This window comes from Mycobacterium sp. IDUB_19 (genome assembly GCF_055419445.1).
In genome coordinates this window covers 1-94177 of sequence record NZ_JBVAXR010000020.1, presented here as the reverse complement: position 1 = coordinate 94177, position 94177 = coordinate 1, and the positions used below count along the sequence as shown (strand labels likewise).

General features: G+C 65.9%; 84 protein-coding genes and 1 riboswitch. Of the genes, 46 read left to right on the top strand and 38 right to left on the bottom strand.

Annotated elements, in window-relative coordinates:
• Nucleotides 1-62: 62 nt before the first annotated feature.
• Nucleotides 63-539, top strand: coding sequence for an SRPBCC family protein (locus ACZY0B_RS17065; RefSeq protein WP_463765321.1), 477 nt, complete (start codon nucleotides 63-65; stop codon nucleotides 537-539).
• Nucleotides 540-607: 68 nt separating this feature from the next.
• Nucleotides 608-1108 carry a DUF417 family protein gene (locus ACZY0B_RS17060; protein ID WP_463765320.1) on the top strand — a complete coding sequence of 167 codons (501 nt, stop codon included), beginning with the start codon at nucleotides 608-610 and terminating at the stop codon, nucleotides 1106-1108.
• Here ACZY0B_RS17060 and ACZY0B_RS17055 read toward each other — a convergent pair.
• The gene (locus ACZY0B_RS17055) at nucleotides 1049-1657 is read right to left on the bottom strand and encodes a TetR/AcrR family transcriptional regulator (RefSeq protein ID WP_463765319.1); all 609 of its coding nucleotides are present in this window, start codon (nucleotides 1655-1657) and stop codon (nucleotides 1049-1051) included. The two genes, ACZY0B_RS17060 and ACZY0B_RS17055, sit on opposite strands and share 60 nt — an antisense overlap.
• On the bottom strand, nucleotides 1654-2352 hold the full coding sequence (locus ACZY0B_RS17050; RefSeq protein WP_463765318.1) for a trimeric intracellular cation channel family protein: 699 nt from the start codon (nucleotides 2350-2352) through the stop codon (nucleotides 1654-1656). Before ACZY0B_RS17050 ends, ACZY0B_RS17055 begins: the two co-directional genes overlap by 4 nt.
• An 80-nt stretch (nucleotides 2353-2432) precedes the next feature.
• Here ACZY0B_RS17050 and ACZY0B_RS17045 point away from each other — a divergent pair, with 80 nt between their 5' ends.
• From ACZY0B_RS17045 to ACZY0B_RS17035, 3 genes are read left to right on the top strand one after another with little or no spacing between them, the layout of a single operon-like run.
• Complete coding sequence (locus ACZY0B_RS17045) at nucleotides 2433-3080, top strand: TetR/AcrR family transcriptional regulator (protein ID WP_463765317.1); 648 nt, start codon at nucleotides 2433-2435, stop codon at nucleotides 3078-3080.
• Between the two features lie 52 nt (nucleotides 3081-3132).
• A complete protein-coding gene (locus ACZY0B_RS17040; protein WP_463765316.1) occupies nucleotides 3133-4932 on the top strand; it encodes a flavin-containing monooxygenase in 1800 nt (599 codons plus the stop codon).
• Nucleotides 4929-6509, top strand: coding sequence for a flavin-containing monooxygenase (locus ACZY0B_RS17035; RefSeq protein WP_463765314.1), 1581 nt, complete (start codon nucleotides 4929-4931; stop codon nucleotides 6507-6509). The genes ACZY0B_RS17040 and ACZY0B_RS17035 overlap by 4 nt, the downstream gene beginning before the upstream one ends.
• A gap of 25 nt (nucleotides 6510-6534) precedes the next feature.
• On the opposite strand, the gene ACZY0B_RS17030 is transcribed toward ACZY0B_RS17035, so the two are convergent.
• The 6 genes from ACZY0B_RS17030 to ACZY0B_RS17005 all read right to left on the bottom strand — a co-directional run bounded on the left by ACZY0B_RS17030 (nucleotide 6535) and on the right by ACZY0B_RS17005 (nucleotide 12798).
• Nucleotides 6535-7935 carry a DUF2252 domain-containing protein gene (locus ACZY0B_RS17030; protein WP_463765313.1) on the bottom strand — a complete coding sequence of 467 codons (1401 nt, stop codon included), beginning with the start codon at nucleotides 7933-7935 and terminating at the stop codon, nucleotides 6535-6537.
• A gap of 38 nt (nucleotides 7936-7973) precedes the next feature.
• On the bottom strand, nucleotides 7974-8810 hold the full coding sequence (locus tag ACZY0B_RS17025; RefSeq protein ID WP_463765312.1) for an SDR family oxidoreductase: 837 nt from the start codon (nucleotides 8808-8810) through the stop codon (nucleotides 7974-7976).
• Nucleotides 8811-8851: 41 nt separating this feature from the next.
• Nucleotides 8852-10156 carry a sodium/calcium exchanger protein gene (locus ACZY0B_RS17020; protein WP_463765311.1) on the bottom strand — a complete coding sequence of 435 codons (1305 nt, stop codon included), beginning with the start codon at nucleotides 10154-10156 and terminating at the stop codon, nucleotides 8852-8854.
• A gap of 354 nt (nucleotides 10157-10510) precedes the next feature.
• Nucleotides 10511-11329: an SDR family NAD(P)-dependent oxidoreductase gene (locus ACZY0B_RS17015; protein WP_463765310.1), complete on the bottom strand. Its 819-nt coding sequence runs from the start codon at nucleotides 11327-11329 to the stop codon at nucleotides 10511-10513.
• Between the two features lie 18 nt (nucleotides 11330-11347).
• Complete coding sequence (locus tag ACZY0B_RS17010; RefSeq protein ID WP_463765309.1) at nucleotides 11348-11758, bottom strand: nuclear transport factor 2 family protein; 411 nt, start codon at nucleotides 11756-11758, stop codon at nucleotides 11348-11350.
• Nucleotides 11755-12798, bottom strand: coding sequence for a zinc-binding dehydrogenase (locus tag ACZY0B_RS17005; RefSeq protein ID WP_463765326.1), 1044 nt, complete (start codon nucleotides 12796-12798; stop codon nucleotides 11755-11757). Before ACZY0B_RS17005 ends, ACZY0B_RS17010 begins: the two co-directional genes overlap by 4 nt.
• 130 nt (nucleotides 12799-12928) lie before the next feature.
• Between ACZY0B_RS17005 and ACZY0B_RS17000 the strand changes: the two genes are divergently transcribed.
• The 3 genes from ACZY0B_RS17000 (at nucleotide 12929) to ACZY0B_RS16990 (ending at nucleotide 16093) form a co-directional block, all read left to right on the top strand.
• Entirely contained in the window at nucleotides 12929-13822 is an 894-nt protein-coding gene (locus ACZY0B_RS17000; RefSeq protein ID WP_463765325.1) for an IclR family transcriptional regulator, read from the top strand.
• 51 nt (nucleotides 13823-13873) lie between these two features.
• Entirely contained in the window at nucleotides 13874-15262 is a 1389-nt protein-coding gene (locus ACZY0B_RS16995; protein WP_463765324.1) for an MmgE/PrpD family protein, read from the top strand.
• 66 nt (nucleotides 15263-15328) lie between these two features.
• A complete protein-coding gene (locus ACZY0B_RS16990) occupies nucleotides 15329-16093 on the top strand; it encodes a DUF2127 domain-containing protein (RefSeq protein ID WP_463765308.1) in 765 nt (254 codons plus the stop codon).
• Nucleotides 16094-16096: 3 nt separating this feature from the next.
• On the opposite strand, the gene ACZY0B_RS16985 is transcribed toward ACZY0B_RS16990, so the two are convergent.
• On the bottom strand, nucleotides 16097-16702 hold the full coding sequence (locus ACZY0B_RS16985) for a PaaI family thioesterase (protein ID WP_463765307.1): 606 nt from the start codon (nucleotides 16700-16702) through the stop codon (nucleotides 16097-16099).
• Between the two features lie 298 nt (nucleotides 16703-17000).
• Here ACZY0B_RS16985 and ACZY0B_RS16980 point away from each other — a divergent pair, with 298 nt between their 5' ends.
• On the top strand, nucleotides 17001-17165 hold the full coding sequence (locus tag ACZY0B_RS16980) for a hypothetical protein (protein WP_463765306.1): 165 nt from the start codon (nucleotides 17001-17003) through the stop codon (nucleotides 17163-17165).
• 74 nt (nucleotides 17166-17239) lie between these two features.
• The gene (locus ACZY0B_RS16975; RefSeq protein ID WP_463765323.1) at nucleotides 17240-17605 is read left to right on the top strand and encodes a phosphorylase family protein; all 366 of its coding nucleotides are present in this window, start codon (nucleotides 17240-17242) and stop codon (nucleotides 17603-17605) included.
• Here the strand turns inward: ACZY0B_RS16975 and ACZY0B_RS16970 are convergent.
• Nucleotides 17598-18188, bottom strand: a complete 591-nt coding sequence (locus tag ACZY0B_RS16970; RefSeq protein ID WP_463765305.1) for a CGNR zinc finger domain-containing protein — start codon at nucleotides 18186-18188, stop codon at nucleotides 17598-17600. The two genes, ACZY0B_RS16975 and ACZY0B_RS16970, sit on opposite strands and share 8 nt — an antisense overlap.
• 85 nt (nucleotides 18189-18273) lie before the next feature.
• Here ACZY0B_RS16970 and ACZY0B_RS16965 point away from each other — a divergent pair, with 85 nt between their 5' ends.
• From ACZY0B_RS16965 to ACZY0B_RS16955, 3 genes are all read left to right on the top strand, one after another.
• Nucleotides 18274-18966 (top strand): SDR family oxidoreductase, encoded by a 693-nt coding sequence (locus ACZY0B_RS16965; protein ID WP_463765304.1) that lies wholly within the window; start codon nucleotides 18274-18276, stop codon nucleotides 18964-18966.
• Nucleotides 18967-19040: 74 nt separating this feature from the next.
• Entirely contained in the window at nucleotides 19041-19499 is a 459-nt protein-coding gene (locus tag ACZY0B_RS16960; RefSeq protein WP_463765303.1) for an SRPBCC family protein, read from the top strand.
• A 17-nt stretch (nucleotides 19500-19516) separates the two neighbouring features.
• Entirely contained in the window at nucleotides 19517-20323 is an 807-nt protein-coding gene (locus ACZY0B_RS16955; RefSeq protein ID WP_463765302.1) for an SDR family NAD(P)-dependent oxidoreductase, read from the top strand.
• A 15-nt stretch (nucleotides 20324-20338) separates the two neighbouring features.
• Here the strand turns inward: ACZY0B_RS16955 and ACZY0B_RS16950 are convergent, their stop codons facing one another.
• The 3 genes from ACZY0B_RS16950 to ACZY0B_RS16940 all read right to left on the bottom strand — a co-directional run bounded on the left by ACZY0B_RS16950 (nucleotide 20339) and on the right by ACZY0B_RS16940 (nucleotide 23201).
• Nucleotides 20339-21076 (bottom strand): class I SAM-dependent methyltransferase, encoded by a 738-nt coding sequence (locus tag ACZY0B_RS16950; RefSeq protein ID WP_463765301.1) that lies wholly within the window; start codon nucleotides 21074-21076, stop codon nucleotides 20339-20341.
• A 125-nt stretch (nucleotides 21077-21201) separates the two neighbouring features.
• Complete coding sequence (locus ACZY0B_RS16945) at nucleotides 21202-22581, bottom strand: adenylate/guanylate cyclase domain-containing protein (protein WP_463765300.1); 1380 nt, start codon at nucleotides 22579-22581, stop codon at nucleotides 21202-21204.
• 20 nt (nucleotides 22582-22601) lie between these two features.
• The gene (locus ACZY0B_RS16940; RefSeq protein WP_463765299.1) at nucleotides 22602-23201 is read right to left on the bottom strand and encodes a TetR/AcrR family transcriptional regulator; all 600 of its coding nucleotides are present in this window, start codon (nucleotides 23199-23201) and stop codon (nucleotides 22602-22604) included.
• Nucleotides 23202-23290: 89 nt separating this feature from the next.
• On the opposite strand from ACZY0B_RS16940, the gene ACZY0B_RS16935 reads away from it, so the two are divergent.
• The 6 genes from ACZY0B_RS16935 (at nucleotide 23291) to ACZY0B_RS16910 (ending at nucleotide 30362) form a co-directional block, all read left to right on the top strand.
• Nucleotides 23291-24259, top strand: coding sequence for an oxygenase MpaB family protein (locus ACZY0B_RS16935; protein ID WP_463765298.1), 969 nt, complete (start codon nucleotides 23291-23293; stop codon nucleotides 24257-24259).
• A 145-nt stretch (nucleotides 24260-24404) separates the two neighbouring features.
• Entirely contained in the window at nucleotides 24405-25178 is a 774-nt protein-coding gene (locus ACZY0B_RS16930) for an SDR family oxidoreductase (protein ID WP_463765297.1), read from the top strand.
• 116 nt (nucleotides 25179-25294) lie between these two features.
• A complete protein-coding gene (locus ACZY0B_RS16925; RefSeq protein WP_463765296.1) occupies nucleotides 25295-26386 on the top strand; it encodes an AMP-binding protein in 1092 nt (363 codons plus the stop codon).
• A 1-nt stretch (nucleotide 26387) separates the two neighbouring features.
• Nucleotides 26388-27785, top strand: a complete 1398-nt coding sequence (locus ACZY0B_RS16920) for an aldehyde dehydrogenase family protein (protein ID WP_463765295.1) — start codon at nucleotides 26388-26390, stop codon at nucleotides 27783-27785.
• A 130-nt stretch (nucleotides 27786-27915) separates the two neighbouring features.
• Complete coding sequence (locus tag ACZY0B_RS16915) at nucleotides 27916-28806, top strand: SDR family NAD(P)-dependent oxidoreductase (protein WP_463765294.1); 891 nt, start codon at nucleotides 27916-27918, stop codon at nucleotides 28804-28806.
• The gene (locus ACZY0B_RS16910) at nucleotides 28803-30362 is read left to right on the top strand and encodes an AMP-binding protein (protein ID WP_463765293.1); all 1560 of its coding nucleotides are present in this window, start codon (nucleotides 28803-28805) and stop codon (nucleotides 30360-30362) included. The genes ACZY0B_RS16915 and ACZY0B_RS16910 overlap by 4 nt, the downstream gene beginning before the upstream one ends.
• On the opposite strand, the gene ACZY0B_RS16905 is transcribed toward ACZY0B_RS16910, so the two are convergent.
• Together ACZY0B_RS16905 and ACZY0B_RS16900 are read right to left on the bottom strand one after the other, a co-directional pair.
• The gene (locus ACZY0B_RS16905; protein WP_463765292.1) at nucleotides 30359-35212 is read right to left on the bottom strand and encodes an HAD-IC family P-type ATPase; all 4854 of its coding nucleotides are present in this window, start codon (nucleotides 35210-35212) and stop codon (nucleotides 30359-30361) included. The genes ACZY0B_RS16910 and ACZY0B_RS16905 overlap by 4 nt on opposite strands.
• A 160-nt stretch (nucleotides 35213-35372) precedes the next feature.
• Entirely contained in the window at nucleotides 35373-36329 is a 957-nt protein-coding gene (locus tag ACZY0B_RS16900) for a sigma-70 family RNA polymerase sigma factor (RefSeq protein WP_463765291.1), read from the bottom strand.
• A 159-nt stretch (nucleotides 36330-36488) separates the two neighbouring features.
• Between ACZY0B_RS16900 and ACZY0B_RS16895 the strand changes: the two genes are divergently transcribed.
• Together ACZY0B_RS16895 and ACZY0B_RS16890 are read left to right on the top strand one after the other, a co-directional pair.
• Nucleotides 36489-37250 (top strand): SDR family NAD(P)-dependent oxidoreductase, encoded by a 762-nt coding sequence (locus tag ACZY0B_RS16895; protein ID WP_463765290.1) that lies wholly within the window; start codon nucleotides 36489-36491, stop codon nucleotides 37248-37250.
• Between the two features lie 52 nt (nucleotides 37251-37302).
• Nucleotides 37303-38040, top strand: a complete 738-nt coding sequence (locus tag ACZY0B_RS16890; RefSeq protein ID WP_463765289.1) for a DUF899 domain-containing protein — start codon at nucleotides 37303-37305, stop codon at nucleotides 38038-38040.
• A gap of 97 nt (nucleotides 38041-38137) precedes the next feature.
• Here the strand turns inward: ACZY0B_RS16890 and ACZY0B_RS16885 are convergent, their stop codons facing one another.
• Both ACZY0B_RS16885 and ACZY0B_RS16880 read right to left on the bottom strand, forming a co-directional pair.
• Nucleotides 38138-38362, bottom strand: a complete 225-nt coding sequence (locus ACZY0B_RS16885) for a hypothetical protein (protein ID WP_463765288.1) — start codon at nucleotides 38360-38362, stop codon at nucleotides 38138-38140.
• 43 nt (nucleotides 38363-38405) lie between these two features.
• Nucleotides 38406-38777, bottom strand: coding sequence for a nuclear transport factor 2 family protein (locus tag ACZY0B_RS16880; RefSeq protein WP_463765287.1), 372 nt, complete (start codon nucleotides 38775-38777; stop codon nucleotides 38406-38408).
• 65 nt (nucleotides 38778-38842) lie between these two features.
• Here ACZY0B_RS16880 and ACZY0B_RS16875 point away from each other — a divergent pair, with 65 nt between their 5' ends.
• Together ACZY0B_RS16875 and ACZY0B_RS16870 are read left to right on the top strand one after the other, a co-directional pair.
• Nucleotides 38843-39304, top strand: a complete 462-nt coding sequence (locus ACZY0B_RS16875) for an SRPBCC family protein (protein ID WP_463765286.1) — start codon at nucleotides 38843-38845, stop codon at nucleotides 39302-39304.
• A 48-nt stretch (nucleotides 39305-39352) separates the two neighbouring features.
• Nucleotides 39353-40513: an NDMA-dependent alcohol dehydrogenase gene (locus ACZY0B_RS16870; RefSeq protein WP_463765285.1), complete on the top strand. Its 1161-nt coding sequence runs from the start codon at nucleotides 39353-39355 to the stop codon at nucleotides 40511-40513.
• Here ACZY0B_RS16870 and ACZY0B_RS16865 read toward each other — a convergent pair.
• Genes ACZY0B_RS16865 through ACZY0B_RS16845 form a run of 5 tightly spaced genes read right to left on the bottom strand, consistent with a single transcriptional unit; the run spans nucleotide 40510 to nucleotide 46773 of the window.
• Nucleotides 40510-41994 (bottom strand): AMP-binding protein, encoded by a 1485-nt coding sequence (locus ACZY0B_RS16865; protein ID WP_463765284.1) that lies wholly within the window; start codon nucleotides 41992-41994, stop codon nucleotides 40510-40512. The genes ACZY0B_RS16870 and ACZY0B_RS16865 overlap by 4 nt on opposite strands.
• On the bottom strand, nucleotides 41991-42773 hold the full coding sequence (locus ACZY0B_RS16860; RefSeq protein ID WP_463765283.1) for an SDR family NAD(P)-dependent oxidoreductase: 783 nt from the start codon (nucleotides 42771-42773) through the stop codon (nucleotides 41991-41993). Before ACZY0B_RS16860 ends, ACZY0B_RS16865 begins: the two co-directional genes overlap by 4 nt.
• Nucleotides 42766-44400: an AMP-binding protein gene (locus ACZY0B_RS16855; protein ID WP_463765281.1), complete on the bottom strand. Its 1635-nt coding sequence runs from the start codon at nucleotides 44398-44400 to the stop codon at nucleotides 42766-42768. Before ACZY0B_RS16855 ends, ACZY0B_RS16860 begins: the two co-directional genes overlap by 8 nt.
• A gap of 1 nt (nucleotide 44401) precedes the next feature.
• Nucleotides 44402-45151, bottom strand: a complete 750-nt coding sequence (locus tag ACZY0B_RS16850; protein WP_463765280.1) for a GntR family transcriptional regulator — start codon at nucleotides 45149-45151, stop codon at nucleotides 44402-44404.
• Nucleotides 45151-46773: a Vgb family protein gene (locus ACZY0B_RS16845; protein WP_463765279.1), complete on the bottom strand. Its 1623-nt coding sequence runs from the start codon at nucleotides 46771-46773 to the stop codon at nucleotides 45151-45153. The genes ACZY0B_RS16850 and ACZY0B_RS16845 overlap by 1 nt, the downstream gene beginning before the upstream one ends.
• 221 nt (nucleotides 46774-46994) lie before the next feature.
• On the opposite strand from ACZY0B_RS16845, the gene ACZY0B_RS16840 reads away from it, so the two are divergent.
• From ACZY0B_RS16840 to ACZY0B_RS16805, 8 genes are all read left to right on the top strand, one after another.
• On the top strand, nucleotides 46995-47858 hold the full coding sequence (locus ACZY0B_RS16840; RefSeq protein WP_463765278.1) for an SDR family NAD(P)-dependent oxidoreductase: 864 nt from the start codon (nucleotides 46995-46997) through the stop codon (nucleotides 47856-47858).
• On the top strand, nucleotides 47858-49234 hold the full coding sequence (locus ACZY0B_RS16835; RefSeq protein ID WP_463765277.1) for an aromatic ring-hydroxylating oxygenase subunit alpha: 1377 nt from the start codon (nucleotides 47858-47860) through the stop codon (nucleotides 49232-49234). Before ACZY0B_RS16840 ends, ACZY0B_RS16835 begins: the two co-directional genes overlap by 1 nt.
• A gap of 5 nt (nucleotides 49235-49239) precedes the next feature.
• A complete protein-coding gene (locus ACZY0B_RS16830) occupies nucleotides 49240-51090 on the top strand; it encodes a flavin-containing monooxygenase (protein ID WP_463765276.1) in 1851 nt (616 codons plus the stop codon).
• Nucleotides 51091-52026, top strand: coding sequence for an SDR family NAD(P)-dependent oxidoreductase (locus ACZY0B_RS16825; RefSeq protein WP_463765275.1), 936 nt, complete (start codon nucleotides 51091-51093; stop codon nucleotides 52024-52026).
• 13 nt (nucleotides 52027-52039) lie between these two features.
• Entirely contained in the window at nucleotides 52040-53233 is a 1194-nt protein-coding gene (locus tag ACZY0B_RS16820; protein ID WP_463765322.1) for a CaiB/BaiF CoA transferase family protein, read from the top strand.
• A 2-nt stretch (nucleotides 53234-53235) separates the two neighbouring features.
• Nucleotides 53236-54948: a thiamine pyrophosphate-binding protein gene (locus tag ACZY0B_RS16815; RefSeq protein WP_463765274.1), complete on the top strand. Its 1713-nt coding sequence runs from the start codon at nucleotides 53236-53238 to the stop codon at nucleotides 54946-54948.
• 29 nt (nucleotides 54949-54977) lie between these two features.
• Complete coding sequence (locus tag ACZY0B_RS16810) at nucleotides 54978-56408, top strand: aldehyde dehydrogenase family protein (RefSeq protein WP_463765273.1); 1431 nt, start codon at nucleotides 54978-54980, stop codon at nucleotides 56406-56408.
• Between the two features lie 236 nt (nucleotides 56409-56644).
• Nucleotides 56645-58648 carry an acyltransferase family protein gene (locus tag ACZY0B_RS16805; protein ID WP_463765272.1) on the top strand — a complete coding sequence of 668 codons (2004 nt, stop codon included), beginning with the start codon at nucleotides 56645-56647 and terminating at the stop codon, nucleotides 58646-58648.
• A 4-nt stretch (nucleotides 58649-58652) separates the two neighbouring features.
• On the opposite strand, the gene ACZY0B_RS16800 is transcribed toward ACZY0B_RS16805, so the two are convergent.
• The gene (locus tag ACZY0B_RS16800; RefSeq protein WP_463765271.1) at nucleotides 58653-59312 is read right to left on the bottom strand and encodes an O-methyltransferase; all 660 of its coding nucleotides are present in this window, start codon (nucleotides 59310-59312) and stop codon (nucleotides 58653-58655) included.
• A 138-nt stretch (nucleotides 59313-59450) separates the two neighbouring features.
• Nucleotides 59451-59624: riboswitch (M-box (ykoK) riboswitch) on the top strand.
• 600 nt (nucleotides 59625-60224) lie between these two features.
• Here ACZY0B_RS16800 and ACZY0B_RS16795 point away from each other — a divergent pair.
• Nucleotides 60225-61874, top strand: a complete 1650-nt coding sequence (locus ACZY0B_RS16795; protein ID WP_463765270.1) for an NRAMP family divalent metal transporter — start codon at nucleotides 60225-60227, stop codon at nucleotides 61872-61874.
• Between the two features lie 3 nt (nucleotides 61875-61877).
• On the opposite strand, the gene ACZY0B_RS16790 is transcribed toward ACZY0B_RS16795, so the two are convergent.
• On the bottom strand, nucleotides 61878-62822 hold the full coding sequence (locus ACZY0B_RS16790; protein ID WP_463765269.1) for an NADP-dependent oxidoreductase: 945 nt from the start codon (nucleotides 62820-62822) through the stop codon (nucleotides 61878-61880).
• Nucleotides 62823-62958: 136 nt separating this feature from the next.
• Here ACZY0B_RS16790 and ACZY0B_RS16785 point away from each other — a divergent pair, with 136 nt between their 5' ends.
• The gene (locus ACZY0B_RS16785) at nucleotides 62959-63564 is read left to right on the top strand and encodes a hypothetical protein (protein ID WP_463765268.1); all 606 of its coding nucleotides are present in this window, start codon (nucleotides 62959-62961) and stop codon (nucleotides 63562-63564) included.
• 9 nt (nucleotides 63565-63573) lie between these two features.
• Here the strand turns inward: ACZY0B_RS16785 and car are convergent, their stop codons facing one another.
• Nucleotides 63574-67155 (bottom strand): carboxylic acid reductase, encoded by a 3582-nt coding sequence (gene car / locus ACZY0B_RS16780; RefSeq protein ID WP_463765267.1) that lies wholly within the window; start codon nucleotides 67153-67155, stop codon nucleotides 63574-63576.
• A gap of 162 nt (nucleotides 67156-67317) precedes the next feature.
• Nucleotides 67318-68073 carry a L,D-transpeptidase gene (locus ACZY0B_RS16775; RefSeq protein WP_463765266.1) on the bottom strand — a complete coding sequence of 252 codons (756 nt, stop codon included), beginning with the start codon at nucleotides 68071-68073 and terminating at the stop codon, nucleotides 67318-67320.
• A gap of 161 nt (nucleotides 68074-68234) precedes the next feature.
• Here ACZY0B_RS16775 and ACZY0B_RS16770 point away from each other — a divergent pair, with 161 nt between their 5' ends.
• Both ACZY0B_RS16770 and ACZY0B_RS16765 read left to right on the top strand, forming a co-directional pair.
• Nucleotides 68235-68891, top strand: a complete 657-nt coding sequence (locus ACZY0B_RS16770) for a cysteine hydrolase family protein (RefSeq protein WP_463765265.1) — start codon at nucleotides 68235-68237, stop codon at nucleotides 68889-68891.
• Nucleotides 68892-68941: 50 nt separating this feature from the next.
• Nucleotides 68942-69874: a LysR family transcriptional regulator gene (locus ACZY0B_RS16765; protein ID WP_463765264.1), complete on the top strand. Its 933-nt coding sequence runs from the start codon at nucleotides 68942-68944 to the stop codon at nucleotides 69872-69874.
• Here ACZY0B_RS16765 and oxc read toward each other — a convergent pair.
• Entirely contained in the window at nucleotides 69858-71612 is a 1755-nt protein-coding gene (gene oxc, locus ACZY0B_RS16760) for an oxalyl-CoA decarboxylase (protein ID WP_463765263.1), read from the bottom strand. The two genes, ACZY0B_RS16765 and oxc, sit on opposite strands and share 17 nt — an antisense overlap.
• 244 nt (nucleotides 71613-71856) lie before the next feature.
• Between oxc and ACZY0B_RS16755 the strand changes: the two genes are divergently transcribed.
• Entirely contained in the window at nucleotides 71857-73443 is a 1587-nt protein-coding gene (locus ACZY0B_RS16755; protein ID WP_463765262.1) for a FadD7 family fatty acid--CoA ligase, read from the top strand.
• Between the two features lie 53 nt (nucleotides 73444-73496).
• Here the strand turns inward: ACZY0B_RS16755 and ACZY0B_RS16750 are convergent, their stop codons facing one another.
• The 3 genes from ACZY0B_RS16750 to ACZY0B_RS16740 all read right to left on the bottom strand — a co-directional run bounded on the left by ACZY0B_RS16750 (nucleotide 73497) and on the right by ACZY0B_RS16740 (nucleotide 76739).
• Nucleotides 73497-73970, bottom strand: a complete 474-nt coding sequence (locus tag ACZY0B_RS16750) for a DUF2231 domain-containing protein (protein WP_463765261.1) — start codon at nucleotides 73968-73970, stop codon at nucleotides 73497-73499.
• Nucleotides 73971-74012: 42 nt separating this feature from the next.
• Entirely contained in the window at nucleotides 74013-76181 is a 2169-nt protein-coding gene (locus tag ACZY0B_RS16745) for an elongation factor G-like protein EF-G2 (protein WP_463765260.1), read from the bottom strand.
• Nucleotides 76182-76313: 132 nt separating this feature from the next.
• Nucleotides 76314-76739 carry a TIGR03668 family PPOX class F420-dependent oxidoreductase gene (locus tag ACZY0B_RS16740; protein ID WP_463765259.1) on the bottom strand — a complete coding sequence of 142 codons (426 nt, stop codon included), beginning with the start codon at nucleotides 76737-76739 and terminating at the stop codon, nucleotides 76314-76316.
• Between the two features lie 148 nt (nucleotides 76740-76887).
• Here ACZY0B_RS16740 and ACZY0B_RS16735 point away from each other — a divergent pair, with 148 nt between their 5' ends.
• The 4 genes from ACZY0B_RS16735 (at nucleotide 76888) to ACZY0B_RS16720 (ending at nucleotide 81910) form a co-directional block, all read left to right on the top strand.
• Complete coding sequence (locus tag ACZY0B_RS16735; protein WP_463765257.1) at nucleotides 76888-77955, top strand: S1C family serine protease; 1068 nt, start codon at nucleotides 76888-76890, stop codon at nucleotides 77953-77955.
• A gap of 109 nt (nucleotides 77956-78064) precedes the next feature.
• Nucleotides 78065-79837, top strand: coding sequence for a maltose alpha-D-glucosyltransferase (treS, locus tag ACZY0B_RS16730; protein ID WP_463765256.1), 1773 nt, complete (start codon nucleotides 78065-78067; stop codon nucleotides 79835-79837).
• Nucleotides 79834-81189 (top strand): maltokinase N-terminal cap-like domain-containing protein, encoded by a 1356-nt coding sequence (locus ACZY0B_RS16725; protein WP_463765255.1) that lies wholly within the window; start codon nucleotides 79834-79836, stop codon nucleotides 81187-81189. The genes treS and ACZY0B_RS16725 overlap by 4 nt, the downstream gene beginning before the upstream one ends.
• 40 nt (nucleotides 81190-81229) lie before the next feature.
• Nucleotides 81230-81910 carry a YoaK family protein gene (locus ACZY0B_RS16720; RefSeq protein ID WP_463765254.1) on the top strand — a complete coding sequence of 227 codons (681 nt, stop codon included), beginning with the start codon at nucleotides 81230-81232 and terminating at the stop codon, nucleotides 81908-81910.
• A gap of 79 nt (nucleotides 81911-81989) precedes the next feature.
• Here the strand turns inward: ACZY0B_RS16720 and ag85C are convergent, their stop codons facing one another.
• From ag85C to ACZY0B_RS16695, 5 genes are all read right to left on the bottom strand, one after another.
• Nucleotides 81990-82997, bottom strand: a complete 1008-nt coding sequence (gene ag85C, locus ACZY0B_RS16715; RefSeq protein WP_463765253.1) for a diacylglycerol acyltransferase/mycolyltransferase Ag85C — start codon at nucleotides 82995-82997, stop codon at nucleotides 81990-81992.
• Nucleotides 82998-83231: 234 nt separating this feature from the next.
• Nucleotides 83232-84059 (bottom strand): ABC transporter permease, encoded by an 828-nt coding sequence (locus ACZY0B_RS16710; protein ID WP_463765252.1) that lies wholly within the window; start codon nucleotides 84057-84059, stop codon nucleotides 83232-83234.
• Nucleotides 84049-84885 (bottom strand): ATP-binding cassette domain-containing protein, encoded by an 837-nt coding sequence (locus ACZY0B_RS16705; protein ID WP_463765251.1) that lies wholly within the window; start codon nucleotides 84883-84885, stop codon nucleotides 84049-84051. The genes ACZY0B_RS16710 and ACZY0B_RS16705 overlap by 11 nt, the downstream gene beginning before the upstream one ends.
• On the bottom strand, nucleotides 84882-85337 hold the full coding sequence (locus ACZY0B_RS16700) for a MarR family winged helix-turn-helix transcriptional regulator (protein ID WP_463765250.1): 456 nt from the start codon (nucleotides 85335-85337) through the stop codon (nucleotides 84882-84884). The genes ACZY0B_RS16705 and ACZY0B_RS16700 overlap by 4 nt, the downstream gene beginning before the upstream one ends.
• A gap of 56 nt (nucleotides 85338-85393) precedes the next feature.
• The gene (locus ACZY0B_RS16695) at nucleotides 85394-85891 is read right to left on the bottom strand and encodes a metallophosphoesterase family protein (protein ID WP_463765249.1); all 498 of its coding nucleotides are present in this window, start codon (nucleotides 85889-85891) and stop codon (nucleotides 85394-85396) included.
• A 35-nt stretch (nucleotides 85892-85926) separates the two neighbouring features.
• Here ACZY0B_RS16695 and ACZY0B_RS16690 point away from each other — a divergent pair, with 35 nt between their 5' ends.
• Nucleotides 85927-86382 (top strand): MaoC family dehydratase, encoded by a 456-nt coding sequence (locus ACZY0B_RS16690; protein ID WP_463765248.1) that lies wholly within the window; start codon nucleotides 85927-85929, stop codon nucleotides 86380-86382.
• 69 nt (nucleotides 86383-86451) lie between these two features.
• Here the strand turns inward: ACZY0B_RS16690 and ACZY0B_RS16685 are convergent, their stop codons facing one another.
• Together ACZY0B_RS16685 and ACZY0B_RS16680 are read right to left on the bottom strand one after the other, a co-directional pair.
• Nucleotides 86452-87771, bottom strand: coding sequence for an acyl-CoA dehydrogenase family protein (locus ACZY0B_RS16685; protein ID WP_463765247.1), 1320 nt, complete (start codon nucleotides 87769-87771; stop codon nucleotides 86452-86454).
• Between the two features lie 85 nt (nucleotides 87772-87856).
• Nucleotides 87857-88948, bottom strand: coding sequence for a F420-dependent hydroxymycolic acid dehydrogenase (locus tag ACZY0B_RS16680; RefSeq protein ID WP_463765246.1), 1092 nt, complete (start codon nucleotides 88946-88948; stop codon nucleotides 87857-87859).
• An 81-nt stretch (nucleotides 88949-89029) separates the two neighbouring features.
• On the opposite strand from ACZY0B_RS16680, the gene ACZY0B_RS16675 reads away from it, so the two are divergent.
• Nucleotides 89030-89635 (top strand): GNAT family N-acetyltransferase, encoded by a 606-nt coding sequence (locus ACZY0B_RS16675; RefSeq protein WP_463765245.1) that lies wholly within the window; start codon nucleotides 89030-89032, stop codon nucleotides 89633-89635.
• A gap of 3 nt (nucleotides 89636-89638) precedes the next feature.
• On the opposite strand, the gene ACZY0B_RS16670 is transcribed toward ACZY0B_RS16675, so the two are convergent.
• Nucleotides 89639-90313, bottom strand: coding sequence for a TetR family transcriptional regulator (locus ACZY0B_RS16670; protein ID WP_463765244.1), 675 nt, complete (start codon nucleotides 90311-90313; stop codon nucleotides 89639-89641).
• 69 nt (nucleotides 90314-90382) lie between these two features.
• Between ACZY0B_RS16670 and ACZY0B_RS16665 the strand changes: the two genes are divergently transcribed.
• The 4 genes from ACZY0B_RS16665 to ACZY0B_RS16650 all read left to right on the top strand — a co-directional run.
• Entirely contained in the window at nucleotides 90383-91501 is a 1119-nt protein-coding gene (locus ACZY0B_RS16665; RefSeq protein WP_463765243.1) for a ferredoxin reductase, read from the top strand.
• A gap of 49 nt (nucleotides 91502-91550) precedes the next feature.
• Nucleotides 91551-92672 carry a fatty acid desaturase family protein gene (locus tag ACZY0B_RS16660; RefSeq protein ID WP_463765242.1) on the top strand — a complete coding sequence of 374 codons (1122 nt, stop codon included), beginning with the start codon at nucleotides 91551-91553 and terminating at the stop codon, nucleotides 92670-92672.
• Between the two features lie 30 nt (nucleotides 92673-92702).
• Nucleotides 92703-93218, top strand: a complete 516-nt coding sequence (locus tag ACZY0B_RS16655) for an SRPBCC family protein (protein WP_463765241.1) — start codon at nucleotides 92703-92705, stop codon at nucleotides 93216-93218.
• Nucleotides 93218-94177: LLM class flavin-dependent oxidoreductase (locus ACZY0B_RS16650; RefSeq protein ID WP_463765240.1), on the top strand; the 960-nt coding region annotated here is incomplete at its 3' end. The genes ACZY0B_RS16655 and ACZY0B_RS16650, both read left to right, overlap by 1 nt.

Here is a 94177-nt window from a genome sequence, read left to right as displayed (position 1 = left end):
AACATTCCGGAGCCGCAGGACTAGGCGGGGCTACGCTGCCGGGTAGGCGGAAGGAGAAGGTCATGACTGTCGTCATTGTCGACGCGGGGCCCCATCAGGTAAGCCGTTCGGTGGACGTGGCCGCGCCGGCCGCGGAGCTCTACGAGCTGGCCGCCGATCCCCAACGTCATGCCGAACTGGACGGATCGGGCACCGTCCAGGGCAACATCAAAGTGCCCGAGGCACTGGTGGTGGGTTCGAAGTTTTCGACGAGCATGAAGATGTTGGGCCTGCCATATCGCATTACCAGCACGGTGACCGAGCTGAAGCCGCACGAATTGATCGAATGGCGTCATCCGCTGGGTCACCGCTGGCGCTGGAAGTTCGAGCCGCTCTCGCCCACGCTGACCAGGGTCACCGAGACATTCGACTACCGCGACGCGGGCGCGCTGAAGAAGAAACTGAAGTACTACGAGCGGATGGGTTTCGCGAAAGCCAATGCGAAGGGCATTGAGTCGACGCTGGCCAGACTCCGCGATCGCTACGCCGCGCGACAGTGAACGCGAACGCGGCCTAGATCGTGGCTCCTTGACGAGGATCAGCCCCGCTCGCCGAAGGACTTCACCTGATGACTGCAAGCCGCACCGCCGCCGGAGAAAGTCAAACCTTGTCGGAATCCCTGATCCGATTGGGCCGCTTGATCAGTCGTTACGGACTGGTCATCGTCTTGGCCTGGATTGGGTTCGGCAAGTACGTGAAGATGGAATCCCGGGTACTGATCGAACATAACCCGCTGATGAGCTGGGTCTACGACGTATTCAGCGTCACCACCGTTGCCCGCGGGCTGGGCACGATGGAAATCGTTGCCGCACTTCTCATTGCGTTGCGCCCGCTATGGCCAGGCGTGTCGGCGATTGGAAGCGCGTTGGCTGTGCTGCTGTTCATGGGGACGCTGAGCTTTTTGTTCACCACTCCCGGCGTGGTCTCGACCCACGCCGCCGGTCTGCCCGTGCTGTCGGCACTACCGGGCCAGTTCCTGCTCAAGGACCTGGTGCTGATCGGGGTGGCATTATGGACGCTTGGTGACGCGCTGCGTGAACAGCGTTCCCCGGACAAGGCTTTTGGCTGAACTCAGCGCGGCGTGGTAGGTCGCCGGCGGCAGGCTGTCCGCCTGCTCCGACAGGCCCCGGGTCAGCGCACAGATCGCTTCCACGCTCGACCGGGTGTCGGCTTCGGCGGACAGCGTCCCGCGTTGCCGGGCATCGTCGACGATCTCGAAGACGACGTCGTGCAACGCCTTGGATCCTGGGGATTTCGCCGTGCTGGCGGCGCGCAGCGCCCGCAAGAAGCCGGTCAGGTACGGATAGTCGCGGACCAGCCGAGTCGATTCGTCGAGCACCGCGTCGACTCGGTCGTTGACGTCGTCGTGCTGTGCCGCTGCCGCGCGCAGCCGCGGTGCGACGATCTCGTCGATCTCCTCGCCGGTCGCGTTGAGCAGCTCTGCCTTGTTCGGAAAGTAGTGGTACAGGCTGCCACTGGTCATGTCGGCGGCTCGAGCGATCTCGCGGATGGTCGCTTGCGAATAGCCGACTTCGGCCACGCAGCGCATCGCGGCGGTGATGATCCTTCGGCGGGTTTCCTCGCTATCCGCTCCCGCCGGGCGGCCCAGCTGAGTCACGGTTCGTCGCGGCGGCGTACCCGCGCGCCGACCCGGATGCGCCACGCCCGCTTGCGCCGCGTCACGTAGTAGTCCGTGGTCAAGCTCTCGCCGAGCCGCCAGCCGCGCCATCTGGCCAGCAGGCACAGACATGAGCCGACGGCAATTCCCGCCAGTTCTCCCTGCAGCGCCAGACCATAACGGGAGAGCAGAACCACGGTACCGCTGGCCGCCACCGCCGGCGTTGCGTAAAGAGTATTGCCTCCGAAGATCGCCGGTGTGCGGTTCACCGCCAGGTCACGCAGCGCTCCGCCGCCGACGGCGCTGATCGTGCCGAGCAAAATCGCTGGGAGCCAAGTCAATCCGGATGCCAATGTTTTCTCCGCGCCGGCCACCGCCCAGGTGCCCAACGCCAGCGCATCGACGACCGGATAGGTCAGGGACCACAGTCGGGCGTGCAGCGGTATCAAGAACGCGACCGCCGCTCCCGCCACAGCAACCACCACGTAGAGCGTGTCCGTCAATGCCACCGGCGGTCCGTGCTGCAGCAGAGTGTCGCGGATCAGGCCGCCGCCGAGTCCCGACAGGATCGCGAGCGCAACGAATCCCACAGGGTCCATGCGGAATTCGCGGGCCACGACGCCACCCAGCACGGCATTGACGAATACGCCGGCCAAGTCGATTGTGCGCGAGAATTCCCCCAACGCGAGGTTCACGGCAGCTCACCTCCGGGATTACCTGGTTGGTCAAATATATTCGACGATGTACTGCGCCCGCGGTCGAAGGGTGGGCAACTATGCGCGCGAGGACACAGCTGGGCCGCCCCGTCGGCGCTAGCGGTGAAGAGACCCGCCGCCGCATCATCGCCGCGACGATGAAATGTGTGGCGGAGGTCGGCTACGCAAAGGCGACGATCCGTGAGATCGCCCGCATGGCCAACATGACCAGCGCCAGCCTGTACAACTACTTTCCGAACAAGTCCGAACTGATCAAGGCGGCCATCGCGGCCAGAACCGACACGGCCATGCCACGGCTGCGACAGGCGGCGCAACGCCCCGGCGACATCGTCGACCGAATTGAAGCGGTGCTCGACGAATCCGGCCAACTGATGCGTGAGTACCCGGACCTGGCCGCCTTCGAGTTTGCGATCCGGGCGGAAACCATTGCGGCCCCGGACCGGCGCAAAGCCCGCGGAAAACCGAGGAATCCCGGGTTCGAGGCCTTCCGCGAAATCATCGAGGGCGTCGTCGAGGACGCCCGCCAGCGTGGCGAGCTGGGCGACCATCTGGATTCGCGGGCCGTCGTCGCGGCGATCTACGCGCTCGTCTACGGCCTGACCGAGGTGGCAGCCACGCTGCCCCCGGCGGACTACCAAGCCGCGCTGAGTTCGGCGAAAGTGCTGGTCAGGGGCGTCATGTTCGACCAGCAGCCGGTATCTCCTTGATACGATCAAGCGATTGATTATAGAGTCGATTCACGAAGAGCGGAGTCGGGACTTGACCGAGACTGTTGGGTGCGCGTTCGATGTCGATGCGCTGCGGCGCAAGTATGCCGAAGAGCGCGCGCGGCGGTTGCGCCCCGACGGGATCGACCAGTACGTGGAAATCGCCGGTGACTTCGCCCGCTTCGCCGAAGATCCCTGGGCCGACCAGGAATTCACCCGCGAGCCGCGCACCGACGAGGTCGACGTGGCGATCGTGGGCGCCGGATTCGGCGGGCTACTGACGGGGGCTCGGCTGCGCGAGCTCGGTGTGAAAAGTGTGCGGTTGATCGACCGGGCCGCCGACGTGGGCGGCACCTGGTACTGGAATCGGTATCCGGGGATCGCCTGCGACGTCGAGTCCTATGTGTACATCCCGCTGCTGGAAGAACTCGGCTACATCCCGGCGGAGAAATACGCCAAGGGCGCGGAGATCTTTGCGCACTGCCGGCGCATCGCGCATCAGTACGACCTGTACCGCGACGCGTGCCTGAGCACCGATGTGCAGGAAATCCGTTGGGAACCGGCGGAATCCCGCTGGGTCATCCGCACCAACCGGGGCGACGAGATGCGGGCCAAGTTCGTCTCGATGGCCAACGGATATCAAGCCAAACCCAAACTGCCGGGGATTCCCGGCCTCGGAGCGTTTCGCGGTCATACCTTCCACACCAGCCGCTGGGATTACGGCTACACCGGCGAGAAGCTGGAGAACCTGTCCGGTCTGCGGGTCGGGGTCATCGGCACCGGCGCGACAGCGGTCCAGTGTGTGCCGCACCTGGGTGCCGCCGCGCAGCAACTCTACGTCTTCCAGCGCACGCCATCTTCGGTCGACGTGCGCGCCAATTCGGCCACGGATCCCCAGTGGGTCAACACATTACAGCCGGGCTGGCAGCGCCAGCGCATCCAGAACTTTCAGATCCTGACCGCCGGCGGGCAGGCGCCCGAGGATCTCGTCGCCGATGCCTGGACGAGCATCACCCGCAAGCTACCGGTCATGCGTCATGACAGCAACGGGTCGGTGGACCCCGAGCAGCGCGGCCGCGAGATCGAGCTCGCGGACTTCGCCAAAATGGCGGAGATCCGCGCCCGCGTAGACGAGATCGTGGCCGACCCCGCCACCGCCGAGGCGCTCAAACCCTGGTACGGCTACTTCTGCAAACGCCCCTGCTTTCACGACGAATATCTGCAAACCTTCAATCGCGACAACGTCACCCTGGTCGACACCCGCGGTCGTGGCGTGGAGCGCATCACCGAGTCCGGCGTCATCGTCGACGGAGTGACCTACGAGCTCGACTGCCTGATCTTCGCAACGGGCTTCGAGGTGGGCACCGACTACAGCCGTCGCACCGGGTTCGAGCTGATCGGACGCGACGGGGTGACCCTGACCGAGCGCTGGAACGGCGGTGTGCGCACCTTCCAGGGCTTGTGCGCCAACGGTTTCCCGAACTGCTTCATCGAAAGCATCTCTCAAGCGGGGTTGACGGTGAACTTCCCGTACCTGCTTGATGTGCAAGCCAGCCACGCTGCCTGGATCATCGCCTGGGCCCTCGAGCACGGCGCCACCGAGGTCGAGGCATCGCCGGCAGCCGAAGCCGGCTGGGTCGACATGGTGGTCACCCGGTCGACCGCGACCGCCGAGCGCGCTAAGACCTGCACTCCCGGTTACTACAACCGCGAGGGCAAGGCGGACGCCAAGACACGACAGGGCAGCTTCTTCTTCGGCACGCCTACCGAATACGCCGACATCTTGGAGGACTGGCGGGCGCAAGGGGATATGGCGGGCCTCGACATTCGCGGCGGCGAGGCCGGGCCGTGAAGTATCTGCTCGGCCGGATCCGGGCGGCCACCCGCGGCCGACGCTCACCCAAGGTAGCGATCATCGGCGCCGGATTCGGCGGGCTGGGCGCGGCGGTCGCGCTGCGCCGGGCCGGCATCGACGACCTGGTGATCCTCGAGGCCGACGACGGCGTCGGCGGAACCTGGCGGCGCAACACCTACCCCGGCGCCGCGTGTGATATCCAAAGTCACCTGTACTCATTCTCGTTCGCGCCCAACAAATCCTGGAGCCGGACCTACGCTCGGCAGCCCGAGATTCTTGCCTACGTGGAGTCGGTGGCCGACGAGTTCGACCTGCGCCGTCACCTGCAACTCGAGACCAGCGTGCGCTCCGTCGAATGGAATGCCGATACCTGGAGCTGGGACTGCACGATCGAGCGCGGCGGTCACACGAGCACACTGACCGTCGACGTGGTGGTGTGCGCGGTCGGCCTGTTCGGGTCGTTGAAGCTTCCCGATATCGCGGGCTTGAGCGATTTCGGTGGCTTCGTCATGCACACCGCACAGTGGGATCACGACATCGCGCTGGCGGGCAAGAAGATTGCGGTGATCGGCACGGGCGCCAGTGGAGTACAGCTTGTTCCCGAACTGGCGAAGGCCGCGGCACAGGTGACGGTTTTTCAGCGCACACCGCCATGGATGGTTCCCAAAGACGATCGCCCCTACAGTGCAACGGATTTGGCGCAATTCCGGCGCAATCCGCTCGCGGTGCTCCGCACCCGCTGGCAGATCTGGAAGTTCCAGCACGACAACACCGCGACCTTCGCCGACGACCCGGTGGTCGCGGCCCGCAGTCAGGTTGCCACGTCGTTTATGGAGCGCACCGTAGCCGACCCGGGGCTTCGCCGAGCCCTGACGCCGGACTATCCGTTCCGTTGTAAGCGGGTGCTGCTCGGCGACGACTACTACCGCGCGTTGCAGCAAGACAACGTCGCGCTCGTCACCGACCCCATCGAGCGGATCACCGAGACATCGGTCGTCACCGCCGCGGGCGATGTCGTCGACGTAGACGCGATCGTGCTGGCCACTGGATTCGAGACGTCGCGTTACCTGTCGGGTATCGATGTGGTCGGGTGCGGCGGGCAGCGCCTGCACGAGCAATGGGGCGACGATCCGAGCGCCTACTTGGGCGTGGCTGTCGGCGGATTCCCGAACTTTTTCATGTTGTACGGCCCCAACACCAACCAAGGCGGCAACTCGATCGTCTACATCCTGGAGGCCGGCGCGCGACTGGTAGCCAGCGCGGCGACCAGGCTGGCGCGTCGAGGCGGCTATCTCGATGTACGTCCCGAGGCCGAAAAGCGGTATAACGACGGGCTTTCCGCGGACTTGGAGCGCACCATCTGGACCCAGTGTGACAGCTATTTTCGTTCGCCGACGGGCCGCATCGTCACCCAATGGCCGTACACCGAGCTGGAATATGCGCGCCGGACCTGGCGGCTGCGACCGCGAGACTGGTTGCACCGCACCGGGGCGCCTCCGGGCGGGGGTGACGGCGAGCCGACTCCGAAATCGATTGCCCCGCGGATTAATTCACCGGAAGTCAGGTCGGCGTAGGCGGCGCGCACAACGCGCCACGCCGTCATCGGGCGGGATCGTCGGCAACCTCGATGCCGCCGGTCTTGGCCGCCGCGCGCAATTGGTGAAAGTCGTCAAGTGACTTGTCGGCGTAGGCATACGACCACTCCGAGACCGCGTCGTGTACGGCGCTGCTGGTGCCGACGTAGCCGCGCAAGATGGACGCATTCGCGCTCTGCGCGTGCGCCCGGGCCAGCAGCACCGCGCACGCCCTGACGTACTCGGCGAACGTGGCAGGCGACATGCCTTCGATATCGATGCTGCCCTTCATGTCGTGGAATTGGCGAACGTAGTAGTCGCGGCCGTCCTTGCGGGTCGTCCCGAGAAACACGTCCGACATTGCCTGCAGGATCAACTGGCCGTCGGTGACGCGCACCCCCTGACCTTTGGCCTCGACTGCGGCGGTCAGCGAGTCGGGCTGGCCCCAACCGCCATATTCTTCGAGTACCGACCGGGTGGCTTCCTTGATCTGCAGGATCAACGGCGCGTCGTTGGGGCCAACCAAGATGACCAAGTAACAGCGGGTGCCCACGCTGCCGACGCCCACCACCCGTAACGCGAGGTCGGTGACTCGGAAGTGCGACAGCAGCAGGGCGATGTCAGCCGGGACCGCGGTCAGATACTCCTGGATCGACTCCATCAACGGGGCTTCGACGTCCTCGTCCACGTGCTGCAGGACGGGGGGTGCTTCCCGCAGGCGTGGCGTCCCGTCGGGCCCAATCTCAGTGATTTGCTTGAATACTCGTGCCGATGTCCGGGTGCGCGCCCGGGATATCGTCTCTTGAATCACTGCCTGCAGGCCCTTGGAGATCTTCCCGGTGTAGTGCTCGGGTTCTACCCGCAGGTAGTAACGGTCCAGGACGTCCATTTCCTCGAGCATTGCCTGCAGGCTGGTTTGATATCCCACGACTGCCTGTTCGACGCATCGGCGGATGGCCTTGGCCGGGTACCCGACATGGCGGCCGCCGATGATCGCGCTGGTGATCAGTCGCTTGACGTCCCACTCGCCGGGTGCGACTGCAGCCTCGTCGAAGTCGTTCAGGTCGAAAACAATCGACCGATGCGGGGCGGCGTACAGGCCGAAATTCGAGACGTGCGCATCACCGCAACACATGATCTCGATCCCGCTCGACGGACTCGCGGCGAGGTCGGCAGCCATGACGGCTGCGGAACCTCGGTAGAAAGAAAACGGGTCGGCAAGCATCCGGGCGAACCGGAGCGGGACGAGTTCGCTTAGGCGCCCGGCGTTTTGGTCGACGAGAATTTCCGTGGCGGATCGCGTCGCGGGAGTCAACTGTGCGAGGGAACGCCGCGGGGCGGTCTTGCGCAGCGCCCGGCCGCGCGCCACGTCCTGGCCCGGAACTTCGAGATCGATCAGGCGATCGCGCAACACCCGCTGCGGCATTTGCTCAGCATAGTTAGCGGAGTCGTGGGCGCGCTGGTCTAGCTGCCGGCGGCCACCCGGGCCCGCTCGGTCATCGAGGCGATGACCCCACCGTCGTTGAGGATGTCGGTGCCGGTGAGGTAGCCCGCCTTGTCGCTGGCGCAGAAGGCGAGCAGCTCGGCCATCTCTTCCGGCTTGCCCCACCGCGGCACCGCGGCGTTGGCCACCATCGCGCCGGCGCCGGCCTGCTCCTCGAGCCGGCCCATCTCGGTGTCGATGGACCCCGGAGACACCGAGACGATGCGCAATCCCCGCGCGTTGAATCGCTCGGCCTGCGACTGGCTGTACCACTTCACGAAGCTCTTGCTCATGGCGTAGGCGATTCCGGATCGCGCATCCTCCGGGGCGATTTCGCAGGCCGTCATCATCGCGTCCATGAATGCGTCGCCATCGGTAAGGGCCAGTGGGAATTGCGCTGTCGGAATCATTTCCGCGGGCAACATGTGGGCGGCCATCGATGCGACGTTGACGATCACCGAGCCCTCGCCTGCCGTCGTGTAGAACACCTCGTCGACGTTGACGGTGCCGATTGCGTTGGTCCGCATTACGTAGTCGGCTGGGCCCATGCTCGGACTCACCCCCGCGGTGTGGATGACCGAGGCGAGCGGCCCGAGGCTGGTTGCGGTATCGAACAGCGCCGTGACCGCGCGGCGGTCGGTGACGTCGGCGTGGACGACCGTGGCGGTGATCCCGAGGTCTTCCAGGGTGGTGGCCGCGGCAGTCAGCGGGTCTTGCCTGACATCGCAGAGGACTACGGTGTGGTCGCGGCCGACGATCTTGGCCGTCGCCAGACCCATGCCACCCGCACCGCCGGTGATTACCGAGACTCGATTCATACCTGGACCGTATACGCAGCCCCGCGAGTAGTTGGCGCGTGCTACGCCGGGAGTGCCGGCTCCTCGGACGGATGGTGAGGATGACCGGCGTGCCGGATGGCTGTCCCGATGAACGGCGCCCGCAGGGTGGCGGCCAGATGACGGCGGTTGATGATCAGCGCGCCGATCGCTATCGCGGCGTAGACGCCGCAGAGGACGAGCCGTGCCGGGGTTGAGGTGAGCGGGAACTGAATGATGAACAATCCCAGCAGCGTCCAGGCGGCAGCTCGGCGGAAGCGCAGCGCCAGGATCACCGCGACACCCATCAGCGTCTGGCAGGCCGTGAGCAAGACTTCCTCGATCTGGCGGGAGTCGAGCACCAGCGAGGAACTGCCACCGCCCAGCAGGTGGGCCAGCGGGAGCGATCCGATCAGCAGTGTCCACTGGTTGACCTTGGACGAGATCAGCGTGGCGATGGCCGCTGTGCCCTTGCCGCGGGAGGCGAAGATGGTCGCGATGATGAACTCGGGCGCCTCAGAGGCCAGCGGGGCGAGCCACTGCACCAGTAGGAACCGGTCGATGCCCAGCTCGGTGCCGGCCGCGACCAGATTGTCGGCGAACGGTTTGGCGCACAACAGGATCACTGCCCCGGACACCGCGAACAGGCCGACGACGACAACGCGGCGGCTCCGGTCCGACAGCTCGCCCAGGGCGGCGGCGGTACCGACCAGATCGGGTTCTTCGACGTCGCCGTGGCTGACCTTGTACAGGTAGAAACCAAACCACGCCAGCAGCGCCAACCCCAGCGCGAGGTGGATCTCGCCGCTGGCAGGTATCACGAATGCGGCCACTCCGGCGATCAGCAGGAACCCGAGTTCGACGCGATTGGCGGGCTCCAGCGCCAAGCCGCTGGGTTTGGCGGTGCCGGCCCTGCGCGCCACCAACATGCTGACCAACACCACGACCGGCCACCCCAGGCCCATCAACAGCCGGTTGGATCCGGTCATGTTGGCCGCCGCGTACTGCGTGTATTCGGGGTTATGGCCCGACACGTACGCGTAGTAGAGGTCGACGGCGTACTCGGGAAGCACCGCGACCAAGGCGAGCACCGCGATCGCCAGGCCGCCGGAGACGTCGATCTGCGCGGCCTCCGCGGCCCACGCCAGCAAGAAGCTGGCCGACACGACGGCAGCACCGAAGATCAATAGGGCTGCGACCGGGTCTGGATGCAGACCCATGACCCGGACCACGACCGCGGGCGCGATGAATATCGCGGTGGTCACCGCCGAGCGGGAGAGAGTTCGCCGCGGCGAGCGGGACGCCGTCGGAATCGAGGCGGCGGGCCTGTCAGTGGCGAGCATCGTCATCCTTCACTGTGGGTGCCGATCATGAATGGCTACTGGGCTCGCGGTCGCGGCTTGACCTGCTCGCCAAAGGTACCCTCTTTACCCCTGTCCAGCAACGTTGTGAGCGCGCCGACCAGCGCCGCTAGCCTCGTTATATTTGCTGGCCAGAGTGGTCAATCTCAAAAGTTAGGCCCAGCTAACTTCAGATTTTGGCAAACCGATCTAGCGGGCTTGCGGGGACTCCGTGGGGTTTGGGATAGGTTCGAGGGAGTGTTCGGTGACACGCCTGTGCAGCAACCGTGGAAGGTCAACATCCACTACGACGCATTGCTGGGGGCTGCGGTTCCCCGACGGCCGGCGCGGCGGGTTAAGCCGTTAGTGGTCCGGCCCCATCGCCGCGGCCGCGGCCTGGGCGAAAAGTTCGACAATCTGCTTGCGGGTCAGTGAAGCCGTCAATTGCAGGGCGGCGCGCATGTCGTCACCGACCATCCACGTCGGCCCTTTGGTCAGGTTCTCGAACGCCTCCGCGATCACGTCGTCAACCTTGGCTGCACCCTCGGGCACCGCGTCGGGCGAACTGATATTGCCGCGGCTGTATTCGAGTTCTCGTAAGGCGGGCGTGTTGGTCTTGCCCAGAATGAGGCCCAGGACGTCGACGCCTTTGTCGTGCAATTCCGCCCAGAGCGCTTCGGCGAAGACCATGTCGAACGCCTTCGTGGCGCCGTAGGCGACCATGTTGGGTCCCCCGGCCAATCCCGCGCCGGATCCGAAAATGACGATGCCGCCGCTGCCGCGCTCGACCATTGCCGGGGCGAAGTGATGGCACAGTTGCATCGGCACCATGCAGTTGCGCTGCACCATCGCCTCGGCGGCCTCGATCGGATTGGCAAGGAAGGGTTCGTAATTCGGATCCGCACCCGCGCAGTACACGAAGAAGCCGATCTCCAGGTCGCCGGTGGCTTCGGCGACTGCGGTGGCCGCGTTCGGCTGGGCGAGATCGATCGCGAGAGTGCGGGTTTGGACAGGCGTTCGAGATTCGATCTGGGCCGCAACGTCGTCGAGCACCGCTTGGCGTCGGGCCAACAGCACGACGTTGACACCGCGGTCGGCCAGGCCCGCCGCGAATGCCGCACCCACGCCGTCGGAGGCGCCCGCCACGAGTGCCCACGGTCCGTATTTGGTTGCGAATGTCACCTGAATACTCCTGCTCCGTTACGGGCCGAACGTCGTGATGCGAACCTGGGTGAACCGGCGTCGCGCAATGCGCCAGCCATCGGCGGTCCGGACGATCTCATCGTCGTAGAAACCCCATGCGTTGACGCCGGATTGGTTGTCGCCGAACATGATTACCGCGTCGATATAAGTGCGGGCCGATGCTTTGTCGCCATCGAGCGTGATGGCCTGGTTGGTCAAGCGGTGCAGGGTCTGCCCCGCCATCGCGTGCGTCGTGTCCATGAACTCGGTGACCGCGTCCACGCCCTGCCAGGTTCCGATCTCGCCGTAGTCGAGTTCGCAGTCGTCGGTGAACACGGTGCGGAACAACGGCCAGTCGCGACGATCGATACCGGTGGCGTAACGCACCAGCAGATCGGAGATGTCCTGACGGTCGTCTCGTTCGGTCATGCGATGTCTCCGTTCGGATGGACCACGATGCGCGGCGGCCCGTCGGACCGACGGGCCTGGTCGAGTGCGTCGGGAACCTCGTCGAGGTTGATGACCTTCCCGACGCTGGGCAGCGGATCCAGCTGCCCCGACGCGATGGCATCGAGCGTTCCGTACCAATCCTGGGGGTGCGGTCCGCCGCCGAATTGGATTGTGACGCCTTGGCGGGTCGCGGTGGTGATGTCCAGGGTGTCCCCGGTGTACCAACCGCCCGCGCAGTAGATACGAGTGGACATCTCGGCGGATTCGACGAGACTCTGGATCAGCCCGGGGGCGCCGACGCACTCGAATACGACTGCCGGGCCGGGCAATCCGCGTTCGGCACGAACCTCTCGGAATGCGTCGAACGGCGATTTCTCAGCGGGATCGACGGCAATGTGTGCGCCGAAGCGATCGTGGGCGAGCGCGCGACGGTCGGCGTGAAAGTCCGCGACGATGACCGGCTCGATGCCGCGAGATGACAAGGCGGCGACGGCCGAGAGGCCGATCGCTCCCGCGCCGATGACGAGGGCAACCTCGCCCACTTGGACATCTGCCGATCTCACGTAGAACTCGCCGACTGCGAAGGCATCGACCAACGCGACGGCGTCGCTGGCGACGTCACCGGGGACGGCTTTGGCTGCCACCTCCGAAATCACCAGCAGCTCACCGAAACTCCCCTGCGCCTCGGGATGCTGGCCGATGATCCGCACGCCGCCGGCGCCGCCGTCGACCAGGCGTATCGGGATCGACGTCACCCGCGTGCCGACGGCAAGCTGATCCGAGCAGCCGGGCCCGTGCGCAATGACCTCTCCGACGAATTCGTGTCCGAGCACGATGTCGCGATCCGCGTCATACAACGAGCGTCCGGTCGGATCGTCGATCGCGAGTTCCGGGTGGTCCATGAAATGCACATCCGAGGCACAGATCGCGGTGCTGAGCGTGCGCAGCAACAACTCACCCGGCCCGGGCTCGGGGTCTGCCGTCTCGCGGACCGCTAGCCGACCGTCTCTCAAAACCACAGCGCGCAAAGCGTCTGCCTCATTTTCTCGAATAATCGAGTTAATCTGTCGAATGTTCGCTATAACTGTAGGAACCCGGTCACAAAGGAGTCAAGCCATTCGCGGATCCACCTCGGCGCCGACCGCGCGGGTGCTCGACGTTGTCGAGCTGCTGGCGCGGTCCGGAAATACGCGGATGCGGTTCTCCGACATCGTGCGTGAGCTCGACCTGACGCAGGGGACGGTGCACGCGATCCTGAAGACACTGTGCGACCGGGGCTGGGCGAGCCGGGACCCCGTCGCGAAGACCTTCTCCCTGGGCCCGGCGCTGGCGGTGGTGGCCGCGCGGATGGACACCGCCCGGCCGCTGGCCCACGCCGCGCGTTCTGCGGCGCTGCGACTTTCACGTGAGGTCGGCTATGCCGGATCGGTCGTCGAGCGGTTCGGTGATTCGTTGGTAGTCACGGCTTTTGAGGGCGATCCCGCCACCCAGCCCGCGGGCATACCGGGTGATCGCATCCCGTACACGCCGCCGTTCGGCGTCGCGTTCGCCGCCTGGGACACCGACGAAGAACAGCGTGCGTGGATTCGTCGCGGTGCCGGCAGCAGCGCCGATCGCACCGAGCGGCTGGAACACGTCTTGGCGCACACTCGCGAGCGTGGGTTCGACGTCGACTGGACAACGCCGGCGCTGGCCCAGGCCGTCCAGGTGGTCGGCACATTGGACAGCAACGAGATGCCGACTCCGGTGCGCCACATTCTGGACCAGCTGCTGGTCGAGTTCACCACCATCGGCTTCCTGTCCGACGACAATCCCGGTCGCCGCAAGCAGCCCGTGGTGACCATCGCCGCACCGGTTTTCGACCATCGCGGCCACGTCGCCCTGATGGTCGCCGTGCATCCGCTGTCTCCGCTCAGCGCCCGGCAGATAAAGGCCATCGGCGACAAGCTCACCGAAGAAACCACGGCAATCAGCGAAGCTCAGCAGCATCCGGCGGTGGTGGACCTCGAGGAGCGCAGTGGCGCGCATCGTCGTCGGGCCTAAGCTCTTCAGGTGCCGGCGGAAGGGCGAGAACTCGTGGGGCAGAACTATGTTGTGGACGATCTTGCCGGCTTCGTCGTCGGTGCGCAGCAGTCCGACCTGAGCGAACGTCCGCGGGCATTGCTCAAACGCAACGTGCTCGACAGCATCGCCTGCGCCGTCGGTTCACTCGACGGCGAGCTCATCGCGACGATCCGGGAACACACCGGCCAGTTCAGCGGCGCCGCCTCGGCGACGCTCGTCGGCGGTGGCCGCTCCTCGGTGGATCAGGCGGCGTTCTTCAATGCCGTGCTGGTGCGCTATCCCGATCTGCTCGACACCTATCTGACCGTGGGGGGCCTATGCCACCCGGCTGACAACTTCGGAGCGGTTCTGGCGGTGGCCGAGCACGTCGACGCCACGGGAGCCGATTTCCTGCTTGCCCTCGCGGTCGCCTACGAGGTCCAATGCCGGTTCAGCGCACAGGTTCCCGTGATGGCGCGCGGCCTCAACCACGCGCTGCAGCTGGCGATGTCCGTCGCCGCGGGATCGGCGAAACTGCTCGGCCTGGACGCCGAACGTACCGCTAACGCCATCGCCGCCGCCGCGGCCGACAATGTATCCCTGGCTGCGGTTCACACCGAGCCGGTTTCAACGTGGAAGGGCATCTCGCCGGCCATCACCGGCATGCGCGCGGTGTACACGACGATCTTGGCCGGCCGTGGGATCACCGGGCCCAAGTCGTTGTTCGAAGGCCCGCACGGACTGGTGCAACTCTTTGATCAGCCAATCGATTTCAACACCGCCGACCGCGGGCTCACGTCGGTCGAACAGACCTATCTCAAGCAGTACTGCGCACTGATCCACGGGCAGGCCATCATCGACGCGCTCCTGGCGATCCGGTCCGACAACCGTCTGCGCGGCGACGACGTCGCACGGGTGAGGATCGAGATCTTTCAGACCGCGTACGACATCGCCGGCGGGGGAGCCTACGGCAACAAAGATCATCCGCAGACCAAGGAACAGGCGGACTACAACCTCAAGTACCTCGGCGCGGTCGCATTGCTCGACGGTGGGGTGGGTCCCGAACAGCTCGAGACCGAGCGTGTTCTGCGCAGCGATGTCCAGGAGCTGCTGGCGCGGGTCGACGTCATCGCGGCAGCCGACCTGACCGCGGACTATCCGCAACGGACCGCGACTCGGGTGCATGTCCTCACCCACGACGGACGGGAATTCACGCGCGAGGAAAGCGATTACGAGGGGTCACCGACCCGGCCGATGTCGTGGGCGCGCGTCGTGGACAAGTTTGGTTGGCTCGCCGAACCCTTCTGCGACGAGGCGCTGCGGGCCGACATCGTCGCTGCCGTCGAACACATCGATGAGCGCCCCATCGCCGAGTTCGCGGCTCTGCTGGGCACGGTGAGCTCGGTACCGCAGCGGCCGCGCAGCCGCCCGCGGTTCTAAAACCACGCCCGATAATGGTGCGCGCGCCCTCTTGCATCGTTTGCTGTCGGCGTTGAATGATCGGCCATGCGTAAAGATCGCGGCATCAACCGCTGGGAGTTGGTCACCTGCGCGCTCGCGGGCCATGTCACCTACGCGCCCGATGAGCAGGCGCTTGCCGACCGGCTCAGCGGCACTACCGGATTGGGCGAAGTGTGGCGGTGTCTGCGCTGCGGGGAATTCACCGTCGGGGTGCCACACGGCCGCGGCCACGCCGAAGATTCTCCGATGGTTATGCGCGGCAAGGCTTTACGGCAGGCCATCATCATTCGTGTGCTCGCGGTCGAACGCCTGTTCCGGGCGGTGGTGATCGCGCTCGCGGCGTACGCGGTGTGGACGTTCCGCGGCGCGCGGGGATCCATTCAAGCCACCCTCGATCGCGACCTGCCGATTTTGCGGGCCGCCGGATTCAAGGTCGACCAGATGACGGTCGTACACGAGCTGGAAAAGGCGCTGGCCGCCAAACCTTCCACGTTGGCCCTGCTGACGCTGATGCTGACCGCCTATGCGCTGATCGAGGTCCTCGAGGCCGTCGGTCTGTGGTTACTCAAGCGCTGGGGCGAATACTTCGCGGTGATCGCCACCACGGTCTTCTTACCGTTGGAGATCCATGACCTGGCCAAGGGCATCACGATGACCCGCGTGGTCACCTTCAGCATCAACATCCTCGCGGTGATCTACCTGCTGCTCTCCAAGCGGCTGTTCGGCCTGCGGGGCGGCCGCAAGGCCTACGACGAGGAACGCCACGGCGAGCAGCTGCTCGACGTGGAGCGGGCCGCCATGACGCCATGACGTTCACTGCTTGGGGCTGATGAATACGCCCTCGGCCTCCACGGTGACAGCGTCCGCGTCGGCGATATGGCCGACGGAGTACGTCTTGACGCCTTCGGTGCGCTCGACGTGCGCTTCCGCCCGTAATGGGCGGCCGAGTGCGGTGCGGCGCCGGTAGCGCAACGTGAGGGTGCCGGTGTAGGCAGGTTGGCCCGGCTGGTGGGCGGTCGCGCCCAGCACGTGGTCGAGGATCAGGGCAGACACCCCGCCGTGCACGTGCTCCGGCGGGCCCTCGTATGCCGCGCCGAGAGTGAACTCCGACCACACCAGTCCGTCCGCGTCGTGGTGGAGCACCAGCGGTGGGGCGAGCGGGTTACGCAGACCGACCACCGCATTGCCCCACGCGATCGTCTGGCCGTCCGGCGTGAGCTGCACGCCGAAGGTTCCCGGCCGCGCCGAGGCGCCCAATTCATCTGCGGCACTATCGATTTTGGCCTTTGCCGCAGCCACCGTCGCGGGGTCGGCTTCGGTCCGGATGCTGAGGTCGACGAGCCGACGGATTGATTGGGCCAGCGGCCCGTAGACCGATTCGAGGCGTCGGTAATCAGTACAGAGCATCTCGTCAGACATATAGGCAACCTAACAGTCCGTCGGCAGGGAATCGGATGCGCACGGCGACGGGGACCGCGCACATGTGGCAGACTGGTAAGCGATTGCCGCCAATGTTGGCGGACTTCCATTGTGACAGCGCCATTTTCGACGGTTCCGGCGCCGCGTAGGTGTGACGAGCCCGCCGCGACGACCGCGAGTGTGTGCTAAGCCACAAACCGCATTATCGCGGCGTTTACCCGCTTGCTGCACACTTGTAAAACAGCTGCGGTCCAATTGACAAGTCGGCTGACTAGGCCGACGGAGGAGGGGTCCGACTGTGGCAACACTGCAGACCTTGATCAACCAGGGCTCTACCAACCTCGACGTAGTGGGCCCGATCAAAGCCCGCGCCTGCGACGCGCTGCACGCTGTGCTCAGGAGCAGGTCACGCGAGCAGGGAGCTGACTCGCGCGTCATGCGCCCGGGCGCGGAGCGCTGCTGAATCCCTGACCGGGTCGATACAATCGCCGGCGGTGTCAGTGACCGGCGACGGGAGTTCCAGTTGCGCCCGAGCGGATCGCGGTGACGATCGGCGCCATTTGTGCAATCCCGCAAGAGTGGGCTTACTTGCGCAGCGTCCTGTCGGGCGATGACCGCGAACAGATCGGACACACCACCTTCGACACCGGCGAACTCGACGGACATCGGGTGGTGCTGGCGGCAGCCGGTATGGGCAAGGTCAACACCGGGCTGGTGGCCACGCTGCTGGCTGACCGATTTCGTTGCCACACGATTGTTTTCACCGGAGTCCCTTGGCTGGTGATCCGCGCGGTCTCCGACCTGGCAGGCGTCGACTCCGGCGTCGGCTTCAATCTCTTCGTCGAAGAGGTTGGGATCAGCTCGGCGAACGTCCTGTTGCACCTACTCCCGGTGTTCAGCTGAGCCCGTTGTTTTCGCCGGCGCGCTCACGCTCGCGCCGGCGCGCCCGCGAGGCCCGCAGATTGGCGACGTTGCCGCACGTCTTCACGTTGCACCACACGCCGCTGTTGTTCTTCGAGCGGTCGTAAAAAGTCGATTCGCACGGATCGTTGTGGCATTGCTTCAGCCGTCGCCAGGTGCCGGCCTGCTGGCTCAGCAAGATCTCACCCCACAGCGCCGAGGCCAGCCAGCGCCAGCCGCTGCCGGCGGGTTCCAGCCGAACCTCACCGGTGTCGGACACCGCGATCGCCGCCGAAATCGCGGCCGTCCCGGGCCCGGTGGCCGCTTCCCCGCGTACCAGCTGCGTGATGGTGCCGCGCAGGGCGCGAAGCTTCGGCAGGTCCGCCTCGGTCAGTGCCGGCGGGTCGGCGGGGACGCCGCGCAGCGCGGACCACGTCTGCACCGCACCGGTCAACCACTCCCGCGCGAGCGCGGCATCGGTCAGGAGATCGGGCCCGTGGACCGTGTTCAGGAAATCGTGGACCAGCCCGAGACCGCCGGGCGCCGTCGCGAGTTCGAAGCGCTGTGACGCAGACCATTCAGACATACCCAAATATTACTTGACTATGTCGCAGCCGGCAACTAACTTGACAGAGACAAAGTTATTTCACCTAAGTCCAGGAGTTTGGATCATGGTCAACATCAAAGGCTCGACGGTCGTGGTCACCGGCGGACAGCGCGGGCTCGGCAAGGCCATCGTGGACGAGTTTCTGCGCAGGGGCGCGGCCAAGGTCTACGCCACGGCGCGCACGCCCAAGCCCAGCGCGGACCCTCGTGTCGTGAGCGTCGCGCTCGACGTCACCGAGGCGGATTCGGTTGCTGCGCTGGCTGTTACGGCATCGGACGCCGACATCGTGGTCAACAACGCCGGCGTCCTCGGTGCGGCCAAGCTGCTCACGAGTGACATCGACGAGGTCCGCGAGGTGTTCGAGACCAACTACTTCGGTGCGCTTCGGGTGGCCCAGGCGTTCGCCCCGATCCTCGCCGAAAACGGCGGTGGAGCGCTGGTGGACATCAGCTCCGTCTTGTCGTGGGTGGGCGGCTTCGGTGGCTACGGCGACTCCAAGGCCGCCCTCTGGTCGCTGACCAACTCGCTGCGCATCGAGCTCGAGAAGCAGGGCACGCTGGTCACCTCGGTCCATCTGAGCTACACCGACACGGACATGACTTCCGAGTTCTCTGTACCGAAGAACGACCCGCGAGACGTCGCGCGCCAAATCGTCGACGGCATCCGGGACGGAGAAGTCGAGGTGCTCGCCGACGAGTCCACCCGTCAGGCCAAGGCGGCGCTGTCGGGCCGGACCGAATTGGTCGGCGTGCACTGAGCTTCCGCACGCCGCTTTGGGGGTCGGCACCAGGCCGGCCCCCATTGGCGTGTTCGACGTGTTTGGATTGGCGGATGGCTGATACGGATCCCGAAGGCATTGTCAGTGCTACCCGCGCAGTCTCGGCCAGTGCCGGGCGAATCTTCGGACTGATCGCCGAGCCGTCCAGCCAGCCCAGCTGGGACGGCAACAACAACCTCGCGTCGTCTGCTCCCGGGCAGCGCGTCCGCGGCGTCGGCGACGTGTTCAAGACGACGTTGACCAACGGTGCCGTGCGGGAGAACCACGTCGTGGAATTCATCGAGGGCACCAAGATCGCTTGGCGTCCAGCCGAACCCGGAAAGCAGCCGCCCGGTCACCTGTGGCGCTGGGAGCTCAGCGAGATCAACGCCACCCTGACGACCGTCACGCACACCTACGACTTCACCGCGCTGACCGACCCGAAGCGGCTGGAGAAGGCACGTTCGACGACGCCCGAGATGCTGCGCGAGTCGATGGACAAGCTCGCCATGCTGGCACAACGCTCCGAGTAGAGCGCTACGGTCACTGCATGGCTCTCCCACCAGCAGGAAACGACCGCGCCGCCATCGTCACCGGCGCATCATCGGGCATCGGCGAACAGTTCGCCGGGATACTGTCGCGGCGCGGCTATCGGGTTGTGTTGGTAGCCCGCAGCGCCGACCGCCTCGACGAGCTCGCTCACCGCCTGGGGCCCAGCGCGCACCCGCTGCCCGCCGACCTGTCCGATCGATCCGCGCGGGCAGCGCTGCCGGACAGGGTCGCCGCACTCGGCCTGACTCCGGACATCCTGATCAACAACGCCGGGTTCTCTACACTCGGGCTCGTCGCGAAATCGGTTCCCGAGCAGGAGGTTAACCTCGTCGAGGTCGATGTGGCCGCCGTGGTCGATCTCTGCAGCAGGTTTCTGCCCGGAATGGTCGACCGCCGCCGCGGCGCCCTGCTGAACGTCTCGTCGGTGGCCGGCTTCGGTCCGCTGCCGGGCCAAGCCGCCTACGGCGCGGCCAAGGCGTTCGTGTTGTCTTACACCCACAGCCTGCGTGGTGAACTGCGCGGCACCGGGGTTACCGCGACGGCACTGTGCCCGGGGCCGGTGGACACCGGATTCGGCGAAGCAGCCGGCTTCGACAAAGAGGAGGCCGAAGCCGCCCTGCCGCGGATCATGTGGATTCCCGTCGACAAGGTCGCACAGGCCGGGATCGACGGGCTGGCCGCCGGCAAGGCCGTCGTCGTCCCTGGTCGGGTCAACCGGATCGCGTCGGCCTTTTTCCGGATCGCGCCACCCGAATCGCTGTTGCCGCTGCTGGCGCGCGGTCACCCGGCTTTCAAACACGATTAGTTACGGAACTGAGCCTCAGCCCTTTTTGGCGCGCACCCACTGGAACGTGCCGAGGTTTTTCACCCGCACGCTGACCAAACCGTTGTCTTCCAGGATGTCGCCGATTTCGTCTTCGCCGAACACATGCGCCCCGATGTTCGGCAGTAGCTGCCAAAGCCGCGCGGCACGCCCCGCGGTCGGGACCATGATGGCCAGGCGCCCGCCGGGGCGCAGCACCCGCGCCATCTCGGCCAGGGCGGCCGACGGATCCGGAACCAACTGCAGGACGGCCATCGAGACCACCGCGTCGATTGTGTCGTCGCGCAGCGGAAGCCGTTGTGCGTCAGCCCGAATGAAGCCGACGTGCGGGCTGGCCTCGTTGCGGACGGCGCGGGCCAGCATCGCCTCGGAAATGTCCACGCCCAAGGCCAGTCCGTCCTTGCCCGCCGCGTGCGCGAGCGACGCGGTGACGGTGCCAGGACCGGAGCCGACATCGAGCACGGTCCCGCCCGGCGGAATGTCCAGCCACTCGGCGGGGTGTTGCAACGCGGCGATCAGCCGACGCGAGAAGGCCTGGGCGTTGTCGTAGAGCATCGACCCGATGGGTGAAGCCCACGCCGCCTGGATCGGGCCGGTGTTCTTCGGGACGTCCTGCGACTCGGTGCCGAGAAGATCGAGGTAGCCCTTGCTAGCGTCGGGATCCGCCGGCGGATCGGCAAGCAGATCCAGCGCTCGGCGCAATGCGGGCGGAAGCGAGACGTGCACGTCGGTCATGCGTACTCCTTCGATCAAATATCAAGCTGTACGCCGAAATCCGGGACCCGCGACGCTGACAGTCCCCCAACGGCAGCCTACGCGCGGCCGCCGGGTGCCTCGACCCGCCGAAAATGTGGCCTTCGTTAACGCTTGACGACGGCGTGCTCGCTCACCAGGGCGTACAGCCGCCACTGGCCCGGCACGCCTTTGAGTGCGCTCTCGCCGCGGTCGGTGAACCGATGCCGTGACCCGGTGACGATGTCGCGCAGCGTCGAGGAGACCAGTACTTCGCTGGGGCCGGCAAGGGCGGCGACGCGTGCGCCGATGTGCACAGCCATGCCGGCGATATCGTCTTTGAAGGCGCCGGGGCGCACCTCCACTTCACCCGCGTGGATTCCGACCCGCACCTCAATCCCCAGCACCCGCACCGCGTCGACGATGGCGTCCGCGCATGTGATCGCCGCGCTGGGGCTGCTGAATGTGGCGACGAATCCGTCTCCGGCCGTGTTGACTTCGCGGCCGGAGAATCGCTGCAGTTCGTGGCGCACGATGGTGTCGTGGTTGTCGAGCAGATCGCGCCACCGATCGTCGCCGAGCAGGGCGGCGCGCTCGGTCGAGCTGACGATGTCGGTAAACACGATCGTGGTAAGCAGGCGTTCGGCATCCGAGCCGCCGCGCACGCCGGTGATGAACTCCTCGATCTCGTCGAGCATCGGCGCGGTGTCGCCGACCCAGTACAGGGCGTCTTCGCCGGGTAGCTCGACGAGGCGCGATCCGGCGATGTGCTCAGCGAGGTACCGACCATGCTCGACGGGGCTGAACTCGGCATTGTCGCGATGCAGGATCAGCGTCGGAGCGGCGACGCGGGGCAGGGTGTCACGGACGTCGGACTGCCTGAGCTTCGTAATGAAGACGCGGGCCATGCTGGGTGAGGCGGCCCGGTTGCCTGCGTGGTCCCACCACGCGCGGAACGCGTCGTCGCTGGCGACGGAGGGAGCGATGATGCCGAGCATGTCGAAGCCCTGCTCAACGGCATCCGGTTCGACTCCGACCGTCGTATAGGCCTCGGCGGCACTCTCGTCGCTGCCGATCGGGTAGTCGGGCCCGCGAAGCGTCCGTGCCGCACCGTTGAAGATCACCAGGTCGTTCACCCGCTCGGGAAATTCCGCGGCCAGCACGAGCCCGGCCAACGACGTGAAACCGGGGGCGAAGATCGTCGCCCGCTCGCATCCGACCGCGTCCATCACGGCAATCGCGTCCTGCGCCCAGAATTCCGGCCCGATCATGTCCAGCGAGGGAACCCGCGACGACAAGCCGATTCCACGCTGGTCGAACCGGATCACTCGGCTGAAAGACGCAAGCCGACGGTGGAAGCGGTACATCGACGGCTCGCTGTCGACGCAGTCGATCGGAATTAGGGGGCCCGGCAGCACCAGCAGGTCGATTGGACCATCGCCGAAGACCTGATAGGCGATGTCGATCTCGCCGCAACTGGCGTACCGGAGCCGTGGAACCGGCGCCACGGTTACAGGCTAGTGCAGGGCTATGACAAGTCCCCGATGATCGGGACCAGATAGCGGGCGGCGTACCCGCGGACCGCGGCGTGATCGGTGATGTCGAGCCGGTCGGTGGGGAAGACGATGATGCCGAGCGCGACGCGCAGCAGAATGTCGGCGATGTTGGCCAGGTCGGCGTCGGGAATGTCGGCCCCGCATCGGCGCAGGGTGTGGGCGATCCCGCCGGCGAATTGGCCGATCGGGAAGACGTGCGATCGGGAGAACAGACCGAACAGCTCCGGTTCGCTTTCCACGATCCGGGAATACAGCGGCGAATCCTGGACCAGGCGCACACCCAGCGTGAACGCCTCGATCACCGCTTCGGCCGGAGTGCACCCGGTGGTTGCCCGGTCCAGGGTGGAGAAGAAGAGCTCACCCTCCCGCCGCACCACCTGTTCGACCAGGTCATCCTTGGTGGGAAAGCGCCGGTAGATGGTGCTGCGGCTGACCCCGGCGCGGGCCGCGACGTCCTCGATGTTTGCCCGGCGCACGCCGTAGGTCTCGAAGACCGCCCGCGCGGTGTCCAAGATGGTGCGGTCGATATCGCTGATCTCGGCGAGATTGCCGTCAAGGCTGTGGTTCTGCATGGATCACGACCCCCACGGCGATCTCGACGCGCAAATGCTAGCTTTGGAACAAAGATACACTTTTGTGTCAACGCTTCAGGGAGGTGGGCATGACCGCCCGGAATGACCAGTTGGCCGGCCGGACGGCCGGGGCTCGTTTCGACACCGGCGTTCGGGAAGCGGTGCCTGTCTTGGTTGAGGGGCCGATCGACGACGAGGTCGCCGACGCCACGCCGCGGCTGGGGCCCGATTCCCTGATCTGGAAGTTCTACGGTGATCACCGCACGCAATTCTTCGGGTTCCAGCGCGTCGCCGGTGTCGAGAACTGCATCGAGCAGCTCGCCCAGGGGGTGCTGGATCACTCGGTGATCTTCAGCGACACGCTGGGCCGGGCCAAGCGAACCGCACCGCCGTTGATGAACACCGTCTACTCCGACGACCCGCACGAGTGGGGCCGCAAGGTGCGCGACTTCCACAAGCCGATCAAGGGCACCATCAGTGACGGCTCGAGGTATCACGCCCTGAATCCCGAGTTGTTCTATTGGGCGCACGCCACTTTCGTCGACCAGGTCATCTACAACACCAACATGTTCATCCGGCGGCTGTCGGACGCGGAGAAGGAACAGATCTACAACGAAGGCAAGCTCTGGTACAGCCTCTATGGAGTCAGTGGCCGCGGCCAGCCGGAGACCTACGCCGACTTCGTCGCCTATTGGGACGACATGCTCGAGCGGTTCGTGCCGCATAAGACCGTCCTGTACGGCACCGGCTACATCCGCAAAGGGATTCCGGGGCCGCGCTGGATACCCAACGGAATCTGGAAGATCTTGTCCGCGCCGCTGAACGCCTACACACGTCTCGTCTTGGTCGGAACGATGCCGCCCCAGATGCGCGACGTGTGCCAGATGGAGTGGGATGCCAAGAAGGAAAAGCGATTTCAGCGGTTCGCTGCGGTCGTGCGCGCGTTGAATCCGGTGCTCAACCGGCTGCCGCTCTCGTTCCTCTACACGCCGTGGGCGGCGACGGCATGGCGCCGGGCGGGCGTCGACCCGCGCCGGCTGCACAACCGCGCCGCCTAGCCGGTCCGCCCTCGCGCCGGGGGCACGCCGCGAAGTCCAACGCCGATTCCTGAGGGCCTGGCCGCGGCTCGGGCGGAAACGGGTGGTTACCCCGCGGTAGATCGGGGCATTACGCTACGTCAGTCCAAGCGTGAGGAGCTTATCGATGCAAATGACGGGCAATACCGTGCTGGTCACTGGCGGCGGCAGCGGCATCGGCCGCGGTTTGGCGGAGTCGTTGCACCGACTCGGCAACCAGGTAGTGATCGCGGGCCGTCGTCGTGAGCTGCTGCAGGCCGTCGTAGCGGAAAACCCCGGCATCGACTTCATGCCACTGGACCAATCCGACGCGGCCGACGTCCGACGGTTCGCCGTCGAGCTGACAGACCGTTTTCCGGAATTCAACGTCCTGGTCAACAACGCCGGGATTCAGCGCGTCGAGGACCTCACCGCCAGCAACGTCGGCCTGTCGGAGCAGAGCATCGCGATCAACTTGCTCGGCCCGATCCGGCTCATGTCGGCACTGCTCCCGGCGCTGTTGCGGAAGCCGCGTGCGGCGATCGTCAACGTGACGTCGGGCCTGGGATTCATGCCCAGTGCCCTCACACCGACCTATTGCGCCACCAAAGCGGCGCTGCACTCCTACACCGAGTCGCTGCGCTTCCAGCTTCGTGACACCGCGGTCCAGGTGATCGAGGTTATTCCGCCGCATGTGCAGACCGGGTTGCAGGGCGAGCGCGGATTCGACCCGAGGGCGATGCCGTTGGATGACTACATCGCCGAGACGATGGCCTTGTTGCAGTCCCAGCCGGAGGCAGATGAGATTGTGGTGGAGCGCGTCAAGGCTTTCCGGTTCGCCGAACGCGACGGCACCTATCATGACATCTATCCCGCCTTCAACGAGGCGATCACGGCCTGGCTGGGTAGCCGGGGTGACTGAAAACCCTGCTGTCACATAGAATTTGCCGCGGCATGGGCCAACGTTCAGTCTTTGTATGCCCGGTGCGGCCCGAGCCAGCGTGGCGAGTGCGACCGGCATGCGACAGGATCGAGGGCATGGCCGATATCGACTTTTCGCTGTTGGACGTCCCGAGATCGGCGCCGGTCGAAGACCCCGAGGCCTTTTTGGGTGCCGCGATCGCCTGGCACTTCGGCGAAGACACCGGCTCCGCCTTTTGGCTGCGGACCGCCAAGACGCTGGGCTTCGATCCGTTGACCGACATCAAGACGTTCACCGATCTGCGGTTGTTCCCGAATCTGCTCACCGAGCTGCGCAATGTGCCGGTCGAGGACCTGATCCCGCGGGGATACGGCTCACCACCACCGGTGCCGCAGGTATTCGAATCCGGCGGCACCACCGGCGCTCCGAAACGTACTGCGCAGCTACCGGATTGGGTCGCACAAGTCATCGAATGGCAAACCGAGGACTTCGCCACCGGCGGCTTCCAGCGCGGCCGGGGTTTTCTGTGCCTGATGCCGAGCGGCCCGCACGGTGTGGGCTACTTCTCGCGGCTGGTCGCCGAGCGGCTGGGATCGGCGTTTCACGCGATCGACATCGACCCGCGCTGGGTGAAGAAGATCGCCGCGCGCAATGCCGCCGGGGAGGTGGCGGCCTATGTCGACCACGTTCTCGAGCAGGCGGTGCACGTTCTGCAGTCGCAGAATGTCGCGAACCTGCATGCCACCCCGCCGCTGCTCGAGGCGATCGCCCGCAATGACGACCTGGTGGACTTGGTGAACGCCAAGATCCGCTACCTGTTGCTCAGCGGCGCGCACGTGGACGCCGACACGCTGGACCTGCTGCGCGACATCTTCCCCGATACGACGATCACCATGGCATTCGGCAGCACGATGATCCTCTCGCAGGCGGTCACCCGAATCGACGGCGACGCATTCGTTTTCGATCCGCGGACACCGTACGTGGTGTTCCGGGTCGTCGATCCGAACACCGGAGAGCAAGTGCCCTACGGGCAGCTCGGCCAGGTGGTGATGAACCACATCAGCAAGGGCATGTTCCTACCGAACAACCTAGAACGCGACATGGCGATCCGGATGCCCGGGCCCGCAGGGCAACTCAGCGATTCGGTCAGTGCGGTCCGGCCGGTCGCCACCTTCGAGGGCGAGGCCGTGATCGAGGGTGTGTACTGACGTGTCCAGCGAGACACCAAGCGTCACTACTGCTTTAGTGTTGATCGACGCGCTCGGACCCAGCGGCGAGTATCGCACCCGCAATCGTGAGATTGTCACCAGCACGGCCGGCGTGCCCGTCGCCGAGTTGAGTCTGGTGCCACCGCTGTACGTGTCGCGCACCATCAGCGCGCAGCGCAAGGCCGCACCGTTGCCTGTCGTGCAGCGTGAAAAGGCTTTGGCCGGCGCCGCCGACGTCTTCTCGACCGCAGTCATCGGCGGCCTGGACTTCGACGCGTATGTCGAACTGGCCAGCCGGATTTCGGGAGTTCCGATCGCGGTCACCCGTGCCGGAGCCCGCAACGTGGCCGACGCCGTTGCCCACGCATTCGACGCGGTGCGTCCGGCGCAGCCGATCGGCGCGGTCCGCGACTGGCGCGAAGACCGCACCCGCGACGGCAGTGCGGTCTGGACCCGGCGCGGCGAGGTGTTCGCCGTACACGCCGCGGGAAACGGCCCGGGCGTGCACGGCCTGTGGCCCCAGGCGCTGGCGCTGGGCTACCGGGTCGCGGTGCGCCCGTCGCGGCGCGAGCCCCTCACCGGCCACCGACTGGTCAACGCCCTGCGCCAGGCGGGCTTTCGGCCCGAAGACGTGGTCTTTCTGCCCACCGATCATGGCGGAGCAGACGAGATCATCCGCTCGGCCGATCTCGCCATGGTGTACGGCGGCCAGGATGTCGTAGACAAGTACGTCGCCGATCCGACGGTGGTGGTGAACGGACCTGGCCGAGCCAAGATCCTGATCACCGCCGACCGGGATTGGCGCGACTACCTCGACCTGATCGTCGACTCGATCGCCAACCTGGGTGGCATGGCGTGCGTCAACACCACCGCGGTGCTCTATGAGGGCGACCCGGCCCCGCTGGCTGCGGCGATCGCGGAACGGTTGGCGACGATCGAGCCGCTGCCCACCGAGGATGAGCGGGCGATCCTGCCGACCCAGCCCACCACCTCTGCGCAGACGCTGGCCGGCTATCTGGCGACCAAGGCCGCGGGCACGACCCCGCTGCTCGGGGCCGATCAGGTCGTCGCCGCACTGGGTGACGGCTGTGCCGCGCTGCGTCCGGCCGTGCACCTGTTGACCGGGCCCGATGTCGACAAGCTCAACATCGAACTGCCGTTCCCCTGCGTATGGGTATCACCGTGGACGCGCGCAGCGGGCCTAGGCCCGCTGCGACAATCCTTGGTAGTCAACGCGATTACCGGTGACGACGACCTGATCGACGCCTTGCTCGGCGAACCGACGATCAGCAACGTCTACCGCGGAAACCACCCGACGTTCTTTCGCGCTCCTGAAATCCCGCACGACGGATTCCTGGCGGACGTCCTGATGCGCAACAAAGGTTTCATTCGGGACTAGGAGTTTAGCCAGGACCAGGGGTTCGGGCTGTGCGCGTGGTCTGGTAGCTGTAGGTTACGAGTCGCGACGCGTTGGGAAAGCAGCGCTGCACCAGGACTCGGCACGCCATCTCGGTGAATGCGGTGTGAAGGTGAACTTGATAGGCCAGGCCCTTAAGACGGCGACAGACCGATTGGCCAACCCGGCGCGCGTGTCGGACCCCGACAAGCTGCGCGGCGCGGTTTCGGGCAAGACGGTGCTTGTCACCGGCGCTTCGTACGGAATCGGCGAGGCGACCGCCCGCAGGCTGGCCGCGGCCGGAGCGACAGTGCTGGTCGTCGCCCGATCGGCGGAACGGCTCGACGATCTTGCCGCGGCGATCAACGCGGGTGGCGGCCACGCGGTCGCCTATCCGACGGATCTGAGCGACGAGGCCGCCGTCCACGTCCTGACCAAGCAGATCACCGAGAACCACGGCCCGCTCGACATCGTGGTCAGCAATGCCGGCAAATCGCTGCGCCGGTCGCTGCACCATCAGTACGACCGCCCGCACGACTTCCAGCGCACCATCGACATCAACTACCTGGGGCCGATCTGGCTGCTGCTAGGACTGCTCCCGGCCATGCGGGAAAACGGCGGCGGCCAGATCGTGAACGTGTCGAGCGTCGGCGTGCGCGTGGTGCCGGGCCCGCAATGGGGCGCCTACCAGGCGTCCAAGGGCGCGTTCGATCGCTGGCTGCGCAGCGTTGCGCCGGAACTGCACGCCGACGGCGTGACCGTCACGTCGGTCTACTTCGCGCTGGTCCGGACCCGGATGATCGCACCGACGCCGATCCTGGGCCGCCTTCCCGGGCTGTCGCCCCAGCAGGCCGCCGACGCCATCGCGAAGGCGATCATCGAACGCCCGCGCACCAACGAACCGCCCTGGGTGTTTCCTGCCGAGCTGGCCTCGGTGCTGTTGGCCGGACCGGCGGATTGGGCGGCCCGGTTGTGGCATCGCCGCTTCTTCTCCGATTCCCGCGGCCGAAAGGACGAGGAATGACCGACGGTGTGGTCGCTACGACGGCCCGGGCGTTGGTGTCATCGCGGCTGCTGAGCGTGCCCACACCGATCGCGGCACTGAGGCTTATCCGCGAGGTGTATCGCGGTGGCACGAATCTCTCTACGCTGCCGGCCGTCGCGGCGGCTCGCTGGCCCGACCGCACCGCGATCATCGACGACGACGGGGCGCTGAGCTACCGCGAGCTGCAGGCCAAGACCGAGGCGCTGGCTCACGAGCTTGTCCGTGACGGCGCCGGCCCGGGCGAGGCGGTCGGGATCATGTGCCGCAACGGCAGCGGCTTCGCGGCGGCCGTATTCGCCGCCGCCTTGGTCGGAGCCGACGTGGTGCTGGTGAATACGGAGTTTCGCGCCGCCGCCCTCGCCGGCGCTTTGAGCGCACATCAGGTCACGGCGATGTTCTGCGACAACGAGTTTGCGGCGCAGATCCGCGATACCGCGCCGTCGGTCCGGGTGATCGATCCGGCGACCGTGCAGACTCAGCCGGGCGCTCCGCGACCGCGCGTCGTCGAGTCCGGCCGACTCATCCTGCTGACCTCGGGCACTACCGGCGTGCCCAAGGGGGTTCCGCGGATGCCGCGAATGAGTTCGGGCGTCGGCGTGGGCATGACGATTCTCGAACGCACCGGGCTGCGGACCGGATCGCGAATTGCTGTGGCGGTACCGATGTTTCACGGCCTTGGACTGGGCATGTTGATGCTCACCGTCAGCCTGGGCGGCACGGTCCTGACGCATCGACGCTTCGATGCCGAGCAGACTCTCGCGCAGGCATCGCTACAGCGCGCCGACGCAATGAGCGTGGTCCCGATCATGCTGGCCCGCATCATGGATTTGCCGCAGCGGGTGCGGGCGCGAAACCCGTTGGCGCTGCAGGTCGTGATATCCAGCGGCGATCGGCTCGATCCCAGCCTGGCGCGCCGGTTCATGGACTTCTACGGTGACGTCCTCTACAACGGTTATGGCTCCACTGAGGTCGGGATCGGTTCTTTGGCAACACCTTTCGAGCTGCGCCACGCACCCGACACGGTGGGCCGGCCCGTCGCGGGGTGCCCGGTTCGCATCTTCGACAAAACCGGCAGGGCGGTCGGGCCGCGGGTGACCGGCCGTATTTTCGTAGGCGGAGAGCTAACGACCCGGGGCTACATCGGCGGCCCTGACAAGACCGTCATCGACCAGATGACCAGCACCGGCGATATGGGCTATCTCGACAACTCTGGCCGGCTCTACATCGTCGGCCGCGAGGACGACATGATCGTCTCCGGCGGTGAGAATGTGTATCCGAGGGCGCTGGAAAATGCACTCGCCGAGCATCCTGACGTTGCCGAAAACGCGGTCGTCGGGGTACCTGACGAGCAGTTCGGGCGTCGGCTGGCCGCATTCGTCGTTGCCCGCGCGCAGCGCGACATCGATGTGGCGGCGCTACGGGAGTATTTGAAGGACAAGGTATCTCGTTTCGAACAGCCCAGGGACATTCACATCGTCGACAGCATTCCGCGCAATCCCGCCGGCAAGGTCATCCGTAAGGAATTGGCGACTTAAGCGTCGGGCTGGTCGTCGGGTTCGCCTTCGGGCTGGAGGACACCGATGGTCTTGTTCAGCCAGTTGGGTGCCAGCCACGAGATCGCGGTGGCTCCTGCCGTCGCCCCCATCACGCCCGACCAGGCGACCGGTCCCAGCGGCGTGCATCCGAAGAACTGGCTGACCACCGGGGTTTGAATGATGCCGACCAGCACTCCCGCGCTGCCCAGTGCGGTCGCGACGACAAGCGGGCTGTGCTGGCGCGTCAGCAGGGTCTGGGCGAGCTGTGTTGTCACTAACGCCGCCAATCCCATTGTTGCCGTGCGGCGTTCGCTGCCCGGCGTGTAGCGCCCGATGCCCCAGGCCGCCGTCGCACCCGCGGCGGTGACGACGCCGCGGGTGACGATCTGACGCATCAGCGGTGCGTCGAGGGAAGGCGTGGGCCCGGTCAGCACCGCGAGTCGGTGTGCGGCGCGCGCTTTTTCGGCCTCTTCTTCGTTTTCGTACTCGGTTACGTCGGGTTCGACATATTGCGACGTGACGGCAACCGCGAGCGCGGGGAACATGTCGGTGAGCAGGTTCACCAGCAGTAGCTGACGGGTTCCCACCGGCGCGCGCCCCTGGCCGAATGCGGTCCCGATGATCGTGAACAGCACCTCGCCCACGTTGCCGCCGACCAGGATCGTGACAGCATCGCGAACACCGGCCCACATGCTGCGGCCCTCGACCAGCGCGTCGAGCAGCACGGACAGATCGCGGTCGGTCAAGATGATGTCGGCGGCTCCCCGGGCGGCCGACGATCCTCGACCGCTCACGCCGATTCCCACGTCGGCCATCCGGATCGCGGCGGCGTCGTTGGCGCCGTCGCCGACCATCGCCGTGACCCGCCCACAGCGCTGCAGCGCGGCCACGATCTGCACCTTCTGTTCGGGGCTGACGCGGGCGAAGACCTGGACGTCGGCGACGAGTTTGGCGCTGGCGTCCTCGTGGAGGCCGGCGAGGTCGGCGCCCGTGACGACGCGCGCATCCGCCGGCAGTCCCAACTGCCGGGCGATCGCCCGCGCGGTGATCGGGTGGTCGCCGGTGATCAGCACCACCTCGCGGCCGGCGGCGTGCAACGCCTCGATCAGCGGGCGCGACGATGCCCGTGCGGTGTCTGCCAAACCGACGTAGCCCAGCAGCTCGAGGTCCTGCGCGGTGGCGTCGACGGCGTCGGCGTCGGTGTCCTCGTCGTGCGTGGTCCCGTTGGGCCAAGGGCGCCGTGCCACCGCCAACACCCGCAAGCCTCGCTCGGCGAGGCTGCGGACCACCGACTCGGCATGCGCAAGGTCGGCCTCCGGGTCGGTGAACCGGCAGCGGGGTAGCACCACCTCCGGGGCGCCCTTGAGCATCAGCACCGGCGAGTTCGCGTCGGCGCTCAGCGTGCCTATCGCGGCGGCGAAGCCGCGGCTGGACTCGAACGGTACCTCGGCGAGCAACTGCCAACCCGAATTGTTCTTGGTGAGAAGGAAACTCGCCGCGGTGATGATCGCCTCGTCGGTGGCGTGCGCGTGGCCCTGTCCGTCTTGGGGCTGCGTGGACGCCCATGCGGCCGCCCGCAGTACCGCGGCCGACCGTGGGTCCTCGGCCTCCGGGAATGGATCGCCCGGACCGGCATCGTGCGGTATGGCGCACAGGACACGCAGCCGGTTTTCGGTGAGAGTGCCGGTCTTGTCGAAACATACGGTGTCGACCCGGCCCAGGGCTTCGATGGTGCGTGGCGAGCGCACCAGCGCTCCGCGCGCCGTCAGGCGCTGGGCGGCGGCGAGCTGGGACAGGGTGGCCACCAGCGGCAGACCCTCCGGCACGGCGGCCACCGCGATCGCGACGCCGTCGGCCACGGCCTGACGCAACGACGAGCGGCGCAGCAACGCCAGCGCGGTCACCGAAGCGCCGCCGGCCAGCGTCATCGGCAGGACCTTGCTGGTGAGTTCGCGCAGCCGGGCTTGGATGCCGGCCGCGGTCTCGACGCCTGCGACCGCGGAGATCGCGCGGTGCGCGGCGGTGTTGACCCCGGTGGCCACGACGATCGCGCGGGCGCGGCCCGCGACGATCGTGCTGCCCTCGAACAGCATGCTTGCCCGCTCGGGATCGTTGACGGCGACGGGTTCCACCTGCTTGTCCACCGGCAGCGACTCTCCGGTGAGAAATGATTCGTCGACCTCGAGGTCGTCGGCCACCAACAGGCGCGCGTCGGCCGGCACCACCTCCGGCGCGGCCAGGTCGATGACGTCGCCGGGCCGAAGCGATTTGGCGGACACCGTGACCGTGCGGGTGGCGTGTTGGGCCGCCTCCAACCGGCGTCGTGTGGTGGCCACCGCCGGGACGACGACGCGGCGCACCAACTGATCCTGCTCGGCGAAAAGCTCGGCGGCTGCCGCTTCGGCCCGTAACCGTTGTGTCCCACCGGTTATCGCGTTGACCGTCATGACGCCGCCGACCAGAAGCGCGTCGATGTTGCTGCCGACGATGGCCGACGCGGCTGCGCCGACGGCCAGAATCGGGGTCAGCGGGTCGGAGAGCTCCACCCGGGTCGCCGAAGCCAGCCGTGCCAGGGTGTGCAGTGGTCCGCGCAGTCCATCGAACGGTGGGCTGTAGGACAGGTCGTCGAGGCGGCGACGCCAGGACGGAGTCAGGGTTTCCACGGCCATCGGTCGCGAACCGCCGGCCAGCCGTGAGTACACGATCTCCGGATCCAGTGCGTGCCAGGCGGTGAGCGGCTGTGGGGTGGGGTCGGGCAGGCGCAGCACCCTGCCGGCCGAGAGGGTTCCAGCCACCAGCGCGGTGGCCGCGGCGGCATTAACCGGATTGAGCCAGCGGCGGAAGCTCACCGGGTTGGTGGGGCGTTCCTGCTCGCTACCGGTGACCAGTAGCAGCCCGGCCAGCGTCGTGCCGCCCTGGGCGAGGTGTACCGCCGATTGACTGGCCGAGCGGGCGACCGGAAGCGCCGACAGGATCCGAACCGCGTCGGCCAGGTCGGTGCCGGTGATAATGTCCGCTGTCCACGCCGTGGCGGCGCGTGGATCATCAAGTGCCACACCAACATCAGCGATGGCCAACGCGGCCAACGTATCGGTCGAGGCAAAGTCGCGGTGCACCGCGGTGATCAGCAGCACCGGTCCGCGATCGGTCCGCAGCTCGCGCACCACCCCGAGCAGCGGCGTGCCCGGCGGATGCGTCGCACCGACGCTGGCGGTCAGATCCTCGGTGCCGGCGACGTGACGCAAGACCACCCGGGCTCCGGTGCGATTTGCGGTCTGCAGCAACGGGATCGCGTACGGGTCGACTTCCCAACCGACTTCGACCCTGCCGACGCGTTCGCCGTCGACCACCAGGTCGGCACTTTCCAGGCCCTGCGCGGGCGTGGCCGACGGGCCTTGCACCGGAACCCATCTCAGATGCGCACCGGTGGCGGGTAACTCGTCGGGGTCGGGCTCCGGCGCCTCCTCACCATGCAGCAGCGCATCGGCGACCTCGTAGACCCGGTCGTCGTCCCAGCCGGGGGCCTCCCCGGTCGATTGCAAAACTGCGCGGTGGTCACCGCGCAGCGCCGCGCCATCGATGACGACCACTTTCACCCGGTCCAAGCGCCGCAGCGCGCCCGGGTCGAGGACCAGCTGTCCGCCGTTGGCGAGCCCGCGACCCAGGGTCGATGCGAACGCCTGGCGGCCCATGTGCGCGGCCCTGGGCACCCCGGCCTCGATCGCGGCGGCCGCGTCTTCGGTGCCGCCACCGGCGACCAATGCACTGGCCGCGGCGATCAACGAGCCGTTGGCCGCCGATTCGGCATAGGCCTCCACCGGCCCGGCCATGGAGCCTTTCTCGGTATCCATCGCGGCGTCGACTGCTCCGCCGACCACCACGTGCGAGGCTTCGCCCGCCGCTGCGGCGGCCCAGTGGTGCCGGGGTGCCTGCGAGTTGGCTCCGGCGGAGGAGATGACCGGGACCACCGGAGCCTGCGGGCGCTCGGGCGAGGCCAGGTGCGGCTCACGCTCCCGCCACACGCGACGGTGCGCCGCCGCCTCGGTGATCTGCAGGGTCCGTTGCGTCATATCGAGCAGCGGCGTGCCGAACGCTTGGGTCAGCCCGTTGGCCGCCGCCGTCGCTGCCGCGAGGGCGACGTCGGTGCCCACGCGACCCAGTCGCGACTCCAGGATCGCCACCATGCGCGGTTGATGATTGATCAGAGCGGCCGCTGCTCGGGTGGTTTGCGGCGCGGCGGGCAGTCGGGTTACCCAGCCGGTGACCGCGGCGGTCACCGCGACCACGTCCATGGCCGCGGCGGTGAGCGGCACCAGAATCGCCAGCGGGTTACCCGGGTCGGCGAATGGCGCGGTAATCGGAACGTCCGACTTCGTGGACGCCAAATCGGCGGCAATGGCCGCGACCGTAGTCCGCACGTCGCCCACGACGGCTTCGTTGTCCGCGTCGTCCGAGAGTTCGACGACCAACCGGCCCAGGGAGCCCTCGACGTGGGCTTCGGCCACTCCAGGGATCCGGCGAACCGGCTCCTCGACCACCGCCGCGTATTCGTACCAGCGCGAGAACGGCAGCAATGGATCGAGGTCCAGGTGTACCCGTTGCCCGCTTTGCCAGCGCACCGGAGGCCTGATGTGGTCGGGGGAGCCGTTGGAGGAGATGTTGATTCCGAGTGCCCGGCCGGTGGAATTGGCCATCGACTGCACGACAGGGCCGGCCAGTTCGACCACGGGGCTCGCCAGGAGCTGCATCGCACCCGCAGCGCCGGCCGCGGTGGACACGCCGGCCTTCACTATCTGGGCCGCCCCGCCGGTGACACCAGCGACAACGCTGGTTACACCCGGAATCTTCATTCAGTCATCCTTCAGGTACGTCTGTCGCGCTAATGATCCTGGGGTGCTGGGGACCTGTCCACATATGCACCGAAGGCAGGCCGTGCGACGACACCAACAGTTGTGGTGGTGGGGATTCACTGGGTGAGCAGCGGGTGTAATCGCGTCCCTCTGGCGAAGTTTACCGGCTGGAAGGTAAATCAAACGTCGCGAACAATGCCGGGTCGAGGAAGACCGTAATGGCGGCGACGCCGGGGTCGCCGGGGGTGATGACGTGTATCGAATGGGCGCGCATGACGCCGTCGTCGGCGCGGCGGTACTCGGCCACGGCGGGTTGGGCATTCGCGGCTGTCGGGACCATGACAATGTCGCCGGCCGTCGTGAATGCGCGGGCGGCAAGGAATTCGATCACCGTGTCCCGCCCGGTGAACCACACGGGCAGCGGCGGCATTTCGAGTTTGACGTCGATTTGCAGCAGCTCCGTGAGTGCGGCCACATCGGCGTTTTCGAATGCCGCGCAGTAGCGGTCGAGCAATTCGCGGCGCTCGGCATCGTCGGGCTCGGCCACGTCGTCCTCGGTGGGCGAGACCTCGGCGAGGCGGGCCCGCGCCCGCTGTAGCGCGCTGTTGACCGAGGCGGGTGTGGTTTCGAGGAGTTCGGCAACCTCGGCGGCGCTGAACTGCACGACATCACGCAGAATCAGCACGGCCCGCTGCCGCGCAGGAAGCTCCTGCAGCGCCGTCATCAGGGCCAGCCGCACACTGTGCCGCGCCGTCACGGTGTCCTCCGGCGTCGCGAACACGTGCGTGTCGGGGATCGGCTCCAGCCACTGATGGGCGCCGGCGCCGCCGTCGAGATCGGTATCCGGGTCAACCGAGCTGTCACCCAAGCCGGCCGGCAGGACGCGCCGAGCACGGTTCTCCAGCGCACGCAGGCATGCCGTGGTGGCGATCCGGTACAGCCAGGTGCGCAGCGCCGCACGCTCCTCGAACGCCTGATAACCGCGCCAGCCGCGCAGGTAGGTCTCCTGGACGAGGTCTTCGGCGTCGTGCACCGAGCCGAGCATGCGGTAACAGTGCGCGATCAACTCGGCACGAAAGGGGGCCGCCTGCTCGATGAAATCCTCCTGAGCCGGCACGGTCGCCCTCCCATCTCGGCCTCGGTCCCGGGTGGCCCGAAACGCTACTCCAGTACAGAGACGTCGGGGCTGCGAAATTCATCGGTCTTGCGGCGATGAATTCGGGCGATGCGCCGTATCTCAATGGGTGGAGGAGTTCACTGAGAAAGCGAGACGGACATGAACCAGACCCACGCCGGCAGCCTTGCCGGCACCACCTCGATCGTGACCGGAGCGAGCCGCGGATTCGGTCGCGCCATTGCCACAGCATTGGCAGAAGCCGGCGCCGAGGTCGTCGGTGTAGCGCGCACCGCCGCCCTGCTCGAAGAGATCAGCAGTGAACTCGGCGACGCCTTCATCCCGGTGGTCGCCGACGCCGCCGATCCGGCCACGGCGAGCCAGCTCATCGACAAGTACGACCCGCGCACCCTGGTGCTGTGCGCCGGATCCACGCCGCGGATGAGCCCGTTGCAGGATCAGAGCTGGGCAACTTTCAGCGCCAACTGGAATGTCGATGTCGCGCAAGCGTTTCACTGGACCCGCCACGCGCTGCAGCGCCCATTGGCGCCGGGCAGCTCGGTGATCCTGATGTCCAGCGGCGCGGCGGTGAACGGGTCGCCACTGTCCGGCGGCTACGCGGGCGCCAAGGCAACCGTCAGGTTCATCGGCAGTTATGCGGCCGGGGAGTCGGACCGGGCCGGCCTGGGGATCACCTTCGTCTCGGTGCTGCCGCGGTTGACGGCGGCCACCGAGCTGGGTGCGATAGCCTCGGCGGCCTACGCCGAGCGGCAGGGCGTCGACGTCGACACCTTTGTCTCCTCGACGGGACCCGCGCTGACCGCCGAGCTGGTCGGCACGTCGGTGGCGGCGATCGCCGGCGGCGAGCCCGGGCAGCACGGCGCCTGCCTGCTCACCGCATCGGGCCTGTCCTGGTTGAACTGAAGCTGAACTGAAGCGGACTCGAACCAACCGAAATCGAAAGGCGGACAACGCAATGAACACCCCACCGATCGTGTCGGCCCAGGAGTGGGAGGCCGAACATCAGCGGTTGCTGGTCAAGGAGAAGGAGGTGCTCCGGGCCCACGATGCGCTGGCGGCCATGCGGCGGCGGATGCCGTGGCTGGCCGTGGACAAGCCATACGAATTCGACGGGCCCGACGGCACGGTGAATCTGCTGGGGCTGTTCGAAGGCCGGCGTCAGCTGATCGTCTATCGGGCCTTCGTCGGGCCCGACATCGACGGCTGGCCCGATCACGGCTGCCGCGGCTGCTCGATGATCGCCGACCACATCGGGAACCTCGCCCATCTCAACGCCCGCGACACCACCCTGGTGTTCGCCTCGCGCGCGCCGCAGCCGGGCATCGAGCGGCTGAAGGCCCGGATGGGCTGGCAGATGCCGTGGTACACGATCACCGACAGCTTCGACGTCGACTTCGGCGTGGACGAATGGCATGGCACGAACGTGTTTATCCATAACGGCGACCGGGTTTACCGCACCTACTTCATCAACAACCGGGGCGACGAGGTGCTGGGCAACACCTGGAGCTTCCTGGACATGACGGCGCTGGGGCGCCAGGAAACCTGGGAGGACTCGCCGCCGGGATACCCGCAGACCGCACCGTATGAGTGGTGGGACTGGCATGACACCTATGGCCGGCATGAGCCGTCGCGGTGGTTCGGCGAACCCGACCCGAACGATCCCGACGACCAACGGCCCCCGCGCGGCGACTAAACGGTTCGTCTCATTGACCAGAATTGGGACCACATAACACGAAAGCGCGGTAGCCGTCCGACGGCTACTCGCGCATTATTCGGGCGACGAGAATCCGTTACAGAATTCGGTGTTGTGCCCTGTCGACCTGGTACCCGGCCGGGAATGACTTCTCGATGACCTGCAGCTGGTGGTCCACCCTGGACTCCAGCTCGAGAACTACACAGCTATCGCCGAGGGCTTTTGCTTCGAGAACTATGTACCGCTGACCACAATCGGTGATCGGGTCGCCCGAGTGCAATTTCTCGACCGGCACCGACTCCGGAGTTGCATCTGCCTCCATCCATGACACGGTAGGTCAATTCCCGGAGTGAGGGAATAGACCGCTACGTGGTTCCGGGCTGCCGCTGTTTGAAAAACACGCTCACCCGAGAGATCCGGCCGTCGGTGTCTTGCTCGAAGAGGATGCATTCGGGCCACGTGGTCGCGACGCCGTCGATCTCGAATGTCTCGGACAGCTCGGCGTACGACACTCGGGAGTCCACGTGCGAGACCCGCTGCACGTGCAATCGATGGCCCTCCAGATTGGTGCATACCTTGCGCAGGTAGGCGACATAGTGCGCCTTACCCTCGACGACATCGCAGAACGGTCCCTCCCGGGTCAGCCCTTCCTCGGCGATGGTGTCGGCCAGTCCGTCCCAGTCGTGAGCGCCCAGGCATTGCAGGTACCGCTCGACCACTTGACCTTGCGTGCCCATGTCTTCTCCGCTCGCTTCTGGGTCCACGGTAAGCGCGGCGTGGTCGCAAGGCTAGGTTCTCTCCTATGAGCTGGTGGACCGTCCACGCCGACCGGATGCTGAGCGAGCAGGTGTCCGCGCCGCCCGACGTGGTGCGCGCGTTCTACGTGGACCTGAACAACATAAAGCTCGTGCACCCGCTGATCGTGTCCGTGGAAACGGTGTCCCGCAGCGAAACCCAGGATGGCTACCAGCAGGCCTACCGGGTCGTTGACCGAATTCCCTTGGGGCCGTTAACCATACGGACCACTTATCAGGCCCGGCTGCAAGTGCCCGTCAGCGGCGATGTACTGACCGAGGCCGATCAGTCACCCGGGGTGCGGCTACGTGGCACGGTGAGTTTCGATCCGGCGGAAGGCGGTACCCGGGTCACCGAGCGGATAGGTATTACGGCCCCGCGGCTACTGGCCGGGGTGACCATCCGCGAGGGGGTCAAGGCGCACGTTGAAATGTTGGCCGGCATCCGGAGTCACTTCGAATCCGCTTGACCGGACGCGCGAGGATGGATCGTTGCCTGCGACGTCAAGGAGGTTGCCATGAAGTGTCGTGCCGCTGTGCTGCGCGGGGTCGGCGAGGATTGGGAGATCCGCGAGGTGGAGCTCGATCCGCCCCACGCCGGTGAAGTCCTGGTACGGATGGCCGTTGCCGGCATCTGCCACTCCGACGACCATCTCGTTACCGGCGACGTATTGCCGACACCGGAGGTGCGGGCCTCAACCGGTATCCCTGAGCCGGACTGGTTCCCGATGCTCGGTGGTCACGAGGGCGCTGGTGTCGTCGAAGAAATCGGGCCGGGCGTGACGACGGTGCGCCCGGGGGACCACGTGGCGATGTCGTTCATTCCCGCGTGCGGCAGTTGCCGTTTCTGTGTGAACGGTCAGAGCTACATCTGCGACGCCGGCGCAAGCCTGTTCTCGAGGGAGATGCCGACCGACGGAACCTGTCGCCGGCACCTCGGCGACGAAAACCTGATGGCTTACGGTCAACTCGGCACATTCGCCGAATATGCGGTGCTAACGGAAAGGTCCGTCATCAAGATCGATGACGGGATCCCGTTCCATGCGGCCTCGCTGGTGTCGTGCGGCGTCAGCACGGGCTGGGGCTCCGCAACGGTAACGGCCGGCACCGAACCCGGTGACACCGTCGTAGTGATCGGTACCGGTGGTGTCGGGATGAATGCCCTGCAGGGGGCCCGCGCCGCTGGCGCAACCTATGTCGTCGCGGTGGATCCCGTTGAATATAAACGGGATTCGGCCAAGATCTTCGGTGCCACGCACACCGCCGTCTCGGCCGAGGAGGCAATACCGCTGGTGGCCGACATCACCGCTGGCGTCATGGCCGACCGCGTCGTCGTGACCGCGGGCGTTGTCCACCCGGACTTGATCCCGTTGTCCATGAGGCTGCTTCGCAAAGGCGGGACGTGCGTGATCACCGGCATCACGCCCTATAGCGAGCCCATGGTTCCGCTGATTCTGCAGGAGATGGTGCTGTCGGCCAAACAACTCAGGGGAGCGCTCTACGGCGGGATGAATCCACGCACCAGCGTGCCGTTGCTGTTGTCGATGTATCAGGCAGGTGCGTTGAAACTCGACGAGTTGGTCACCCGCCACTACCAACTCGACCAGATCAACGAGGCGTTCGTCGATCTGCGCGAGGGCCGCAACATCCGCGGGATCATCGACTTCGCCGGTCTCTAACCAACGCGGCCGGGAGACAAGCTTGCCCGCAGTTCCCGCTTGAGCACCTTGCCGTAGCTGTTTTTCGGTAGCTCGTCGACGAATTCGTAGCGTTTGGGCCGTTTGAAGCGGGCGATGCGCCGCAACAGATGCGCGTCCAATGCCGCGGGGTCGACCGCGCCGACGATGAACGCGACCACCACCTCACCCCACTCGGCGTCGGGCGTGCCCACCACGCATGCCTCGGAGACGCCGGGGTGCTCGAGCAACACCTCCTCCACCTCGCGGGGATAGATATTGCTCCCGCCGCTGATGACGACGTCCTTCGACCGGTCCCGCAGCGTGAGAAAACCGCGGGCGTCGAACGAGCCCATGTCGCCGGTGTAGAGCCAGCCGTCTTTGAGCGTGGCGCGGGTCGCGTCGGGATTTTGCCAGTATCCACTCATGACCGCGTCTCCGCGGCAGACGATCTCGCCGATGTCGCCGACGGACGCCGGGTGGCCGTCCGCGTGCAGCACCGCGACCTCCATCCCCGACCGCGCATAACCGACGGAACCCAGAATCGCGTCGTCGTCCAAGTCGTGATCGACAGCGCGCAACCCGGTGATGGTCATCGGTGACTCGCCCTGCCCATAGATCTGCGCGAAGATCGGGCCGAATGCCGTGATCGCCCTCCGCAGGCTTTCGACATACATCGGCCCGCCGCCGTAGACGATCGTCTTGAGATTGGCCGGGCGGGCGCGGCCCGTATCGACCAGCCGTTGCACCATCGTCGGCGCCAGAAATGCGCTGCCGGTCGGGTGGTGCTCGCAGAGATCGAGGAACTCGTCGGGATCGAATGCACCCGACTCGGGCACCACCTGGCGGGCGGCGCGCAACACGTACGGCAGAACGTAGAGGCCAGAGCCGTGCGACATCGGTGCCGCATGCACGAGGCTGCAGTGCTGGTCCGGAGCGTCGATGTCGGCAAGGTGCGCGACCGTCATCGCTGTGAGATTGCGGTGCGACAGCATCGCGCCCTTAGACCGGCCGGTGGTTCCGCTGGTGTAGAACAGCCACGCCAGCGCCGCCGGGTCGGTGCGCGGCGGCGCCGACGGAGCGACGTTGAATCGTCGTGAATGGTCCTCGGACTCAATGATTTCCGTTGGCGTCGTGGTGATCGACGCGAGCTCGGCGCCAATCGTCGATGAGGCGAACACCTGCGACGCACCCGCATCGTCGAGGATCTGCACCATCTCGCGCGGATGCAGCTTGTAGTTGATCGGGACGACGACGCACTCGGCGGCCCAGATCGCGAACATCAATTCGACGATCTCGGGACGGTTCTGGGTGGTGATCGCGATACGAGCACCCGCACCATGCTGTTGCCGGATCGACGCGGCCAGGCGCAATGCCCGGTCGCGCAACTCAAGCCACGTACACACGCGGCGATTCCCGTGATACACGGCGCCGCGATCGGGGAACCGGCCCGCGGCCTGATCGAGCATCGCAAACAGATTCATCGCTCGATCCACTGCGATGACAACGCGAACTCCGAAAGATATTTCGTCGAACTCCATCCGCCGTCGACGACAATCGTCTGGCCGTTGATGAAACTTCCGCCCGGCGAGCACAGGAAGGCGACGGTGCTGGCGATATCGTCGATGCTGCCTAACCGCTGATGCGGGGTCATTTCGGTGTTGAGCTTGCGGAATCGCTCATCTTCCAAGCGCTTTTCGACCATCGGCGTCACCGTTACGCCGGGAGCGACGGCGTTGCAGCGGATGCCGGATGCGCCGTACTGGCAAGCGATGTGGGTGGTCAGCGCGGTCAGCCCGCCTTTGGCGGCGGAGTAAGCGCCGCCTCGCAGGCCGCCGACGACCGCGAAAGTCGATGTCACATTGATGATCGCCGATCCGGGTGCCATGTGCGGCAGCACGTCGCGCGCCAGCCGAAACGGCGCCCGCAGCATCACGCCCAGAAAGTAGTCCAGGGTCTCGTCGTCGGTTTCGTGCAGCGGCTTGGGGCTGCCCACTCCGGCGTTGTTGATCAGGAAATCGACATGACCCCACCGCTCGACCGCGAGGTCCACGATGCGTCGCGGCGCGTCGTCGTCGGTCAAGTCGACAGCGAGTGTCGCGACACGATCCGGATCGTTGATCGACTTTTCGAGCTCGGCCAGCCGATCCCGGTCGCGGCCGGTGCCCACGACCGCCATGCCCACTTCGGCAAGCTTTGTCGCGCAACCCAGGCCGATACCGCTGCTTGCTCCCGTGACGATTGCGACCTGCATTTCAACCATCCTTCGTCTCCGCCTCTGTCAAAGACGCCCGGATCTGATGTTTGAGTATCTTCCCCGCGTCGTTCTTCGGCAGGGCGTCCCAGATCACGACCTGTTCCGGGGCCTTGAATTTGGCGACCCCCTTGCTCACCAGCAGCGCAAGCAGGCTTGCGACATCCGGGCTCGCCGCACCCGCGGGGACGATGACCGCGCAAGCCCGCTCTCCGGTGCGCTCGTCGGGCAGCCCGACGACCGCGATCTCGGCGATGCCGGGATGGTCGGCGAGCAGGTCCTCGACTTCCTTGGCCGAGATGTTCTCACCGCTGCGGATGATGACGTCCTTGGCCCGGCCAGTCACGACGAGGTACCGGTCATCGGAACCAGCTGAGACCCAGCGCCCAAGATCGCCGGTGCGGAAAAAGCCTGCGGCATCGAAAGAGTCGGCGCCGTCTTTCCGATGACGGTAACCCAGCAGCATCTGTGGGCCACGCACACAGATTTCCCCGTCACCGGCCGGCGCGGATTCGTGCGGGACGAGTTTGATCTCGGCGATCCCGGGCCTGCCGTCGGTGTCTGCCGCGTAATCGGCTTCGTCTGGCCCGGGTGCGCCGACGGTCGCGACGGGGACTTCCGTGCAGCCGTACACCCGGGTGACCACCGCGTGATCGAAATACTGTGCGGCACAGCGGATCAGCGACGGCGATACGGAAGCACCGCCGCAGATGAACACCTTCAAGTCGGGCAGGCGGGAGTCGGTGCGCTCGGCAGTTGACAACAGTTGCTGCAGGAATGGTGTGGCCCCCGCGATGTGGGTACACCGTTCGGAGCTCATCAGTGCTACCGCCTCGGACGGATCCCATCGGTCCATCAGCACCGCGGTCGTGCCCAGCAGCAGCGGGCATTCGAATGCATATATCGAGCCGCCGATATGGGCGACCGGTGACGGGACGAGGAACGTGTCGCCCGGGGCGATCATCCAGTGGTCGCGGATCTGACAGATCAGAGCGTGTATCGAATTGTGGGTGTGCAGCACGCCTTTCGGGCGGCTTGTGGTACCGGAGGTGTAGAGGATCATCCGCACGGAATCGGGATCCAGCGCCGGAAGGGGTGCGGCATCCAGCGGCTGCTCCAGCAGGACCCGGTACGGTGTGTGCGAACCGGCTCGCCTCGTTTCGGAGCCGCGCAGTACCACTACCGTCGGTGCCGGACTCATTGCGGCTGTTACGCGTTCGAGCATCGCCGCGTAGTCGTAGCCGCCGTATTGGTGTGGGACGAAAACCATTGCTGCATCGGCGTCTTCGAGGATGAAGCGCAGATCGTGCTCACGCAGCGACGGCAGGATCGGGTTCACCACCATTCCGGCCAGCGTCGCGGCCAGATAGATGACGGCGGTCTCGTGCCAATTCGGCAGCATGAACGACACGACGCTGCCCGTCGGCATGCGCGACAGGAGGACGGCCGCGAGTGCGTTTGCCTGCGTGTATAGCGTGGCACAGTCCAGTCGAATATCCTTGTCCACCAGAACTATTCGCCGAGGCGCCAGTTCCGCGGCCGTGCGTAGCGAATCGGCCAGCGTGGTCTGCACCCACAGCCCACGGCGGTAGGCCTCGGCGGCATGTGTGGTGTCCTGCGGGGCCCGGGCGATCACCTCAACCGGCCTGACCGGTTACGCGACGCATGGTCATCGCGTACCGAAACCTGGACGACAGGTGGGTGTTGATCGTCACTTGGGCCACCTCGCCGTCGGAGGTCGTGTAGGTGCGCCGCATCTGGAGCGCAGCCGTCCCTGCTTCCACGCCCAGCCCGTCGGCCAGTTCTGGCGATAGTTGGACGGCGGCAATCTCTTGGTGCAACGCAGCGACGCTCACCCCGAACAGATCCTCGATCAACGGAAAAATCGGGCCGACATGGCGTTGCAGCAGCCTGCCGACCGCGGCGAAACTCCGGCTGATGTAGTACTCCGTTCGGCACATCGGCACTGACGCGCCGTCGGCTTGCCGGTAACCGCGTACCGATAGCCACTGGGTGCCGACCTCGAGCCCGGTGCGAGCGGCGAGGTCGCCGTCGATCGTCACCATCGCGTTGGATTCGATGGTCAGCTGCGCGCCGGCCGCGAACGCGACGAGGTCGTCGATCGACATCGCGTCCTGGGCATAGGAACTCGATGCCGGCCGGGGAACCACCCGGGTGCCCGCCCGCGGTCGAGACGCGACCAGGTTGTCCTCTCGCAGCCGGCGCAACGCTTCGCGGACGGTGTAGCGGCTCACCGCGAAGCGCTCGCACAGTTGGTGCTCGGTCGGCAGCTGCGAGCCCACCGGATAAACGCCGTCAACGATCTCCTTGCGCAGCGTGCGTGCGATCTGCAGGTAGCGGTGGTCGCCCGCGATAGCCTGAGGCATCAGCCGCCGTCCCTTGTCCGGCGCAGTGCCAGCACGCTGCCGTCGCCATCGGCCGAGACGTAGAGAGTCCCGTCGGGCGCGGCGGTGATGCCGGCGAATGGGCCCTGCGGTCCGGAAAACGGTGGCATGCCGCGCAGCGGCTTGGGCGTCACACCCGGCGGGGGACCGACCGGCAGCCCGGACGCGATCGTGCGCCGCGCGCAGCTGGTCAGATCGAACGCGATCAACTCCTTGGCGCCCGCATCAACGATGTAGAGCACACCGCCCTGGACCAGAATGCCCTGCGGGCGTTGCAGATCGGCGATAACGGTGTCGATCCTCGACCCGTTCACCCTGACCACCCGTCCGGCGCCGGCCTCGGCGACCAGACACGCTCCGTCGGCATCGATCGCGACGCCGACCGGCTCATGCAGATCGGTCGCCAGCACCTCGGTACCCCCCGACTGCAGCGACAGCACCCGCCCGGTGCCCAATTCCGCAAAGACCACACCGCTGGGACTCAGGGCGACACCATATAGCTGGTCGAAACCGTCTGCCAGCACATCACTTTCGCTCGCATCCGGCCGGTAGCGGGCGACCTGGCCGCCCGACGTCGTGACGACGAACTCGCCGGGTCCGCTTGCTACAACGCCGCGCAGGAATCCGGGATAGCCGGGGCTGAACAACATTCCCGCGGTGTGCAAGGACCCGTCGGGCAGTGCGACGTAGAAGTACGTGCCGTCGGCGATGTAAAGCTGTCCGTCGTGGCCGACCGCGAGGTCCATCGGCCAGTTGAGCCCACCCGCCAAGACGGCGCGTGCCGTGCCGTTTGGCGATATCTCGGTGATCTCGCCGGTGAAGTTGGATACGAACAGCCGGTCGCCGACGAAGGTGCAGTTGTCGAGCCCCGGATTCAGCTGGGCGAGCAGCCGCTGCTCGCCGCTGCGAGGATCGATGCGCAGTACCTGACCGCTGGCCACCTGTGTCGAGACCAGGTAGCCCTGCGCGTCGAACTTGACCGAGTCGGGCACACCGAGATCACCTGCGACACACTGGGGCTCGCCGCCGTCGGGGTCGATACGCCAGATTTCGTTGGCGCCCATCACCGGGAAATACAGCAGGCCGTCCGGGCCGACCTCCATCGCATTCGGTGAGGGCACATTCTCCAAGAGCACCCGCGGCGGTCCGCCCGCCAGGTCGAATTCCAGCAGCCGTCCGCCCTCGCGGCATTCACCGATGAACAACCGGCCCGCATGGATGGTGATGCCGTTGGCCGACGGAACGTCGTCCCGCAACACCCGCGTTCGACCGCTGGTGTCGCGCACGCTGACCCGGCCGTCCATCACCTCGGTCGCGTACAGGTTGCCGCTGGCATCGAACGCGACGTCGTCGGGTGCCACGATGTCACCGCCCTTGGGGCTGGCGGTCACCAGTTCCCCGGTGCGGTGATCCAGCGCGCTGATCTGACTGCCGGTCACCTGGGCGATGTAGATGCGACCGTCCGGGCCGGTGCGCAAACCGTTGGCGCCGAACAGCCGGCTGGGCGCGGTGACCCGTTCGAGCTCCCAGCCCTGCGCGACTTCGGTTGGGTATGTCCCGGAGTTCGAGGGGGCGTACCGCGAGAGCTGCGTTGCGATGGCCATGGCGCGCCGAGGTCCTTCCGTCAGCCGTTTGGGCTGGACGTTATCAACTCGCCCTAGTCCAGACAATAGCTACGGATCCTTCGTGGCTTGACCTTGACAGCGAAGTCTGCTGATCGGAATAGTGTTCTCCAAAGGACAGAATGCCATATTTTGTCCGGACAAATAAGCAATGGATCCCGTCGCGGACGCTGGACGGCGTTGGCGGCAGGTGGAAGCAGGTCATGGACGATCACGGGGATCGCGAAAATTTCCTGGGGCTCGACGGTCGCATCGTGGTGGTTTCCGGCGCCGGCGGGGGCGGTATCGGCACGACCGTCACGGCCATGACCGCCCGGGCCGGGGCCACGGTGATTGCGGTGAGCCGGTCGAAGGAAAACCTCGACGAGCACATCGCGCCGCTGGCACAACAGGGGCTGGCCGTGGTGCCCGTCGCGGCCGACGCGTCAACCGACGAGGGCATCGCTGCGGTGCTCGACCACGCGCGCCGCGCCGACGGCAGCTTGTACGGGTTGGTCAATGTCGCCGGCGGCGCGCAGCCGTCGACGTGGATGCCGTCGACCCGGGTGACGCGCAGCGACTGGCGCAAGATCTTCGCCGACAATCTCGACACGGCATTCTTCATGAGCCAGGCAGTGGCAAGTGAACTCGTCGCGCAGCGGCGGCAGGGGTCGATCGTGTCGATCTCCTCGATCAGCGGTATGAACACCGCGCCCTTTCACATCGCCTACGGGACGGCCAAGGCCGCGATCACGGCGATGACCCGCACGATGGCCCTCGAGTTGGCGCTGGCGGGAATTCGGGTCAATGCCGTGGCACCCGGCGTCACCGAAACGGCGGCGTCGCGGACCTACGTCGACGACGACCCCGAGCGGGACCGGCAGGCGATCGCGATGGGTCGGCGTGGGCGGCCCGAGGAACAGGCCGGCGCCATCCTCTTCCTGCTGTCCGAGATGTCGAGCTACATCACCGGCCAGACCCTGCTCGTCGACGGCGGGCTGGACCTTAAGTGGAGCCATCTCGGCGCCGACAACACGTCGCTTTTCCTCAAAGACGAATCCTTCCGCGCGGCGATTAGGAGGATGTGATGACCGACCTAGCCAAAGGCGTGAATTCCGAGGCGGCCGAGGAACTATCGAAACCGATGACGATCGGCGTCGAGGCATACATCTCCGAGGACTATGCCCGCGCCGAGCGGGACAAGCTGTGGCGCAAGGTCTGGCAGCAGGTCGGCCGCGTCGAGGAACTGCCCGAGGTGGGCAGTTACCTGACCTACGACATTCTCGACGACTCGATCATCGTGGTGCGCACCGGCAGCAACGAATTTCACGCTCACCACAACGTCTGCATGCACCGTGGCCGACGGCTGATCGACACCCCCGAGGGCGCCAAGAACGCCTGTGCCCGAACGCGTAAGTCGTTCGTCTGCGGCTTTCACGGCTGGACTTACGGTCTCGACGGAGCGTGCACTCATATCCGCGAACAGCAGGACTGGCAGGAAGCGCTCACCGACGACAACACCCACCTTCGACCGGTCAGAGTCGATACGTGGGGCGGCTGGTTGTGGATCAACATGGACCCCGACTGCGAGCCGCTGGCCGATTTCCTGTTCCCCGCCGCGAAGATTCTCGACGCATTCGGCCTGGAGAACATGCGCTACAAATGGCGCAAATGGCTGTCCTTCGATTGCAATTGGAAAGTCGCGCTGGAGGCCTTCAACGAGACCTACCACGTCTTCACCACGCATCCCGAGTTCAATAAGTTCGGCGAATTCAAGGGATGGGCGAAAGCGCAAGGCAAGCACAGCCATATCGGTTACGACGCACCAGCGGACATGGAGGCCACCAAGTCCAAGATTCGCCTCGGCATCGGCGCCGACCCGCGTGTGTCGACCGCGGAGATGCAGGTGTACACGATGGAGGAGACCAACGCCACCACCACCCAGACGCTGGTGAACGCCGCCAAGCGACTGGTTGACGAGTTGCCCGAGGGGACACCGGCCGACAAGGTTCTCGAGCACTGGCTGGCGTCGGCGCGTCGCGACGACGAGACCCGCGGCGTGATCTGGCCGACGATTCCCGCCGACATCCTCGGGCAGGCCGGCACCGCCTGGCAGATCTTTCCGAACTTCCAGATTGGGCAGGGCCTGACCAGCGCGCTGTGCTACGGCGCGCGACCGCACCCCAGCTACAACCCCGACAAGTGCATTTTCGAGGTGTCGGTCTTCGAGCTGTACCCGAAAGGCCAAGAGCTCCAGACGGAGTGGGAATACACACCGGTCGGTGACCCGAGGTGGCGGTCGGTGCTGCCGCAAGACTTCTCCAACATGGCCGCCGTGCAGCAGGGCATGAAGTCGCTGGGCTTCCCGGGCACCAAGCCCAATCCGTATCGAGAGCGAAGCACAGTCAACCTCCATCACCAACTGTCGAAGTACATGGGTACCGGCGAACCGCAGGAGCTTTGAGATAGATGACCATGTTCGATAAATGCGGACCGACGCAGACGCCGGACGACATCGATATCGACGCGCTGCGAAAGAAGTATCTGCAGGAGCGCGACAAGCGGCTGCGTCCGGAGGGCTCGAAGCAGTACCTGGAACTCAAGGACGACTTCGCAGAATTCGCCGAGGTCGATCCCCACACGCCGGTGACGCCGCGCACGCCGATCGACCAGAACATCGACGTGGCCGTGCTCGGCGGCGGCATCACCGGGCTGCTGGCGGGCGCCTACCTCAAGAAGGCCGGCGTCGAAGACGTGCACATCATCGAGATGGGCGGAGACTTCGGCGGCGTCTGGTACTGGAATCGTTTCCCCGGCATCCAGTGCGACAACGACGCTTACTGCTATATCCCGATGCTCGAAGAACTCAACTACCTTCCGTCGAAAAAGTTCGCCGACGGCGCCGAGATCTATGAGCACTGCCGTCGCATCGCAAAGCATTTCGGGCTCTACGACGGCGCCATCCTCTCCACCCAGGTTCGCGCAGCGCGCTGGGATGAAACGATCGAGCGCTGGCGGTTGAACACCAACCGCGGTGACGACATTCGTGCCCGGTTCGTGGTGATGGCCCAGGGCTCGTTCAACCGGCCGAAGCTGCCCGGCATCCCCGGTATCAAGGACTTCAAGGGACACACGTTCCATTCCGCTCGCTGGGATTACGACTACACCGGCGGGGATGCCAGCGGCGGACTGGACAAGCTGCATGACAAGCGCGTGGCGCTGGTGGGTACCGGTGCGACCGGCGTGCAGCTGGTTCCGCACCTGGGCCGAGACGCCCAGCACCTCTACGTCTTTCAGCGCACGCCCTCATCGGTGGACCTGCGAGCCAATGAGCCGACGGACCCGCAGTGGGCGGCTTCCCTGGAGCCCGGTTGGCAGGAGAAACGCAAGCGCAACTTTCACCGCTGGTCACCATTGGGGGAAGGCGTGGTGTTCGACGAGCCCGATATGGTCTGCGATTTCTGGACCGAACTCGGGCGCAACCTGACCGCGCGGGTCGCGGCCGCCGAGGATCCCGCTGCACTGACCATTGAGCAGATCATGGCGATGCGTGAAGAAGAGGACTACAAGATGATGGAGCGGCTGCGGCGCCGCGTCGGGGAGCTCGTCGACGACCCGGAGACCGCCGAAGCGCTCAAACCGTACTACCGGTTCATGTGCAAGCGGCCTTGCAGCAATGACGAATACCTGCCGACGTTCAACCGCCCGAACGTCACGCTGGTTGACGTGTCGGAATCCAAAGGCGTGCAAGGGCTCACCGAGAACGGGATCGTCGCCGACGGCGTCGAGTACGTGGTCGACTGCGTCATCTTTGCCAGCGGTTTCGAAATCACCACGGACATCAGCCGCCGGTACGCGGTCGATGTGATCGAGGGCCGCGACGGCCTGTCGCTCTTCGATCACTGGGGCGACAGCTACAAATCGCTCCATGGGATGACCAGCCGGGGCTTCCCCAACCAGTTCTTCACCGGCTTCATTCAGGGCGGCGTGGCAGGGAACACCACCGCAATGCTGGAGCAACAGGCCGAACACATCGCCTACATCATTTCCGAGGCGATAGCGCGCCGCGCTTCGACCGTCGAGCCGAGCCAGGAAGCCCAGGACAGCTGGGTTAACACGATCCGCGAAACCTCGATGGACAATACGGAATTCGCGGTGTCCTGCACGCCCGGCTATTACAACAACGAGGGCGGCGGTGGCGGCGAGGGCATCCGCTCGGCGATCGGCGATCCCTACATGCCGGGCTTCTACGCGTTCGACGACCTGCTGAAGGAATGGCGCGCCAAGGGTGATCTCGATGGCCTGGTCCTTGGAAGCTGAATGCCTGACTTGAGATTCGACGGTCGAGTCGCCGTCGTGACCGGCAGCGGCCGAGGACTCGGCCGCTCCTACGCCCTGCTGCTCGCTGCGCGTGGAGCCAAGGTCGTCGTCAACGACGTCGGCGGCAGCCTCGACGGCGAAGGGGTCGACGCCGGTCCGGCCGAACAGGTGGTCGCTGAGATCACCGCGGCCGGGGGCGAGGCTGTCGCGTGTAGTGCGTCGGTTGCGACCCGCGAAGGCGGAGAAGCGGTCATCGCGACCGCGCTTGAGCACTACGCCGGCATCGACATCCTGGTCCACAACGCGGGCAACGTGCGCAGTGGCTCGCTGAAGGAAATGAGTTACGAGGACTTCGACGCCGTGCTCGACGTGCATTTGCGCGGCGCGTTCAACGTTGTGCGGCCGGCGTTTCCGCTGATGTGCGAGGCGGGCTACGGCCGCATCGTGCTGACGTCATCGATCGGTGGCCTGTACGGAAACCACGGTGTGGCCAACTACGCGGCCGCCAAGGCCGGTGTGATCGGGTTGTCCAATGTCGCCGCGCTGGAAGGCGCCCCTCAGGGTGTGCAGTGCAACGTGATCGTGCCGGCCGCGGTGACGCGCATGGCAGAAGGCATAGACACCTCGGCCTACCCGCCGATGGGCTCGGAACTGGTTGCGCCCGTGGTGGGTTGGCTCGCGCACGAGTCCTGCTCGGTGACCGGAGAAATGTTCATCGCGCTGGCGGGCCGGGTGGCACGGGCGGTCATCGCGGAAAGCCCGGGTGTGTGCCGGCCCTCGTGGACGATCGAGGACGTTGGCGAGCATCTGGATGCGATCCGATACGTCGATGCGCCGCTTATCTTTCCGGTCGTCCCGGATGGACATAACCAGCACATCGGATACAGCTTCGAGCTGGCGCGCCGCTCAACCGACCAGGGAGCGCTCCATGGCTAGCCCGACGGGCCCGATGGCCGGTGTGCGCGTGATCGATCTGACCGCAATGGTGATGGGACCGTACTGCACGCAGATCATGGCCGACATGGGCGCCGACGTGATCAAAGTCGAACCGCCACAAGGGGATAACACCCGCTACATCTCGGTGGGCCCGGCGCCTGGCATGAGCGGGGTATTCGTCAACGTCAACCGGGGCAAGCGCAGCATCGTGCTGGACCTGCAAACCGACGCCGGAACGCGCGCGTTGCGCGCTCTCGTCGAGACTGCCGACGTGTTCATCCACTCGATGCGCGCCAAGGCGGTCGCGAAGCTCGGCTTCGGCTACGCGGAGGTCGCCGCGATCAATCCCGCGGTCATCTACACCAATTGCTACGGGTACGGGAGACGCGGACCAGAACGCGACCGTCCCGCCTATGACGACACGATCCAGGCCGAATGCGGCCTGCCTGCAGTACAACAGCAATTGACCGGCGAGGCCGATTACGTGGGCACCATCATGGCCGACAAGATCGCCGGGCTGACGGCGCTCTACGCGACGATGATGGCGTTGTTCCATCGCGAGCGCACCGGACAGGGGCAGGAAGTCGAGGTTGCCATGTTCGAAACCATGGCCTCGTTCATGCTCGTCGAACACGCCAACGGCGCCATGTTCGACCCCCCGCTGGGTCCCGCGGTGTATCCGCGCACCGTGGCGCCCAACCGGCGCCCGTACCGCACCAGCGACGGCTACATCGCCGCGTTGATCTACAACGACAAGCACTGGAACGCCTTCATGAAGGCCGTGCAGCCACCGTGGGCGAGCGAGCTGTATTCGACATTGGAACAGCGCGCACGCGAGATCGACACCGTCTACGGGCTATTGGCCGAGACGATGAAAGAGCGCTCCACCGCGGAGTGGTTGGCGCTGCTGCACAAACTCGAGATACCGGCCGCGCCACTGAACACGCCCGGCGCTCTCTTCGACGATCCGCATCTCAACGCCGTCGGCATGTTCGAGACGGTGGACACCCCGCACGGACCGGTCCGCTTCCCGGGCGTACCGACCTGGTTCTCGCAGACACCGGGTCGCGTTGCCGGGCCGGCGCCGGAGCTCGGCGCCCACACCGCGGAAGTGCTCGCCGAAATTAGCGCGAGAAGTCACAAAATCACCCCAAATACCCAGCCAGAGAGCGATTTTGCGACTGCTCGCGAGGGAAAGGAACTTTGACCATGCCCGTGCCCGTCTATAAGCGCATCCTCGACCTGTTCGAGGCCGAGGGCGTGAATACCCTGTTCGGTATCCCGGACCCGAACTTCGTGCATATGTTCGCCGAGGCCGACGCCCGCGGATGGTCGGTGGTCGCACCGCATCACGAACTGAGCGCGGGATTCATGGCCGAGGCGGCGTCGCGTATGACGGGTAAGCCCGGCCTGTGCATCGGCACGCTCGGCCCGGGTATGGCCAACATCGCCGGCGCGATCCAGTGCGCACTAGTCGAGAACTCACCGGTGATCTTCCTCGGTGGGCAACGCGCACGCGTCACCGAGCGCCGGGTGCGACGCGGCCGCATCCAATTCGTGCAACAGGAGCCACTTTTCGCCGCATCGGTGAAGTACAGCAGCTCGATCGAGTACGCCGACCAGACCGACGAGATCATTCACGAGGCGATCCGTCGCGCCATGTCGGGCACTCCCGGACCATCGTATGTCGAGTTTCCGTCACACGTCATCCTCGAGGAGCTCGACGTGCCGGATCCGCTGCCGCCCAACCGGTATCGGCTCGTCAACCAGACCGCGGGTGAGCGCGAGGTTGCCGAGGCCGTAAAGCTGATCCGCGAGGCCAAGCGCCCGATTCTGTTGGTCGGACACGGCGTGCACACCTCGCGCACCCAGCAGGAAGTCAAGGAGCTGGCCGAGCTGATGGCCTGCCCGGTGATCCAGACCTCCGGCGGTACCTCGTTCATCCCGGGACTGCAGGAGCGGACGTTCCCCTACTTGTTCTCCCCGGCCGCCAACGAGGCGGTCGAGGAATCCGACCTGTGCGTCGCGCTGGGTACCGAACTCGGTGAGCCGATGCACTACGGCCGGACCCAGCATTGGGCCGGAAACGACGCGAACCGCAAATGGGTGTACGTGGAGCAGGACCCGACCGCCATCGGCGTCAACCGCCCGGTCGACGTGGCGCTGGTCGGCGATCTGCGCGGTGTCGTGCCGCAGCTGGTCGAGGCGCTCCAGGATTCTCCGCGTAAACCGGCACCCGCGCTGGAGGTGCTGATCGGAAAGGATGCGAAAGAGCTTGCGGACGTGGCGGAATCGGCGCCGTCCGGACGCTCGCCGATCCACCCGGCGCGCTACGTCGTCGAGGCAACCAAGGCATTCAACGAACTCGAGGACGGCATCATGGTGCGCGACGGCGGCGCGACCGTGATCTTCCAGTGGACCTACTCGCAGTCCAAGCCGCGCGACGTGATCTGGAACCAGAACTTCGGTCACCTGGGCACGGGTCTGCCGTACGCCGTCGGCGCCTCGGTCGCCGAGGGCGGCAAACGTCCGGTCATGCTGCTGACCAGTGACTCGGCCTTCCTGTTCCACATCGCCGAGTTGGAAACCGCTGCGCGACAGAACCTGCCGCTGGTGTGTGTGGTGGGCGTCGACCACCAGTGGGGTCTGGAAGTGGGCGTGTACAAGCGCACGTTCTCCCAGCCGTCGCCGCAGCCCGGCGTGCACTGGAGCAAGGATGTCCGGATGGACAAGGTTGCCGAGGGCTTCGGTTGCCACGGTGAGTACGTCGAAAAGGAAGAGGAGATCGGCCCGGCGATCGCTCGCGCCTACGCCAGTGGCAAAGTCGGTGTAGTGCACGTGTGCATCGACCCGAAGGCCAACTCCGAGGAAATGCCGAAGTACGACCGATTCCGGACCTGGTACGCCGAAGGCACCCAGTAAGACCACCCAGTTAGAAAGGGATCGATCTGATGCGCGAATACCTGAAGTTCTACATAGACGGACAGTGGGTCGACCCGGTGCGGCCCAATACCTTTGACGTCGATAACCCGGCGACCGAACAGGTTTCCGGGAAGATCTCGCTGGGGTCGGAGGCCGATGTCGACGTGGCGGTCAAGGCCGCCCGGCGCGCTTTCGCCAGCTGGTCGCTGACCAGCCGCGAACAGCGCCTGGATCTGTTGCAGGCCATCCTCGCCGAATACCAGAAGCGCGCGGACGACATCGCCGAGGCGATCACCGAGGAAATGGGTGCGCCGCCCTCGCTGGCCGCCGGGCCGCAGGTCTTTCTCGGGATCGGTCACCTGACCACGGCCATCGACGCGCTGAAGAACTTCTCGTTCGAGGAGCAGCAGGGGGCGAGCCTGATCGCCAAGGAGCCGATCGGCGTCTGCGCTTTGATCACGCCCTGGAACTGGCCGATCAACCAGGTCGCGGTCAAGGTCTATCCGGCGTTGGCGACCGGTTGCACCGTTGTCCTGAAACCGTCTGAGGTTGCCCCGTATTCGCCCTACATCTTCGCCGAGGTGCTCGATGCCGCGGGCGTGCCGGCCGGGGTGTTCAACCTGGTCAACGGCGACGGCGCGGGCGTGGGTGTGGCCCTGGCGCGCCATCCCGACATCGACATGGTGTCGTTCACCGGATCCACCAGCGCCGGTATCGAGGTGGCCAAGACCGCCGCCCCGACCGTGAAGCGCGTGACCCAAGAGCTCGGCGGCAAGAGCCCCAACATCGTCCTCGACGACAGTGGCTTTGCCGACGGCGTCAGCGCCGGCGTGGCCAACATGATGCCCAACTCGGGGCAGAGTTGTAACGCGCCGTCGCGGATGCTGGTCCCGAATTCACGCATGGCCGAGGCCATTACCATCGCTCGTGAGGTGGCAGAGCAAGTACAGGTGGGCAGCCCCGAGGATGCGCGGGCGATCGGCCCCGTGGCCTCGAAGACCCAGTTCGACAAGGTTCAGCGCCTGATCCAGCAGGGCATCGACGAGGGCGCCACCGTGGTTGCGGGCGGCCCGGGCCGGCCGGCGGGGCTGGACAAGGGTTACTACGTCAAGCCGACCGTCTTCGCGCACGTCACGAACGACATGACGATCGCGCGCGAGGAGATCTTCGGGCCGGTGCTGTGCATCCTCGGCTACGACGACCTCGACCAAGCCGTCGAGATCGCCAATGACACCGAATACGGCCTCGCCGGCTATGTTTCGGGAGCCGACCTCGACAAGGCCCGTGAGGTTGCCCGCAAGATCCGCGCGGGATGGGTGACGATCAACCACGCATTCGACATGAACGCGCCATTCGGCGGCTACAAGCGCAGTGGCAACGGTCGCGAATGGAGCGAGTTCGGCTTCCACGAGTATCTGGAGGTCAAAAGCACCCTCGGTTACGCGCCCGACAAGGCATGACGCCTTAGACCGAAATCCGAACGCACCACAGCGAAAAACCGCTGCGTGTCCTCCACCTGATCCCGCGGCCCCGCCCCTAAGCTTGCTGTGATCAAGAGGAGGGGCGACGACGTATCGGCAGCAACTACCGCGCCGGACAGCAGGGTGTTCAGGGCGCGCCAAAAGCGAGCACTGAGCCGGGCAGGGAGCACCCCGCACCGGCAAGTTCCGGTCGGCGTACCCGGTGGGTAGCCCCGGTGCGCCGGGCAGGGCGGCTGGCGATCTGGGATAAACCCGAGCGAGCCAGCGGCATTCCCGCACTGGATGGACTTCGCGCGATCGCGGTTGCGCTCGTGCTCGCCGACCACGGCGGCATTCCCGGTATGAGCGGTGGGTTCCTCGGCGTCGACGTCTTCTTTGTGCTCAGCGGATTTCTGATCACGTCGCTATTGCTGGACGAACTGGGGCGCACCGGACGTATCGACCTGACCGGGTTCTGGATTCGCCGTGCCCGCCGGCTGTTGCCGGCGCTGGTGTTGATGGTGCTCGCCGTGGGTGCGGCCCGCGAACTTCTTCCTGCTCAAGCGCTTAACGGGTTACGCGACGATGCGATCGCGGCGTTCTTATGGGTGGCAAACTGGCGCTTCGTCGCGCAGAAGACCGACTACTTCACCCAGGGCGCGCCGCCGTCGCCGCTGCAGCATGCCTGGTCGCTCGGCGTCGAGGAGCAGTACTACTTTGTCTGGCCGGTCCTGCTCATCGTGGTCGCTCTGCTGCTGGCGGCGCGGGCCAAGCGCTACTTCATGCGGGCCACCGTCGGCGGGGTGCGGTTCGCTATCTTCGTGATTGCCACGCTGGGGGCGCTGGCCTCCGCCGCGGCCGCCATCATCTTTATCTCCGACACCACGCGTGACCGCATCTACTTCGGCACCGATACCCGCGCGCAGGCCTTGCTGGTCGGCTCGGCGGCAGCGGCTCTGCTGGTTCGGGATTGGCCTTCGCTGAACCGTGGCTGGTGCATGATCCGGACTCGGTGGGGGCGGCGGGTCGCCCGCGTGCTGCCGGTCGTCGGCATGGCGGGGCTGGCGGCGGCGGCGCACTACGCAACGGGCAATGTCGGCGATTTTCGCCACGGCCTGTTGATCGGTGTGGCGATTGCGGCAGTCTTCGTGGTCGCCCCGGTGGCGCTGGAGCAGCGCGGGTTGATCGCCCGCATTCTGGCCGCGCCCCCGCTGGTATGGCTGGGCACCATTTCCTACGGCATCTATCTGTGGCACTGGCCAATCTTTCTGGCGCTCAACGGCGAACGCACCGGATGGGCGGGATTCCCGCTGTTCGCCGCGCGGTGCGGGCTCACGTTGGCTGTGGCCGGCGCATCGTATTGGCTGATCGAACAACCGGTCCGTCGCTGGCGGCCGGCCCGGGTCGCGTTGCTGCCGCTGGCCGCCGCCACCGTGGCCAGCGCCGCGGCGATCACGTTGCTGGTGATTCCGGTCGGCACCGGAACCGGCCTGCGTGAGAGCGGGCTGCCGCCGGGCGTTTCGGCGGTCGCGGCGGTGTCCCCGGCGACGCCGGGCGGGAGTCGGCCGGTCGGGCCGCGAAACCCCAACCGGCCGTTCACCGTTTCGGTATTCGGTGATTCGATCGGGTGGACCTGGATGCACTATCTTCCGCCGACGCCCGGATTCGCGTTCCTCGACCACACCGTCATCGGATGCAGTCTGGTCCGTGGCACCCCGTATCGCTACATCGGCCAAACTCTGGATCAGCGAGCGGAATGCGACACCTGGCCGGGCAGATGGGCAACGCAGATCAGCCAAGACCAGCCGGATGTCGCCCTTCTGATCATCGGCCGCTGGGAAACGGTGGATCGTGTCAACGAAGGGCAGTGGACCCACATTGGTGATCCGACCTTCGACGCATATCTCAACGCCGAGCTGGAGCGAGCACTGAACATCGCGAGCGCCAGCGGAGTTCGAGTGGTGGTCGCCTCCGTGCCGTACAGCCGCGGCGGCGAGAAGCCGGATGGCCGCCTGTACCCGGAGGACCAGCCGGATCGGGTCAACCAATGGAACACCATGCTGCGCAAGACGGTTGCGCAGCACCCGAATGTCCAGATTCTGGATCTGAACAAAAAGCTCTGCCCCGACGGCGTCTACACCGCCAAGGTCGACGGCATCAAGGTGCGCAGCGACGGCGTCCACCTCACCCCGGAAGGGGTCAAGTGGCTGACGCCCTGGCTCGAGGAGTCGCTGCGCTAGACGCCTAGTCGTCGGTGCGGCAGCTGATTTCCATGCTGTCGCTTTCCCGGACCAGGAAATTGAAGCTGGTGTACCCGTTGGCGGGATCGCGAACACGATCGAGATAGGGCGCCATGTCGGACGAGCTGGCGTTGTCGGCGATGACCAAAGCGCCTGTGGCAAGCCGGGGCTCGAGCAACTTGATGACCGGAAGATATAGGTCCTTCCAGCCGTCGAGCAAGACGAATTCGACGGGGCCGTCGACGGCCTCGAGTGTGGTGAGCGCGTCTCCCTCGAGAATGGTGATCACGTCGTCCAAACCTGTCTCGGCGAACGTGTTCTTGGCGGCGGCTATCTTGCTCGCACTGAGTTCCGTGGTCACCACGCGCCCGACGCCGTTATCGCGTATGGCCGCCGCGAGATGAATGGCCGAGATACCGAAAGACATTCCGAATTCGACAACCGTCGTCGGCCGGGTCGCCCGGATCAGCGCGTACAGCAGCCGTCCGGCCTCGGGAGTCACCGGGATGTAGAACTCGCTCATCGCCTCGGTGCGTTCCGCTGTGGTCATCGGTCGATCGAACTGACCATGCCGCTCACGCAGGAGCGACATCTGGTTCTTCGTCTCGGTGTACATCCCGTCGAGCACGGACTCGACACGAGGGTCTTGCAAGGTTGTGGCCATGCCCATGAGGGTATGCCTCGGCGGTATTCACCCGGGATAATGACCGGCTGTCAGTAAATGTGACGCGCGCCACGCCCGCCGTAAAGGTATTGCTAAGGCGTTTGACGAGCAGTGGGTCGTAGTGCCAGCATGGACGGGCAAGCACCTCGGTAGGTGAGGCGTCTGCACGGACACAGGCCACTGACCCCGAACGTCGAGAGACGCCCCGGGTCAGGACAGCTCTTCCCGGACCCAAGGGTTGAGCCCAAGTGGCTTCTGGACATGATCCAGATACGCCGTGCAGTGCCAAAGCTCCGACGAGAGGGGTGCGGCCGGCGGGCTCACGGCCCGGCATTCGTACCTCTCCCGCGTGTGATGTGACGACACCCTCGTGTGTCATGGCCGTGAGGAGGTGAGGGCGAGATGAGTCCCGGCGATAGTTCCTATCCGAAATCCATCTTGATCCGATCCGGTTCCGGCGCTTCTTTCTGCTGACGCAACTTCTTGGATTTCGCTGTCCCACAACCGTATTGAGGGTGGTGGCATCGGCGAATACTCGGGCGCACTCGGCGTGCTGACGAGCCGATCGGGCTTCCGCTAAGGGGGAAGACCATGACTTTTGTTGTTGCAGAACGTATTCGCGGGCTTGGAAGGTTGCGCGGACGGTCGATGCTGCGTGCAGGTCGGCTGCTGACAATCAGGTTGTGCGCCATGCACATCCCGACGCCCGAAGAGCGGGCGAACCTGTACGTGTCACGGATGCCGACCGCCGTGCTCTCGGCCGCGCCGGGCGGACAGTCATCGGGCTGTGTAGGCAACCACCGGTGAAACGTTCCGCCACGCGGTCCCCGGCGGCGGGGGTTGTCAGCCTGCCGCCGGGGCGCGTTGAGCACCCGATCTGTGCAGCCCGATCTCGAAGATAGCGAGAGTCCTATGACTTCGATTTCCACTCGGCCGCATGGCGTTCCCGTGCTGGATTCCGCGCACACCGGCGACATCGTCGGAGCGTTCGGCCGTATCGGGCGAGACGACGCCGGCACGTTCGGTGGCCGGTGGCGGCGGTTGCGCACACTGATGGTCATCACCGGCCCTGGATTGATTGTCATGGTGGGCGACAACGACGCCGGCGGCGTCGCGACCTATGCGCAAGCCGGTCAGAACTACGGGATGAACCTGCTGTGGACGCTGGCATTGCTGATCCCGGTGTTGTACGTGAATCAGGAGATGGTGCTGCGCTTGGGCGCGGTCGCCCGAGTTGGTCACGCGCGCCTGATCTTCGAGCGCTTCGGAAAGTTCTGGGGCGCATTCAGCGTGGGTGATCTGCTGGTTCTGAACGCCCTGACGATCGTCACCGAATTCATCGGCGTCGCACTGGCGTTGGGGTTCTTAGGCTGCCCGAAGACCGTGGCGATACCCGCCGCTGCCGTGCTGCTGTTCGCGGTGGTGGCGGGCGGCTCGTTTCGGCGTTGGGAGGGGCTGATGTTCCTGCTGATCGCGGTGAACGTCGTGATGATCCCGATGGTGCTGATGGTGCATCCGAGTCTGAAAGTCACTGCCGCCGGACTGATACCGCGGTTTCCGGGTGGACTGGACTCCACGGTGCTGCTGCTGATCATCGCGATCGTGGGCACCACGGTGGCGCCATGGCAGCTGTTCTTCCAGCAGTCCAATGTGGTGGACAAGCGCATCACCGCACGCTGGATTCCTTACGCACGAGCCGATTTGATCATCGGCATCGTCGTGGTCATTGTCGGTGCGACGGCGTTGATGGCGGTCACGGCCTTCGGCCTGGCCGGAACGGCCGACATCGGCAACTTCACCGACGCCGGCGCGGTTGCCAGCGGCCTGGGCCGCCACCTCGACAACACGGTAGGGGTACTGTTCGCGATCATCCTGCTGGACGGATCGCTGATCGGGGCCAACGCAATTGGGTTGGCCACCACCTACGCCATCGGTGACACGATGGGCAAGCGGCACTCCCTGCACTGGAAGATCAGTGAGGCGCCATGGTTTTACGGCGGCTATGCGCTACTGCTGGGCGCGTCGGCTGCGGTGGCGTTCAGTCCCGATCACATCCTCGGGCTGGTCACCCAGGGCGTGCAGGCGCTCGCCGGCATCCTGTTGCCCTCGGCGACCGTGTTCCTGGTTCTGCTCTGCAACGACCGGGCAGTCCTGGGACCGTGGGTAAACACGTTGCGGCAGAACATCGTTGCGTGGGCCATCGTGTGGTCGTTGGTGCTGCTGTCGCTGGCATTGACCGCGACGACGTTCTTTCCAGACCTGTCCGCAGCGACGCTCGAGGGCGGGCTCGCGGCCGGCGCTGCGGTCGGCCTGCTCGGCGGCGCCGTGGCGATCATCGGCGGTCGGTGGTCGGGCGACCGTCACGAGTCGAAACCCGCTCGCGCCGAGCGCCGAACCCTCCGCCAACAGGATCGGCTGGACTGGCAGACCCCCAACCTGGCTGCTCTTGCCCGCCCGGCCATATCGCCGATTCGTAGGGCTGGATTGTTGATCCTGCGCGGCTACCTCGTCATGGCTGTCGTATTCGTAGTGATCAAGGTGGTTCAGGCCGGCATGAGCTGACGATCAGGGCGAACCGTTGGGCAGCAGAACAATTTTGCCGTGCGTGTGCCGGCGTTCGAGTTGCTCGAAGGCGTCGGCCACCTGCTCCAGCGCAAAGGTATCGGCGATGTCGAAATCGACGGCGCCGCCGGCGAGCAGGTCGGCGATCTCGGTGAGTACTTCCGGTGTGGACGCGTCGGTGCTGCCTTCGGTTTTGGCGCCGACTTCGCCGGCCTTCTGGAAGGAGATGATCGTGTCGATGCGCTCCGGTGCCACCCCGAGATCCACGGCGAGCTGGACGTAGTCCGGGCCGAATAGATCGATGAACGCGTCGATTCCGTTCGGCGCCGCCTCGCGCAGGCGCTCTGCCAACCCGTCGCCGTAGCTGATCGGGATGACGCCGTGTGCGCGCAGCCACTCGGCGTTGCCCTCTCCGGCGATGCCGAGCACTCGTGCCTTGCGCAGGACCAGCAGTTGGACGACAAGACTGCCGACACCTCCGGCGGCCGCCGACACGACGACGGTCTCGCCCGGCTGCGGCGCGACCGCGCGGACAGCGGCGTATGCCGTCGCACCGACGACATAGAGCGAACCCGCTGCCTCCCAACTCAATTGGGGAGGCTTACGGATCAGCTGATCGACCGGGACGGCGGCGTGGGTGGCATGGCTTGATCGCCGGAAGCTGAACCCCAGAACCTCGTCGCCGACTGCGAATTCGGTGACCCCGGGTCCGGTCGCCGTCACCACCCCGGCCAGATCGCTGCCCTGACCGGAGGGAAATGTGGCGGGGAACATGTCACGCATCGCTCCCGATCGAATGGCGGCCTCTCCGGGGTTGATTCCCGCCGCACGAACTTCCACCACCACCTCACCCTCGCCGGGTGTCGGCATGTCGATCTCTGCCACGTACAGCACGTCACGGTCCCCGTAACGGTCGAACCGCACAGCGCGCGCCGCTGCAGTCGTCATCTCGATCTCCTTACCGCGCGAATCGAAACTTTCTGCCCCGGCCCCTCACCAGGGTAGGCGCGAACCGGCGCCTGTCGATTGGTGCGTGCGCGTATGTTCATATGCGCTGACCTTGTTCCCACTGGAAGGACTGCCCATGGTGTGTGCCCGGATGACCGTCACCGGCTGGGCCGTCGCCACCTTGGTGATCGGCATCGCGATCACCGGCTGCGGTAACAACAGCAAGACTTCGGCGCCGCCATCCACCAGCGGCACCGGTTCGACGTCGGCCGCCAACCCGTCGCCCGGACATCCCCCCGATTACAGCGCGTTGTTGATCCAGCCCAGCGATCTCGGCGGCGGAGACTTCACCGCACCGCAGCCGCCCGTCCTGAACTTCAACGACACGACCGGCGTCGCGCAGCTGTTCGTCAATGCCGACAAGAGCCGGCGCATTGGGGACACCATCTTGGTGGTCGACAATCCCTCGGTCGCGGTGGCCGCACTGGATAACACCAAGACGAATTACGCGAAGAAGGTCAGCGGTGCCTGGCAGCCCGTCGACGTCGGCTCCAACGGTGCGATGATTTCGGGTACGTCGCCGGATAATTCGCAAGCCATCGCCGTGTTGTTGTTCACCGAGGGCAGGGCGTTGGTCAATCTGGAATTCGACAGCGCGCCAGCCGACCCGATCGATCCGGGCATCGCGACCGATATCGGCCGCAAGCAAGCCGCGGCGGTCAAGAATGGTTTGCACGATTAGCCTTTCGGGCTAAACCAACCCGAGCAGCCGCAGATCCGAGACGTACTTGCCGATCAGCGCCTCAGACAGGTGCGGAATGTCTTTGTCCGCACCAATTCTCGCTGCCTGCACCGCGCCGCGGAACACTTCCGTCGGAGCCGGCGCACCGCGCAGCGGCGCCTCGGGCTTGCGGTAAACGTCGAGCAGGGGCAGAACCGAATGCTGACGCTGCTTGTCGGGCAGGGCCCGCAGCGCCGTCTCGAACCGGCTGAACCACTCGTCATGGTCGTCGATGCGCCGGATGTCGTGACCGGCGGCGATCAACCAGTCCACGAACACATCCAGCGAGATGCCATCGTCGTGCGGGTTCATCACATCGAAGGACCGGTAGCGCCCGGAATCCTGTGTGGCCGTTACTATCTGCTCGCCCAGCGTGGTGACCGACGCTGCGACGAAGTCGGCGGGCAGGCCGTCGTAATGCGCCACCGCCCGGTTTCCATGCGCATCGGTTTGGTAGAACGAGGACGGCGCAATACCGGTTACCAGCAAGCTGAATATCAACCGGGTGAACGCATCCGGCACATTCAGCTGTCCGGCGTACTGGCTGTGCGCAAGGATCATGTCGGATCGGAACACCGCAACCGGCAACCCACACAGGTCGTGCGCCTCACGCAGCAGCACCTCACCGCCCCACTTGCTGTTCGCATAACCGCTGGCGTAGCTGTCGTCGATCGGGCGGACCGGGCTGACGGTGCGGATGTCGCCATCCTCGGCGAACGTGGCGGGGTCAACCGACAGGGCGACCGCGACGGTCGACATGTAGGTGACGGGCTTGATCCGCGTCGTGATCGCCAGGCGAATCAGCTCGGCGGTGCCCACGACGTTGGGGCCGAACAACTGGTCGTACGGCAGGACGTGGTTCACCAGCGCGGCCGGGTGCACGATCATATCCACGCTCTGCGCCAGGTGTTCCCAAGTCGATTGGTCCAAACCAAGATTCGGCTCCGCGATGTCGCCGACGACCACCTCGAGGTGTTCGGCGGCCAGGGTGCGGAACCGCTGCAGCAATTGTGGATCGCCGCTGTCGAAAACGGCCTCCAGCCGCTTGGCGGCGGCCTGGGCGTCGGTGCCGCGGATGATGGTGACGAGTTTTCCGCCGGTGTCGGCCAGCCGCTCGAGCCATTCCAGGGTCAGGAAGCGGCCGAGGTAGCCGTTGGCGCCGGTAAGCAGAACCGTGTGTGGCGTGCCGGTCGCAAGTGGCAGCGTCGGAGCCGCGGCCAGGGCTTCGGCGTCGATGAACTTGTCCAGGGTGAGCTCGGACGCGCGGGCTTCGGTCGCGCCGCGGCCGTGAATGGCAGAGAACGTGGGCCGCTTGGAGCCGGATTCACGTTCGGCCTCCACATATTCCGCGAGTTGCCGCAGATCGGAAGCCGGGCTGATGATCTGGCCCACCGGGACTTCCACGTCGAAAATGTCCTGCAGCAGGTTGGAGAAGGTCAGCGCGGACAGCGAGTCGCCGCCGAGTTCGAGGAATTGGGTATCCGGGTCGGGCGGCCCGCCGGGTAAGCCCAGCAACGCCTCGGCCGCGCGTGTCAGCGTATCGATCACGGGCCGGTCCGCGGCCCCCTCGCGCAGCGCGCGCAGTTCAGCTGTCCGGGTGGCGGCGAGTTCGGCGTAGAGCTCCTCGAGCCGCTCACCGTAGTGCTCCTTGAGCTTTGGCCGCAGCAGCTTGCCGACGCCCGACAGCAGGCCGTTGTCCTCGTTGAAGGGCTCGTAGTCGATGAGAAAGTCCACGGGCACTTCATAGGACTGCAGCTCGGCGAGTTTGGCAGTGCGGCGCAGGGATTCGTTCAACGCGGCCTTGAGGCCGTCGGCATCGCCGGCGAACCGTTCCTCGGCTTCGGCGGTCGGCACCACGACGGCCAACAGGTACGGCCGCTCGCTGTTGCCGTAAACGAAGATCTGGCGGACCAGTGCGGCGCTGCTGAAAACGGCCTCCAGGCGTGCCACGGCCACGAATTCGCCCTGCGCCAACTTCAACACGTTGTTGCGCCGGTCCACGTAGACGAGACGATCGGGCCCGATCTCGGCCATGACGTCGCCCGTGCGGTAGTAGCCGTCGGGGTCGAACGCATTCGCCGTCACATCGGGTCGCTTGAAGTACCCGGTGAAGGCGGTCAGCGATTTCACCAACAGCTCGCCCCGCGGATAGGGCTTATCGGTGTGGAAGTAGCCCAGTTCCGGCACATCGATGAGTTTGTAGTCGGTTACCGGCGGCCGGGCGACCAAACTGTCCTTGAACACCATGCCGACCTCGGTAAGTCCGTAGCCGTCGAGCACGTGGACGTCCAGGCAGGACTCGATGAAGGCCTTCATTTCGGCGGCCAACGGCGCGGTGGTGGAGAAGCTGGTAATCACTCGCCCGCCCAGAACCTGTTCGCGTAGTTCGGCTTTCGCCTGCGCGTCGGCGTCCGCGGGTTCGGCGCCCTGGGCGACGAGCCGCTCCACCGCACTTTGGTAGCGCTGGTACAGCATCTCGACCACCCGCGGCACCATGCCCATTTCGGTGGGGCGCACCAGATTCCAGTCATCGAACAACGTGGACAGGTCACTTTCAGGCACGAAGTAGCTGGTGCCCCCCGCCTGGAACGCCGATGACAGCGGTATCCGCCCGCCGACGTGATTGAGCGGCATGAAGTTGACGTTGAATACCGGTATGTCCGCGAATTCGGGATAGAGCTCGTTGGTCCACAACTTCAAAACCATGCGCTCGGTGTACATGGCGCCTTTGGGCAGACCGGTGCTGCCCGACGTGTACATGATCATCGCCAGCCGCTCGTCGCTTTCGCCGGTGTACCACGGCTCCGGCGGCAGCGCGCTGCCACGCTCGACCAATTCGTCGAAGGTCTCGACGGTCACCGCCAGGCCGGCGGCGGCCAGCTTCGACTGGGCACGCTCCAGGTTCTCCCGCAGGTCGTCAACCTCCGGTCGGTAATCGAAGACCACCAGGCGCCGTAGCGAGGTGCTGCCCAGCGCCGCCTCGACGGCAAGGTCGAGGTAACCCGCCCCGGTGGCGAGGACTTGCGGTTCGATTTCGGCAACGATCGGCTGCAGCCGCGAGGCTGTTGCGTTGTGTTGCAGCGGTACCGCGACCAGGCCGAGATAACCCGATACCAGGTCGACCGTCAGATACTCGGGGCTGGCGAAACCGAGGGTGGCGACAACATCACCCGGTTTGACCGGGTTTGCCGCATCGTGGCGCCACGCCGTGGCGACGGCACGTACGTTGGCCCACAGATCGCGGTAACTCATGGTGTCGAACCGATGCAGCAGCTGGCTGGTGGTGCGCCCGGTCGCGGGATCGGTCGTCAACTCACGTGCTCGCCAACCCAACGCGGGGCGATCCGCGTAGCCCTCGGCGAACATCTCGAGGATCTGCGGAAGTCGAAGGCCAGGCTGGCGCGCCTCGGCCTGCAGCGCGGCGTCCGGCTTGGCGTTCCGGTACTGCTCGTCGGTCGCCTCCAGCGCGAGGATGCGTTCGGTTACTCGTTCCCGCGGTGTGACTTCCGAACCCGTACTGGTGCCGTTCTCAAGCTTCGCCTCAGTAGTCATGCCCAGCCTCTCGTTCGGACGACTCCCTAGCGCAAACCTTCCGCCCGCTGCGAGTCTTCCACCCGATCACTGTGACCGTAGCCACACCGGTGCTGAGCGCGTTGGCCGGCGCGGCATCACCGCCGCATCACAGGTTTGCTGGTGCCGGTCTAACGGGGACTGTTACGCCACGACCTCGATGGGGTCGCCGACGTTGACGTTGTTGAAGTACCACGCCGCGTTGTCCGGGCTCAGGTTGACGCATCCGTGGCTGACGTTGGCGTGGCCCTGCGAGTCGACCGACCAAGGTGCCGAGTGCACGTAAACACCGCTCCAGGTGACGCGGACCGCGTACTGCGCGGTGATCTTGTACCCCTCGGGCGAACTGAGCGGGATTCCGATGGTCCGCGAGTCCATGACCACGCTGCGTTGCTTCTCCAGGGCGGTGAAGTTGCCGATCGGCGTCGGACGGCTGGGCTTACCCATCGAAGCGGGCATCGTGCGCAGTACTTCCCCGTCCCTGCTGACGGTGAAGGTGTGGGCGGAGATGCTGGCGACACCCAGGAACGCGTCGCCGGTGTCGAACCCCGTTGTCAGCTCTTGCACGCCCACCGAAACGTGGCTGTGCGCGGGCCAATACTGGTTCGGAACCCATTGCACGACATTGTTCTCGGGCCACTCGAAGTGTCCGGTGATGTTGCTCGGTGCGGCGACGTGGATGGACCGTTCGACGGTGGCACGATCGGCCACCGGCGCGGTGAATTTCACGACGACCGGGTGTGCGACTCCCACCACCGCGCCATCGGCCGGCAAAATCGAGGCAATTGCGGGGACTGGCTCGGGCACCGGGACTGCGGCGACCGCACGGGAACCGGATCCCACCACACCCAAGCCCGTGATCGCGACCATAACAAATAGATAACGAACCCCACGACGCATGGCGTCCACCCTCCGAGATGGTGCGATCAACACACCGATATCCTACTGGCTGTCTGACGAATACGGCTTTTAGCAAACAATGACACTCCCGCCCGGTCACCAAGACATCGATCCGATCACCGTTCAATCCCGTCACGGGCGGTTCTCGTCAGGGAGCGGGTATGACGCCAGAGGACCACTACACCCGGCCGCGGGCAGGCTCGGCGGCATTGGTGCTGATCGACATGCAGCGCGATTTCCTCGATCTCCCCGGCGGGGACGCGCCGATGCCGGTTTCGGGTACCGGCGCAGTGATCGGCGCAATTGCCAAGTTGGCGAGAGCGTTCCGGCAGCGCGGGCTACCGATTGTGCACGCGGTGCGGCTCTATCGGCCGGACGGGTCGAATGTCGACCTGGTTCGGCGACGCTCGGTTGCGCAGGGGGCACGAATTGCGTTGCCGGGCAGCGCCGGTTCGCAGATCGCCCCGGAGCTATTGCCGAAAGCCGTTGAACTGGACCATGAGTTGCTGTTGGGCGGCGGCTTGCAGGAAGTGGGAACCGCCGAGCATGTGATGTACAAACCGAGGTGGGGTGCCTTCTACGACACCGCGCTTGAGCGACTGCTACGTGAAAGCGGCAGCGATACAGTGGTCTTCGCGGGCTGCAACTTCCCGAACTGCCCCAGGACGTCGGTCTACGAGGCGTCTGAACGCGACTTCCGCATCGTGTTGGTGTCCGACGCGATGTCGGGTCTGTACGACCGCGGAATCCAAGAGTGCCGCGCCATCGGCGTCGCGGTCCGCGACGTGTCGGAGACACTGGATTGGCTGGCGGGCTAGCCACGCGTTAACCTCAGCGGAATCGGTGCCGCCAGACCGAGGAGGTGCGGGTGCTCTTCCGTCAACTGGAGTACTTCGTCGCGGTTGCCCAGGAGCGCCACTTCGCCCGGGCCGCCGAGAAGTGCTACGTGTCGCAACCCGCGCTTTCCGCCGCGATCGCCAAGCTGGAACGCGAGCTGAACGTCACGCTGATCAACCGCGGGCACAGCTTCGAAGGGCTCACCCCCGAAGGGGATCGACTGGTCGTGTGGGCCAGGCGGATTCTGGCCGAACACGATGCGTTCAAGGCCGAGGTACACGCCGTGCGGTCGGGGATCACCGGAACGCTTCGGCTGGGCACCGTGCCCACCGCTTCGACGACGGCGTCCCTGGTGCTTTCGGCCTTCTGTTCGGCACATCCGTTGGCCAAGGTGCAGATCCATTCGCGGCTGGCCGCCACGGAACTGTATCGGCGCTTACGCGAATTCGAGCTCGACGCCGCCATCGTGCACACGTCGCACGACGACGCAAACGATGTGGACCTGGTGCCGCTCTATGCGGAGCACTACGTGCTGCTGTCGTCGGCGGACATGTTGCCGTCGGGCGCATCGACGTTGCGCTGGCCGGATGCCGCGCAGTTGCCGCTGGCATTGCTCACCTCCGATATGCGGGACCGCCAAATCATCGACGAAGCCTTCGCCAGCCACGGCATCACGGTCACCCCGCAAGTCGAGACCGACTCTGTGGCTTCGCTACTCGCGCAGGTCGCCTCCGGCAACTGGGCGTGCATCGTTCCGCACACCTGGCTGTGGACGTCGACACTGAGCGGAGAGATCCGTGCGGTCGAATTGGTCGATCCGGTGGTGAAAGCCGAGATCGCGCTGGCCACCAACGCCGCGGGGCCCGGCTCGCCGATCGCTCGGGCGCTCGTCGCTTCCGCGCAAGAGCTTTCGCTCGATGAGTTCTTCGATGCCGAGCTACTCGGGGTCACGCACCGGCGCTGATCGCGGACTCCCGGGCAGCCGCGCTGGTCGGGTTGAGACTCGCCAGGTGTCCGCTCTCCACCCCGGCCGCCGGGTCGAGCTCGCAGTCGATGATCGACGGCCCGTTCGACGCGATCGCCACGGTCAGCGCCGCCTTCAGCTCGGCCGGGGTGGTGACGTGGTATCCCTTGCCGCCGAACGCTTCTGCGATCAGTTCGTGGCGCGCTCCGGCGTTCAGCACGGTGGGGGCCGGGGCTGCTCCGGTGGGCTTTTCGTCGCCGCGGTAGACGCCGCCGTTGTTGAGGATGACGACCGTCACCGGCAGCCGGTAGCGGCAGATGGTCTCGATCTCCATGCCGCTGAACCCGAATGCGCTGTCACCCTCGATCGCGACGACGGGCCTGCCCGTCTCGACGGCCGCGGCGATCGCGTAGCCCATGCCGATACCCATCACGCCCCAGGTCCCGGTGTCGAGGCGGTGCCGCGGCAGCTCCATGTCGATCACGTTGCGGGCTAGGTCCAGCGCATTGGCTCCCTCGTTGACAACGTAGACATCCGGATTCGCCTGCAGCACTGAGCGAATGGCGCCGAGTGCATTGTAAAAGCGCATCGGGTGGGGATTTTCGGCCAGGCGCTCACACATCTTGGCGTCATTGAGCGCTCGCCGGTCCGCCAGCTCGTCCGTCCATTCCGTCGCGGCGTTGACCGGATGGGTAGCCAGGCCGTCGCGCAACGCAAACATCACCGATCCGATGTCGCCGGCCAGCGGAGCTTCGATTCGCTGGTTGCTGTCGAACTCCGACGCCGCAATGTCGACTTGCACGAACTTCGCGTCGGACGACCACTGCGGCGACTCCCCATGGCCGAGCAGCCAATTCAACCGTGCACCGATCAGCAACACCACGTCGGCACGGGCGATGGCCAGTGAGCGCGCGGCCGCCGCGGACTGCCGGTGTGAATCGGGCAGCAGCCCCTTGGCCATCGACATCGGCAGGAACGGAATTCCGGTGGTTTCGACGAAATCCCGAATCACGGCGTCGGCCTGTGCATACGCGGCGCCCTTACCGAGGACGATCAGTGGCCGGCGTGCCCGTGCGAGCACACCCAGTGCGCGATCGACCGCTTCGGGTGCCGGCAGCTGGCGGGGTGCGGGGTCGATGACCCGCCAGACGCTCTCGGCTCCGGCCGCGGCATCCATGGCCTGGCCCAGCACCGCGCCAGGGATGTCGAGGTAAACCCCGCCCGGCCGGCCGGACACGGCGGTGCGGATCGCACGCGCCACGGCGAGCCCGATGTCCTCAACCCGGTCGACCCGGTAGGCGGCCTTTACGAAAGGCCTTGCGGCATTGAGTTGATCCAGGTCCTGGTAATCGCCGCGCTGCAAATCGACCAGCGCTCGATTACTCGACCCGGAGATCTGGATCATCGGGAAGCAGTTCGTGGTGGCGTTGGCCAGGGCGGGCAGGCCGTTGAGAAATCCGGGCCCCGATGTCGTCAGGCACACCCCGGGGCGGCCGGTGAGAAACCCGGCGGCAGCGGCGGCATTGCCGGCTGACGTCTCCTGCCGGAAGCCGATGTACCGCATGCCGGACGCCTGAGCGACACGCGCGAGGTCGGTGATCGGGATGCCGACGATCCCGTAGATGGTGTCGATGTCGTTGGTCCGGAGGGCATCGACGACGAGGTGGAAGCCGTCGGTCAGGGCAGTGTCCTCCGACCCCTCCGGCGCTCCGTCAGGTGATGCCGAAAGTGTGGTCATGTCCCGACTCCTCGTGTCTCTCGCGTGTTGTCCACCACTGTGGTCCGGGTGCCCCGCCGGTGTCCAAGACCAAGCCACTATGCAGCGATTTACGCTGGTTATCGACCGCTGGTCAGCGGCAAGACGCACTCAATAGCTTCCGATTATCGATCCTGAGCGGAACAGTATTGGACGAACGCGGCGGTTTCTCTGCATCGTGCAATCAGGTGCTGCTACATATCGACAAAGACGGAGGACCACTGCGATGACCGAATTGACCACCTACCTTCCGGAGGCGGAGTTGACCGACGAATCCCCGAGCATCGCCGATTTGGTCGCCGCGGCGGCACTGCGCCGGCCGGAGGCGCCGGCGCTGGTCGCCACCGCCGATCGGGTACCGGTCGGCTACGGCGAGCTGGTTCGGCTGGTTGACGAGCTGGCCGGGCGGCTGCGGGACGCCGGGTTGCGGCCGGGAGATCGGCTCGCGCTGCGGTCCGGGAGTAATGCGGAGTTCGTCGTCGGCTTGTTGGCGGCGTCGCGCGCCGGGCTGATCGCGGTTCCGCTGGATCCGGCGCTACCCGTCGGCGACCAGCGTGCCCGCTGCGAGGTCGCGGGCGCGGGGGTGGTGCTCGTCGATGGCCAGGTGCCCGGCGACGAGCAGGGACCGGGATTGGTGTGGTGGACGATCGCTGTGACCATCGGCCGTGACGGTGCTCCGTCGTCGGTCAACCTGGACGCCGCGGCCGCGCCGAATCGAGACGTCTCGACACCCGAGGGGCTGCACGACGACGACGCCATGATCATGTTCACCGGCGGCACCACGGGCATGCCGAAGATGGTCCCGTGGACGCGGGCGAACATCGCCAGTTCGGTGCGGGCGATCGTCGCCGCCTATCAGCTGGGTCCCGACGACGCGACGGTTGCGGTAATGCCGCTCTATCACGGCCACGGTCTGGTCGCCGCGCTGCTGTCGACGCTGGCATCCGGCGGGACGGTGCTGTTGCCCGCGCGCGGGAAGTTCTCGGCGCACACCTTCTGGGACGACATCGCCGCCGTCGGGGCCACCTGGTACACCGCGGTTCCGACGATTCACCAGATCCTGTTGGAGCGCAACAACACTGAGCAGCCGGACAGCGGACTCGTCGCCTTGCGCTTCATCCGTAGCTGCAGCGCACCGCTCACCACGGAAACCGCCCAGGCGCTGCAAGACACCTTCGGCGCAACGGTGGTGTGTGCTTTCGGGATGACCGAGGGCACTCATCAGGTGGCCACCACGGGGATCGATCAAGGTGAAAATCCCTCTGAGACAACTGGTCTCGTCGGTCGTTCGACCAGTCCGCAGATCCGGATCATCGGGTCTGACGGACAGCCCCTTCCTGCCGAGTCCGTCGGCGAGGTCTGGCTGCATGGCCCGACCGTGGTGCGCGGCTACCTCGGCGACCCGTCGATCACCGCCGCCAACTTCACCGACGGCTGGCTGCGCACCGGCGACCTCGGGTCACTGTCGACAGCGGGGGATCTGAGCATCCGCGGGCGGATCAAGGAACTCATCAACCGTGGTGGCGAGAAGATTTCGCCGGAACGCGTTGAGGGTGTGCTGGCCGGCCATCCCGGCGTCTTGGAGGTCGCGGTGCTCGGGCTGCCGGACAAGATGTACGGCGAGACGGTGGCTGCGGTGATCGTCGCGCGCGAATCGACTCCGCCGAGCCCCGAGGAGCTGACGGAGTTCTGCCGTGAGCGGTTGGCGCCTTACGAGCTGCCTACCACCTTCCTGCAGACCGGCGAACTGCCGCACACCGCCAAGGGTTCGCTGGATCGTCGCGCCGTGGCCCAACAGTTCGGCGGAGCCTGACGCCGAGAAAGCAGCGTGAGAAGAGCTGTGCGGCAAGGGCTATCGAGACAGCCTCAGGGTGCCGACGACGTCACGTTTCCCCAGGCGGCGCGGGCGCCCGAATCGCCGACTCGGTATGTCTGCACCAGGGTGGCCACGGCCGCGATGACCACCAGCACCCCGACCACGGCGTGCAGTGTGAGTTTCATGTCCACGCCGTGCGCCTCACGAACGTGGAGGACGGCCAATACCGTGACCGTCGCCGCCAGCGCCGCCACGATGTAGATCAGGGTTGAGCCGAGTTGCTCGTGGTTGGTGAGCGCCGGCGACGCTGTACCGACGCGAGCCGACAACCAGACGCCCGCGCTGGTCGTCAACGGGGTCAAGACGAGCGTGCCCACCGCCAGCAGCAGAACCAGCCAGATCAGCCGGCGCCGCGCCGCGGGCCATATCACACACAGGATCGCCAGAATCGCTGTAAGCGGACCTAGGACGACGACGAAATGATTGAGCAGGATATGGGCGGGCAGCCCATTGAATGTCGACATACTTTAATCCGGGCTCCCAATCTGGCTGATTATCAGGTGCTTTCAAACAGTAGCCGTCAATCGGCTCGCGGCGGACTCCGGCATGGCTTCGTGGCGGGCAAACGAACGGGTGAACGACGCGGCCCCATGGGCCAGTGAACGCAAGTCGATCGCGTACCGGGTCAGCTCGATCTGGGGCACTTCGGCTCGCACTACCGTTCGGTCCTGGCCCGCGGTATCGGTGCCGAGCACCCGGCCGCGACGGCCCGACAAGTCGCCCAGCACCGCGCCCACGAAGTCGTCGGGCACCAGCACCGAAATCTCGTCGATCGGCTCGAGCAAGGTCACCTTCGTCGCGGCGGCGGCCTCCCGCAACGCCAGCGAACCCGCCATCTGGAACGCGAAGTCCGACGAGTCCACGCTGTGGGCCTTACCGTCGCGCAGGGTGACTCGGATGTCGACCACCGGGTAACCGGCGTGCACACCCTTTTCCATCTGCGCGCGGACACCCTTCTCCACACTCGGGATGAATTGTCGCGGTACCGCTCCGCCGACCACTTTGTCGACGAACTCGAATCCGGAGCCCTCCGGCAACGGCTCCACCTCGATGTCGCACACCGCGTACTGGCCGTGCCCGCCGGACTGCTTGACGTGGCGGCCGTGGCCTTTCGCCTTGCCGCCGAAGGTTTCCCGCAGCGGAACGCGCAGTTCCACCGAGTCCACGGTGACGCCGTACCGGTTGGCCAGCGCCTCGAGGACGACGCCGGCATGGGCCTCACCCATGCACCACAGCACGATCTGGTGCGTTTCCTGGTTCTGCTCGATCCGCAGCGTCGGGTCCTCGGCGGCCAACCGGCCCAGCCCGACCGACAGTTTGTCCTCGTCGGTCTTGGCATGCGCCGCAATGGCTATCGGCAGCAGCGGCTCCGGCATGGCCCAGGGCTTCAGCACCAGGGGCTCCGCCTTGTCGGAGAGCGTGTCGCCGGTTTCGGCGCGGCTCAGCTTGCCGATCGCACAGATGTCGCCGGCCACCACCGCGGGTGCGGGCCGTTGCTGCTTGCCGAGCGGGAAGGACAGCACCCCGATCCGTTCGTCTTCGTCGTGGTCGGGGTGGGTGTTGCCGTTGCCTCTGGTCCCTTCGGGATCCCCGAAGAAGGACGAAAAATGGCCCGACACATGCACCGTCGTGTCGGGCCTGATGGTCCCGGAGAAAACCCGGACCAGGCTCACCCTGCCGACGTAGGGGTCTGACGTCGTCTTCACCACCTCTGCCAACAACGGCGCTTTGGCGTCACAGGCGAGTTGGGCGTGCGGGGCGCCGTGCGGCGTAAACACTTCCGGTAGCGGATGTTCCATCGGAGATGGGAAACCGCGGGTGGCGACCTCGAGCAATTCCAGGGTGCCGACACCGGTGCCGCTGCACACCGGGAGGACGGGGAAGAACGACCCCCGGGCGACGGCGCGCTCCAGGTCGTCGATGAGCACGGCCTCGTCTATCGACTCGCCGTCGAGATAGCGGTCCATCAGGGACTCGTCCTCGGATTCCTCGATGATTCCTTCGATCAGCGTGCCGCGCGCGTCCTCGATCCGGTCGGCATCCGATGGATCCGGCGGCTCGATGGTGCGCGTGCCGCCCGAATACTGGTAGCGCTTCTGCGACAGCAGGCCGATCAGTCCTTCACACGATGGTGCGCCGGTCGGTAGGTAGAGCGGTAAAACCTTGTCGCCGAACGCGTTTTGCGCCGCCTGCAGCGCTTCGGAATAGTTCGCGCGGGCGTGGTCGAGTTTGGTGATCACCACCGCGCGGGGCATGCCGACCTGGCTGCATTCCTGCCACAGCGATTTGGTCGGCTCGTCGACGCCCTCGTTGGCGGCGATGACGAACAGCGCGCAGTCCGCGGCGCGCAATCCGGCTCGCAGCTCGCCGACGAAATCGGCGTATCCGGGTGTATCGACCAGGTTGATTTTGATGCCGCCGTGCGACAGGGAGGCCACCGCAACGCCCACCGACCGCTGCTGGCGAATTTCGGCGTCGTCGTAATCGCAGATGGTGCTGCCCTCGGTGACCGAGCCCGGCCGTGTCAGCACCCCGCCCGCGACCAGCAGAGCCTCGACCAGTGTCGTCTTGCCGCCCCCCGAAGGGCCGACCAGGGCGATGTTGCGAACATCGCCGGGACAGTTCGCGGTGGGAACGGCTCCCGTGCCCGCCGAAGCGTTCGCCTTGTCCGCCATGACCTTCCTCCACTTCGCTCGGCCGGCCACGGTGTGTCGTAGCTCACAGAACGTATGAAGCAACCTTTCTCCCAACTGCCGCCCAACACAAGGCCACGGGCCGGCCACAATTGCGCGCTGCAGCGCGCCTGGTCAGGCGTGCCAGCTCGACCAGCGGTGCACCGTTATCGCGATGACTGGGCCGTTGAGCGAAACCGATTGATACTGACGGTATTTGGAGCGCAACATCCGGTAGGCGGTGTGCATCGCCGCGCCGTCGTAATGGATGGCGGCGTCACCGTCGGCCCGGACCCACCACAACTGCGTCCAATCGTCGGCGTAATGGTCGACGAGCAGGCTGACCCGTGCGTTGCCGGCGATGTTCGTCAGCCGACGCAGCCGCTGCGTGCTTTTCGGTTTCGCGTCGATGGCGGTATACACCACGCCGTGGCCGTCGGGGGAGTCGTCGTCGAACGCGAATACCACCGGCACCAGGTGCGGTTCTCCGTCGGGCGAGCTGGTCGCCAGTCGCGCCACCGGGGACCGTGCGAACCAGGCCTTGGGGTCGAATTCGCCCACCGTGCCAGCTTAGGGGCGCAATCACTCACCAGCGCTTAGTGAGGCCTGAACTAGCTACCTGCATTACGGTGAGGTACACAAATTTGTGTGGCCCAGACGTAGAGGCTGGGCCGCTTGCGCTTCGCACCCCGATGCAGGGAGGTACGGGATGGGCAAATGGCACCACCGCTCAGTCTGGCGGTCATGGTTGGTCAGTGTGCTGGCTGTGGTCGGACTGGGCCTGGGCCTGACCACGGTGCCGGCGGCTGCGTCGCCGTCGACTCCGGCGTCAGGCGGGTTCCGCGACGCGCCCATGTTCCCGCTGGACCCCGCGGCGATCGCCGCGCAGGTCGGACCGCAGGTCGTCAACATCAGCACCAAGTTCGGCTACAACAGCGCGGTGGGGGCCGGGACCGGCATCGTCATTGATCCGGGTGGTGTGGTGCTGACCAACAACCACGTCATTTCGGCCGCGACCGACATCAGCGCGTTCGACGTCGGCAACGGTCAGACGTACGCCGTCGACGTGATCGGCTACTCCCGCACCGCGGACGTCGCGGTGCTGCAGCTTCGGGGCGCGGGTGGCCTGCCCGCCGCCGCGATCGGGGGCGGCGTCGCCATCGGCGAGCCGGTCGTCGCGCTCGGCAACACCCACGGCCAAGGCGGAGCGCCCAGCGTGGTGCCCGGCCGAGTGGTCGCACTCAACCAGACCGTCTCGGCCACCGACACCCTGACCGGCGCCGACGAGACGCTGGGCGGGTTGATCCAGGCCGACACCGCGATCAAGCCCGGTGACTCGGGCGGGCCGCTGGTCAACAACGCCGGGCAGGTGGTCGGGTTGGACACGGCCGCCACCGACAGCTACAAGATGTCCGGCGGCCAGGGCTTCGCCATCCCGATCGGTCACGCGATGGGCGTCGCCGGTCAGATCCGGTCCGGAGCCGGTTCCAACACCGTGCACGTCGGCCCCACGGCCTTCCTCGGCATGGGCGTTGCCGAGAACGGTGGCAACGGAGCCCGGGTCCAGCGCCTGGTGCCCGGCGGTCCCGCGGCGGGCACCAGTATCGCACCCGGTGACGTCATCATCGGCGTCGACAATGTGCCGATCAACGGGCCCACCGCGATGACGGACGTGCTCGTCCCGCATCACCCGGGCGACACCATCGTGCTGCACTGGCGTTCCGGGGCCGGCGACCAGACCGCGAACGTGGTGTTGGGGGAGGGGCCTCCGGCCTGATCGTGACCCGCGTACTTTCTGGCCGGCGGCCAATTCGGTTGCCAGGTCGGCGAATTAGCTGCGTGATTCCGATCGGGCCGCCTCGGGTACACGTGGCATCGTGGAATTGATGAACGACGCAACCGACGCCGTTGAGCACGATCCCGCGGGAGGGAGTCACGTCGAAGGGGGTGTAGTCGAGCACCCCAACGCGGAGGACTTCGAGATCGCGGCCTCGCTGCCGGCCGATCCGACCTGGTTCAAACACGCCGTCTTCTACGAGGTGCTGGTCCGGGCATTCCTGGACGGCAACGCGGACGGGTCCGGTGACCTGCGCGGCCTCTTGCAACGACTCGACTACCTGCAGTGGCTCGGAATCGACTGCATCTGGCTGCCCCCGTTCTACGACTCGCCGCTGCGTGACGGCGGCTATGACATCCGCGACTTCTACAAGGTGCTGCCCGAGTTCGGCACGGTCGAGGACTTCGTGGCTTTGCTCAACGCGGCGCACGAGCGGGGGATCCGGGTCATCACCGACCTTGTGATGAACCACACCTCGGATTCACACCCCTGGTTTCAGGAGTCGCGGCACGATCCCGACGGCCCGTACGGCGACTTCTACGTGTGGAGCGACACCAGCGAGAAATACACCGATGCACGCATCATCTTCATCGACACCGAGGAGTCGAACTGGACCTTCGACCCGGTCCGCAAGCAGTTCTACTGGCACCGGTTCTTCTCCCACCAGCCCGACCTGAACTATGACAACCCGGCCGTGCAAGAGGCCATGATCGACGTGCTGCGCTTCTGGCTCGATCTCGGGATCGACGGGTTTCGGCTGGACGCGGTGCCCTATCTGTTCGAACGCGAGGGCACCAACTGCGAGAACCTGCCGGAGACACACGCGTTCCTCAAGCGGGTCCGCAAGGTCGTCGACGACGAGTTCCCGGGCCGGGTGCTGCTCGCCGAGGCCAATCAGTGGCCTGCGGACGTCGTCGAATATTTTGGCGATGCCAGCACCGGCGGCGACGAGTGCCACATGGCGTTCCACTTCCCGTTGATGCCACGCATCTTCATGGCTGTGCGCCGCGAATCGCGGTTCCCGATCTCGGAGATTCTCGCGCAGACGCCGGAGATCCCCGACATCGCGCAATGGGGGATCTTTCTGCGCAACCACGACGAGCTGACGCTGGAGATGGTCAGTGACGAAGAGCGCGACTACATGTACTCCGAGTACGCCAAGGACCCGCGGATGAAGGCCAACGTCGGGATCCGGCGCCGGCTGGCACCGCTGTTGGACAACGACCGCAACCAGATCGAACTGTTCACCGCGCTGCTGATGTCGCTGCCCGGCTCGCCGGTCCTGTACTACGGCGACGAGATCGGCATGGGCGACGTCATCTGGCTGGGTGACCGCGACGGGGTCCGCACCCCGATGCAGTGGACGCCGGACCGCAACGCCGGTTTTTCCCAGGCCAACCCCGGCCGGCTGTACTTGCCGCCCAGCCAGGACTCGGTCTACGGCTACCAGGCCGTCAACGTGGAAGCCCAGCGTGACACCTCGACGTCGCTGCTCAACTTCACCCGCGTGATGCTGGCGGTGCGTCGCCGACACGACGCCTTCGCCGTCGGCACATTCGAGGAACTCGGCGGATCGAACCCGTCGGTGCTGGCATTCCTGCGCCAAGCACCCGACGACGGCGACATCGTGCTGTGCGTCAACAATCTGTCGCGGTTCCCCCAGCCGATCGAGTTGAACCTGCAACATTGGAGCGGCCACACGCCGATCGAGCTCACCGGGCAGGTCGAGTTCCCCCGCATCGGCCACCTGCCCTATTTGCTGACACTGCCGGGACATGGGTTCTACTGGTTCCAGCTGTGCGCATCGGAGGAGAACGCATGACGACCCAGTCAGCCAAGCTTCCTTGGACCGAATGGCTGCCACAGCAGCGGTGGTATGCCGGGCGCAATCGCGAGCTGTCCAGTGCCGAGCCCGCGTTGGTCGTTTCACTGCGCGACAACCTCGAATTGGTGCTCGTCGACGCCAACTACACGAGCGGCCCCGCGGAGCGTTATCAGGTGCTGGTCGGCTGGGACGTCGAGCCGGTCATCGAGTACAACACCGTGGCCACGATCGGCTCGGCCGACGACCAGACCGGTTACGACGCGCTGTACGAAACCGACGCGCCCCAGTTTCTGCTGTCGCTGATCGACACGTCCGCCTCCCGAGATTCCTCCGGGACCGAAGTGGTGTTCCGCAAGGAGCCGGATGTCACCCTTCCGCTGGATGCCTATCCGCGGGTCGCCGACGCCGAGCAGTCCAACACCAGCGTGATCTTCGATCGGTCCGCGATCTTCAAGGTCTTTCGTCGGGTCAGCCCGGGTATCAACCCCGACATCGAGCTGAACCGGGTGCTCGGCCGGGCCGGCAACCCCAACGTGGCCCGACTGTTAGGTACCTACGAGATCGCGGGTGCCGACGGCACCGAGGAGACGGCGTGGCCATTGGGCATGGTCACCGAGTTCGAGTCCAACGCCGCCGAGGGCTGGGCGATGGCGACGGCCAGCGTTCGCGACCTGTTCGCCGAGGGCGACCTGTACGCCTACGAGGTCGGCGGCGACTTCGCCGGTGAATCCTATCGGCTCGGCGAGGCTGTCGCGTCCGTACACGCCACCCTGGCCGAAGCCCTGGGAACCGCGCAGTCCACCTTTCCGGTGGACAACGTGGTGGCACGGCTGGCGTCGACCGCGGCGCTGGTCCCCGAGCTGGCGGAGCACGCGGCAACGATCGAACAGCGCTTCGGCAAGCTCGCCGGCGAGAGCATCACCGTCCAGCGCATTCACGGTGATCTGCACCTGGGGCAGGTGCTGCGCACCCCGGAGAGCTGGTTGCTGATCGACTTCGAGGGTGAGCCCGGTCAGCCGCTGGACGAGCGGCGGGCCCCGGATTCGCCGCTGCGCGATGTGGCCGGCGTGCTGCGGTCGTTCGAGTACGCCGCCTACGGGCCGCTGGTCGATCACGGGGCCGACAAGCAGCTGGCCGCCCGCGCCCGGGAATGGGTCGAGCGCAATCGCACCGCCTTCTGTGACGGCTATGCGGCCGCGTCGGAGACCGATCCTCGAGACTCGGCGCCGCTGCTGGCCGCCTATGAACTCGACAAGGCCGTCTACGAGGCCGGCTACGAGGCGCGGCACCGCCCGGGGTGGCTGCCGATCCCGCTGCGGTCCATCGCCCGGCTCACCGCGGTCGAGTAGGCCGCTGCGCCCGCGACGGGCGTCTGCAAGCATTGTCCGTGTGGCAAATGAGATTTTCGACAGTGAAGCTCGATTGTCGTGGGTGCTGGCCGGGCTGGCCGGTGTCCTGGGGGCGACCGCTTTCACGCACTCGGAGGGATACTTCGTCACCTTCATGACCGGGAATGCCCAGCGCGCGGTACTTGGCTACTTCCGGCATGACGTGCTGCTGTCGATTTCGGCGGGGGTGCTGATGCTGTGCTTCGTCACCGGCGTGGTGGTCGCCTCGGCGTGCCGTCGCCGCTTCTGGTCGGCGCATCCGCACGGCCCAACCGTGCTGACCACCTTCAGCCTGATCGCCGCTACCGCGGTCGACGTGCTCGACGAGGGCTGGCAGGAGAACATGCTTGATTTCGCGCCGATCATGTTGGTGGTCTTCGGCGTTGGCGCGCTGAACACGTCGTTCGTCAAGAACGGCGAGGTTTCGGTGCCGTTGAGCTATGTGACCGGCACGCTGGTCAAGATGGGCCAGGGCATCGAACGCCACATCGCCGGCGGTACGGCGGCGGAGTGGCTCGGCTACTTTCTGCTGCTCGCCAGTTTCATGCTGGGTGCCGCCGTCGGTGGCGGCATCAGCCTGATCGTCAATGGCACCTGGATGCTGGTGGTCGCCTCCGGCGTATGCGCGTTGACGACCGGCATCACCTATTTCCACATGGACCGGCGCGCCGTCCTCGATTAGTCCCGGTCAACCCAAAAGCATCGGCAGCAGCGCTGACCGGGCGCTGCTGCCGATGCTCGTTTGGGTGTGTCAGGCGCCCCTAGCCGGCGGGAGGGGCGGCGGGCGGGCTGGGCGCGTTGAGCACCTGCAGCATGTCGGGCTTCATCGCCATCAGCTGCTGGTTCCAGTACGGCCACGAGTGGGTTCCGTTGGCCGGGAAGTTGAACACACCGTTGCGTCCGCCTGCGGCCACATAGGTGTTCTGGAACTGCTCGTTGGTGCGCAGCGTGAGGCCCTCGAGGAACTTCGCCGGCATGTTGTCGCCGCCGAGGTCGCTCGGTGTGCCGTTGCCGCAGTAGACCCAGACCCGGGTGTTGTTGGCGACCAGCCGCGGAATCTGGAGCATCGGGTCGTTGCGCTTCCACGCCGGGTCGGTGGACTGACCCCACATGCTGCTGGCGCTGTAGCCACCCGAGTCGCTCATCGCCAAGCCGATCAGCGTCGGCCACCAGCCATCGGACGGGTTGAGGAAGCCCGACAGCGACGCGGCGTAGGGGAACTGCTGCGGGTAGTACGCGGCCAGGATCATTGCGGAGCCACCCGACATCGACAGTCCCACCGCGGCGTTGCCGAACGGCGAAACCTGCTTGTTGGCCTGCAGCCAGACAGGCATCTCCTGGGTCAGGAAGGTCTCCCACTTGTAGGTGTAGGTCTGGCCGTTGCTTGTCGACGGCTGGTACCAGTTGCTGTAGAAGCTGGATTGGCCGCCGACGGGCATGATCACCGACACACCGGACTGGTAGAACTCTTCGAAGGCCGGCGTGTTGATGTCCCAGCCGTTGTAGTCATCCTGCGCCCGCAGACCGTCGAGCAGGTAGACCGCGTGCGGTCCGCCGCCCTGGAATTGAACCTTGATGTCGCGGCCCATCGACGGTGATGGAATCTGCAGGGTCTCCACTGGAAGACCCGGTTTGGAGAACGCCCCCGCAGTCGCCGAGTCGCCGACAACAGCGACCAGACTGGACAACAGGGCAGCGCCTACAACCGCGATAGCCAGCCGGCGCGGCATGGTTGTCGCAGCGCCACGCAACTTCTCAACGAATGTCATAGCTCTTACCCATCCCAACTTTCATCTGCCGCGCTATGCGGTGGAATCTGTTCTCCGGGAGTGAAACACAGTGGGAGGGTTGAACTCGTTTGTCGCGGCCGGGGTGGTAGATCGCGGTTGGCTAACGATTGAGAGTCGGCGAGGAATCGTCTCGTTCCGGTCACGATTGACTCTCGGAACCATGCGCCCTCTTGCGGTGCGATAACACATGCGCTACCGCACCGGTGCAGCGACCTAGGCGACCAGTCGACGCAAAAGTGTTGAGGCCGTGGTGATTCCGATCAGCGCCGCCAAGACCAGCACGACGATGTCGAGTGGGTTCAGCGGGGTGCCGATCAACAACGCACGCAGGGCGTCGACCTCGTAGCTCAGCGGATTGACGGTGCTCAGCACATGCAGCCACGAGGGCATCACGTCGACCGGGTACAGCGCGTTCGACGCGAAGAACAACGGCATCGTGATCGCCTGCCCAATACCCATCAGGCGATCGCGATTGCGGACCAGCCCGGCCAACGTCATCGACAGGCAGGCGAAGAACGCGGCACCGAGCATCACGACGGCCATGGCCGCCAGGATTCGCAGCGGGTTGACGGTGAGGCCCACGCGCATCAGATACGCCAGCGCCAGCACACCGACGACCTGGGCGACCGAGCGCACCCCGGCCGCGAACGCCTTGCCGGTGATCAGCGCCGACGCCGGGGCCGGTGTCACCATCAGTTTGGCCAGCACACCGGCGTCGCGATCCCAAATGATCTGTATGCCATAGAAGATCGAGATGAACAGCGCCGACTGCGCGATGATTCCCGGCGCCAGGAAGGCCAGATACGAGACCGATCCGGTCTTGACGACGTGCAATTTGCTGAACGTCGTCCCGAAGATCAGCAGCCACAACGCCGGCTGCACCATCCGGGTGACAAGCTCGGTACGGTCGTGCTGCAGCTTCTGCAGTTCGACGATCGCGAAGGCGCCGATGCGGCTGAACGTTGCACCGACCCGTTGCCACCCACGCGGTGCGCGCGCCAGCGTGGCTGCCGGGGTCTGGCAGGTGTGATCAACTTGCACGGCTGGCAACCTTTCTGCTAGAACGGATTTCGCGGAAGTCGGAAGGTTCGGAAGACGTGTCGGCGCGCAGGTCCGAAGATGCGTAGTGACGGAACACGTCCTCGAGCGTGGCGCCGGGCGACACCTTGGATACCTTGGTCTTCAGCTCGGTGGGAGTGCCCACAGCGCGCAGTTTGCCGTGATGCATCAGCGCGACTCGATCGCACAACGCGTCGGCTTCCTCCATGTAGTGAGTGGTCAGCAGCACGGTCATGCCGTATTGGGCCTGCATGCTCTGCACCTGCGACCACACGCCATCGCGGGCGATCGGGTCCAGCCCGACCGTCGGTTCGTCGAGCACCAGCAGCGACGGGCGGTTGACCAGTGCCTGCGCCACCTCGAGGCGGCGCACCATCCCGCCGGAGTAGGTGCCCGCCAGCCGGTCGGCGACGTCGAGCAGCTCCATGGCGCCTAGTGCCTGCTCGACGCGGTCGGCGCGCCGCGCACGCGGTACGCCGTAGAGCCGAGCGAACCATTCCACGTTCTGCCGGCCGGTCAGCGCGGGCTCGATCGAAAGCTGTTGCGGGACATAGCCGATATTGCTGCGAATATCGATAGTCTGACGCCGGGAGTCCAGCCCGAAGATGCGCAATTCGCCGTCCTGCACGGGGGTCAGCGTGGTGAGCATCCGCACCAGCGTCGTCTTTCCCGCGCCGTTGGGTCCGAGCAGACCCATCGTCTCGCCGGGCCGCACCTGCAACGTCAGGTCGTCGACGGCGGTGAACTGGCCGTAGCGGAAGGTCAGGTGCCGGCAGTCGATCGCCATCGGTAATTTCGTCATAGTCATCTCTCCTGTAATCTGCGGGCCACCATGTCGAGAACCTCCAAACCCTTTGTCAGAGAATCGATTTGGTCATCGTTAAGTTCGTCCAGCGCCTCGGACAGCAGCACGCGCCGGGCGGCCCGCGATGCATCGACGATCTGCTGGGTCGGCTCGGCGAGTCGTAGTTGGCAGGCGCGACGGTCGGTCTCGTCGACAGTCCGGATCAGCAAGCCGCCGGCCACCAGCTTGGAGACCATGGTCGAGGCGGTATTCGGAATCAGCCCGAGTTCTGCTGCCGCGGCGCGGACCGAGATCCCCGGTCGCCGGCCGATCAGCCATAACAGCTCGGACTGCGACTCGGTGAATCGCGCGGAGTCGAATCCCCGACCGACGGACCTGCGCAACTGGCGGCGGAATCGGCCGACGACGCCGAACACCTCGGCGACCAAGTCGGTACGTGCGCTCATTGCTTGCATATAGCTCTGTTTACGAGCTATATATGTGTGCCAGCTATGCAGGGCTTATATCTGGGCTACTTGTCGAGGCGGTGCAGCATGACGTCGGTCACTTTGCCGTCATCGACGCAGGTCGTCATGTAGCTGCAGAACGGCTGGCGGCGGCGATCCGTCGGCGAGCCCGGATTGAGCAGGCGCATCCCGGTCGGCGTCATGGTGTCCCACGGGATGTGGCTGTGCCCGAAAACCAGCACCTCGCTGTCCGGGTACAGCCGAGACATCCGGGCTTCGCGGCCGGCCGAACCGCCGGTTTCGTGCACGACCGTGAAGCGCACTCCCGCCAACGTCACATCCGCTCGCTCCGGCAGTCGCGACCGCAATTGAGGCCCGTCGTTGTTTCCCCAGCATGCGACCAGCCGGGCGGCCCTGGACTGCAGCTCGTCGAGCAGCTCGAGCGCTATCCAGTCGCCGGCATGCATCACGACATCCGCCGTCGCGACCTCCTCCCACACCCGCGCGGGCAGATCGCGGGCGCGGGTCGGGACATGGGTATCGGCAATCAACAGCAGCCTCACGAGTTCTATGCTTACCCGCGAGCAGAGGAGAAAGCATGCGCACCTTCGAGTCAGTCGCCGACCTCACCGCCGCCACGGGCGAGACCATCGGGCAAAGCGACTGGGTGACCATCACTCAGGAAGACGTCAACCTCTTCGCCGACGCGACCGGCGATCACCAATGGATCCACGTCGACCCGGAGCGAGCGGCGGCCGGTCCCTTCGGCAAGACCATCGCCCACGGCTTCATGACCCTGGCGCTGCTGCCCCGGCTGCAACACGAGATGTACACCGTCAACGGCATCAAGCTCGCAATCAACTACGGGCTGAACAAGGTTCGCTTCCCGTCGCCGGTGCCGGTCGGCTCCCGGGTCCGCGCGCAGAGCTCGCTGGTCGGCGTCGAGGACCTGGGCAACGGCACCGTGCAGGCCACGGTGTCCACCACCGTCGAGGTCGACGGATCGCCGAAGCCGGCCTGTGTCGCCGAAAGCATCGTTCGCTACATCTCCTGAAGGCGCGTCGAACGCCGAGTTGATGGGGCCAAACCCGGCGTTTCAGCCCGATAAGTCGACGCTCGGCGGTTAGAACTCGGCGATCGAGTGCTCCAGGCGTTCGGCCAGCCGGGTCTGAGCTTCCGCACGCCGGGTAGGTATGTGCTGGGACGGGAAAGGCGTTGTCACCGGCTGGTATTCACGCAGAGTGCGGCGGGCCACCGTCATCTTGTGTAGCTCGGTGGCGCCGTCGGCGATGCCCAACGACTCGGCGGCCACCAGCATTTTGACAAAGGGCATTTCGTCGGAGACTCCGAGCGCGCCGTGCAGGTGCAGGGCCCGCTGCGCGACATCGTGCAGCACCTGGGGCATCGCGACTTTGACGGCCGCGATGTCGCGGCGCACCTTCTGGTAGTCGTGGTGCTTGTCGATCAGCCACGCGGTGCGCAGCACCAGTAGCCGGAACTGCTCGATCTGGATCCAGCTGTCGGCGATCTTCTCCTGGGTCATCTGGAAATCGGCCAGTTTCCCGTGCCTGGTCTGGCGTGATACCGCGCGCTCACACATCATGTCGAAAGCCTTGCGCGCCAGCGCAATTGTGCGCATGGCGTGGTGGATGCGGCCGCCGCCGAGGCGGGTCTGCGCGATCATGAACGCTGACCCCTCACCGCCGAGCACATGGTCGGCGGGCACTCGGACGTCGGAGTAGCGCACGTAGCCGTGTGAACCGTGCTTGCCCGACTCGCCTCCCACCGCGACGTTGCGGATGATCTCGATGCCCGGCGTCTCGCCCGGAACGATGAACAGCGACATCTTGTCGTACGTGCGGGCGTCGGGCTTGGTTACCGCCATCACGATGAAGAACGACGCGTGCTTGGCGTTGCTGGAAAACCACTTCTCCCCGTTGATGACCCAGTCGTCACCGTCCCGGGTCGCGCTCGTCACGAACATGCCAGGATCGGAACCGCCCTGCGGTTCGGTCATCGAATAGCAGGAGGTGATTTCGCCGTCGAGCAGCGGCTGCAGGTAGCGGGCCTTCTGCTCGTCGGTGCCGAACATCGCCAGAATCTCGGCATTGCCGGAGTCCGGCGCCTGGCAGCCGAACACCGACGGCGCCCAGCGGGAGCGCCCGAGGATCTCGTTGAGCAGCGCGAGCTTGACCTGTCCGTAGCCCTGTCCGCCGAGCTCGGGCCCCAGATGGGCGGCCCACAATCCCTGGTCCTTTACCTGCTGCTGCAACGGCCGCAGGATGCTCATCATCTCGGCGTTGTTTTTGTCGTACGGATCAAGGGCGACCAGATCGAGCGGTTCCAGCTCGTCGACCATGAACTTTTCGACCCAGTCCAGCTTCGCCTGGTATTCCGGGTCCGTTTCGAAGTCCCACACCGTGGCCAACCATTCCCCGGGCATCGTCGCACCGGCATCTTAGATAAACCGAGAAGGAGCTACCTCATGGTAAGTGGGGCGTGCAACGGAGCCGAGAGCGGCGACTCCATTAGTGCAGCTTGGGCAGAACGTAGTCGCGGTAGAAGTTGATGGCCGTGATGGGGTCGCCCTGCGGGAAGTGCAGAAACGGGACGGCGCCGGCGTCGAGAACCCATTGCACGGCGGTGATGTGTGTGGCGGCATCGATGCCGACAGTCCAGTTGGCGAGCACCTTCTCGATCGGGTTCGATTCGGCGGCACGCTGAATTTCGACCGGATTGGGTTGATCGACGGCTCCGGCGGTAAAGCGCCACAAGGCCGCCGTGCGGGCGGCCTCCTCGCTATCGCCGACGACGGCGAACAGTTCGGCGCGCTTGCCCAGACTCGCGGGATCCCGCCCGGCGGCGTGGGCGCCGGCGTTGAGCGCGGCCAGCAGTTTGGGGTTCGTGAGATCGCGGGATTGGGTGATCCAGCCGTCGCCGTATTGCCCTGCCAGCCTTGCGCTTTTGGGTCCGCTAGCGGCGACGAAGATGGGCGGCGGAGTCGGTGGTGTGTCGTAGAGCTTCAGCGAATTGGTCTGAAAATAGCGGCCCGCGAACGAGATTCGCTGGCCGCTCCACAGCTGGCGAATCAGGTCGATCGCCTCGACCAGACGGTCGTGACGCTCGGCGTACTTGCCGAACGTGTTGGTGGCGGCCTGCTCGTTGAGCCGCTCGCCGGTCCCGAGCCCCAAAAACACCCGACCCGGACTCAGGACCGCCAGCGAGGCAAACGCCTGCGCCACCGTTGCCGGGTGGTAGCGGTAGGTCGGACAGGTGACGCCGCTGCCGAAGGAGATGCGGCTGGTGCTGTTGCCCACCAGCGCCAGCGTCAGCCATGGAAACATCGAGTGGCCCTCGTTGTCTTGCCAAGGCTGGATGTGATCGCTGGCCCAGACGTACTGAAAGCCGGCATGTTCGGCCGCCTGGGCCTGCGCCACCAGCTGATCGGTGCGAAATTGCTCGTGCGACAAGGTGATTCCCACGCCCTTGGCCGCAGCAGGCGGCGGACTGGCAGGCGCGCTGTGGCGGTCGCGCCCGCACGCGGCCGCCCATGCTCCGGCGCCAAGCACGCCCGCGCCCGTTGCGATCTGCCCGAATGCCCGCCGTGAAAGTCCCGTCATCGCATCGGAGTACCCGCCACCTCACCGTCACACCCGGGCCGTTTCGTGTTCATTCCGCATGGTAGCCACTAGCCTGACGTCATGGCCCCCCAGGCACGTCCGGCGCGCAAAGCCGACCTCCGCGACCTCTCGGCCACCCTGAGCCGGGCCTTTTTCGACGATCCGGTGATGGCCTGGATATTTCCCGAGAGCATGACGCGGACCACGCATCTGGCCCGGATGTTTTCGGCCATGACACGGCACCATCATCTGCCTCGCGGCGGTGTCGAGGTGGCCCACGACGGGGCCGGCATCGGGGCGGCCGCCCTGTGGGATCCGCCGAATCAGTGGCAGGAATCCCGCTGGGCGCAGTTGGCGATGACGCCGGCATTTCTGCGGGTGTTCGGCCTGCGGACGGGGATGGCGCGCGGCATCCAGGAAATGATGAAGCGCATACATCCCGAAGAGCCGCACTGGTATCTGGCCGCCATCGGCAGCGACCCCTCGGTGCGCGGCCACGGCTATGGGCAGGCGTTGATGGCCTCGCGGCTGGACCGCTGCGATGCCGAGCACTGCCCGGCCTATCTCGAGTCCAGCAAGCCCGAAAACGTGCCTTACTACATGCGATTTGGTTTCACGGTGACTCAAGAGGTCGCGCTGCCCAATGGGGGGCCGCCGCTGTGGGCGATGTGGCGGGACGCCCGCTAAAGGTCAGGGGCTGCTTCGCCATCCGGCGATGCCGATGGCGATCATGCGCAGCTGTTTGGTGGCGGTTCGCCGGATGTCTTCCAGCGCCTCGGCGGACTGGGCGTCTTCGATCGCCTCAGCGATCACGATCATCGAGTTGACGAACAGGGTCGCCAGCACATTGAGGTCCTCGGTGCTCCATTCGTGCAGCCCCGGGAAGCGCGCCAGGTCGGTCGCCAATTCGGAGGTGATCAGCCGAATTTCGGTGCGGATCGCGTAGCGCAGCACGGTCAGGCCGCTGTTGCGCTCGCGGGCGATCAGCCGCCAGTGCTCCCGTCGATCGGCGACGCTGGCGATCAGGATTTCGACGGACGACTCGATCACCCGGTTCGGGTCGAGCTTGCCGGCGCGCGCATCGCGCAGGGTGTCGCGCAAGCTGCGAAACGACTCGTCGATGAGCACCAGCCCGAGGGCCTCCATCGACTCGAAGTGCCGATAGAACGCCGCGGGCACGATCCCGACCTCGCGGGTCACCTCGCGCAGGCTCAGGGCCGAAAAGCTGCCGTCCTGCAGCAGCTTGAGTGCGGCGGCGATGATCGCGCGCCGGGTCGCCTCTTTGCGCTCTTCGCGTGATGGGCTTTCCCGGGAGCGCTCGCGGCTAGACCGGTGCGAACGTGAGCTAGGAGTACGACCGTTCACTATGTGAAGCCTACCACAGCGCTGCACAAACCCTTGACTAGCTGCGAAGTTTGAGAGCACGGTGTACATATGTTCACTCAAAGAAGTCAGACCTCGCGTCACAGCTTCGCCAAGACTTTCCGGGACCGAATTCTCGGCTCCGACCTGGTAGACCTGCTCACCGGCCCGCACGGCGTCGACCGCTACACCGAGCTGGTCGCGCCTACCTGGACACTGAGCGAAGGCCGCGCCAAAGTCATCGACGTGCGCCGCACCACGCCGCGCAGCATCACACTCACCCTCGCTCCAAACGAGAGCTTCACATCCACCCACGCCGTCAAGGCCGGTCAATACGTCAACGTCACTGTCGACATCGACGGCCGCCGGCACACTCGCTGCTATTCACCCGCCAACGTAGAAGGCAGCACGACCCTCGAGTTGACGATCGGCCGCCACGGAGCCGGTTCAGAAGGCGGGCTAGTGTCGAACTACCTCTACGAGCAGGCCCGCCGCGGCATGGTGGTCGGCCTGGCCGGTGTTGGCGGCGACTTCGTCCTGCCGGCGCAACGGCCGCGGCGGATCCTTCTGGTTTCCGGCGGCAGCGGCATCACGCCCGTCATGGCGATGCTTCGCACCCTGGTCGCCGAGGGCCACTTGCAAAATCAGGGGGCGGAGATCGCGTTCGTCCACTACGCCCGCACGCCGGCAGAGGCCTGCTACCGCGATGAGCTGAGCGCTATGCCGGGGGTGCGGGTGCTACACGGGTTCACCCGTTCGGGTTCGGGCGACCTCGTCGGAAGCTTCGGTACCGAGCACCTCAACGCGGCCATGCCGTCGCCGGACGCGGTATTCGTCTGCGGCCCAACCGCTTTGGTCGACGCCGTCCGCGAGCACTGCGACAACGTGTACACCGAGAGCTTCGTGCCGCCGGTGATCGCGGCACCAGCGAATCCGTCGGGCGGCCGAATTACGTTCGCGGACAGCGGAGTTGACGTCGTCGACGACGGCCGCTCACTGCTGGAACAGGCCGAAGCTGCCGGCCTGACGCCGCAGAACGGATGCCGGATGGGCATCTGCCACACCTGCACGCGCCGGAAGGTCTCCGGCACCGTGCGCAGCCTGACCACCGGCGCGGCCTCGACCGCCCCGGACGAAGACATCCAGATCTGCGTATCCGTCCCCGTCGGGGACGTCGATCTCGCCCTTTAGCGAGTCGCCGCCCATCAACACAAGCCCACAACCTCTAGGAGGAGGAGCTATGTCACACGACAAGATCACCCTTACCCCCGAGCAGGCCGATGCGTTCGGCCGTGAACTCGACGCCATCAGGGATCGCGTGATGGCCGACCTCGGCGAAGTCGACGCCGACTACATCCGCCGCGTCATCAAAGCCCAGCGTGCGCTGGAGGTCGGCGGACGAGCGCTGCTGTTCCTGCCGCCGGCCTGGCTGCTGGGAACCGCAATGCTGGGTGTGTCGAAAATCCTGGACAACATGGAGATCGGCCACAACATCATGCACGGCCAGTACGACTGGATGCGCGACCCGAACATCTCCGGCCGCTCGTTCGAGTGGGACACGGCGTGCCCGGCCGACCAATGGCGGCATTCGCACAACTACATGCACCACACCCACACCAACATCGTGGGAATGGACCGCGACATCGGCTACGGCATCATCCGGATGAGCGAGGACCAGCGCTGGACGCCGTACTTCTTGGGCAACCCGGTCTACGCGTTCTTGCTGATGGTGCTGTTCCAGTACGGCGTTGCGCTGCACGAACTGGAAACCGAGCGCATCCGCTCCGGTGAGATCCGGCTGCGCGACAAGCGCGAGGTACTCAAGGACATCTGGAAAAAGACCCGGCGTCAGACGCTCAAGGACTACGTGGCGTTCCCGCTGCTGGCCGGACCGTTCGCGCCGTTCGTCTTGACCGGTAACCTCACGGCCAACCTGATGCGCAACGTGTGGTCGTACATGATCATCTTCTGCGGCCACTTCCCGGACGGCACCCAGGAATTCACCGTCGAGGAGACCAAGGACGAGTCCCGCGGCCAGTGGTACTTCCGCCAGGTGCTGGGTTCGGCCAACCTGACCGGGGGCAGGCTCTTTCATCTGCTGTCCGGCAACCTGTCGCACCAGATCGAGCATCACTTGTTCCCCGACATGCCGGCCCGCCGGTATTCGGAGATCACGGCCGAGGTGCAGGAGATCTGCGAACGCTACGGGATCCCCTACAACAAGGGACCGCTGCTGCAGCAGTTCGGCACCGTCGTGCGCAAGATCGTCAAGCTGACGTTCCCCGACCCGGCCAAACTGTCCTCGCTGCTGCCGAAGATCAAGGCCGACAAGCCAGCCGATCGCGAGCCCGTCGCGGCCTGACTTCCGCCCCGGGTAGGGGACAATGGCTGCGTGGAGTGGACCGGTGCACGTTATGCGGACAACCCGACGGTGGAAGCCTCGACGTGGATCGACGCCGATCCGGCCCGGGTCTGGAACCTTATCTCGGATATCAAGCTGATGCCGACGTTCAGCAACGAGTTGCAGTCCGTGGAGTGGGCCGGCAGCGCCGATCGGCCCAAGGTCGGTGCTCGCTTCGTCGGACACAACCAGCACGACGCGTTCGGCGAATGGAGCACCACCTCGCACATCGTGGCCTGCGACCAGTCGCGCGAATTCGCCTGGGCGGTAGGTGATGTCGATTACCCGTCGTCGACCTGGCGGTTCCGGCTGGCACCCCGGGACGGCGGTACCAGCCTGAGTTACTGGATGCAGATAGGGCCGGGACGCTCGGGGCTGTCGGCGGCGATCGACTCGATGCCGGACAAGGAAGAAAAGATCGTGTTCGTGCGGATGCGCGAATTCGAGACGGCGATCAGCAAGACCCTGGCGGCAATCAAGAGGCTGGCCGAACACGGGGTGCGCTGATGCGCACCGCGACGACGGTTGAGTTGTCCGGCGGCAGTGACGAAGTCGCCCAGGTGGTGACGCTGGCCGTCGAGGCGGAAAAGCTGGGTCTCGATGTGTGTTGGGTCGCCGAGGCGTGGGGTGCGGACGCACCTTCGGCGCTGGGCTACCTCGCGGCGCGTACCGAGAAGATGTTGCTCGGCTCCGGCATCCTGCAGGTCGGCACCCGGTCGCCGGTGCTGCTGGCGCAGACCGCGATCACGCTGTCCAACCTGTCGAACGGGCGATTCTTGCTGGGCCTGGGCGCCTCGGGTCCACAGGTGATCGAGGGCCTGCACGGCGTCTCGTTCCGCCGGCCGCTGGCCCGAACCAGAGAAACCGTCGACATCGTGCGCCAGGTGTTCGCCGGGGGCAAGATCTCCTATTCCGGCAAGGAATTTCAGATCCCTCGTCCCGGTGAGGCGGTGCCGATGCGGGTGTCGAACGCACCGCAGCACGCTATTCCGATCTACCTCGCCACGCTGTCACCGGCGATGCTGCGGTTGACCGGCGAGATCGCCGACGGCTGGCTGGGCACCAGCTTCGTCCCGGAAGGCGCGCACGAGGCGTACTTCGCCCACCTCGACGCCGGTCTCGCGGCCGCCGGTCGCACCCGCGCGGACATCGACATCTGTCAGGGCGCCGAAGTGGCCTTCGCGGCCGACGAGGACGAACTGAGCCGTATGATCGCCGGCCGCAAAAAGGAACTCGCCTTCAGCCTCGGCGGCATGGGGTCGTCGAGCACGAACTTTTACAACCAGGCCTACAGCCGGCAAGGCTGGGCCGAGGCCGCCGCCGCGGTGCGCGAGCGCTGGCAGGCCGGGGACCGTGAGGGCGCCGCAGCGTTGGTGACCGACGATATGGTGCTGGGCACCACGCTGATCGGGACCGAGCAGATGGTCCGCGAGCGGCTCGCGGTCTGGCGCGACGCCGGCGTCAAC

Coding starts and splice junctions, on each gene's coding strand:
- ACZY0B_RS16875 (WP_463765286.1), top strand. CDS start 38,843: ATGAGCTGGTGGACCGTCCACGCCGACCGGATGCTGAGCGAGCAGGTG.
- ACZY0B_RS16885 (WP_463765288.1), bottom strand. CDS start 38,362: ATGGAGGCAGATGCAACTCCGGAGTCGGTGCCGGTCGAGAAATTGCAC.
- ACZY0B_RS16935 (WP_463765298.1), top strand. CDS start 23,291: ATGACCGCCCGGAATGACCAGTTGGCCGGCCGGACGGCCGGGGCTCGT.
- ag85C (WP_463765253.1), bottom strand. CDS start 82,997: ATGACATTCGTTGAGAAGTTGCGTGGCGCTGCGACAACCATGCCGCGC.
- ACZY0B_RS16930 (WP_463765297.1), top strand. CDS start 24,405: ATGCAAATGACGGGCAATACCGTGCTGGTCACTGGCGGCGGCAGCGGC.
- ACZY0B_RS16845 (WP_463765279.1), bottom strand. CDS start 46,773: ATGGCCATCGCAACGCAGCTCTCGCGGTACGCCCCCTCGAACTCCGGG.
- ACZY0B_RS16960 (WP_463765303.1), top strand. CDS start 19,041: ATGGCTGATACGGATCCCGAAGGCATTGTCAGTGCTACCCGCGCAGTC.
- ACZY0B_RS16860 (WP_463765283.1), bottom strand. CDS start 42,773: ATGGTTGAAATGCAGGTCGCAATCGTCACGGGAGCAAGCAGCGGTATC.
- ACZY0B_RS17020 (WP_463765311.1), bottom strand. CDS start 10,156: ATGACGATGCTCGCCACTGACAGGCCCGCCGCCTCGATTCCGACGGCG.
- ACZY0B_RS16820 (WP_463765322.1), top strand. CDS start 52,040: ATGGCCGGTGTGCGCGTGATCGATCTGACCGCAATGGTGATGGGACCG.
- ACZY0B_RS16985 (WP_463765307.1), bottom strand. CDS start 16,702: ATGTCTGACGAGATGCTCTGTACTGATTACCGACGCCTCGAATCGGTC.
- ACZY0B_RS16750 (WP_463765261.1), bottom strand. CDS start 73,970: ATGTCGACATTCAATGGGCTGCCCGCCCATATCCTGCTCAATCATTTC.
- ACZY0B_RS16690 (WP_463765248.1), top strand. CDS start 85,927: ATGCGCACCTTCGAGTCAGTCGCCGACCTCACCGCCGCCACGGGCGAG.
- ACZY0B_RS17060 (WP_463765320.1), top strand. CDS start 608: ATGACTGCAAGCCGCACCGCCGCCGGAGAAAGTCAAACCTTGTCGGAA.
- ACZY0B_RS16895 (WP_463765290.1), top strand. CDS start 36,489: ATGAACCAGACCCACGCCGGCAGCCTTGCCGGCACCACCTCGATCGTG.
- ACZY0B_RS16970 (WP_463765305.1), bottom strand. CDS start 18,188: ATGTCTGAATGGTCTGCGTCACAGCGCTTCGAACTCGCGACGGCGCCC.
- ACZY0B_RS16825 (WP_463765275.1), top strand. CDS start 51,091: ATGCCTGACTTGAGATTCGACGGTCGAGTCGCCGTCGTGACCGGCAGC.
- ACZY0B_RS17065 (WP_463765321.1), top strand. CDS start 63: ATGACTGTCGTCATTGTCGACGCGGGGCCCCATCAGGTAAGCCGTTCG.
- ACZY0B_RS16965 (WP_463765304.1), top strand. CDS start 18,274: ATGGTCAACATCAAAGGCTCGACGGTCGTGGTCACCGGCGGACAGCGC.
- ACZY0B_RS16850 (WP_463765280.1), bottom strand. CDS start 45,151: ATGCCTCAGGCTATCGCGGGCGACCACCGCTACCTGCAGATCGCACGC.
- car (WP_463765267.1), bottom strand. CDS start 67,155: ATGACTACTGAGGCGAAGCTTGAGAACGGCACCAGTACGGGTTCGGAA.
- ACZY0B_RS16870 (WP_463765285.1), top strand. CDS start 39,353: ATGAAGTGTCGTGCCGCTGTGCTGCGCGGGGTCGGCGAGGATTGGGAG.
- ACZY0B_RS17045 (WP_463765317.1), top strand. CDS start 2,433: ATGCGCGCGAGGACACAGCTGGGCCGCCCCGTCGGCGCTAGCGGTGAA.
- ACZY0B_RS16795 (WP_463765270.1), top strand. CDS start 60,225: ATGACTTCGATTTCCACTCGGCCGCATGGCGTTCCCGTGCTGGATTCC.
- ACZY0B_RS16940 (WP_463765299.1), bottom strand. CDS start 23,201: ATGCAGAACCACAGCCTTGACGGCAATCTCGCCGAGATCAGCGATATC.
- ACZY0B_RS16880 (WP_463765287.1), bottom strand. CDS start 38,777: ATGGGCACGCAAGGTCAAGTGGTCGAGCGGTACCTGCAATGCCTGGGC.
- ACZY0B_RS16800 (WP_463765271.1), bottom strand. CDS start 59,312: ATGGCCACAACCTTGCAAGACCCTCGTGTCGAGTCCGTGCTCGACGGG.
- ACZY0B_RS16890 (WP_463765289.1), top strand. CDS start 37,303: ATGAACACCCCACCGATCGTGTCGGCCCAGGAGTGGGAGGCCGAACAT.
- ACZY0B_RS16835 (WP_463765277.1), top strand. CDS start 47,858: ATGACCGACCTAGCCAAAGGCGTGAATTCCGAGGCGGCCGAGGAACTA.
- ACZY0B_RS16790 (WP_463765269.1), bottom strand. CDS start 62,822: ATGACGACTGCAGCGGCGCGCGCTGTGCGGTTCGACCGTTACGGGGAC.
- ACZY0B_RS17030 (WP_463765313.1), bottom strand. CDS start 7,935: ATGCCGCAGCGGGTGTTGCGCGATCGCCTGATCGATCTCGAAGTTCCG.
- ACZY0B_RS16700 (WP_463765250.1), bottom strand. CDS start 85,337: ATGCAAGCAATGAGCGCACGTACCGACTTGGTCGCCGAGGTGTTCGGC.
- ACZY0B_RS16725 (WP_463765255.1), top strand. CDS start 79,834: ATGACGACCCAGTCAGCCAAGCTTCCTTGGACCGAATGGCTGCCACAG.
- ACZY0B_RS16950 (WP_463765301.1), bottom strand. CDS start 21,076: ATGACCGACGTGCACGTCTCGCTTCCGCCCGCATTGCGCCGAGCGCTG.
- ACZY0B_RS17010 (WP_463765309.1), bottom strand. CDS start 11,758: ATGACCGAACGAGACGACCGTCAGGACATCTCCGATCTGCTGGTGCGT.
- ACZY0B_RS16810 (WP_463765273.1), top strand. CDS start 54,978: ATGCGCGAATACCTGAAGTTCTACATAGACGGACAGTGGGTCGACCCG.
- ACZY0B_RS16775 (WP_463765266.1), bottom strand. CDS start 68,073: ATGCGTCGTGGGGTTCGTTATCTATTTGTTATGGTCGCGATCACGGGC.
- ACZY0B_RS16955 (WP_463765302.1), top strand. CDS start 19,517: ATGGCTCTCCCACCAGCAGGAAACGACCGCGCCGCCATCGTCACCGGC.
- ACZY0B_RS16830 (WP_463765276.1), top strand. CDS start 49,240: ATGACCATGTTCGATAAATGCGGACCGACGCAGACGCCGGACGACATC.
- treS (WP_463765256.1), top strand. CDS start 78,065: ATGAACGACGCAACCGACGCCGTTGAGCACGATCCCGCGGGAGGGAGT.
- ACZY0B_RS16990 (WP_463765308.1), top strand. CDS start 15,329: ATGCGTAAAGATCGCGGCATCAACCGCTGGGAGTTGGTCACCTGCGCG.
- ACZY0B_RS16680 (WP_463765246.1), bottom strand. CDS start 88,948: ATGACGGGACTTTCACGGCGGGCATTCGGGCAGATCGCAACGGGCGCG.
- ACZY0B_RS16685 (WP_463765247.1), bottom strand. CDS start 87,771: ATGCCCGGGGAATGGTTGGCCACGGTGTGGGACTTCGAAACGGACCCG.
- ACZY0B_RS16735 (WP_463765257.1), top strand. CDS start 76,888: ATGGGCAAATGGCACCACCGCTCAGTCTGGCGGTCATGGTTGGTCAGT.
- ACZY0B_RS17025 (WP_463765312.1), bottom strand. CDS start 8,810: ATGAATCGAGTCTCGGTAATCACCGGCGGTGCGGGTGGCATGGGTCTG.
- oxc (WP_463765263.1), bottom strand. CDS start 71,612: ATGACCACACTTTCGGCATCACCTGACGGAGCGCCGGAGGGGTCGGAG.
- ACZY0B_RS16705 (WP_463765251.1), bottom strand. CDS start 84,885: ATGACTATGACGAAATTACCGATGGCGATCGACTGCCGGCACCTGACC.
- ACZY0B_RS16675 (WP_463765245.1), top strand. CDS start 89,030: ATGGCCCCCCAGGCACGTCCGGCGCGCAAAGCCGACCTCCGCGACCTC.
- ACZY0B_RS16755 (WP_463765262.1), top strand. CDS start 71,857: ATGACCGAATTGACCACCTACCTTCCGGAGGCGGAGTTGACCGACGAA.
- ACZY0B_RS16665 (WP_463765243.1), top strand. CDS start 90,383: ATGTTCACTCAAAGAAGTCAGACCTCGCGTCACAGCTTCGCCAAGACT.
- ACZY0B_RS16745 (WP_463765260.1), bottom strand. CDS start 76,181: ATGGCGGACAAGGCGAACGCTTCGGCGGGCACGGGAGCCGTTCCCACC.
- ACZY0B_RS16865 (WP_463765284.1), bottom strand. CDS start 41,994: ATGAATCTGTTTGCGATGCTCGATCAGGCCGCGGGCCGGTTCCCCGAT.
- ACZY0B_RS16840 (WP_463765278.1), top strand. CDS start 46,995: ATGGACGATCACGGGGATCGCGAAAATTTCCTGGGGCTCGACGGTCGC.
- ACZY0B_RS16815 (WP_463765274.1), top strand. CDS start 53,236: ATGCCCGTGCCCGTCTATAAGCGCATCCTCGACCTGTTCGAGGCCGAG.
- ACZY0B_RS16905 (WP_463765292.1), bottom strand. CDS start 35,212: ATGAAGATTCCGGGTGTAACCAGCGTTGTCGCTGGTGTCACCGGCGGG.
- ACZY0B_RS16660 (WP_463765242.1), top strand. CDS start 91,551: ATGTCACACGACAAGATCACCCTTACCCCCGAGCAGGCCGATGCGTTC.
- ACZY0B_RS16785 (WP_463765268.1), top strand. CDS start 62,959: ATGGTGTGTGCCCGGATGACCGTCACCGGCTGGGCCGTCGCCACCTTG.
- ACZY0B_RS16925 (WP_463765296.1), top strand. CDS start 25,295: ATGGCCGATATCGACTTTTCGCTGTTGGACGTCCCGAGATCGGCGCCG.
- ACZY0B_RS16910 (WP_463765293.1), top strand. CDS start 28,803: ATGACCGACGGTGTGGTCGCTACGACGGCCCGGGCGTTGGTGTCATCG.
- ACZY0B_RS16770 (WP_463765265.1), top strand. CDS start 68,235: ATGACGCCAGAGGACCACTACACCCGGCCGCGGGCAGGCTCGGCGGCA.